The 115343-nt window shown below is 42.0% G+C and carries 104 protein-coding genes and 1 riboswitch (2 of these 105 only partly in view); of the genes, 50 read left to right on the top strand and 54 right to left on the bottom strand.

From position 1 onward, the window contains the following. The 5 genes from BFP97_RS17580 to BFP97_RS17560 form a co-directional block, all read left to right on the top strand. Positions 1–832, top strand: partial view of a CPBP family intramembrane glutamic endopeptidase gene (locus BFP97_RS17580; RefSeq protein WP_069843675.1) — the 3' portion only. 107 nt of this gene lie to the left of the window's left edge; only the last 832 of its 939 coding nucleotides appear in the window; its start codon lies beyond the left edge, outside the window; the stop codon is at positions 830–832. Continuing rightward, positions 825–1037, top strand: a complete 213-nt coding sequence (locus BFP97_RS17575) for a DUF2007 domain-containing protein (RefSeq protein ID WP_069843674.1) — start codon at positions 825–827, stop codon at positions 1035–1037. Before BFP97_RS17580 ends, BFP97_RS17575 begins: the two co-directional genes overlap by 8 nt. Beyond that, entirely contained in the window at positions 1006–1842 is an 837-nt protein-coding gene (locus tag BFP97_RS17570) for a phosphatidate cytidylyltransferase (RefSeq protein ID WP_170827503.1), read from the top strand. The genes BFP97_RS17575 and BFP97_RS17570 overlap by 32 nt, the downstream gene beginning before the upstream one ends. Before the next feature lie 86 nt (positions 1843–1928). After that, positions 1929–3206, top strand: coding sequence for a Glu/Leu/Phe/Val family dehydrogenase (locus BFP97_RS17565; RefSeq protein ID WP_069843672.1), 1278 nt, complete (start codon positions 1929–1931; stop codon positions 3204–3206). Between the two features lie 13 nt (positions 3207–3219). Next, complete coding sequence (locus tag BFP97_RS17560; protein ID WP_069844378.1) at positions 3220–3882, top strand: phosphatidylserine decarboxylase family protein; 663 nt, start codon at positions 3220–3222, stop codon at positions 3880–3882. Here BFP97_RS17560 and BFP97_RS17555 read toward each other — a convergent pair. Together BFP97_RS17555 and ribD are read right to left on the bottom strand one after the other, a co-directional pair. Then, a complete protein-coding gene (locus tag BFP97_RS17555) occupies positions 3874–4356 on the bottom strand; it encodes a GAF domain-containing protein (protein WP_069843671.1) in 483 nt (160 codons plus the stop codon). The two genes, BFP97_RS17560 and BFP97_RS17555, sit on opposite strands and share 9 nt — an antisense overlap. Before the next feature lie 17 nt (positions 4357–4373). Continuing rightward, positions 4374–5417 carry a bifunctional diaminohydroxyphosphoribosylaminopyrimidine deaminase/5-amino-6-(5-phosphoribosylamino)uracil reductase RibD gene (gene ribD / locus BFP97_RS17550; protein ID WP_069843670.1) on the bottom strand — a complete coding sequence of 348 codons (1044 nt, stop codon included), beginning with the start codon at positions 5415–5417 and terminating at the stop codon, positions 4374–4376. A 49-nt stretch (positions 5418–5466) separates the two neighbouring features. Between ribD and prmC the strand changes: the two genes are divergently transcribed. The 4 genes from prmC (at position 5467) to BFP97_RS17530 (ending at position 9153) form a co-directional block, all read left to right on the top strand. Continuing rightward, a complete protein-coding gene (gene prmC, locus BFP97_RS17545) occupies positions 5467–6312 on the top strand; it encodes a peptide chain release factor N(5)-glutamine methyltransferase (protein ID WP_069843669.1) in 846 nt (281 codons plus the stop codon). After that, positions 6309–6995 (top strand): alpha/beta fold hydrolase, encoded by a 687-nt coding sequence (locus tag BFP97_RS17540; protein ID WP_069843668.1) that lies wholly within the window; start codon positions 6309–6311, stop codon positions 6993–6995. The genes prmC and BFP97_RS17540 overlap by 4 nt, the downstream gene beginning before the upstream one ends. Positions 6996–7090: 95 nt before the next feature. Next, a complete protein-coding gene (locus BFP97_RS17535) occupies positions 7091–7456 on the top strand; it encodes a BlaI/MecI/CopY family transcriptional regulator (RefSeq protein ID WP_069843667.1) in 366 nt (121 codons plus the stop codon). Continuing rightward, complete coding sequence (locus BFP97_RS17530; RefSeq protein ID WP_069843666.1) at positions 7453–9153, top strand: M56 family metallopeptidase; 1701 nt, start codon at positions 7453–7455, stop codon at positions 9151–9153. Before BFP97_RS17535 ends, BFP97_RS17530 begins: the two co-directional genes overlap by 4 nt. Before the next feature lie 48 nt (positions 9154–9201). Here the strand turns inward: BFP97_RS17530 and BFP97_RS17525 are convergent, their stop codons facing one another. The 6 genes from BFP97_RS17525 to pnuC all read right to left on the bottom strand — a co-directional run bounded on the left by BFP97_RS17525 (position 9202) and on the right by pnuC (position 15786). Beyond that, complete coding sequence (locus BFP97_RS17525) at positions 9202–9849, bottom strand: hypothetical protein (RefSeq protein ID WP_069843665.1); 648 nt, start codon at positions 9847–9849, stop codon at positions 9202–9204. A gap of 3 nt (positions 9850–9852) precedes the next feature. Beyond that, complete coding sequence (locus tag BFP97_RS17520) at positions 9853–10851, bottom strand: ROK family protein (RefSeq protein ID WP_069843664.1); 999 nt, start codon at positions 10849–10851, stop codon at positions 9853–9855. A gap of 166 nt (positions 10852–11017) precedes the next feature. Continuing rightward, on the bottom strand, positions 11018–11902 hold the full coding sequence (locus BFP97_RS17515) for a hypothetical protein (protein WP_069843663.1): 885 nt from the start codon (positions 11900–11902) through the stop codon (positions 11018–11020). A gap of 83 nt (positions 11903–11985) precedes the next feature. Next, positions 11986–14442 carry a TonB-dependent receptor gene (locus BFP97_RS17510; protein WP_069843662.1) on the bottom strand — a complete coding sequence of 819 codons (2457 nt, stop codon included), beginning with the start codon at positions 14440–14442 and terminating at the stop codon, positions 11986–11988. Between the two features lie 53 nt (positions 14443–14495). Further along, positions 14496–14611: riboswitch (TPP riboswitch) on the bottom strand. Positions 14612–14644: 33 nt separating this feature from the next. Continuing rightward, complete coding sequence (locus BFP97_RS17505; protein WP_069843661.1) at positions 14645–15154, bottom strand: AAA family ATPase; 510 nt, start codon at positions 15152–15154, stop codon at positions 14645–14647. Then, complete coding sequence (gene pnuC, locus BFP97_RS17500) at positions 15151–15786, bottom strand: nicotinamide riboside transporter PnuC (protein ID WP_069843660.1); 636 nt, start codon at positions 15784–15786, stop codon at positions 15151–15153. Before pnuC ends, BFP97_RS17505 begins: the two co-directional genes overlap by 4 nt. Before the next feature lie 52 nt (positions 15787–15838). Between pnuC and BFP97_RS17495 the strand changes: the two genes are divergently transcribed. From BFP97_RS17495 to BFP97_RS17470, 6 genes are all read left to right on the top strand, one after another. Beyond that, positions 15839–16366: a thioredoxin family protein gene (locus BFP97_RS17495; RefSeq protein WP_170827502.1), complete on the top strand. Its 528-nt coding sequence runs from the start codon at positions 15839–15841 to the stop codon at positions 16364–16366. 1 nt (position 16367) lies between these two features. Continuing rightward, positions 16368–17528: an aminotransferase class V-fold PLP-dependent enzyme gene (locus tag BFP97_RS17490; protein ID WP_069843658.1), complete on the top strand. Its 1161-nt coding sequence runs from the start codon at positions 16368–16370 to the stop codon at positions 17526–17528. After that, the gene (locus BFP97_RS17485) at positions 17521–17934 is read left to right on the top strand and encodes a DoxX family protein (protein ID WP_069843657.1); all 414 of its coding nucleotides are present in this window, start codon (positions 17521–17523) and stop codon (positions 17932–17934) included. Before BFP97_RS17490 ends, BFP97_RS17485 begins: the two co-directional genes overlap by 8 nt. A 93-nt stretch (positions 17935–18027) precedes the next feature. Next, complete coding sequence (gene guaB / locus BFP97_RS17480) at positions 18028–19497, top strand: IMP dehydrogenase (RefSeq protein WP_069843656.1); 1470 nt, start codon at positions 18028–18030, stop codon at positions 19495–19497. 126 nt (positions 19498–19623) lie between these two features. Beyond that, entirely contained in the window at positions 19624–21552 is a 1929-nt protein-coding gene (locus BFP97_RS17475) for a CBS domain-containing protein (RefSeq protein ID WP_069843655.1), read from the top strand. Further along, on the top strand, positions 21545–22450 hold the full coding sequence (locus BFP97_RS17470) for a succinylglutamate desuccinylase/aspartoacylase family protein (protein WP_069843654.1): 906 nt from the start codon (positions 21545–21547) through the stop codon (positions 22448–22450). Before BFP97_RS17475 ends, BFP97_RS17470 begins: the two co-directional genes overlap by 8 nt. 84 nt (positions 22451–22534) lie before the next feature. Here the strand turns inward: BFP97_RS17470 and secDF are convergent, their stop codons facing one another. From secDF to BFP97_RS17435, 7 genes are all read right to left on the bottom strand, one after another. After that, positions 22535–25564 (bottom strand): protein translocase subunit SecDF, encoded by a 3030-nt coding sequence (secDF, locus tag BFP97_RS17465; RefSeq protein ID WP_069843653.1) that lies wholly within the window; start codon positions 25562–25564, stop codon positions 22535–22537. Positions 25565–25666: 102 nt separating this feature from the next. Continuing rightward, entirely contained in the window at positions 25667–26032 is a 366-nt protein-coding gene (locus BFP97_RS17460; RefSeq protein WP_069843652.1) for a hypothetical protein, read from the bottom strand. Positions 26033–26070: 38 nt separating this feature from the next. After that, positions 26071–26697, bottom strand: a complete 627-nt coding sequence (gene udk, locus BFP97_RS17455; protein WP_069843651.1) for a uridine kinase — start codon at positions 26695–26697, stop codon at positions 26071–26073. A gap of 24 nt (positions 26698–26721) precedes the next feature. Further along, positions 26722–27300 (bottom strand): RdgB/HAM1 family non-canonical purine NTP pyrophosphatase, encoded by a 579-nt coding sequence (gene rdgB / locus BFP97_RS17450; RefSeq protein WP_069843650.1) that lies wholly within the window; start codon positions 27298–27300, stop codon positions 26722–26724. A 30-nt stretch (positions 27301–27330) separates the two neighbouring features. Further along, positions 27331–27813, bottom strand: coding sequence for an FKBP-type peptidyl-prolyl cis-trans isomerase (locus BFP97_RS17445; RefSeq protein ID WP_083262643.1), 483 nt, complete (start codon positions 27811–27813; stop codon positions 27331–27333). Continuing rightward, positions 27810–28682 carry an FKBP-type peptidyl-prolyl cis-trans isomerase gene (locus tag BFP97_RS17440; RefSeq protein ID WP_069843649.1) on the bottom strand — a complete coding sequence of 291 codons (873 nt, stop codon included), beginning with the start codon at positions 28680–28682 and terminating at the stop codon, positions 27810–27812. Before BFP97_RS17440 ends, BFP97_RS17445 begins: the two co-directional genes overlap by 4 nt. Continuing rightward, positions 28679–29704: a DHH family phosphoesterase gene (locus BFP97_RS17435; RefSeq protein WP_069843648.1), complete on the bottom strand. Its 1026-nt coding sequence runs from the start codon at positions 29702–29704 to the stop codon at positions 28679–28681. The genes BFP97_RS17440 and BFP97_RS17435 overlap by 4 nt, the downstream gene beginning before the upstream one ends. A gap of 189 nt (positions 29705–29893) precedes the next feature. Between BFP97_RS17435 and BFP97_RS17430 the strand changes: the two genes are divergently transcribed. Continuing rightward, entirely contained in the window at positions 29894–30313 is a 420-nt protein-coding gene (locus BFP97_RS17430) for a nucleoside-diphosphate kinase (protein ID WP_069843647.1), read from the top strand. Between the two features lie 72 nt (positions 30314–30385). Here BFP97_RS17430 and BFP97_RS17425 read toward each other — a convergent pair whose 3' ends face one another. Beyond that, complete coding sequence (locus BFP97_RS17425; RefSeq protein ID WP_069843646.1) at positions 30386–31138, bottom strand: segregation and condensation protein A; 753 nt, start codon at positions 31136–31138, stop codon at positions 30386–30388. Between the two features lie 151 nt (positions 31139–31289). Between BFP97_RS17425 and dxs the strand changes: the two genes are divergently transcribed. Further along, positions 31290–33224: a 1-deoxy-D-xylulose-5-phosphate synthase gene (gene dxs, locus BFP97_RS17420; protein ID WP_069843645.1), complete on the top strand. Its 1935-nt coding sequence runs from the start codon at positions 31290–31292 to the stop codon at positions 33222–33224. A gap of 261 nt (positions 33225–33485) precedes the next feature. Here dxs and trxA read toward each other — a convergent pair whose 3' ends face one another. Beyond that, positions 33486–33785: a thioredoxin gene (gene trxA / locus BFP97_RS17410; RefSeq protein WP_069843643.1), complete on the bottom strand. Its 300-nt coding sequence runs from the start codon at positions 33783–33785 to the stop codon at positions 33486–33488. Positions 33786–33875: 90 nt separating this feature from the next. Here trxA and BFP97_RS17405 point away from each other — a divergent pair, with 90 nt between their 5' ends. The 3 genes from BFP97_RS17405 (at position 33876) to BFP97_RS17395 (ending at position 35838) form a co-directional block, all read left to right on the top strand. Continuing rightward, positions 33876–34652, top strand: a complete 777-nt coding sequence (locus BFP97_RS17405; RefSeq protein WP_069843642.1) for a sterol desaturase family protein — start codon at positions 33876–33878, stop codon at positions 34650–34652. A gap of 31 nt (positions 34653–34683) precedes the next feature. Next, positions 34684–35166, top strand: coding sequence for a hypothetical protein (locus tag BFP97_RS17400; protein ID WP_069843641.1), 483 nt, complete (start codon positions 34684–34686; stop codon positions 35164–35166). A 132-nt stretch (positions 35167–35298) separates the two neighbouring features. Then, on the top strand, positions 35299–35838 hold the full coding sequence (locus BFP97_RS17395) for a hypothetical protein (protein ID WP_069843640.1): 540 nt from the start codon (positions 35299–35301) through the stop codon (positions 35836–35838). A gap of 112 nt (positions 35839–35950) precedes the next feature. On the opposite strand, the gene BFP97_RS17390 is transcribed toward BFP97_RS17395, so the two are convergent. From BFP97_RS17390 to BFP97_RS17375, 4 genes are all read right to left on the bottom strand, one after another. Next, entirely contained in the window at positions 35951–38359 is a 2409-nt protein-coding gene (locus BFP97_RS17390; RefSeq protein ID WP_069843639.1) for an ABC transporter permease, read from the bottom strand. Between the two features lie 552 nt (positions 38360–38911). After that, entirely contained in the window at positions 38912–40354 is a 1443-nt protein-coding gene (locus BFP97_RS17385) for an aldehyde dehydrogenase (protein WP_069843638.1), read from the bottom strand. Between the two features lies 1 nt (position 40355). Further along, positions 40356–41384: a dipeptidase gene (locus BFP97_RS17380; protein WP_255399496.1), complete on the bottom strand. Its 1029-nt coding sequence runs from the start codon at positions 41382–41384 to the stop codon at positions 40356–40358. After that, positions 41338–42126: an SDR family oxidoreductase gene (locus tag BFP97_RS17375; RefSeq protein ID WP_069843636.1), complete on the bottom strand. Its 789-nt coding sequence runs from the start codon at positions 42124–42126 to the stop codon at positions 41338–41340. The genes BFP97_RS17380 and BFP97_RS17375 overlap by 47 nt, the downstream gene beginning before the upstream one ends. A 90-nt stretch (positions 42127–42216) precedes the next feature. Between BFP97_RS17375 and BFP97_RS17370 the strand changes: the two genes are divergently transcribed. The 5 genes from BFP97_RS17370 to BFP97_RS17350 are packed head-to-tail and all read left to right on the top strand — an operon-like array spanning position 42217 to position 46896. Beyond that, a complete protein-coding gene (locus BFP97_RS17370) occupies positions 42217–42747 on the top strand; it encodes a 3-hydroxyanthranilate 3,4-dioxygenase (RefSeq protein ID WP_069843635.1) in 531 nt (176 codons plus the stop codon). A gap of 36 nt (positions 42748–42783) precedes the next feature. Next, positions 42784–43794, top strand: coding sequence for an amidohydrolase family protein (locus BFP97_RS17365; protein WP_069843634.1), 1011 nt, complete (start codon positions 42784–42786; stop codon positions 43792–43794). Then, positions 43794–44288 (top strand): methylated-DNA--[protein]-cysteine S-methyltransferase, encoded by a 495-nt coding sequence (locus BFP97_RS17360; protein ID WP_069843633.1) that lies wholly within the window; start codon positions 43794–43796, stop codon positions 44286–44288. Before BFP97_RS17365 ends, BFP97_RS17360 begins: the two co-directional genes overlap by 1 nt. Continuing rightward, positions 44288–45565 (top strand): kynureninase, encoded by a 1278-nt coding sequence (gene kynU / locus BFP97_RS17355; protein ID WP_069843632.1) that lies wholly within the window; start codon positions 44288–44290, stop codon positions 45563–45565. The genes BFP97_RS17360 and kynU overlap by 1 nt, the downstream gene beginning before the upstream one ends. Positions 45566–45567: 2 nt before the next feature. Further along, a complete protein-coding gene (locus BFP97_RS17350; protein WP_069843631.1) occupies positions 45568–46896 on the top strand; it encodes an FAD-dependent oxidoreductase in 1329 nt (442 codons plus the stop codon). On the opposite strand, the gene BFP97_RS17345 is transcribed toward BFP97_RS17350, so the two are convergent. Then, the gene (locus tag BFP97_RS17345) at positions 46885–47751 is read right to left on the bottom strand and encodes a helix-turn-helix domain-containing protein (protein ID WP_069843630.1); all 867 of its coding nucleotides are present in this window, start codon (positions 47749–47751) and stop codon (positions 46885–46887) included. The genes BFP97_RS17350 and BFP97_RS17345 overlap by 12 nt on opposite strands. A gap of 131 nt (positions 47752–47882) precedes the next feature. On the opposite strand from BFP97_RS17345, the gene BFP97_RS17340 reads away from it, so the two are divergent. The 6 genes from BFP97_RS17340 to crtD all read left to right on the top strand — a co-directional run bounded on the left by BFP97_RS17340 (position 47883) and on the right by crtD (position 54709). Beyond that, positions 47883–48797: a dihydrodipicolinate synthase family protein gene (locus tag BFP97_RS17340; protein ID WP_069843629.1), complete on the top strand. Its 915-nt coding sequence runs from the start codon at positions 47883–47885 to the stop codon at positions 48795–48797. Between the two features lie 2 nt (positions 48798–48799). Next, positions 48800–50386, top strand: a complete 1587-nt coding sequence (locus BFP97_RS17335) for an aldehyde dehydrogenase (NADP(+)) (protein ID WP_069843628.1) — start codon at positions 48800–48802, stop codon at positions 50384–50386. A 17-nt stretch (positions 50387–50403) separates the two neighbouring features. Beyond that, positions 50404–50763, top strand: coding sequence for a four helix bundle protein (locus tag BFP97_RS17330; RefSeq protein ID WP_069843627.1), 360 nt, complete (start codon positions 50404–50406; stop codon positions 50761–50763). Positions 50764–50827: 64 nt separating this feature from the next. Continuing rightward, complete coding sequence (locus BFP97_RS17325) at positions 50828–51829, top strand: 4-hydroxyproline epimerase (RefSeq protein ID WP_069843626.1); 1002 nt, start codon at positions 50828–50830, stop codon at positions 51827–51829. 2 nt (positions 51830–51831) lie between these two features. Further along, entirely contained in the window at positions 51832–53082 is a 1251-nt protein-coding gene (locus BFP97_RS17320) for an NAD(P)/FAD-dependent oxidoreductase (protein WP_069843625.1), read from the top strand. 163 nt (positions 53083–53245) lie between these two features. Beyond that, positions 53246–54709, top strand: a complete 1464-nt coding sequence (gene crtD, locus BFP97_RS17315) for a 1-hydroxycarotenoid 3,4-desaturase CrtD (protein WP_069843624.1) — start codon at positions 53246–53248, stop codon at positions 54707–54709. Here crtD and BFP97_RS17310 read toward each other — a convergent pair. From BFP97_RS17310 to BFP97_RS17300, 3 genes are all read right to left on the bottom strand, one after another. Continuing rightward, positions 54702–56225 (bottom strand): transglycosylase SLT domain-containing protein, encoded by a 1524-nt coding sequence (locus BFP97_RS17310; protein ID WP_069843623.1) that lies wholly within the window; start codon positions 56223–56225, stop codon positions 54702–54704. The two genes, crtD and BFP97_RS17310, sit on opposite strands and share 8 nt — an antisense overlap. A gap of 59 nt (positions 56226–56284) precedes the next feature. Beyond that, positions 56285–57067, bottom strand: a complete 783-nt coding sequence (locus tag BFP97_RS17305) for an alpha/beta fold hydrolase (protein ID WP_069843622.1) — start codon at positions 57065–57067, stop codon at positions 56285–56287. 124 nt (positions 57068–57191) lie between these two features. Further along, positions 57192–60413, bottom strand: coding sequence for a TonB-dependent receptor (locus tag BFP97_RS17300; protein ID WP_083262642.1), 3222 nt, complete (start codon positions 60411–60413; stop codon positions 57192–57194). Between the two features lie 429 nt (positions 60414–60842). Between BFP97_RS17300 and BFP97_RS17295 the strand changes: the two genes are divergently transcribed. Both BFP97_RS17295 and BFP97_RS17290 read left to right on the top strand, forming a co-directional pair. Beyond that, positions 60843–63407, top strand: coding sequence for a M14 family metallopeptidase (locus tag BFP97_RS17295; RefSeq protein WP_139135355.1), 2565 nt, complete (start codon positions 60843–60845; stop codon positions 63405–63407). A 68-nt stretch (positions 63408–63475) separates the two neighbouring features. Continuing rightward, entirely contained in the window at positions 63476–63985 is a 510-nt protein-coding gene (locus BFP97_RS17290; RefSeq protein ID WP_069843621.1) for a hypothetical protein, read from the top strand. A 3-nt stretch (positions 63986–63988) separates the two neighbouring features. Here BFP97_RS17290 and deoC read toward each other — a convergent pair whose 3' ends face one another. From deoC to BFP97_RS17245, 9 genes are all read right to left on the bottom strand, one after another. After that, positions 63989–64648 carry a deoxyribose-phosphate aldolase gene (gene deoC, locus BFP97_RS17285; RefSeq protein WP_069843620.1) on the bottom strand — a complete coding sequence of 220 codons (660 nt, stop codon included), beginning with the start codon at positions 64646–64648 and terminating at the stop codon, positions 63989–63991. Continuing rightward, entirely contained in the window at positions 64638–65852 is a 1215-nt protein-coding gene (locus BFP97_RS17280) for an NAD(P)-dependent oxidoreductase (protein ID WP_069843619.1), read from the bottom strand. Before BFP97_RS17280 ends, deoC begins: the two co-directional genes overlap by 11 nt. A 47-nt stretch (positions 65853–65899) precedes the next feature. Continuing rightward, positions 65900–67243, bottom strand: a complete 1344-nt coding sequence (locus tag BFP97_RS17275; RefSeq protein ID WP_069843618.1) for a lanthionine synthetase LanC family protein — start codon at positions 67241–67243, stop codon at positions 65900–65902. A gap of 83 nt (positions 67244–67326) precedes the next feature. Beyond that, on the bottom strand, positions 67327–68142 hold the full coding sequence (locus BFP97_RS17270; RefSeq protein WP_069843617.1) for a LytR/AlgR family response regulator transcription factor: 816 nt from the start codon (positions 68140–68142) through the stop codon (positions 67327–67329). 17 nt (positions 68143–68159) lie between these two features. After that, complete coding sequence (locus BFP97_RS17265) at positions 68160–69278, bottom strand: glycerate kinase (protein ID WP_069843616.1); 1119 nt, start codon at positions 69276–69278, stop codon at positions 68160–68162. Positions 69279–69281: 3 nt separating this feature from the next. Further along, positions 69282–70838, bottom strand: coding sequence for a sodium:solute symporter (locus BFP97_RS17260; RefSeq protein ID WP_069843615.1), 1557 nt, complete (start codon positions 70836–70838; stop codon positions 69282–69284). Next, a complete protein-coding gene (locus BFP97_RS17255) occupies positions 70835–72229 on the bottom strand; it encodes an MGH1-like glycoside hydrolase domain-containing protein (RefSeq protein WP_255399564.1) in 1395 nt (464 codons plus the stop codon). The genes BFP97_RS17260 and BFP97_RS17255 overlap by 4 nt, the downstream gene beginning before the upstream one ends. 46 nt (positions 72230–72275) lie before the next feature. Continuing rightward, positions 72276–72884, bottom strand: a complete 609-nt coding sequence (locus tag BFP97_RS17250) for a GyrI-like domain-containing protein (RefSeq protein ID WP_170827499.1) — start codon at positions 72882–72884, stop codon at positions 72276–72278. Positions 72885–72974: 90 nt separating this feature from the next. After that, positions 72975–73925, bottom strand: a complete 951-nt coding sequence (locus BFP97_RS17245; RefSeq protein ID WP_069843613.1) for a helix-turn-helix transcriptional regulator — start codon at positions 73923–73925, stop codon at positions 72975–72977. A 47-nt stretch (positions 73926–73972) separates the two neighbouring features. On the opposite strand from BFP97_RS17245, the gene BFP97_RS17240 reads away from it, so the two are divergent. The 4 genes from BFP97_RS17240 to BFP97_RS17225 all read left to right on the top strand — a co-directional run bounded on the left by BFP97_RS17240 (position 73973) and on the right by BFP97_RS17225 (position 80335). After that, positions 73973–74563, top strand: a complete 591-nt coding sequence (locus BFP97_RS17240) for a methyltransferase family protein (RefSeq protein WP_069843612.1) — start codon at positions 73973–73975, stop codon at positions 74561–74563. Then, on the top strand, positions 74560–74745 hold the full coding sequence (locus BFP97_RS17235) for a hypothetical protein (RefSeq protein ID WP_069843611.1): 186 nt from the start codon (positions 74560–74562) through the stop codon (positions 74743–74745). Before BFP97_RS17240 ends, BFP97_RS17235 begins: the two co-directional genes overlap by 4 nt. Positions 74746–74862: 117 nt before the next feature. Next, positions 74863–77076 (top strand): CRTAC1 family protein, encoded by a 2214-nt coding sequence (locus BFP97_RS17230; RefSeq protein WP_170827498.1) that lies wholly within the window; start codon positions 74863–74865, stop codon positions 77074–77076. Continuing rightward, positions 77069–80335, top strand: a complete 3267-nt coding sequence (locus tag BFP97_RS17225; protein WP_069843609.1) for a VCBS repeat-containing protein — start codon at positions 77069–77071, stop codon at positions 80333–80335. The genes BFP97_RS17230 and BFP97_RS17225 overlap by 8 nt, the downstream gene beginning before the upstream one ends. A gap of 3 nt (positions 80336–80338) precedes the next feature. Here the strand turns inward: BFP97_RS17225 and BFP97_RS17220 are convergent, their stop codons facing one another. The 3 genes from BFP97_RS17220 to BFP97_RS17210 form a co-directional block, all read right to left on the bottom strand. Further along, a complete protein-coding gene (locus BFP97_RS17220; protein WP_069843608.1) occupies positions 80339–80542 on the bottom strand; it encodes a hypothetical protein in 204 nt (67 codons plus the stop codon). A 2-nt stretch (positions 80543–80544) separates the two neighbouring features. Further along, entirely contained in the window at positions 80545–82059 is a 1515-nt protein-coding gene (gene gltX, locus BFP97_RS17215; RefSeq protein WP_069843607.1) for a glutamate--tRNA ligase, read from the bottom strand. Between the two features lie 61 nt (positions 82060–82120). Further along, on the bottom strand, positions 82121–82504 hold the full coding sequence (locus BFP97_RS17210) for a RidA family protein (RefSeq protein ID WP_069843606.1): 384 nt from the start codon (positions 82502–82504) through the stop codon (positions 82121–82123). Between the two features lie 39 nt (positions 82505–82543). Here BFP97_RS17210 and BFP97_RS17205 point away from each other — a divergent pair, with 39 nt between their 5' ends. Beyond that, positions 82544–83206: a 3-hydroxyacyl-CoA dehydrogenase family protein gene (locus tag BFP97_RS17205; protein WP_069843605.1), complete on the top strand. Its 663-nt coding sequence runs from the start codon at positions 82544–82546 to the stop codon at positions 83204–83206. 28 nt (positions 83207–83234) lie between these two features. On the opposite strand, the gene glmS is transcribed toward BFP97_RS17205, so the two are convergent. Genes glmS through BFP97_RS17190 form a run of 3 tightly spaced genes read right to left on the bottom strand, consistent with a single transcriptional unit; the run spans position 83235 to position 87214 of the window. After that, positions 83235–85070 carry a glutamine--fructose-6-phosphate transaminase (isomerizing) gene (gene glmS, locus BFP97_RS17200; protein ID WP_069843604.1) on the bottom strand — a complete coding sequence of 612 codons (1836 nt, stop codon included), beginning with the start codon at positions 85068–85070 and terminating at the stop codon, positions 83235–83237. 43 nt (positions 85071–85113) lie between these two features. Then, positions 85114–86409 (bottom strand): DUF4270 family protein, encoded by a 1296-nt coding sequence (locus tag BFP97_RS17195; protein WP_170827497.1) that lies wholly within the window; start codon positions 86407–86409, stop codon positions 85114–85116. Further along, the gene (locus BFP97_RS17190; RefSeq protein ID WP_069843602.1) at positions 86402–87214 is read right to left on the bottom strand and encodes a glycogen/starch synthase; all 813 of its coding nucleotides are present in this window, start codon (positions 87212–87214) and stop codon (positions 86402–86404) included. The genes BFP97_RS17195 and BFP97_RS17190 overlap by 8 nt, the downstream gene beginning before the upstream one ends. Positions 87215–87353: 139 nt before the next feature. On the opposite strand from BFP97_RS17190, the gene panC reads away from it, so the two are divergent. From panC to BFP97_RS17155, 7 genes are all read left to right on the top strand, one after another. Beyond that, positions 87354–88202: a pantoate--beta-alanine ligase gene (gene panC, locus BFP97_RS17185; protein ID WP_069843601.1), complete on the top strand. Its 849-nt coding sequence runs from the start codon at positions 87354–87356 to the stop codon at positions 88200–88202. A gap of 26 nt (positions 88203–88228) precedes the next feature. Continuing rightward, complete coding sequence (gene panD / locus BFP97_RS17180) at positions 88229–88576, top strand: aspartate 1-decarboxylase (RefSeq protein ID WP_069843600.1); 348 nt, start codon at positions 88229–88231, stop codon at positions 88574–88576. Between the two features lie 7 nt (positions 88577–88583). Continuing rightward, on the top strand, positions 88584–89594 hold the full coding sequence (locus BFP97_RS17175) for a lysylphosphatidylglycerol synthase transmembrane domain-containing protein (protein ID WP_069843599.1): 1011 nt from the start codon (positions 88584–88586) through the stop codon (positions 89592–89594). Then, a complete protein-coding gene (gene rfaE2, locus BFP97_RS17170; protein WP_069843598.1) occupies positions 89575–90054 on the top strand; it encodes a D-glycero-beta-D-manno-heptose 1-phosphate adenylyltransferase in 480 nt (159 codons plus the stop codon). The genes BFP97_RS17175 and rfaE2 overlap by 20 nt, the downstream gene beginning before the upstream one ends. 3 nt (positions 90055–90057) lie before the next feature. Further along, positions 90058–90750: a zinc metallopeptidase gene (locus BFP97_RS17165; RefSeq protein ID WP_069843597.1), complete on the top strand. Its 693-nt coding sequence runs from the start codon at positions 90058–90060 to the stop codon at positions 90748–90750. A gap of 56 nt (positions 90751–90806) precedes the next feature. After that, positions 90807–91946, top strand: a complete 1140-nt coding sequence (locus BFP97_RS17160) for an acyl-CoA dehydrogenase (RefSeq protein ID WP_069843596.1) — start codon at positions 90807–90809, stop codon at positions 91944–91946. Between the two features lie 136 nt (positions 91947–92082). After that, complete coding sequence (locus BFP97_RS17155) at positions 92083–93006, top strand: helix-turn-helix domain-containing protein (RefSeq protein ID WP_069843595.1); 924 nt, start codon at positions 92083–92085, stop codon at positions 93004–93006. Here the strand turns inward: BFP97_RS17155 and BFP97_RS17150 are convergent. From BFP97_RS17150 to BFP97_RS17135, 4 genes are read right to left on the bottom strand one after another with little or no spacing between them, the layout of a single operon-like run. Then, positions 92992–93759, bottom strand: coding sequence for a geranylgeranylglyceryl/heptaprenylglyceryl phosphate synthase (locus tag BFP97_RS17150; protein WP_069843594.1), 768 nt, complete (start codon positions 93757–93759; stop codon positions 92992–92994). The two genes, BFP97_RS17155 and BFP97_RS17150, sit on opposite strands and share 15 nt — an antisense overlap. Then, positions 93749–94099: a hypothetical protein gene (locus BFP97_RS17145; RefSeq protein ID WP_069843593.1), complete on the bottom strand. Its 351-nt coding sequence runs from the start codon at positions 94097–94099 to the stop codon at positions 93749–93751. The genes BFP97_RS17150 and BFP97_RS17145 overlap by 11 nt, the downstream gene beginning before the upstream one ends. Positions 94100–94106: 7 nt before the next feature. Continuing rightward, positions 94107–94436, bottom strand: a complete 330-nt coding sequence (locus tag BFP97_RS17140) for a phage holin family protein (protein ID WP_069843592.1) — start codon at positions 94434–94436, stop codon at positions 94107–94109. Positions 94437–94475: 39 nt separating this feature from the next. Continuing rightward, positions 94476–96038: a Na/Pi symporter gene (locus BFP97_RS17135; RefSeq protein WP_069843591.1), complete on the bottom strand. Its 1563-nt coding sequence runs from the start codon at positions 96036–96038 to the stop codon at positions 94476–94478. 298 nt (positions 96039–96336) lie between these two features. On the opposite strand from BFP97_RS17135, the gene BFP97_RS17130 reads away from it, so the two are divergent. Further along, the gene (locus BFP97_RS17130) at positions 96337–98058 is read left to right on the top strand and encodes a Na/Pi cotransporter family protein (protein ID WP_069843590.1); all 1722 of its coding nucleotides are present in this window, start codon (positions 96337–96339) and stop codon (positions 98056–98058) included. On the opposite strand, the gene BFP97_RS17125 is transcribed toward BFP97_RS17130, so the two are convergent. The 9 genes from BFP97_RS17125 to BFP97_RS17085 form a co-directional block, all read right to left on the bottom strand. Beyond that, positions 98049–99242, bottom strand: a complete 1194-nt coding sequence (locus BFP97_RS17125; RefSeq protein ID WP_069843589.1) for a M20 family metallopeptidase — start codon at positions 99240–99242, stop codon at positions 98049–98051. The two genes, BFP97_RS17130 and BFP97_RS17125, sit on opposite strands and share 10 nt — an antisense overlap. Continuing rightward, entirely contained in the window at positions 99239–99769 is a 531-nt protein-coding gene (locus tag BFP97_RS17120) for a hypothetical protein (protein WP_069843588.1), read from the bottom strand. The genes BFP97_RS17125 and BFP97_RS17120 overlap by 4 nt, the downstream gene beginning before the upstream one ends. Then, positions 99762–103112, bottom strand: a complete 3351-nt coding sequence (gene secA, locus BFP97_RS17115; RefSeq protein ID WP_069843587.1) for a preprotein translocase subunit SecA — start codon at positions 103110–103112, stop codon at positions 99762–99764. The genes BFP97_RS17120 and secA overlap by 8 nt, the downstream gene beginning before the upstream one ends. 65 nt (positions 103113–103177) lie before the next feature. Next, complete coding sequence (locus BFP97_RS17110) at positions 103178–103951, bottom strand: diaminopimelate epimerase (RefSeq protein WP_255399490.1); 774 nt, start codon at positions 103949–103951, stop codon at positions 103178–103180. 127 nt (positions 103952–104078) lie between these two features. Then, positions 104079–104501 (bottom strand): hypothetical protein, encoded by a 423-nt coding sequence (locus BFP97_RS17105; protein WP_069843586.1) that lies wholly within the window; start codon positions 104499–104501, stop codon positions 104079–104081. Positions 104502–104631: 130 nt separating this feature from the next. Continuing rightward, the gene (rplS, locus tag BFP97_RS17100) at positions 104632–104991 is read right to left on the bottom strand and encodes a 50S ribosomal protein L19 (protein ID WP_069843585.1); all 360 of its coding nucleotides are present in this window, start codon (positions 104989–104991) and stop codon (positions 104632–104634) included. 88 nt (positions 104992–105079) lie between these two features. Then, positions 105080–105757: a tRNA (guanosine(37)-N1)-methyltransferase TrmD gene (gene trmD / locus BFP97_RS17095; RefSeq protein WP_069843584.1), complete on the bottom strand. Its 678-nt coding sequence runs from the start codon at positions 105755–105757 to the stop codon at positions 105080–105082. After that, positions 105747–106292 carry a ribosome maturation factor RimM gene (rimM, locus tag BFP97_RS17090; RefSeq protein ID WP_069843583.1) on the bottom strand — a complete coding sequence of 182 codons (546 nt, stop codon included), beginning with the start codon at positions 106290–106292 and terminating at the stop codon, positions 105747–105749. Before rimM ends, trmD begins: the two co-directional genes overlap by 11 nt. Before the next feature lie 15 nt (positions 106293–106307). Beyond that, complete coding sequence (locus tag BFP97_RS17085) at positions 106308–107111, bottom strand: 30S ribosomal protein S16 (RefSeq protein ID WP_069843582.1); 804 nt, start codon at positions 107109–107111, stop codon at positions 106308–106310. 268 nt (positions 107112–107379) lie between these two features. On the opposite strand from BFP97_RS17085, the gene BFP97_RS17080 reads away from it, so the two are divergent. The 3 genes from BFP97_RS17080 to lpdA are packed head-to-tail and all read left to right on the top strand — an operon-like array spanning position 107380 to position 113106. Continuing rightward, positions 107380–110121: a 2-oxoglutarate dehydrogenase E1 component gene (locus BFP97_RS17080; RefSeq protein ID WP_069843581.1), complete on the top strand. Its 2742-nt coding sequence runs from the start codon at positions 107380–107382 to the stop codon at positions 110119–110121. A 12-nt stretch (positions 110122–110133) separates the two neighbouring features. Continuing rightward, positions 110134–111666, top strand: a complete 1533-nt coding sequence (odhB, locus tag BFP97_RS17075; protein ID WP_069843580.1) for a 2-oxoglutarate dehydrogenase complex dihydrolipoyllysine-residue succinyltransferase — start codon at positions 110134–110136, stop codon at positions 111664–111666. A gap of 39 nt (positions 111667–111705) precedes the next feature. Then, on the top strand, positions 111706–113106 hold the full coding sequence (gene lpdA, locus BFP97_RS17070) for a dihydrolipoyl dehydrogenase (RefSeq protein WP_069843579.1): 1401 nt from the start codon (positions 111706–111708) through the stop codon (positions 113104–113106). A 79-nt stretch (positions 113107–113185) separates the two neighbouring features. Here the strand turns inward: lpdA and BFP97_RS17065 are convergent, their stop codons facing one another. Further along, positions 113186–113602: a hypothetical protein gene (locus BFP97_RS17065; protein WP_069843578.1), complete on the bottom strand. Its 417-nt coding sequence runs from the start codon at positions 113600–113602 to the stop codon at positions 113186–113188. Positions 113603–113797: 195 nt separating this feature from the next. On the opposite strand from BFP97_RS17065, the gene carB reads away from it, so the two are divergent. Beyond that, on the top strand, positions 113798–115343 hold the 5' portion of the coding sequence (gene carB, locus BFP97_RS17060; protein WP_069843577.1) for a carbamoyl-phosphate synthase large subunit. Its footprint extends 1265 nt past the window's final position; only the first 1546 of its 2811 coding nucleotides appear in the window; it begins with the start codon at positions 113798–113800; its stop codon lies off the right edge, out of view.

Below are 115343 nucleotides of genomic sequence, written 5' to 3'. Positions count from 1 at the left end.
TGTGGGTTTTCTTGCCTCAATGACATTTGCTGTCGCAAATGGAATGGGGATTAGTGACCTGACTGATAATCCTAATGCTCTGTATGACTATATGGGACTGGGCGAAGTGCTCACCACACAGATGCTCTATACTTTGGTATTCACGTTCCTAACCCCATGGTTCTACCTAAGACTTATTGCGAAACAATCTCTGTCATCCATTTCCAATGAAACGAAAGTAGATCCAAAACTGGTCTTAGCAACCGTGATCGGCACTTTCAGCTTTCTTTTTGTCAATGCCTATTTCATAGAGTGGAATGCTAACATTGACTTCCCGGATTTCATGTCTGGCTTCGAAGAATGGGCAAGAAACCTTGAAGAGCAGTTAGCAGAGACCACGGAAAAATTCACCACCTTCAACAACTTCACCCAATTCCTTTTTGGCTTTCTGGTCATTGCTATCCTACCTGGCATTGGTGAAGAGTTATTGTTCCGAGGTGTCTTGCAAAACAGCTTACACAAGCTGACTAAAAATGCCCATGTAGCCATATGGGTATCTGCCTTTATCTTTGGAGCGATCCACCTTCAATTTTATGGCTTAGTTCCTAGAATGTTGCTCGGAGCTGTCTTTGGATATTTATATGTATGGTCAGGAAATATTTGGTATCCGATCATTTCGCATATTGCCAATAACGGCATAGCCGTAATCATGACATATGCCATGTCAGATGTGAACTTAGATGAAACCGAGGCCGTTCCTGTAGCTTATCAGATCATTGGTGTAGTAGTGTTTATTGCATTCATGTTCCTTTTCAGAAATTACTATCTTCGACCAAAGCAGTCCATTGAGTAGTTGGCAAACCGTATATAAGAGTACAAGTCCTCATCAAACAGAGATTGTCAAAGATGTCTTGATCAATGCTGGCCTGAATGCCATTGTCTTTAATAGACAGGATCATGCTTACAAGTTCGGCAACATCGAAGTAAAAGTAGATCCAGACTCTGTGATTCGGGCGATTAAAATAATTGAAGAAGAAATCAACTTTGACCATGAATAACCTTGCCGTTCGGGCCATTACGGCAATCATTGGTGTCACCATAATCATTGCAGGGATAGTTTTTAGTTCATGGACCTTCGCTCTGGTTTTTCTGGCCATTGCGCTCCTTACATTAAGAGAGTTTTACAACTTGGCTCGAAAGAGTGGTACCCAACCTTATGAAGTTTGGGGATTGGTTTTTAGTCTTGCGCTATTCGGATTGATTTTCCTTAACTACCAGGGACAGATTGATAAGAGTACATTTTGGATATTGCCGGCCCTCTTTTCTACCGTATTTCTATACCCCTTAATCCGATATGGGCAAGGACATGCAATCAATTGCCTTGCGCTTTCAGTACTCGGTGTGCTTTACATTGCACTGCCTTTCTGTTTCGTTATTCCATTGGCCTTTGTATCAGGAGAGTTTCAATACGAGTTGGTCCTGGGTGTCCTTTTTGCCCAATGGGCGAATGATACAGGAGCCTATTTTGCTGGCAAAGCCTTCGGCAAGACAAAGCTCTTTGAGAAAGTATCTCCCAAAAAAACGTGGGAAGGTTCAGTTGGAGGGTTAATTCTTGCTGTGGGAGTCTCATTAGCTTTCTGTTATTTCTTTGGGACTATGAGTTATTTGGAATGGACCGGACTGGCTATTGTAGTCAGTATCTTCGGAAGCCTAGGTGATTTAGTAGAGTCAGCATTTAAAAGAGCACTGGCTATTAAAGACTCTGGGAGCACAATTCCGGGACACGGAGGCTTCCTTGATAGATTTGACGGTCTCATTCTTGCATTACCATTCGCAACCACCTACATTCACTTCGTCATATAAGGAGAAAATAAGCTGTTTCCTCTTGGATGTATTCGCTTAAAATTTCCTTAATTTTGGCGCAGTCTTAAAACAATATTAAGCTCCCTATGGGTTACATTGAACCGGCTCCGATTAAGGACAAGGCAAATCCTTTCGAGTCAATGATGTCCAGATTCAATATCGCTACTGAAGCTTTGGGTCTTGACGAAGAAGTTTACAACGTTTTAAAATCACCATCCAAACAAGTTTCTGTATCGCTACCCGTCACCATGGACGATGGCTCTATCAAAGTATTTGAAGGCCACCGTGTGATTCACTCTAACATTCTAGGTCCATCAAAAGGTGGAGTTCGATATGCCATGGACGTGAATATCGATGAAGTAAAAGCGCTAGCTGCCTGGATGACCTGGAAGTGTGCCGTAGTGGATATTCCATATGGTGGCGCCAAAGGTGGAATCAAGTGTAACCCGAGAGAAATGTCTGCTGGGGAAATCGAGCGACTCACCAGGGCCTACACACAGTCTATGACAGGTGTTTTTGGACCAGATCGTGATATTCCAGCCCCTGATATGGGCACTGGGCCAAGAGAAATGGCTTGGTTAATGGATGAATACTCTCGTTCCATGGGTACTACTGTCAATGCAGTGGTTACTGGAAAACCCTTGGTACTTGGAGGCTCACTTGGTAGAGTTGAGGCAACCGGTCGTGGTGTAATGGTATCAGCTCTTGCAGCCATGGAGAAACTAAAAATCAACCCTTATCATGCGACAATCGCAGTTCAGGGTTTTGGTAATGTAGGTTCTTATGCGGCATTGCTTATGGCTGAGCGTGGCTGCACTATAGCTTCCATTAGTGATATCTCAGGTGCTTATTACAATGAGAACGGTATCGACATCAAAAAGGCCATCGGTTACCGTAATAACAATAACGGTACGCTCGAGGGGTTTGATGGTGCTGAATTAATGGATGATCCTGCTGACTTATTGACGCTCGATGTCGATGTGTTAGTTCCAGCTGCTATTGAGGATGTAATTCACTCTGGAAATGTGAATGATGTAAAGGCAAAGTTAATAGTAGAAGGTGCCAATGGCCCAACCTCCGCAGAAGCCGATGCAATCATTAACGAAAAGGGAATTATGGTAGCACCAGACATCTTGGCCAATGCTGGAGGTGTTACAGTTTCATACTTCGAATGGGTACAAAACAGACTCGGTTACAAATGGACCCGTGAAAGGGTTAACCGTAGATCAGACAGGATTATGAAAGATGCTTTCGACAAAGTTTATGGAGCATCTCAAAAGTATAATGTACCGATGCGTATTGCGGCTTACATAGTAGCGATAGACAAGGTATCCGAAACCTATAAATACAGGGGCGGATTCTAATCTTACATTGATGATTAAGATTCATAAAGAAGGAAGAGTACTTTTAACAGTACTCTTTCTTGTTCTTACTGTTATCAACTTAGGACTCTTCTATCTCGTAGAAGTTCTAGAAAATATCTTTTTAGGCGTAGCAGGTATCAGTACACTTATTTTCCTTTTCTTTCTTCAGTTTTTCAGAAATCCGAAACGCAAAATTGAAATCAACGACAAGCATGTACTTGCTCCTGCTGATGGCAAAGTTGTAGTTATTGAAACCACTGAAGAACATGAGTATTTTGGAGGAAAAGAGCGTATTCAGGTGTCGATCTTTATGTCTCCATTGAACGTACACGTCAACCGAAACCCGGTAACAGGGCTAATTAAATACTTCAAATATCACCCGGGAAAATACTTGGTAGCCTGGCACCCAAAGTCGAGTACTGAGAATGAGCGCACCACCTTGGTATATGAAATCCATAAAGGCGTTGAGATTTTAGTAAGACAAATTGCGGGAGCTGCTGCGCGAAGAATCAAATGGTATATTGATGAAAACCAAAGTGTGATTCAAGGCAAGGAATTCGGTTTTATCAAATTTGGATCGCGAGTTGATCTTTTCTTCCCTATCGGCACGAAAATTAATGTTGAGAAGGGTCAGAAAACCATAGGCGGAAAAACTGTAATTGCCGAATTAGAGTAGCTTTTCGATTATCCTCATCAGGTCTTCCAGATACGCTCTATCTACCTCATCAAAATCATTCAATTGATCAGAATCAACATCCAGGATTAGTGCCACTTCAGAATTCTTGAAAGCCGGAAGTACAATTTCTGATTTAGAGTCCGAGCTACAGGCAATATGCCCTGGAAATTCGTCCACATTAGGTACAATCAGTGTTTTCCCTTCAGCCCAAGTGGTACCACAAACCCCGCGTCCTTTGGCAATTCTAGTACATGCGATCGGTCCTTGAAAGGGACCTAAAATCAGCTCATCATTTTTCACCAGATAAAAGCCCACCCAGAAATAACCCATTCCAAACTTCAAGGCTGAAGCGATATTGGCCAGATTAGCCACTAAATCTGACTCACCAGTCACCAGTGCCTCAATCTGAGGGATTAATGACTTATACTTTTCGGCTTTTGGAGCACTTTCTGTGATGAATAATTCTTCTGCCATAGGTTCTTCTAACTAGTTTATAAAATGGATGGTTCCAAGTTTCTATAAATGTCTAATGTATCCGCCTCAATACTCATGGACTCTATCTTCTCACCCTTGATGCTAGGTGCGGAAATGCCTTTCCCAAATTCCACCTGAGCACTAAAAACTCTGGCCTCGTCCCAGAGTCCGGCTTCAATGAATGAAAAGAGCAAAGTACTACCACCTTCAATGATGATTGACTGCACCTTTCTATTGTATAAATCTTGAAGGATAAACTTTAGATAGTCATCATTCTCGACATTTATAAATTCTAGATTTTTGGAAGAATCGGTCTTCTTATCGTTATAGACTAGTGTTTTTTGTTGACCATCAAACAACTTTAAATCCCTTGGAAGGAATAAGTTTTTATCGATAACCACCCGAACCGGATCCTCTCCTTCCCAATTTCTGACATTGAGTTGCGGATTATCATACTGCGCGGTACGGGTACCCACCATGATCGCATCTTCTTTAGCCCTCCATTGATGAACCAAGTTTCTAGAGGTTTCGCCACTTATCCATTTCGAATCAAAGTTCTCTCTGGCGACAAAGCCATCTGCCGTCTGTGCCCACTTTAGAATGATGTAAGGTCTCTTATTTTCAATGAAAGAGAAGAACCTTTTATTCAGACTCCTTGATTCCTCTGAAAGCAATCCATGAGTCACTTCTATGCCAGCCTCCTCGATTTTTTTGATTCCCTTTCCACCCACTAGCGGATTAGTATCTACAGCACCAATAACAACACGTTTCACTTGGTTAGCGACCAAGAGGTCGGCACAAGGAGGTGTTCTTCCATGATGTGAACAAGGCTCCAATGTCACATAGACAGTGGCTTGAGTGAGCAAATTTTTGTCAGAAACCGCATTGATCGCATTCACTTCGGCATGTGCCTCGCCATACTTTTTGTGATAACCTTCGCCAATGATCTGCCCCTCGTACACAATTACGCAACCCACCATCGGGTTTGGACTTACATGTCCTCTGCCCAACTCGGCCAGTTCCAGTGCCCGCTGCATGAAGAGAATATCTTGGTTATTCATTGAGCCGCAAGTTAGCCAAAGCCTCTAATTATTTTACTTATTTTGTGCAATGCCCCAAGCCAAACCCAAGGATATATTTAAGCGCATTACAAGCTCATTAACTGAGACATATCCTGAGCGGGAATGTGTGGCGATAGCCAAAAATTACCTTGCAGATCGGTTTCATATCGATAGCATCAAATTGGCGATCAACAGCCCAATGGCTATAGATGAGTCACTGCTAACCCATGACTTAAGACAGTTGGCAAACGGAACTCCGTATCAACATGTTGTTGGCTTTACTATTTTCTATGGGAGAAACTTTATTTGCAATCAGCATGCTTTAATTCCAAGGCCTGAGACGGAGGAATTGGTTGACCTAATCATCAAAGAGAATGATATAGAGGCGCCATCCATCTTGGATATTGGCACTGGTACGGGTTGTATACCTATTTGCCTTAAGGCGGAAATCCAGGATGCCGATTGTGTAGGGATGGATATCTCTGGCCAAGCACTTGAGCTTGCTAAGAATAATGCCTACAAAAATAATATTGACATTAATTTCAGGAAGGGAGATATCCTTAGTGAAGGACTCCCATCGAATCAATATGACATTATAGTCAGCAATCCACCCTACATCCCAAATGCCGATCGTTCAATCATGCACACCAACGTTCTGGATCACGAACCAGATATAGCGCTGTTTGTGGAAGACAATGATCCTTTGGTTTTTTATAGGACCATTGCTGAAAAAGCTTTGACTTCGCTCAGGCCTAAAGGGAAATTATATTTCGAGATTCATGAGAATTATAGTTCTCAAGTACTTGACTTAATGGATAAGCTAGGTTACGCTGATATATGCATAAAAAAAGATTTACAAGGAAAGGATAGAATGATAAGCGCCCAATTAAAATGAAAAGACAGTTGATACTTCTTCATGGAGCACTTGGGTGCAAAAATGACTTTGATGCCATAGTGCCTCTATTATCTCAAAGCTTCGAGGTTTATGCTTTCAATTTTTCAGGTCATGGTTTGGAAGCCTTCTCATCCAAGGGTTTTGGAATCGAAGTTTTCGCAGAAGAGTTAGAGGAGTTTATAAACGAAAAGGATCTAGATCAACCATTGATTTTTGGATATAGCATGGGAGGTTATGTGGCATTATATCTGGCTTCCAGAAATAAAAGTATCCTTGGTAAGATCTTAACCCTGGGCACCAAATTTGAGTGGACACCGGAATGTGCACATCATGAGACTTCAAGAATGAATCCTGAAGTAATGGCCGAAAAAATTCCAGCCTATACGGATGCCCTGCAAGTGGCACACGGTAGTGCATGGAAGAAATTGGTTGAGCAAACAGCCGGTATGATGATAGAACTGGGCGAGTCTCCTCTGCTCAATGAAGATACCCTCGCATCAATTGAGATACCTGTTGAGATTAAAAGAGGAGAAAAAGACCATATGGTCAACGAAGAGGAATCTCGATGGGCGGCCAAGTCCATACCTGAAGGGAATTATGCTACTGAACCCAACACTAAACACCCAATAAATACGATCGAGCCTAGGGCTTTGGCCTTAATTATCGACTCAAACCTGCCTTAAGACCTATAAACAGAGACTACTTCTACTATTTTCTCATAGAATTACTATTTACATAGTTTATCTACTATATTTATAGTAGTATTGATTACGAGTCTATGAAAGAACTTACTAAAGCCGAAGAAAAGATCATGCAAATCTTATGGGGACTTGAAAAAGCCTTTACCAGAGAGATTGTCGATCAGTTTGAAACTGACAAACCAAGCTACACCACCGTTGCAACAGTATTGACGGTTTTGGAACAAAAAGGCTTTGTGGCTCACGAAATGTTGGGCAATAGCAAGCGTTACTATCCTCTAGTCACTAAGGATAAGTATAGTGATTTCGCCATGTCTAGTGTCATGGGTAAATATTTCGAAGGCTCTTTAAGCCGGATGGTCTCCTTCTTCGCTGATCGAAAGAAGATGGACTTAAACGAACTCGATCAGATCATTAAAATTTTAGAAGAGAAAAAGGATAAATGATGGTACAGGATCTACTTATCTGGAGTCTCAAAGTGAGTTTGCTCATTGGCCTTATGTATGGAGCCTATTGGCTCCTATTTAGGAAAAACACACACTTTCAGCTGCGTAGAATGGTCATACTAGCATGCTTACTTTTAGCTGGTTTTATCCCATCTATTGAAATTGAGGTCCCTATTCCATGGTCAAGCCCAATCGATCGTGGATTAGAATCACTGACCTTTGAGCCAATAATTCCAACAGACACAACAGTGGCCATAACTCCTAACAAAGAGGTGGCTACTTCTGAAGTGCCTAATCGGTTCAGTTGGCAAAGCTTCCTAACTAACTTATACTTAGTCGGACTAATAATAGCCGCTCTGCTATTTCTTCTGGAAGTCCTGAAGCTTTCTTATTGGTATTATTTCGGGGCACGTAGAACTGATATTCAAGATAATGTTATCACCCACAAAGGCATTAAATACCCTTTCTCCTTCTGGAAGTGGATCTTCATTCCTCAGGGAACGGACTATGATGAAGATATATGGGAGATTATTGAAAAGCACGAGACCGCTCACTTGAATCAATACCATACAGTCGACATGGTGTTTATGAACATTGTACAATGCTTTTTCTGGTACAACCCATTCATCTATTTAATTCAAAAAGAGATAAAGGACAACCATGAGGCATTGGCCGATCGGTCAGTACTAACAACTACAGATTTTAAGGTTTATGCACAGGCTTTGGTCAAAGTCAGTATCAACTCAAATGCACTAAAGCTGGGGCATTCCTTCGCGCTAATATCCACACTATCAAAAAGAATTACTGCAATGAAACAACAACAAACAACAAAAGGAAAAACACTCGCTTCGGTGCTAAGTCTGATGATAGTTATGAGTTTAGTTGCTGGTGTCAACATACTTAAGGCACAAAATAGTGCTGAAACAAGAGAAGAAGCGCGCAATATCATCATGTCTAGAGAAGGGACATTCTCATTTATCTACTACAACAGGTTAACTGACCGGCATCAAAAAATGCTTCAGAGGCTACAAAAAGTATATCCCGATAAAGAAGTAAGGTTTAACTACAGTAAGAACTCGGAAGCTTTCGAATATCTAGAAAACTATCGCGTTGATAGGTCGCCTCTATTCTTCGATCAACTGACTTCAAAAGACAAAGAGGAACTTTTGGCAATTACTCTTGCCGATACTGTAGTCTTCCATGGAATTAAACTAATGAGCAGCCCAGAGTCAAAATTCCGGTTTCCTCTGTCTGAATTTAAAGATAAGATAGAAGGTAAAGTTGCTGAAGATGCCAATTATATAGTTTTCTATGAGCGGGTCGAAAAAGACTCCCCTGAAGTCTTCGATATATCCGAAGTAGACACCAAACCACAGCCGGTCGGAGGTATTGATTCCTTTGTCAAGGCAATTGCACTCGCCATGGATAGGCCAAAAAAAATAAGAAAGAGTGACCTACCACCGACAATTGACTTCCAGGTAGTGATTGATGGTGGTCGAAACTTCAGTGAAGTAAACCTAATCACAGAGCTGAAAGGTAGTGACGAAGAAAATAAAGACCTTTACCTGTTCTTTGGTGATGTTTATAGAACCATGATTCAAAAAGTAAACGAATTTTACGTTTGGAAACGAGGTATTAAAGATGGTAAAGAAGTTAGGGTTAGAACGACTATTGCCATCCCAACTAAGTACATGTGATTTCATCACAAGACTTCGTGTGAGTCGATCCGTAAGGGATCGACTTTTTTATTTGTAGATATCGGTTTGCATGGCCTCAACTACCCAAAGTGGCTTTTCATTGGTCAAAAGACTTACGGGGCCGCTTAACTCAGCTGTCAGTTCAATGGGCTCTAAGAGCATTTCATTTTGCCAATCGGTATAGAAGCCTGTCGATGACAGGTAGGTATTCCTGGCCACTGGATGAATACCGAAGACTTGCCCAGTAGACACCCACTTTTCAAACCGCCCTTCTTTGACAAACACCCACTTCTGGTCGTTGTAAAAGAGTACTGAGTCCATTTCACGAGCAAACTCCTTGATTAGGTCTAACACTTTAGAATTAAAAATATCCGCTAGCACATTCACAGCCTGATGATTATGATCCTTTAGAAAAATGTAAGCTGCATTGAGCAGGTCGGTAGATTCAAAACCTAATAACTGAACAGGGGACTGTACTTTGAGCTTTGGCTTGAGGTCTTCTAGTTCATTGATTCTTGCGACAACCACATCAATCTTAATTCCCCATTTTAACACTTCGTCTAAAGCATCAGAAGTGACGATTACTGTGGGACTCCATTCCAAGAGTAAATCGACAAATTCAATCCCTAATGCCATAGGGTCGTCTATGAGCAGGGCTGGCTCCTGTTGGTCTCTGACAATATGGTGTGATGACATGGTCTAAACTGCACGGGCCTGTTGCGGCACGCGGATAACTTCGCTGTTCGCAATTTCGCTCCAAACAAGTGCACTTGCACCTAAAACAGCAGCATTTTTATCCATTAATTCCGACAGTCTGATACTGATCTTACCCTTGTAACCCGGATAGAGATATTCATTGAAGGATTTCTTGGTCGCTTCGATTAATATATCGCCTGCTTTGGCAAGACCGCCAAAAAGAAAGATTGCCTCTGGGCTGGTTACTGCGGCAGCGTCTGCCAGTTTAAGCCCTAACAGATCAGAGGTATATTCATAAGCCTCCAAGGCTATTGGGTCTCCGGCCAAAGCCATTTCGGTAATCTTCTTAGCGGTTAGCGACTCGTATGTATAGGAACGCAGTGGTGTGTCGACATTATTGGTAGCCAATAACTTGAACACCGTTCTTTTAATACCGGAAGCGGAGGCATAAGTCTCTAAGCATCCCCTTTTTCCGCAGTTACATTCTCGACCATCAGGATAAACATTCGTATGACCTAGTTCTCCTGCCAGTCCATCGTGCCCATAGATAAGCTTACCTCTCGTCACCAGGCCAGAACCAAGGCCAGTACCCAAAGTCACAACGATGAAGTCATTCATGTCTCGAGCACCACCAAATACCTTTTCGCCTATTGCAGCGGCATTGGCATCATTGGTTAAAACCATAGGTAAATCGAAATACTCTCTGAACATGTCTATGAAAGGCACTATACCTTTCCAGTTCAAATTAGGTGCATGCTCGATGGTTCCCTCGTAGTAATTTCCGTTGGGGGCACCTATTCCAATCCCAATAATCTCAAAGGGATCTTGAATGCTATCTAGGCCCTTGTTGATCGCCTGACTCAATGCTTCAAGAAAAGGCTCAATAGTTTCATGAGTATAGGTAGGGATTGAACCCTCCATCAGCACATTCCCTTCCACATCGCTTAAACCAAACTTGGTAAAAGTCCCTCCAATATCTATCCCGATAGCGGTTTCTCTCATATTGCTCTTTTCCTTAACAACAGAATTAGTTGCCCTTATTTGCCTGTAAATCGTCCATTAACCTTGAAAAAATGCGATTAAGGCTTTTCAATATGCATAATACATAGGCCTTTTCTAGACTTGACCTATTCTTTTCACTGTAAACGATTGCATAAAACTCAGGCTTCTAATTCTGGCTTAGCCATCTCATCACATTCCTTAGCAGCATAGCATTTTGTTCAGCACCTCTTGTATTCATGCCAACCTTCATTTTTTGAGCACCTGCTAACTGCGTTGTGAACATGGCCGCTTCTCCAAATACTGCCACCTTACCTCTGCCATATTCCAACAAAGCGCCCTGATACCAGCCTTCAATTTCTCTGGTATAGGTATCTTCATTGAAGCGCCAGGCGGTATCTGGTTCTAGGGAAAACGCTCCTTTAGGAAACTGTAAAAGTCCGTCAGCACGTTCTGGAATCTCAAAAGCTTGTCCTGTAAAAGTCATCACTTGGTCTATACCTTCAGTTACGGAGTGACTGACTATTGTACTTTTCTCCTTACTAAAAGTGTCAAACCCATTCTGCTCTGGAAACCTCACAAACCCATTGGTAAAATTGAAACCAAAGGATTCAGCCAATTCCGCTGCTGCACCGCCAAAAGGCATATGATCCGCTATTAGAAACAACTTCCCACCCTTTTCTACCCATTCGTTGATGACCTTGACTTCTGCTTTTGAGTAAGCAGAGGGATTCGGTAATACCCAATTGCCTAGATTACTCTGATGAATAGGGTTCGAGATCACCAAAACCTGAATACTGGCCAGTTTGGTATTGGTTATTTCTCCTTCCAGAGAAGTCATTTGAAAACCATCATCCGAGAGCAATTGACCAAATGAGGCATATCGACCTGATAGCGTATGAAAATTATTATGTCCTTCATCGATCGCTACTTTTAAGCCTGTTCCTTTATCAAAAAGAGGTGATTCGATAGCATAACGAAAATCAGGATCACCAACCTGCTGGGCTAGTACTTGAGTCGAGATAAGACAAAATAGAAACAGCTTGAACTTCATTCAACTAATTTATTAGTTTTTAGAAAACAAAAAAAGAGGAGCTCGATTTCATGAACTCCTCTTTCTTTATATCTCTGATCAGTTTAGAACGATAGGCCCAATGATAAAAGGAAGTTTGTACCTGCCTGTGGGTAGAAATAATTCTCCCTTACTTCAAAATTAAGTCCACCAAAGTAACCGAAGGTATAACCATTCGATTCGTACTCTGTATTCAGTAAGTTATTCACCAATAGGTTGATCGAAACCTCCTTGATCAAGTCCGTCTGAAAGGCATAGTTGATCCTTAAGTCATTGACAAAGAAGGCATCAATCTTCCGGTTTTCATTTGAAGTATTATCTAAGAATTGGTCACCCACGTACTTTGAAAGTAGCGCAATCTCCAATCCAGATGTTGGAATAAAGGCCAATTGGCTACCTGCCACAATGCTAGGTGAAAAGCTAATATCAGTATCCTCAAAAGTAGTTCTCACCTCATTGAACTCATCAAAAGCAGGTCCAAAGTCGAATATCACTTCATCAAAAGACTGGATTCGGTTTTGGCTAAAAGCTACATTGGCCGACCAGAACAACCCTTTTGTAAGTCTCATCATACCAGATAACTCAATCCCTGTACGATAACTGTCTGGCACATTCGTTCTGATACCAGCCCCAACATCGTTTACCTCTCCAGTTAAAACCAGCTGATTTTTATAATCCATCAGGTAGTAATTCACCTCAAAAGATGAGTTTTTCGACTGGCGCTTATAACCTATCTCCAGGTTATTAAGTGTTTCATGCTCTGGGTCAACCCCAGGTGCTGCATCAATAATATCCGACCTATTAGGTTCCTTGTTGCCCACTGCAAAGGAGGCATATAGATTAGCATTGTTTGTTAATTGAAAGGTAGCTCCTACTTTTGGGTTGAAGAAGTTGAAATTTTTATCGAAGTCAATCGGTCTTAAATCATTGTCTACTCCAACACCACTATAATCAACGGTACGATATTGTAAATCTCCAAAGAGGTTCAACTTCTCATTGATCTGATAGTTCACTTTCAGATAAGAGTTGAAGTCTACTTTTTCAGACTGACTTTCATAATATCTGTCTCTAATGTCACTAGCACCGGAAAACCTTGCCCAAATTACTTCACCAAAATGATCGCCAATGTACTCATTGATCGCCCCTCCGAAAGTGGCGTCAACATTACCATTAGAATAGTTTAAGTCGTAAACCACTCCATAAAAATCATTATCTAACCAGCGCCTTCTGATCAAATCGGAACTTGAAACTGTCGTCCCACCTAAGACAACATCGGCAATTCCATAGTCAGCAAGGTCATCATCATTTCTAAATTCTTCGAAGAAGCCGCCACCTTTGGTATAATGACCTGCCAGACTCATATTCCATGTTGAACTGAAATCATGACTCATATGTAATTGATAGTGGTCCTGACCATAATCATCCACCTGGTTGTCATACTCATAGAAGTTATAGCTTCGGCCAGAATTTCTCAGGTTATCCGCTTGAGCTGCAGTAAAACCATTGTTGGCAATGACTGCCTCAATACCTGCAGCATCGTTTCGCAAACGTGCTTCAGGCGTTCCATACCAACTTTGGTAAGTCACCTCATCTCCACCGAACGTGATGAATTTAACGCTCGTCTTCTTACCAAAGTACCCACCCGATAGGTAATAAGAAGTCAAGTCTGACGAAGCACGATCTACAAAACCATCTGAGGTAATCAGTGATAACCTGCCTTCAAATGCCCACCTGTCTTTCAACAGGCCAGTAGAGAAAATTGCATTATACTTCTGCGTGTTGAACGAGCCCGCACTTGTGTTCACTTCGGCTTTTGCTTCTTGACTTAAGCCATTGGTTAGAATATTAATCGAGCCTCCAAAAGCTCCAGCTCCATTAGTAGAAGTTCCCACACCTCGCTGCACCTGAATATCAGCCGCTGACGAAGCAAAATCAGGAGTATTCACCCAGAAGACGCCCTGTGACTCCGAGTCGTTGACCGGAATACCATTGATTGTTACATTGATTCGAGTTGGGTCACTTCCTCTGATTCTGATACCGGTGTAACCAATTCCTGCTCCTGCGTCTGAAGTGGTCACCACAGAAGGTGTCCAATTCAATAGAAATGGTAAATCCTGACCGAGATTCTGCTTTCTAATGTCCTCACTACTCACATTGGTGTAGGTGGTTGGCGTTTTCTCAGTGGCTCTGGTTCCTGTGACGATCACATCGGCTAAACTCGTGGTGCTTCGTTCGAGACGAATGTTCAAATTTAGGTTGCCTGTGACTTCGATTACTCTCTCATAGGTTGTAAAACCTAACATTCTGACAACAAGCGTATAATTTCCACTTGTCACGTTCTGAAAAGAGAACTCACCCTTTTCATTGGTTGCCATGCCCTTTGTACTGTTCAATAAAACCACACTGGCCCCTTGCAGTACCTCTTGGCTCTCTGCATCGGTCACTGTTCCACTAAGCGTATGCTGTGCAAACACACTTAGTCCTACCAGCAGCATCGCTGACATCAAAATAATTTTTCTCATTAATAAATTTTTAATGGTTCAACTTGGAAAAGCTAAGGGGTAGCTCTCCCGTTAATTTGTTTTACCATACCTCCCTGCGACAGCATTATCTGTATCAGGTTCAATGGGTATAATCTCAGCCTTATTTTAATCCCGGATTTTCCGGAAATAGGCACCCCTTTATTGATCGCAAGTTAGTAAGAAAATAGAATAGAAGAATCCTTTACAGGATAAGTTTGATATGAGCAATCGCCTGGTCCAGTCTGTCAGAATGATCTCCCTTTATGATCTGGAAGTTTGATCCGCTTTCTTCCAAACGCTTCTTGTAGATTTCGAATAATTCACCTCTCTTATTTGGGCTCTCTCTTAATGGATCGTATTCATAAGGAATATCAAAATCGGTGAGCAAATATAGATCGGCTCTATTCATTTCCAGTTGTTGCTCAATCCATGGATCACAATTTCCATACTTGAATTCACTCCAAATTTTGATCACCAACAAATCGGTATCCAAAAAAATTAGATTTCCGGCATTTTTACTTCTAGCTTTTGTCAATTCCAGCTGACCTGCAGCAATCTGCAGTAAGTCGCTTTGCTCATAAGATCCATTTAAAGCAGTCAAATACTCCCGGGCGTATTCTTCCACCCAAATGGTCTTAAAGTGTTTGGCCAGTGACTTGGCCAAAGTAGTTTTGCCTGTACTCTCTGGGCCAACAATTGCTATAGAGATCATTTGGAAGATGTCATCGATTTTTTCCAAGCCAGATAACCAGCCACCGCCATGCCAATATATACGAGATAGAGTGCTGAGTAGAAATACAATTCTTTATAAAAATATATACCCGTAGCGAGTACATCAACCACAAACCAGTAATACCAGTTGTCAATTTTCTTACGAGCTGTCAACCACATACCCGCGACACTTAGTATCGAAGTGGTGCTATCCCAATAGGGCAGTGCGGGTGGATCTACACCTTCGAACATAGTCGGAATAGCGATAAGTATCTTTCCAAACAAGAATACCCCTATGATGGATGCGCCCAATGTCCATAACATGGACTTCAATGATGAATGAGTTATGACTATGTCACCGTCAGTTTTCGAATTACCCCGAGTCCAATAATACCAGCCATACCCATTAAGTACAAGATAAAATATGTGCAGGAGTAAATCTCCATATAACCTTGATTGGTAGAACACAACGACTGAGATGACCGTATAGATGATACCAAAAGGCCATGTCCAAATACTCTCTTTGATCAGGTAGATTACGGCAAGTATGCCAGATATGAATGCAACTATGCCCCAAAAATCGAATTGACTGATATTAGAGACTATATCTTGCCATATCTCGTTGAACTGCATGCCGCCAAATATAGGATTAATCGGTATATTTCAATCACCCAAAACCAGTCATATGGAAATGTATAAAGCCCTTGTTGTATTGATCATATTACTGATCGTTTTTCCACTCGCTACCTCAGCGCAAGAAAAGCAATACAATGTGGAAACAGAGAGTGTTTCGGAGTATGTAGATAAAATCCTGAATGGCCCCATTTCAAAAGAGGGTTTGCAAAAACTCCCTTATAAAGTATGGTTCAACACCAATTACAAAACTTACATAGTAGATACTGAAACACTCAAAAACATTAAGCGAAGGCAACTAAAAGGATTGCGCATTTTGGTCTTCATGGGGACTTGGTGCCATGATAGTAATCGCGAAATTCCTCGTTTGATGCGGGTCTGCGAAGAGCTCGGCATCTATGATCAGCTTGAGCTCTATGGAGTCGATGTCAATAAAAAGAGTCGATTAGGAAAAGAAAAGGACTATAATGTAAGAAAAACACCGACCATCATTTTTATGAGAGATGGGGTTGAAATAGCTCGCATCTTAGAAGAACCAGAAATATCGTTTGAGCAAGACCTCGAGAAAATATTGAAATAGTATGTTGAGCAACCAAAGACACCTTTTCAACCTGCCCGATGACATTGCCTACTTAAACTGTAGCTATATGTCGCCCATGCTAAAGTCCGTTGCAGAAATAGGCGTTAGGGCCATTTATGACAAAGACGATCCAAGTTCTAACAAACCAGAAACCTTCTTCGACAATACAAGTGCTCTAAGGACCGAATTTGCCAAGCTGATTGATGCACCTTCAGAAAGGTCATGTGCAATTACGCCATCGGTGTCCTATGCATTAGCCAATGTAGCCAAAAACCTAAAAGCAGGTAAAGGCGATAACATCGTAATTGCCGATGAGCAATTTCCAAGTAATTACTACGCCTGGGATGCGCTTTCAAAAGAAAAAGACATTACCCTTAAAGTTGTCTCTGCCCCGAATATGACAGAGGGGCGTGGCAAAAAATGGAATGAGCTGATCTTAGAAGCAATTGATGCCAATACAAAAATGATTGCCACAGGGCATGTGCACTGGGCTGATGGCACCAAGTTCGATTTAGCTGCTATTCGCAAAAGAGCTGATGAAGTGGGTGCGATCATGGTGATTGATGGGACACAGTCTATCGGAGCCCTACCGTTCAGTGTGGCAGAGTTCAGGCCTGATGCCGTTGTTGCAGCAGGCTATAAATGGATGATGGGACCCTATGCCTCTGGTGTGTCCTATTTTGGAGAATACTTCAAGGATGGAAGTCCTATTGAAAACAACTGGATGAATCGCCTCAACAGCGAAGACTTTGGAAATCTTATCAACTATCAAGAGCACTATCAGCCAGGGTCAATCCGCTATGAAGTAGGTGAAAGTGCCAATTTCATATTGACACCGATGTTGACAAGGGCCATTGCCCAAGTGAATGAGTGGGGGCCCGAGAATATTCAGACTTACTGTGAAAACCTAACGGCACCTTATATCTCAGAACTCAGAGCTCTGGGGGTGCAAATAGAAGCTGAAGCATACAGAGGTCGTCATCTTTTTGGATTGCGTCTGCCCGATCATATGGATATGGATGAAATCAAGAAGACTTTCGCTGAAAGAAGGATATTCGTATCGGTACGTGGAAATTCGATTCGTATTTCTCCTAACCTCTACAATTTGGAAAGTGATCTTGATAAACTGGTAGATAGTTTCAAGGTAATGGATCATGCTTAACAAGACAGTAGTTGCTTTCTTTTCCCGAGTGCTTCTTGGCATAATATTTTTAATGCAGGGTATTGGTAAAGTCTTTACCTGGGGTCTCGATGGCGTTTACAATAGCTTCAAACCTTATGAAGAAACATTTCTCCCCAAGTTCATTGTAGTTTTTAGTGCATACTACACCTCCTATGTCGAACTCATCGGTGGTGCGCTTCTGGTTATTGGTTTGTTCAAAAACTACGCCTTATATGCCTTGGCTTCAGTACTCTTAATCGTTTCTTTTGGTCATGGACTGACCTCTCCTATCTGGAACTTAAATGATGTAATGTGGCGATCCGTGTTACTGATTTTCCTCCTAGTGATCCCGAATGAATGGGACAAATGGCAAATCGATCACATTGTTAGGCCTAAGCGCTCTTAAGGGCATATAAAAAATTATTTGCGCTTAGCCGTTTTTTGAATCGCCCAATCTGCTTACTTTTGTCCGGCAAATAAAACCAAGTATTTATTTGCCATGCCTACAGATTCCAGCAAATTCCTTTTCGAAGCACTGACATATGATGATGTGCTTCTTCTCCCAGCATATTCAGAAGTTTTACCTAGAGACACGAATACGAAGACGTGGCTGACAAAGAATATTCAGTTGAATATTCCATTGGTTTCTGCCGCGATGGATACTGTCACGGAACATCAATTGGCCATTGCCATGGCCCTTGAGGGAGGTTTAGGGTTTATTCACAAAAACATGACTGTCGAACAACAGGCCCTTCAGGTAAGAAAGGTAAAGCGTTCGCAGAGTGGAATGATTCTCGATCCGGTTACGCTTCATGTGGATAGTACAGCCAGAGATGCGGAACTCATCATGCGAGAAAATAAAATTGGTGGTATCCCTGTAGTCGATGGCGACAAAAACCTAATAGGCATTGTCACAAATCGCGATATGCGATTTATCAAAAACATGGCTACTCCTGTAAAGGACATTATGACTAAGGACAATGTCATTACTGGAAAGATGGGAATTAGCTTGGACGATGCGGAGGGCGTGCTTCAAGAGTACAAAATTGAAAAGCTTCCGATTGTTGATGATAAGGGTCAGCTCACTGGCTTAATCACTTATAAAGACATTCTAAAAAACAGGGACAGACCCAACGCCTGTAAAGATGAATTCGGAAGATTGAGAGTCGGAGCAGCAGTTGGTGTGACACCGGACATCGATGAGAGAATTGACGCGTTGATGAATGCCGGTGTAGATGTCGTCAGTATCGACACAGCTCATGGCCATTCAAAAGGTGTTATTGACACCGCGAAACGCATCAAAAAGGCCTATCCAAACCTTGACGTAATCGTAGGTAATATAGCAACTGCAGAAGCTGCGAAGGCCTTAGTAGAAGCCGGTGCCGATGCCATAAAAGTGGGTGTAGGACCTGGTAGTATTTGTACTACAAGAGTAATTGCCGGGGTGGGAATGCCTCAACTCTCTGCTGTTTATGAAGCCGCCAAAGCTATTAAGGGTTCTGGAGTGCCGATCATTGCCGATGGTGGTGTTCGCTATTCAGGTGATATCGTGAAGGCCATTGCCGCTGGTGCTAGCACAGTAATGATTGGTTCATTGTTAGCCGGTACAGAGGAAGCGCCTGGTGAAGTAATCCTTTATGAAGGAAGAAAATTCAAATCTTACCGAGGTATGGGCTCTATCGAAGCCATGGAAGATGGTTCTAAAGACCGCTACTTCCAAGATGCTGAAGATGACATCAAAAAGCTCGTCCCTGAAGGAATCGTAGGACGCGTGCCATTCAAAGGTTCTGTTCAGGAAGTACTCTATCAGATTACTGGTGGACTACAAGCCGGAATGGGTTACTGTGGCGCGGGAACCATAGAACAAATGCAAGAGGCCAAGTTTGTGAAAATCACTGGTGCAGGCGTTAAGGAAAGTCATCCGCATGATATTTTTATAACACGAGAAGCGCCTAACTACAGCAGGTAAGGTCTAAATACCTTTCTAAGGCTGATACCATTTCATGACTTAAATCAGGATTAGAACCTGATAATGTCACTCTTATTTCGTCATTAGCTCGCTAACCTTGTTCTTGAGAACATATCATGGGTTAGTATGGGTGACTTAAATGTAAAAGTGATCAAGACGCAAAAGCAGCTCAATGACTTTACGAGGTGCTTGTTGAGGGACGTTCATTTAATGGAGCAAATGATCGAAAAGGACTGGTTCGAAACGGGCCAAATGCACATTGGAGCGGAGCAAGAATTCTGTCTAATTGGTAAGCACTACAAACCGATCACGAAAGCCTCCGAGGTACTTCAAAAGCTTGATCATCCCTCTTTTACCACTGAACTCGGACAATTTAACATTGAGGCCAATCTGGCACCTCAGCCATTCAAAGGCGACTGTTTCGCCAAACTGGAAGGCGAGTTAAATTCGTTATTGAACAGACTAGATCCTGTATGCCAAGAACTTGATATTGATTACTTGCTTACAGGCATACTGCCCACCTTGCGGAAGTTTGACCTGGCCATTGAAAACATCACACCACTCGATCGCTATTATGCACTAGCCGAGGCCATCAAAAAAATGCGAGGCAAAGACTTTGAACTACATCTGAAAGGCTATGATGAGCTCAACTTGAAATTTGACTCTGTCATGTTAGAGGCTTGCAATACAAGCTTCCAAGTACACCTTCAGGTCAGGCCAGACGAATTTGTAGACCAATACAACATTGCTCAACTTCTGGCCGGCCCAACGGTGGCAGTGGGTAGCAACAGTCCAATGCTCTTTGGGAAACGTCTTTGGCATGAAACACGGATAGCACTCTTTCAAAAATCGGTCGATACACGCATCACCAATGAGCACATTCGGGATAGAAGTCCTCGTGTCATGTTTGGCAACAGCTGGCTCAAAAACTCTGTACTGGATCTCTTTAAAGAAGATATTTCCAGGTTTAGAGTAATGTTGATGACTGGTCAGGAAGACGCATCGCAAACTGATTTTGAGCAGGGTATCACGCCAAAACTGAAAGCGCTTTCTATCCACAACTCCACAGTTTATCGATGGAACAGACCTTGTTATGGTATAAGCCCAAATGGAAAGCCTCACTTAAGAATTGAGAATCGAGTACTTCCTTCGGGTCCAACGGTGTTGGATGAAATGGCCAATACGGCCTTTTGGCTTGGAGCAATGAATGGCTTCAAAGATCATTTTCAAAATATCCCAGACCTGATAGAATTCGATCAGGTAAAATCCAATTTCTATGGAGCTGCAACCCAGGGAATGAACGCCAAAGTTCGCTGGCTAAATGGCCAACGCCTGAGTATGAATGAGCTTATTTTAAAGGAATTACTGCCGATCGCCAAAGAGGGACTCATCAAAAACAAAGTCAATACGGCTGACATTGATAAGTACTTGGATGTGATTAAGGAAAGGGTTGAAGCCAATCAAAACGGAACAAATTGGATACTCAAATCCTACAGTCACTTGGCAAAGGATGCAACCAAGGAAGAAATTCTGCTCTCCATTACTTCCTCAATGCATAAAAATCAACAGGCCAATCAGCCAGTCCACAAATGGCCTCTGGCGGATTTAAGTCATCTGGTTGGCTTAGACCCTGCTACCATCTTGGTGGAAGAATTTATGACCACCGACCTATTCACAGTTCAACAAGAAGATATTCTTGAACTAGTTGCAGATATGATGGATTGGCAAAACGTTCGGTTTACGCCAGTTGAGAATGATAAAGGAAGACTTATAGGCTTGATCAGTGCCCGAATGATGCTTAGACATTTTCGCAAAAAGGATGATCCCGTTTCAGGGCAGAAAATGGTGAAAGACATTATGATTAAGGACCCCATAACCATTGATCCGGGTAAAACAGTCCATGATGCGATGGCTTTAATGAAGGCTAATAGTGTCGGATGTTTGCCAGTTGTGAAAAATCAAAAGCTAATTGGTATTGTTACTGAAGGCGACTTCTTAAATTTGACCTCCACAATACTCAAAATCGTAAAAGGAGCTGGAGATCTGAATGAATAGAATAATAAGTGAGAAGTCAGGATCTGACAATAATGTATTGATGATCGTCATAGGCGGTCTTCACGGCAACGAGCTATCCGGAGTTAAAGCGATCCAAAATGTTTTTGACAGACTGGAAGAGACCAATATCAATGTTCATGGAAAAATCGTTGGTATTGCCGGCAACCTGCAGGCCATTTCAGAAAAGAGACGTTTCCTAAATTACGATCTCAATCGTTGTTGGACACAAGCGTTTATCGATAAGACGCTAGCCAAACCAGCATCAGAATGTGAAAAGGAAGACATTGAACTGAGAGAACTCTACCATTTAATTAATGATCTCCTCGCGGAAGACTATCGACAAGTCTACATTGTGGATTTACATGCTACCTCTGCCGATAATGGGAACTTCATTGTGCATGCTGGCATGCCTGCTTATGACTCAGTGATTAAATCGCTACAACTTCCAATTGTCATGAATTTGGATGACTATATCGAGGGAACCTTACTTCGGTATTTCAAAAGCCCGAGAGTAACGGCATTTGCCTTCGAAGGAGGGCAAATAGGTGCTGAAAAAACCAAAGAGGTCCATACTTATGGCATTTGGCAATTAATGACGGAATCGGGCCTCATAGACGAGCAGCATGACATGTCAATGCTACTGCATTACCAGGAGCTTGTAGGCTCTATGAAGAAGGATCAACCAAATATTCTGAGAGTACTTCATCGTCATGAAGTCAAGCCGCATGATTTCTTCCATATGAAACCTGGATTTGACAGCTTTCAGTTTGTCGAGAAAGGTGAACTTTTAGCCGAAGACAAAAGTGGTAAAATCACAGCACCGATTGGAGGCAGAATCTTTATGCCACTATATCAAAACGCTGGTGATGACGGCTTTTTTATTGTGGAAGAGGTGTAAGCTTTCCCTGTTTAAAACAGTATCATAAAAAATGCCATCCCGATTAACCGAGATGGCATTTTAGTTTTATATCTAATGCTAGATTTAAGCCTGTTGTGCAGTAGCCTCTGCCTTAGCAGCTGCTCTAGCTCTTGCAGATTCTTTTTCCTTATCAGCAGCGGCACCAAGGGTTTTCTTAGTTAAGTCAACAACTGTTGGAGTTGCCACGAAAACTGAAGAGTAAGTACCCACTAGAATACCGATTAACAAGGCGAAAGAGAATCCTCTCAATACTTCACCACCGAAAATGAATAGTACCAATACCACGATCAAGGTAGTCATTGACGTAATCAAAGTACGGCTAATGGTCGAGTTGATAGACTCATTAAATGTTCCAATCAAGTCTCTCGATCCTTTTAATTGTAGGTTCTCACGAATACGGTCAAACACTACCACGGTATCATTTATCGAGTAACCTATAATGGTCAAAAGGGCCGCAATAAATACTTGATCGATTTCAAAACTAATACCTAACCATCCGGCAATTGCGAAAGCAGAAAGCACAATAAATGCATCATGTACCAAGGCCACAATTGCACCCAATGAGAACTGCCATCTTCTAAACCTGATTAAGATGTAAACAAAGATTGCCAAGATTGAGAAACCGAAAGACTTGTAAGATGAATTCTTAATATCATCGGCAATGGTTGCTCCTACTTTGGAAGATCCGATGATGGTAAATTCTCCAGCATCAGGATTAAGCTTTCCATCAACAAAGGTTTTTCCTGTAGCAGATGCAAGACCTGTTACTAAAGTGCTTCTTACTTCATCATCTACAACAGTTGATTCTTCATCAACCTTATAAGAAGTAGTCACCTTAAGAATATTACTCGCATTGTATTCTTTCACCTCTACCCCATCTTCAGTAAATACGCCACTTGACAAAGAAGCCTTCACATCAGATGCAACCATTGGCTGGTCGAATTTCACAACATAAGATCGGCCTCCTTTGAAGTCAACACCAAGTCGCAAACCATTTGTTGAAAGCGCTATCGCACCAACAGAAATAACAATCGCAGAGATCAAGTATGCTAACCTTCTTTTACCCAAGAAATCAATATTGATATTGGTTAACCAACCTCTCGACAATGGTGTCTCGAAAGAGATATTACTTTCATTACCCTTCTTGGTCATCCAAGTCACAATTACTCTTGTGATGAATACTGCTGAGAAGAATGAACAGATAATACCGATCATCAAAGTGATCGCAAATCCTTTTACTGGACCTTGGCCTAAGAAGTAAAGGATCAAACCGGTCAAGAATGTGGTTACGTTCGCATCAATGATGGAACTGTATGCTTTCTTATAACCAGAGCTAATGGCTTGAAGCAAAGGAATTCCATTACGAAGCTCTTCTCTAATTCTTTCAAAGATCAGTACGTTCGCATCAATAGACATACCAATGGTCAATACGATACCTGCAATACCTGGTAGGGTCAAGGCGGCACTTAGGTTAGCCAAAATTCCCATAATAAAGAAGATGTTGAACAATAGGGCCACGTTAGCCACAATTCCACCTTTAGCGTAATAAGCGATCATGAAGATCACTACAATTAAGAGACCCGCTAGAATAGATGTTACTCCTTGTCTTTGTGCCTCAATACCCAAAGTAGGACCAACAACTGCTTCTTCTACGATTCTTGTTGGTGCAGGTAGCGATCCAGCTTTCAAGATATTTGCTAAATCCTGAGCTTCTTCAACGGTGAAGTTACCCATGATTTGAGAGCTACCATTTGGAATCTCACCATTTACATTTGGTGCTGTATATACATAGTTGTCAAGAACAATAGCTATATGTCTGTTGATATTGGCGCCCGTTAAGTTCTTCCACTTCTTTGCTCCAATGGAGTTCATTTGCATGCTCACAGCAGGCCTTGCCATCTGGTCCAGACTCTGACGTGCATCAGTCACAACTTCTCCTGTAAGTGGTGCTTCTCCCCTTGTCGTCTTAATGGGGTAGAGCTGAAGGAATTCAGTATCTTCCACAACTTTTACTCCCCATTTAAATGAAAGGTTAGCGGGTATTAATCGGGTAATGGCCTGGTTACTTAAAACCCTGTTGATTTTAGCAGTGTCTGCCAGATCATATAAGAATCCCACTTCAATAGGTCCTTGCTTTTGTAAAGCAAAGAAGCTAGAAACGCCAGGAGTAGATGTCTCTGTAGAATCAGCCACGGCAGTATCAGCGGCCTGAGCCAATTGAGATTCCAACGAATTCTCAGTCTGTGTATCAGCTGGTTGCAATTCTGAACCTAGATCTGTCGCCACAGCTGACCTTTCAGCAGTTTCAATTTTATCTAGCTCAGTATTAATCGCATTCAGCGTAGAAGCAATTTCATTTGTCTCATATACTTCCCAAAACTCCAACTTAGCCACTCCTTGAAGCAGTTTTCTAACCCTCGCAGGATTATCAACACCAGGCAATTCGATTTGAATTCTTCCGGTTCCCTGAAGTCTCTGAATGTTAGGTTGTGACGTACCAAAACGGTCAACTCTAGTTCTTAGAATTTGGAATGCACGATCAATAGCCAAATCAACTTCTTCGTTGATTACGTCCATTACGTCAGCGTTGGTAGACTCAAAGCTTATTCTACCACTGTTAGCAGCATTAGCAAAGATTCTACTCAGCTTTCCTCCAGGTGCTGTCTCAGTATAAGCTTCCTGAAAAAGCTGAGTGTAGGCTGACTGGCTGTTCTTTTGGCGGTCAGCGGCAAGGTCAATAGCTGTAAGGAAATCAGGATCTTGGCTATTGCCAGAAAGCCCCTTTATGATTTCAACAGGAGATACTTCCAAAGTGACATGCATTCCACCCTGAAGGTCAAGTCCCAGGTTTAATTCAATCTCCTTAATCTCTTTGTAAGTGAACTCTGCTCCTAGGATGTTAAGTACTGGTTGCGTCCAAATGGAATCTAGATAGGCTTGCTTTTTAGTCTGATCGACTACGCCTGATTCATTCTGAGCATATTCTACGGCATCTGCTTGTATCCCTCGAGAAAAGAAAGTGATCGATAGGTAATACAAACAAAGCGCTGTAATGACGACTGTCAGAAAAACGATTGTATTCTTATTTTTCATTGGTAATAAAGGTTATTCTAAAATGTTAAATGAGTTATGAGAGCGAAATAGCTCCGAATTATGCCATTCGAAAGGAAGGGCAGCGATTTGATCAAATATTAACTAGGGTGCGTTTGGCGATTGGAACTGCCGAAACAATGTCTTGAAATGTGGAGAATCATATAGGGCGACTTCAGGTAAGAATGGTACTTTCTCTTCGGTCTCACGAATAACTTCTCCGATGAATATTGCCTGAAAAGGTTCTAACTCAATCCCACTGACTGGTAGAATTACCTGCGAAGTTAGGGAATAGACAATGTCTTGTTTTGGCGCCTCTTCCGACTCTTCATCTGCTTCAATGATTTCCTCACATATCTGATTACTTTGGTAGCTAACCACCTCCTGGCAAATCACAAAGACTGCCACAAAAATTCCCAATAGGAAGAATAGTGATCGCTTAAAGCCCGATATGTTCGTATGAATTTTCATTCAGCGGCACGAATTTAGTAAATCGATTGAAGAAAAGATCAGCTGCTGGGCATTATTTTGCTCTGAATAGCCGCTTTTAACACATGAAGTGCCTTATCAAAGTCTTTATTGTTTGGCACAACTAAATCTGCCTCTTCTTTGTAGGGCTCAATGTACTTCTGATAAGAGGGCATGATATGGTTCTCATACTTGTAAAGCACATCATCCGCATCATAGCCTCGTTCTTCTCTATCCCTTTTAAGTCTTCGTTGAAGTTTTACATAGTCGCGGGCATCTATGAAAATTTTGAGGTCTATCAACTCGGCAATTTTCTTGTAGTGAAAAATAAAAATACCTTCGACCAAAATTACTGGTGCCGACTTTCTAACCAAAGTTTTCGCCTCCGCATTGGGATTATTGAAGGTATACTCTTCCTTTTTAATACTCCTTCCTTCGCTTAACTCTTTCAAATCGGTAGCAAAGTGCTCATAATCAATTGACTCAGGCCTATCAAAATTCAACTCACCATTCTTATCTACCAACTGGTATTCACGAGGTCTATAATAGTCATCTTGAGATATACAAGTGACATACCTGCCATCAAATCCCTCAATCAATTGTTTCAGAAACCTGGTCTTTCCAGAACCACTTCCACCCGTTATACCAATGATATATGGCTTTTCCATAATGCAAAAATAGAAAGCTTAGCGTTAATTAAGTTGATTTAGAAATGCAGCCAGTTTTTCAACGGACCTTTTTCGGTGACTCATTGTATTCTTCACATCGGCCGATAGCTCGGCAAAAGTCTGATCATACCCTTCAGGAATAAAAATTGGGTCGTAGCCAAAACCATCCTCACCCGTTTTTTCTGGAGCAATACTTCCCTTTATAATCCCTTCAAACTGTCTTTCGACAGATGAATCGATGTAGGTCACTACCGCCCTGAATTGTGCATCTCGACTATCGGAGGGGCTCAGTTCGGATAATACTTTGTCCATGTTCTTATCGGCATTCCTGTCTCCGGCATAATGTGCAGTATGTACACCCGGCCTACCATTAAGTGCACTCACTTCCAGTCCAGAATCGTCTGAAAAGATGGGCATTTGAAACTTATTGAATAGGTATTGTGCCTTTTCTTGGGAGTTCTCTTCTAAAGTCTCATGCGTTTCTGGCAGTTCACCATCGAAGCCTATATCACTCAAGGATTGAACTTCAAAGCGATCGCCCAAGATAGTCCTGACTTCTTCTAGTTTGTGAGGATTATTTGTAGCAAAGCAAATTCTTTTCATAGCTAAAGAAAAGCACACTGAGGTACTTCGCTATCTCACATCTAAAACCTGAATATCAAAGATCAGCACAGAATTAGGCGTGATAAACTGGCCTTGCCTATTGTTTCCATAACCAAGACCTGACGGAATCAATATAGTAGCACTAGTACCTGCATTCATCTCTCGCAATGCAATCTCCCAACCTTGAATAACATCGCCACGGCCGACCACTACGTCAATGGCCCCTACGCCAATAGAGGTATCAAACTCTGTTCCGTCAAGTAAGTATCCTCGATAATCAACAACGACCGAGCTACCGAAGCTAGGCAGCGGTCCTGTGCCGGCTTGCGTAGTAATAATTCTAATCTCGCTAGGCCGAAGCGTATCGGCTACAAGGTTATTCTGCGCCAAGTATGTTTCAATTAAATCAATATCTATGCGCAGCTGTTCTTCCTGATCGAAAATATTATCCTGATCACAGGATGCGATTAGAAAAAACAAAACAGGTAAAAGGTATACTAATTTCTTCATCATTTAATGTCTACCAGTTCTACATCAAAAACTATCACTGTATTCGGTCCAATCTGCGATCCGAAACCCGATGTACCATAAGCCAAGTCTGAAGGAATCAATAAGGTTCCTTTAGCACCTTTACTAAATTTGGGCATACCGATGTTCCAGCCTCTGAGAATCTCCCTGTCACCTAGAACAAATGACCTAGGGCCATATATTCTATTCGGGTTAAATAAGTCGTTTTCTCTCGCAATCACCTCACTGCTAGTGTCGATTAGTGTTCCATCCAACAAAGACATCGAGTATTTTAAAAATACTTCATCTCCATCTTTTGGAAAAACACCATTTCCACTTTCCAAAGTTACATAATAGAGCCCTTCCTCAGTAGAAGAGGCCTCTAAATTATTGTTAACGATAAAAGCTTCAATTAATTCTTTATCCGTCTTGGCTTGTGCCAGCCTGTTTCTTTCTATAACCGTAGATTCGTTCTCAATTTCTGTAACTCTTATGTTCCAAGTTACGCTTTGAGTTGTATCCATTCTTGGAGAAATTGGGAGCCCGGTAAAGCGAGCATAATCTCCCAAGGACATTTCTATTTGAAGACTGTCGCCCTCTCCGGTCAAGTTAAGTACCTCACGTATTTCCGGGGGAGCTCCAATATTTGGATTTATAAAAAAGCCACCTTCCTCTGTCTGAAAGATGAGTGAATCTCCCAGATAATGGGCCATGTCCATGAACATCACATCCCCCATTCTAGGTTTGTCAGCCCCTTTGTCATCAAGTAATCTGTACTTAAGGCCTGAGTCTAGCATCACATAAGGTGGTGTTTGGTCACAACCCACAATGAGCACAAACAGCGCCACTAGGAAAACACAGATATTTCTTTTCATAGCAGTTTATATTCTTCCTCTAATTGATCCTTATACTCTTCTAAAACGCTCTTAAAACGATCCACCGTGTCTTCTAGAGAAAGCTCGACTTTACCTCCAGCTGCATTCCTATGCCCACCACCATTGAAATACTTGGCAGCAATTTCATTAGCCGGAAACTTGCCGATAGACCTGAGTGATATTTTGACGCCACCTGCTGATTCTTTAAATAGTCCTGCAAGGGTTATTCCTTCTATTGAAAGGGCATAATTGACCAAACCTTCAGTATCTCCTGTTTTCGAATTATACTGTCGTAATTCATCTTCGGATAAGGCAAAGAAAGCAACACGGCTATCAGGAATCACTTGTAAATTTTGACTTAGTGCATAGCCCAAAAAGCGGAGTCTATCGATAGAGTTTTTGTCATAAACTTCCTTGGAAACACGACTATTATCGGCACCATGAGCAATAAGTTTGGCGACAACTTCATGCACATTTTGTGTAGTATTAGGATGCCTAAACCCACCTGTGTCGGTCATGATACCAGCATATAGACACTCTGCAATGTCCTTATCGATAAAATCTGCGTCACCTAATGCCACGATCAAATCATAGCAAAGCTCACAGGTAGCAGCTGCTCCTGTATCCCAAAGTCTGAAATCAGCAAAATCTTCAGGATCTAAATGATGGTCTACATTCACCTTGAACCCATTCGCTTCTTTAACCATATCGCCTAATTCATCGATACGGCCCAGAACGGAGAAATCTAGTGTCATTATGATGTCTGCTTGATCCATTAACACTTTAGCAGTGTCGTGAGTATCTTCGCTATAAACCAACACATCATCATTGCCTTTCATCCAATGCAAAAAACCTGGATACTCGGAAGGTGTGATGACCTGCACATCATGCCCCTTTTTGATCAAGTAATTGGCCATGCCCAAGGAGGAGCCCAAGGCGTCTGCATCGGGTTTCACATGAGTGGTAATTACGATTTTGCTGGGATTACTAAGCTTGGATTTTAATAAGTCTAAGTTCTGCATGCACTGCTTCCGACAAAGTCGGTCCGTCAAGAATCGGCAAAGTTGTCAAGAAATCGGCTACGAAACAATCAAAGAGACCTTGATTATCTGAATATTAAGTCCTTAAAAGATTCATTCTAAGGCCGTATCATATTAAAAATTATCTTCTATTTTTGCGCACGAATTTTAAAAAGGAACTATAAAACGATTATGGCAACTAACAGAACATTCACAATGATTAAGCCTGACGCTGTGGCAGATGGTAACATTGGTGGGATCATGAAAATGATCGAGGAAGCGGGATTTAAAATCATTGCTATGAAATATACCAGGTTGACCACTGAGTTAGCCGGTAAATTCTACGAAGTACATAAGGAAAGACCTTTTTACGGTGAGCTAGTGGACTACATGTCTTCTGGACCTATCGTAGCAGCCATTCTTGAGAAAGATAACGCTGTTGAAGACTTTAGAACTTTAATCGGTGCTACTAATCCAGCAGAAGCTGCTGAAGGTACTATCAGAAAAATTTACGCTAAGTCTATTGGAGAAAATGCTGTTCACGGTTCAGATTCTGACGAGAATGCAGCGATAGAAGGAAACTTCTACTTCTCTATGGGAGAGAGATTCTAAGATCAAAGGAATTGAATTCAGAAGCGGCCATGAGCCGCTTTTTTTATGTCTGGACATTGAATTAAGCCCGTTTCAATCCTCCACAAGCTCATCCTCGATCTTCTCGACCCAAAAATTATTAAACCCTTCACCCAAATGCATCGTGATCTTACGCATTTGCAGCAGGTCAAGAATGGAGAGAAAATTAAAGATCACAGCAATCTTATTCGGTTCAAAAGCGATCAGCTCGGTAAAAGAAAGCCTTGGGGAAGCCGCTAATTTATCAAGTACAAACTGTCGCTGAGTACTGATAGAATATGGGTATTGAACCACTTGGTGAGTAGGCTTTTGCTGCTCATATTCAAAGCGCGAAAGAACCCGTTGATACACCTTAAGCAATTTATAAAGGTCAATATCCTGAAGTTCGGCCTCGACATTGCTGCCTTCGGCAAGTTTTCTAAGTTCTTTTACAATGTTACCCCGCTTTTCTTTCCGAAGGCGGTCTCCTTCCATCTGACCTAACTCTTCAATTACTGATTTATACTTCTTGTATTCCAGTAAATGACGAACAAGCTCTTCTCGAGGATCAATTTCGTTTCCTTCCTCATCCAGAACAGGCCTTGGAAGGAGCATTTTAGCCTTAATACGCATTAAGGTGGCTGCCACTAAAATAAACTCACTGGCCACTTCAACATTCATCTGCTCCAGATGATGTAGGTAATCCAAAAAATCAGATGTGATTTTATTAATCGGGATATCGTGAATATCTAACTCGTCTCTTTGGATAAAGAATAAAAGGAGGTCGAAGGGACCTTCAAAGAGAGGAAGTTTTATCTCGAAACTCAACGATTATAAAGGGTTTTCAATCAAATATATAGAGAATGGTTAAATGTCTCATTTGGTGCCAAAATAATTTTTAATTTTGGGGGTTGTTAAGAAATCTATGCCAAACATTTAACTCGTAGTATAGTTGATAAGGCATTAGTTTTAAAAATCCATGTTGATAGAGCCCGGATCGCTTCTTTCCAAAATTGACTCCCCTGCCGATTTAAAGCAATTAGATCAGACCCAACTCGTAAAGGTCTGTGATGAACTGCGCCAGTTTATTGTTGACAATGTTTCCGTCTACGGAGGTCATTTTGGTGCATCGCTGGGAGTGGTAGAACTGACTGTGGCGCTGCATTACATCTTTGACACGCCAAAAGATCAATTGGTTTGGGATGTCGGACACCAGGCTTATGGTCATAAGATTTTGACAGGAAGAAGGGACGTTTTCCATACCAACAGGATTTACAACGGACTTTCTGGCTTCCCTAAACGAAAAGAAAGCGATTACGATACTTTTGGAGTTGGACACTCATCTACCTCCATTTCTGCAGCATTAGGCATGGCCATTGCCAACCAATACAAAAAAGATGATCGCCAACACATAGCCGTCATTGGAGATGGTGCTATGACAGGTGGTTTGGCCTTCGAGGGTATGAACCATGCCGGTGACACGAATGCCAACATACTGATCATACTCAACGACAACTGCATGTCGATTGATCCGAATGTAGGTGCTTTAAAAGACTATCTGACAGACGTTACCACATCACATACCTATAACAAGGCAAAAGATGATGTCTGGAAATTGCTCAGCAAGTTTTCTAAGTTTGGCAAAAGTGCACAGGAGGTTATCTCAAAAGTAGAGCACTCGATGAAGTCGCTGCTTTTGAAACAGAGCAACCTTTTCGAAGCACTAAACTTAAGGTATTTTGGTCCTGTGGACGGGCATGATGTACATCATTTGACCAATGTCCTCAATGACCTTAAAGACATTCCTGGCCCGAAAATTCTTCACTGTGTTACAGTGAAAGGAAAGGGTTATAAACCTGCTGAAGAGGGCAATGCTACCAAATGGCATGCACCAGGCAAATTTGATAAGGTAACGGGTGAGGTATTCAAAAAAGTGCCTGATTCACCTCAGCCTCCTAAATATCAGGATGTTTTCGGCCATACATTAGTTGAATTGGCGGAAAAGAATGACAAGGTAATGGGAATAACCCCTGCAATGCCTTCTGGTTCTTCGATGAACATTATGATGAAGGCTATGCCTGAGCGAGCTTTTGATGTTGGAATTGCCGAACAACATGCCGTAACATTCTCTGCGGGTTTAGCTACACAAGGACTAATACCTTTCTGTAACATCTACAGTACATTCATGCAGCGTGCCTTTGATCAGGTCATTCATGATGTCTGTATTCAGAATTTACCTGTTACCTTCTGCCTCGATAGAGCAGGGTTCGCAGGAGCGGATGGCCCTACTCACCATGGTGCATATGACATCGCCTACATGCGATGCATTCCGAATATGATTGTGGCGGCTCCAATGAATGAGGCGGAATTAAGAAACATGATGTACACTTCTCAATTGCCACGAGAAGGACACGCCTTTACCATTCGCTACCCAAGAGGTACGGGTGTAATGCCTGAGTGGAGAACTGAGATGAAGAAAATGGCCATTGGTACAGGAAGAAAGATTGCCGATGGTGAAGAAGTAGCCATTTTAACACTTGGCCATATTGGTAATTATGCGGTTACGGCAAGAGAGCAACTCGTTGAAGAAGGCTTGAACCCTGCACATTATGACATGCGCTTTGTTAAACCTCTGGACGAAGAGTTGCTTCACGATATTTTCAGAAACTTCAAGAAAGTGATAACAGTGGAAGATGGCTGTGTCATGGGTGGTTTTGGTAGTGCAGTACTTGAATTCATGGCAGACAACGGTTATGCAGCCAAAGTGGTAAGACTGGGAATTCCCGATGCCATTGTAGAGCACGGCACCCAAGAACAACTGCACGCTGAATGCAACTTCGATGTTGCTGGCATTGCTAATACGGTTCGTGAATTGGCTGGAGTAAAAAGCCCGAGTAAAGCCTCTTCTAACTAGGCTATCTATCTAAATTAAACTTCCTGTTTCTTCTTGACTTAGATGCTACTTTCAAGTAGATCAGAGAACCGATTATTGGGACAAATAATAGGAGTAGGAAACTAAAGATCCTCTGTGTTCCAGAACTGGTATCGTTATATAGCTTGTAGAAGGCAAAAAACATTAGTGCTATATGCAAGAATGTTAAAGTCTGAAAAGCCATTAAGTTATTATCGTAGAGGTATATGTCCATAGTTCTGGTAATATACGCAGTTTACTTTATTAAGAAGCTCTCTCTATCATGCTGGCCAAATCTCGCTTCGTCATCACACCGGCTCTATTCTCCACAACCTTCCCATTTTTGAATAGAATCAAAGTGGGTATACTTCTCACACCGAACCGCTGAGCGATCGGCTGATTCTTGTCTACATCAATTTTAATCACCTTCACTTTATCGCCCATTTCTTGGGCAACTTCCTTCAACACAGGCGCCATCATTTGGCATGGCCCACACCAATCGGCATAAAAGTCTACGAGTACTGGTGTATCCTGATCTATTAACGTCTCAAACTTTCCTTTCATCACTATCAAATTATGCTATTCTAAAACCTAAGAAGTGATTCATTTGTTCCCTATTTTCACAAAGCTTAAACCGAGCACACCTAGTTCGATATGCATCAGTACGACTTTACAGATCCATTGACCTTTCTTGCACTAACCGGCCTGATGTTCTTGATGGTGGTGTTTAGGTATAGCTTGGTGGCCGGAATCTTTTATGTAGTTTTCTATATCATCGATCCGAAAGACTTTCGGAGTCGAAAGGTCCATGTTCCAACAAGAGATAAAAAGCAGTACAGACGCGAGATCATGTGGTCTACATTGACTTCCCTATTCTTTGCACTGGCTGGGGCCGGTATGGTGGTACTTTGGCAGAAAGGGTATACAGCCATCTATGAAGACATGAATCAGTTTGGGTGGTGGTGGCTGCCCATCAGCTTCCTGATCGCTGCACTAATTCATGAAACCTACTATTATTGGCTGCATCGCTGGATGCATAGGCCCAAGGTTTATCGACTGATTCATAAAGTCCATCACGATAGCCATATCACTTCTCCCTGGACATCTTTCTCCTTTCATCCAGGGGAAGGCATACTACAATCTGTGATTATTCCTGTAGTCATACTCTTTCTTCCCATGCATTATTGGACCATTGTGACGCTGCTAACTTTTATGACCTTAACCAGCGCTATCAATCATTCCAATGTTGAAATCTACCCCAAAGGATTTCATAAACACTGGCTCGGCAAATGGATGATAGGTGCAACACACCATAGTCTCCACCATACTCAATACCGCTTTAACTTTGGGCTGTATTTTACCTTCTGGGACAAATGGATGAAGACCGAGAGTGAGAAGTACTCCGAGGATTTTGAGAAGCATACGAATTAAAATAACTTCATACCTATCATTTCTATGACTCATGAATACTGATCCAAAAGAATTCCTCTTTCAAACTAAGGAATTTGCAATTTCAGAACACTCATTTCATTTTCTAAGAAACAGATTCAACTATAAAACAATTAATGCAACTGAGGTGAGAGATTTGATTTTGGAAAAAGGACATCAGGTAGCCAATTGGTTGATTATTCTCGTAATTGGGACATGCCTTTTAGCACTCAGTGGTTATTATTTTTTACGACTATTCGATTATTTAGGAAGTGATAGCTCCTCTGGACCAATCTTCATTGAGTCGTTCGTTATTCCTGTTATCCCGATGTTATTGGGAGCCTATTGTCTCTACATTTCCTTAAAAACGGGGGCAAGACTCAGGGTAACCTATGGCGACAACAAGTCAAAACACTTTCCTCTGGTCAACGTCCAAAAAGAAGGACAAATTGATTCCCTCGTGCAAGTTTTAGAAGAATCATCTTCTTTTAGCACCATCTTTAAGAATGGTTTATAGACCAAAATCAGCCATAGTGGAGTAAATTTTATTTGTTTCTAAAAAGAGAATATATTTAATTTGTTGAAATCCAGCACATACGCTTAGCTCGTATTTGGATTAAACAGGTTTTTAAACTCAAAAGAAACAATTATGAATATCATCAAATTATTGTCCATTGCGGCACTAAGTCTTGGGTTGACTGGTCACAACCCTTACCACGAAGTAATCATTCGAACTGACGATGGTGGAGCGGTTAGCTTAATGACCACCAAGTATTACCACAAACGAGCCACAGACATCTTACTTACCAAAACAAATGCAGAGGGTAACGAAGAGTGGTTTAAAACTTATGGTGGAACGAGCTATGATAAATCCAGTGATCTGATAGCCACCAATGACGGAGGCTATGCCATCTTAGGCTCCACCAGCTCTTATGGCAATGGCAACTATGATATCTACTTGATCAAAGTTGATAAAAAAGGCAAGAAACAATGGAGCAAGACCTATGGAGGGTTTTATAACGAATACGGTTACTCAATCAAGGAGCGTAAAAATGGGGACTTCGTCATCCAAGCTACTGGACAAGGCTGCTTTAACTGGAGTGGCGCTCCAAACTGCGATGGAGAGAAATGGCAGTTCAGAGTAGACAATAAAGGCAAAGAACTTGGCCAATTGGAAGTGGCTAAGTAAGTAACAGGGCTGTCTCAAAGGCTGATGGAGCGTCATCCTGAACCCGCCTGTCTAGCGCAGGCGGGTTCAGAATGACGACAATTTGGGCCTTTGAGACAGCTACTCTTAATATTTACTCATACCGCAGACTATCCACGGGGTTGGCTTTTGCAGCCCTAGCGGTTTGGAAACTCACGGTTGCAATGGCGATAAACAATACCAACAGTGCCGGTAAGGCAAAAATGTACCAGTACAAATCTATTCTGAAAGCAAAACCATTGAGCCATTGTTCCATTCCATAGAAAGCAATTGGTATGGCCAAGACAATTGAAACCATAATCAGTTTCAAGAAGTCAGTAGAGAGTAACTTGAGGATACTCGGTATGGAAGCTCCTAAAACCTTTCTAACGCCTATTTCCTTTATACGCTTCGAGGTCATAAAGGCAGCTAAGCCAAATAAACCCAGGCAAGCCACAAAAATGGTGAGCCCTGAAAAGATGGTGAATACTGACCCAAATTGCTTATCTGCTTCATACTGCTCTTCAAATCGATCCTCCAAGAAAAAGTACTCAAATGGATTTCCAGGAAAGAATTGTCCCCATTTTTCTTGAGCCATTTGCACCACCTGCTGCGTATTGGCGGCATTGTATTTGATCGAATAAAAGTTATTGGCATTTGGAATCAGCCTAAAGATCAGCTTGTCAAAATTCTCTTTTAAGGAAGTATGGTGGTAATCTTCCAGCACTCCTATAATGGTGTACACTTGACCCCAGAAGAAAATACGTTCACCTAAGGCCTCTTCAGGGTTTGCAAAACCAAAATCCTTAGTTGCAGCTCGTGAGAATAAAATTTTTGCCTCTTCATCTCCATACTCCTTGTTAAAGCTTCGCCCAGCAATCACTTCCATATCGAAGGTCTCCACAAATTCATAGCCTAATCCCAAGACCCGGTATTGTTTGCCCTCGCTGTCTGGTGCTCCCTCTTTTCTAATGCCACCGGCATTCCAACCAACACCTCTGCCAGGCACACCAGTACTGACCACCACATTCTCGACATTAGCATCTGTCTTCATTACCTCAGTAAAGGCAGTGAGCTTCTCGCTGTAGGTAGAATCCGTGACACTTGGCCCGTTGATGACCATTGTTCTATCAATATCCACTCCTAGTTCCTGATTTCTCATAAATGAAATCTGCTCGTAAACGGTATACGTACCAATAATCAACCCTACGGATGCCATGAATTGAAAAATCACTAGGCCTTTTCTCAACAGTCCACCTCCTCCAGAAGTGAGTTTAGCTCCTTTGAGTGTATCGATAGGTTTAAAGGAGGAAAGAACAAATGCAGGATAGAGCCCTGAAAGAAAAGTACCCACAAAGAAAAGTACCCCCAGACCAAACCAGAAACCTTGCTGAGCAAAAAGTGCCATGCTCATCGGTTGATCGGTCAAATTAGCAAAACCAGGTAGCACCAAAGCCACAATCAGGAATGCTAGTATTACTGCAAATAGATTGACAAGGAACGACTCCGTTAAAAACTGTCGGATCAGCTGTCCTTTTTGAGAACCCAATACCTTTCTAAGCCCTACCTCCCTAGCTCGTTCCATTGACTTAGCAGTAGCCAGGTTGATGTAGTTTACCCAAGCGATCAGCACGATGAAGAATGAAATCACAAGTAAAGCGTAAACGGAATCACCATCACCATTGACCTCAGCCTCTCCAATGAAGTTGGAGTACAAATGAATATCCGCCATGGGCTGCAATTCAAAGTCCATCCACGTATCCACATTCCGCATCTCTTCGCCCCATTGGCTCTCTACAAACTCATCAATTTTTACCTGAAAGGCCTCCGGAGTGGTCCCTTCTGCCAATTCGATATAGTTAAAATAGCCGTCCCAATACCATACCCGGTTGGCATCAGCGGCAAAATCCCCCTGAGCAACTGTGGACCAAGAAGCCAGTATATCAAACTTGAAGTGAGAATTGTCAGGTACATCCTTGAACACCGCTGTGACCTGAACAGGTCGATCTCTATTGTACATTAGGGTTTCTCCAATAGGATTGGTGTCTCCAAAGTATTTCTTAGCAACACTTTCTGAAATCGCAATTGTATTCGGTTCCGTCAGTGCATTTTCTGTATCACCATCTGTAATCTGAGTTCCAAAAATCTTGAAGGCATCTTGATTAGCGAAGTAGATGCTCCGTTCCATGAACTCAATATCTCCTTTAGAAATGACCCCACTGGTGGAGGTTAACCTCGCGTAACGCTGTACTTCGGGATAGGCTTCATTGAGCAAATGGCCAATCGAAACGACACCTGAAGCCCATTCTGTACTTAGCTCTCCTTGATTATATCGATTCGTTTTAATGCGATAGACATTCGAAGCGTTCTCATTAAAGTCCTCATAGCTTAGCTCATAGTTGACGTATTGCATAATGAGCAAACTGGCAGAAATACCCAGTGCGAGTCCGGTAATATTGATAAATGAAAAGACTCGATTTTTCAGTAATGACCGAAAAGCAATTTTGATATAGTTCTTGAACATGGTGGTTTGAGTTTATGGTATGACCTTGGTTTATTAAAGTGGTTACACTTTAAGACGACTTTCAAGCAAGTTTATTACGCTTTGCGTAAAGACCCTATTTCATTGTTTAAGTTGCACAGGAAACTAAGTACTGTCAAAGCAACTGCCGACCGAGTAGGATATAAGGTAACTGGATCGGGACTATCTCGATCAACTTTTTATTAAACTTAATAATAGAAATAAAGCTAATTAGAAAGATTAAAGTCTGGTAGGGACAAAATAAAAGAGTCACTCCCGTTGGAGCGACTCCCTTTCACCTAAACACCTGGGTAACTAACTACTCATAGTGAATCTTTCGATTCCTACACCCAGACTTATCTTTAATTTACCGGGCGGTAAATGTTATTTCAAATTCCAATTCAGGTCTACTATCCCCTGTATTGTAAAATCAAAGTTAGTAGGATTTTTTATTAAATAAAATTTAACAAATCAATAATTCGGAAAAAATCGAACAATTTCCCTCTACAGCTGTTCATGTCGTTTAAATACACTTTTTTGTCGTATGTACTAACACTATAGTTTTATACACACATTCTTTTTCTCTGTAAAAAAGTTCAGAACGTCCCAGCCGCCCTCTCTACCAACACCACTTTTCTTCACTCCACCAAAGGGAGTTCTGAGGTCTCTAAGCAACCAACAATTCACCCAAACAATACCTGCCTGAAGTGTCGAACTTACCCTATTGGCTTTGTTCAAGTTGCTTGTCCAAACGGTAGCAGAAAGTCCGTATTCCGTACTATTCGCCATTGTCAAGACCTCTTCTTCACTATCAAAAGGTGTAATAGTAACGACAGGGCCGAAGATTTCTTGCTGATTTGTCTGACAATCGTAAGTCAAGCCTTCAATTACCGTTGGTGCTATGTAGTAGCCCTGCGCTAACTCACCTTCAAGGTGTACTTGGTTTCCACCTGTGAGGACTGTTCCTCCCTCTTGCTTAGCCAGTTCTACATAGCTCAGTACTTTCTCCATATGAGGTTTAGACACCACAGCTCCAAGATTCGAATTTTGATCTGATGGGTCTCCAACCTTCAAGCGATTCACCTTTTCGACAAAAGCGGTCTTAAAACGATCGTAAATACTTCTTTCCACGAAGATTCGCGATCCACAAAGACAGATTTGGCCTTGATTCGCAAAACTGGAATGCACCGAAGTCTTCAATGCCTCTTCGAAATCGCAATCCGCAAAAATGATATTTGGATTCTTTCCTCCCAGTTCTAGCGATAACTTCTTAAACATAGGGGCGGCAGTCGCAGCTATCCTTTTTCCTGTCTCAGTACCTCCTGTAAACGAAATTGCCTTGATATCGGGATGTTCCGAAATAGCCTGACCCGCATTTGGGCCTGTCCCATGCACGATATTTAAAACACCCGCTGGCAAACCTGCTTCTATACACAACTCTGACAATAGAAATGCCGTCATAGGTGTGATTTCAGAAGGCTTGGCCACAACGGTATTGCCTGCCGCTATAGCAGGCGCTATTTTCCAGGTAAATAGATAGAGCGGCAAATTCCAAGGCGATATACAGCCCACTACTCCAATGGGAGACCTTAAAGTCATATTAATAGCATCCTGATCTGTTTGATGCGCTTCAGTAGATTCATGAAGTATGGCCGAAGCAAAAAACCGAAAATTGGCTGAAGCCCTGGGGATATCCACTCGGCTGGCAAGTTTAATCGGCTTTCCATTGTCCTTGGATTCAGCAGCAGCTAACCTTTCATGGTTTGCATCTATTAGGTCAGCAATCTTCAATAATAGATTAGAACGCTCCTGACGGCTTGTGGTAGACCAGTTTGGAAAAGCTGCACTGGCAGCATCCGTGGCCTTCTGAATGTCATCACTTGTCGAATCGGGTATTTGACTGTAAACCTGTCCATTGGCAGGATTATAGTTGTCAAAGGATTGACCGTTTTCAGCATCTACTAATTCTCCGTTGATGTAGTTCTTAATGATCTCCATATCATTTCCAGTTAGAAGCTATAAATCGTTCTACGTTTGCATGTGCTATTCCTGCAAGCTCTTCGTCAGTAACGCTTGAACTCAATTCTTTAAGAATACCCTGATATTTCGTGGCGTCCTCATGCTTAGGGAAGTAAAAAGGAATTCGAGATTTATCCGGGTGATCTCCCGTGTAAAAGAAATCTGCGCCAAAAGCAATAGCCTTATCTCCGCCTTTCAATCCCACACCATATTTTACATGTTCGATCAGTGCATTCGGATCGTTATCATTCAAAAATGCACGAAGGAAATTGATACCAATAAGCCCTCCTCGATCGATAATTTCTTGTGCGTTTGCTTTGGTCAAATTCCTTGGGTGATCCCATACTTGTCGGAAATTGGAGTGACTGGCAATTACAGGTACCTTAAGTCCTTTTTTGTAGGTATAATCTAGGATATCATGTGCCAGTGCGTCAGAGGTGTGAGACAAATCAACAGCAATTTCTCTTCCATCCATATAATCCAATAAGGCCTCTCCATCAGGCTTCAATCCAGCTTTAGCATAATTTCCTCCTCCAAACCTATTCTCCGCATGATGAGTAAAGCTGATATAGAAAAGCCTTCCAACATTGGAAATTATGGTCTCAAGGTTTTCGAAAGCATTCTCCAATGGTTCTTCCTCATTGCAGATACCCGAAGCGCTCTCGAGGGATGCTACAATCCCAATACCTTCGTTTGAGGAATTAAAGCTGGGGTCTGCTTGATAAACATCTGCCGAATAGTCTTCCAGCAAACCCTTATAAATCTCCGACTGAGCAACTCCATTCCTGGAGCTCTCCTCCTCAACAGCCGTGTAAATGGCCATCACTTGCATTGCCACATTACCGCTTTTAAGGAAAGGGAAACCGGCACCAAAAGCTTTAGTATCAGCCGTTGCCTCGCGGTTCATCAGCAGATAGACCAGTAAGTCACAGTGCAAATCGATTATTGGGTAGTTCTGCATGCTAAAGACTCCCTGTTCTACCTCCGTCAACCGGAAGGTTAACACCATTGATATAGCTTGCGGAAGGGGTAGCCAAGAACACCGCTGCTGCGGCAACTTCCTTTGCGTCCGCGAACCTCTTGGCAGGTACGCTTGCCTTCATAGCAGCATCAACCTCCTCAATGCTTTTGCCTGTTTTCTTAGCCTTGTTTTCAATGATAGAACTCAGGCGTTGAGTTGCGGTAGCTCCCGGTAATACATTGTTCACCGTTATCCCGAACTGCCCAAGCTCATTGGCCAATGTCTTAGACCAGTTGGCCACAGCACCTCTAATGGTGTTTGAAACACCCAGTCCTTGCAAAGGCACTTTCACCGAGGTGCTGATAATATTTATAATACGGCCATAAGCCGCTTCCTTCATGCCTGGCACCAGCGCTTGCGCCAATATTTGATTACATATCAAATGTTGGTTGAAGGCTATTCTAAACTCATCAATTCCGGCATCAATGGCTTGACCACCCGGAGGACCTCCAGTATTATTGATGAGAATATGATACTGGTTGCCTTGCCCAATATGCTCGTCCAGAGCGGCCGTTAGTAAATCAGGTTTCGAAAAGTCAGCTACTAAAGTCTGATGCTTCTGTCCCGAAGTATGGAACAATTCTGATTTTACCTGATCGAGGGCTCCATCGTTTCTGGCACAAAGCGTTACACTTGCACCAAGGTTTGCCAGTTCTTCGGCTATTGCCTTGCCAATACCCTGCGTACTACCACAGACAAAGGCATTTTTTCCATTTAAATTAAGATCCATAGGTTTTGGGCTATCAACCAAAGTTATGAAAATCGGGTTTAGTCCTACGGTGATTTTCCGTATTTTAGAGGCAAGCTAAATAGAAAGGAAATGGGCATTAAAAGACCTTTCAATCTTAACCAATGGATTGAAGATAATCGTGATTTGTTAAAGCCACCCGTGGGCAATAAAAACCTTTATCCTGAAGGAACAGACTACATCGTGATGATTGTGGCTGGACCAAATGCCAGAAAAGATTACCACTACAACGAAACAGAAGAGCTTTTCTATCAACTCGAAGGAAACATCACAGTTAGAATTCAGGAAGACGGAAAAGCAGTAGACATTCCGCTAGGCCCTGGCGATATGTATCTTCACCCACCTAAAGTTCCGCATTCACCTATGCGTGCCGAAGGATCGCTTGGTTTAGTCATCGAAAGAGTGAGAAAACCAGAACATACCGATGGCCTCATGTGGTTTTGTGACAACTGCAACAACAAACTGCATGACACCTACTTCCCTCTAACCAATATTGAAAAAGACTTTCTGCCAAGATTCAAAGAATTCTACGGCTCGGAAGAACTAAGAACCTGCAAGAACTGCGGACATACCATGGAATCCGATTCACGATTCGTGGAATAGTCTCAATACTTTGTACTCAATACTTAATACTAGCAAATGCTAAAAATCGATATGCATACCCACATCATTCCAAAGCATCTGCCCAAATGGACAGATAAGTTTGGGTATGGTGACTTTATACATCTACATCACCATAAAGAAGGGGCTGCAATGATGATGAAGGGATCGAAGTTCTTTCGTGAAATCCAATCCAATTGTTGGGATGGTGCCGAAAGAATTGAGGAGTATGCGACACATGGCACTCAAGTTCAGGTAGTGAGCACTATCCCGGTAATGTTTTCCTATGATGCCAAACCAGAAGATGCGCTAGAAGTATCGCGCTTTTTGAATGATGACATCGCAGAGCTCTGTAACAAGTATCCAAAGAATTACATAGGCTTGGCCACAGTCCCCATGCAAGACGAAGAGCTGGCCATACAAGAATTAGAACGTTGCAAAAATGAGCTGAACCTACCTGGAATCCAGATCGGTTCGAACATCAACGATAAGAATTTAAGTAGTCCTCGGTTCTTCCCAATTTTTGAGGCTTGCGAGCGACTGGGTATGGCTGTCATGATTCACCCTTGGAATATGATGGGTTTCCATAGTATGGAGCGCTACTGGCTACCTTGGTTGGTAGGTATGCCTGCCGAAACATCTCGCGCTGCCTGTTCCCTGATATTTGGTGGTGTACTGGAAAGATTACCTGAGCTAAGAGTGAACTTCTCGCATGCAGGAGGATCGTTTTTGCCTACTTTGGGTAGGGTTGAACATGGATTCAACTGCCGACCAGATTTGGTGGCTATTGACAATCCAGTCAACCCGAGAGAGTATCTGGGTAAATTCTGGATCGATAGCATAACACACGATCCATTGTTGCTGAAGTATGTGTTGGAAGTACAAGGCTCCAAAAGGATCACTTTAGGTTCAGACTATCCTTTCCCGCTAGGCGACCTTGAAATTGGGGCCTACATCGAAGAGATGGGGCTATCTGATGAAATCGTAGAAGATATTTTTTGCAATGCCACACTGGAATGGCTAGACCTTCCAAAAAGTCAGTTTGAATAATGAGAGACACTGCCATATCATATATGGATAGCCCCTTGGGCAAAATCAAAATCGTTGGAGAGAACGACCACATCAAGCGAGTGAGCTTTGTGGATGGAGAAGAAAGGGCAACTGACGGCCCTGTTCCCCTGGTCGTGAGAAATTGCAAAAAGCAGTTGAAGGAGTACTTTGCAGGAAAGCGCAAAGAGTTTAATGTACCTCTCGATCCCGATGGCACAGACTTTCAAAAGGAAGTTTGGAAAGCTCTCTTGGACATACCCTTTGGGAAAACTTCGACCTACGCCAAGCAATCCATTACCCTTGGAGACATTAAAAAGATTCGAGCTGTGGGAACAGCCAATGGCAAAAATCCGATAGCGGTCATTATTCCATGTCATCGTGTAATTGGCACTGACGGTAGCCTGACGGGTTATGCTGGTGGATTAGATAAAAAAGAATGGCTACTAAGGCTTGAAGAAAGTATGCCTGGCCAAAACCAAACGAGTTTGTTTTGATGAATTTCGAAAACACCCTTTCCTTCGCAAAAGAACAGGATGCTGCTGACCCACTAAAGTCCTATAGGGATCGCTTTCATATTCCTCAAGTCAACGGAAAGGACAGCTACTACTTTACAGGTAACTCATTGGGTTTGCAGCCCAAATCTGTTCGTGGATTCATCGAAGAAGAACTAAAAGGCTGGGAAACCTTGGGTGTCGAAGGTCACTTTGACGGGCATAGCAAGCCTTGGGCGCACTATCATAAGTTTAGTAAGGAAGCCCTGGCCAAAATAGTTGGTGCAAAGCCATTGGAAGTAGTTTCAATGAATAACCTCACGGTGAACCTTCACCTATTAATGGTTTCATTCTTTAGGCCTACCCCCACCCGATATAAGATCATTTGTGAAGCAGGCGCATTTCCATCGGATCAATACATGTTTGAAACACAATTGAAGTTTCATGGATTGAATCCTGATGAAGCCCTCATCGAACTGACTCCTCGAGCGGGCGAGCATACACTTAGGACAGAAGATATACTAGCTGAAATCAAAGCTACTGGCGATGAACTGGCACTGGTGCTCATAGGTGGAGTTCAATACTACACAGGTCAATTCTTTGACTTAAAAACGATCACTTCAGCCGGACATGAAGTAGGTGCCTTAGTAGGTTTTGACTTGGCCCATGCCTTTGGTAACCTGCCGCTATCTCTTCATGACTGGGATGTGGATTTTGCCACCTGGTGTTCTTACAAATACTTGAACTCAGGCCCAGGAAATGTTTCTGGCATTTATGTGCATGAGCGCTTTGCTGAAGACAGTTCACTCAACCGCTTTGCTGGTTGGTGGGGACACAATGAGTCAGAGCGCTTTCTAATGAAGAAGGGATTCAAACCCATGTCTGGTGCGGATGGCTGGCAATTGAGCAATGTGAATGTGCTCTGTACAGCAGCTCATCTCGCCTCGTTAGAAATCTTTGATGAAGTGGGTATGGATGCACTACGGGAAAAGAGTTTAAGGCTGACGGGGTATATGGAATTCCTGATCAATCAATTGAGTGGAGAGGATCAAATCTTTGAAATTATTACTCCCTCAAACGCGGAGGAACGTGGCTGTCAGCTTTCCATTTTCTGTCATAAGAATGGCAAACAGCTTTTTGACGCACTCACTAAGGAAGGTGTCATTGCAGATTGGCGCGAACCGAATGTAATAAGGGTAGCGCCTGTCCCATTATATAACACATTTGAAGACGTTTATCACTTCACCAGAATACTAGGTGAGGGTCTGGAAAAGATGTAAGCATGGCAAGTAAAAAGCAACATATCAGCATACTCGGTGCCGGTTTAGTCGGATCGCTACTTTCTATATTTCTCGCCAAAAGAGGTTATCAAGTAACGATTTTCGAAAGAAGACCTGACATGAGAAAAGCAGGTGCCATTGGTGGCAGATCAATCAACCTTGCCCTAAGTCATAGGGGATTAAAAGCCCTCGATCGAGTAGGGCTCAAAGAAAAAATCCAGGAAAGCTGCATTCCGATGCCTGGCCGAATGATTCACGACCTGGAAGGTAATCTGGACTTTCAGCCTTACGGCAAAGAAGGGGAATACATCAATTCGGTTTCCAGAGGCGGCCTTAACTGGCTCTTGATGGATCAGGCTGAAGCGCACAGTGTGGAAATACGTTTTGATCATCGATGCCTGGATGTTGACTTTGATACAGCCACCGCAACCTTTGACAATGGACAATCGGTAAGCTCTGATTTTCTCTTTGGCGGAGATGGTGCTTTTTCTGCCTTACGAGGCGCGATGCAAAAAACCGATCGCTTTAACTTCTCTCAAGAATATATCTCAGCCGGATACAAAGAGCTGACTATGCCTCCGACAGCCGATGGCGACTTTGCCATTGACCCTGATGCCTTGCACATTTGGCCAAGAGGTGAGTATATGCTAATTGCCTTACCAAATCTGGACAAGAGCTTCACCTGTACGCTCTTCTTTCCTTTTGAGGGTGAAATCAGCTTTGATTCTATCAAAACTGAAGCAGATGTTGAAGCCTTTTTCAATGACAAATTCAAGGATGCTGTTCCGCTGCTTCCAAACCTAAAACAGGAGTTCTTTGAGAACCCAACCTCTAGTCTAATTACCGTTAGGTGCTCTCCTTGGGTAAAAGGGAATACGGCTTTGATTGGAGATGCGGCCCATGCGATAGTGCCGTTTTACGGACAGGGTATGAACTCAGGTTTTGAGGATTGCTATGTCTTCGATCAGCTTCTAGAGAAGCATGGAGAAATCAACGAAGCCCTGCTTAAAGAATACCAAGACCTAAGAATCCCTGATGGTAATGCCATTGCCGACCTCGCGCTTTACAACTTTATCGAAATGCGGGATAAGGTGGCGGACGACAAATTCGTACTGCAGAAAAAAATCGAGAAGAAGCTTAACACCCTCTACCCCGACCAATGGGTACCACTATATTCCATGGTGACTTTCAGTGATTATCGCTATTCAGAAGCCATTGCCCGAGGCAATAAACAACAAGCCATTATGGATGAAGTACTCTCAAGACCAGGCATTGAGGAGAATTGGGAAAACTTAGATTTCAAAGCAATTGTCAATCAACTAATAGCTTAGACTTTTTACAAAAGCACTGGGGCTTGTGCTCTTAACTTCCTTAAACCTCCGATTAAAATTACTGAGGTTGTTAAACCCACATTCGAAAGCGATCTGAGCGATGGGCTTATCTCGCTCCCTTAGCATTTTGCAGGCCTGGCCAACTCTATATTCATTTAAAAAATCCAGATAGGTTTTGCGTGTATGCTGTTTGAAGTATCTACAGAAGGCAGTCTTCGTCATATTCGCTACTTCAGCGACTTCGACCAATTGAATCGGCCTTGAGTATTCCTTCATGGTAAAGTTGAAAATATCGTTGAGTCGTTTACCCTCTATCTCGTTTACCTTTTTCGTAAACAACTGCCCTGATAAATAGTCAAAATCAGAGCTGATTGATAAGTCCTTCAGTATCTCTATCAAGGCGATAATTCGATCAAGACCCTCAAGCCTGAATAGGCTTCGAATCTTCTCTCGTAGTTGCTCAATATGCCCTCCAGAGAACTTCATTCCCCTGCCCGCCTCTTCAATTAAGGTGACCAGACCCTTCGCCTCAGGTAGATCCAAAAACGAGGCTCCAAGTGTACTTCTATCAAAGAAAAAGGTGAGCGCTTTTGCCTTCTTACTACTATGAGCTTCATAATAGCTGGCGTCATTCCTAAAAACATGCGGGGCATTCGGTCCTATCACAAAAACATCTCCGGGTTCAAAGCTGCCCAGGTAGTCACCATAAATTAGAGTCCCATGGCTTTCCTCAATTAAAGTCACCTGAATCTCAGGATGCTGATGAAGGGTATCGTAGAAGTGTTTTTCCTCATCAACCTGTGTGTGAAAAGATACCTGCTCGGTTTTTGGAATCTTGAATGGAAGTGCCTTCATTAATACGATTTAATCCTAATTAATCATATTGAATTATTTAATATGATAATATCATATCAGTTTTTGCAAATATACGAATGCAAACCAGACTGTTTTCCAAGTACATTTGATGGGTATTTAAAAAACACATTATGAAAGTAGCATGGGAAGGGGTTTACCCGGCAGTAACCACAAAATTCACAGCAGACGATCAGTTAGATCTTCAAATGTTCGAGACCAACATCAAGGCACAGCTCTCCGCTGGTGTTGACGGTATTATTCTAGGTGGCACGCTTGGTGAAGCCAGTTCTTTGATGGAGGATGAAAAAGACGTTCTGGTAAAGACCGCTTCCGCATTATGCAATGGTCAGGTTCCTGTTATTATGAATATTGCCGAGCAAACCACAAAAGGCGCCATAAAAGCAGCCGAAAAAGCGAAAATCAATGGTGCTAGTGGCCTTATGATGCTTCCTCCAATGCGATATAAAGCAGATGATCGGGAAACCGTCACCTATTATAAGGTGGTGGCCAACTCGACCGACCTTCCCATCATGGTTTATAACAATCCGGTTGACTATAAGATTGAAGTGACCCTCGACATGTTCGAAGAGCTTATTGAATGCGAGAATATCCAAGCGGTGAAAGAGTCTACTCGAGATATCTCTAACATCACCAGAATGATCAATCGATTTGGAGATCGAATCAAAATCCTTTCAGGTGTAGATACGCTAGCCCTGGAAAGCTTGTTTATGGGTGCCGGTGGCTGGGTTGCTGGCTTGGTTTGTGCCTTCCCACGCGAGACAGTTGCTATCTACCGACTTAAGAAGGCTGGAAGAATCGAAGAAGCGCTCAAGATATACAGATGGTTTCTGCCGCTTCTCGAACTCGACATTAATGCCAAATTGGTTCAGAATATCAAATTGGCCGAAGTAGCGACAGGAATTGGAACTGAAAATGTACGTGCCCCAAGATTACCTCTGGCCGGTGCCGAAAGAGAACATGTATTGCGTATTATTGAAGAAGGTTTAGCCAATAGACCAGAACTACCTGACTACTTAAATCTTTGAAAATGATCACAGGAAAAAATTACATAGGAAAAGACGCTTCGGCCAAGGGCAACAAAATCCTAAAAGCCTACGACCCTACCGATAACTCTGTTTTTCCTGAAGAGTTTGTGGCGGCTACTTCAGAAGAAGTCGATCAGGCCGTGGCCAAGGCCCACGGAGCTTTTAATGCCTACAAAGCGATCTCATATGAGAAAAGGGCTCAGTTCTTGGAGACCATCGCGGATGAGATTATGAATTTGGGAGACGCCCTGCTTGAAAGAGCAAGTGGAGAGTCAGGGTTGCCCGTTGGCAGGTTTCAAGGTGAAAGAGGTCGTACTTGCAACCAACTCAAAATGTTTGCTGGTGTCCTAAGGGATGGCTCTTGGCTAGACGTAAATATAGACACGGCTATTCCTGATCGCCAACCGATTCCAAAGGTTGACTTAAGAAAAATGCAAATCCCAATCGGCCCGGTTGCCGTTTTTGGAGCAAGTAACTTCCCATTGGCATTCTCAACTGCTGGAGGTGATACCGCATCTGCTCTTGCTGCCGGGAATCCCGTGATTGTAAAAGGCCACGAAGCGCATTTAGGCACTAATGATATGGTGACGCAAGCGGTCCTTCGCGCTATCGAAAAATGTGATATGCCCGATGGTGTTTTCTCCATGGTCAATGGCGGAATCGAAACTGGACAGCAATTGGTAAGGCATCCCAAGATAAAAGCCGTTGGCTTCACCGGTTCACTTCGAGGTGGAAGAGCCATTTTTGACCTGGCCAACCAAAGACCAGAGCCAATCCCTGTTTATGCCGAAATGGGAAGTACCAATCCGAGTTTCTTAATGCCAGAAAAGCTTGCTGCGGACCCTGAAGGCTTGGCTACAACCTTTGCCAACTCAGTAGCACTTGGCGTGGGTCAGTTTTGTACCAGCCCTGGTCTATTAATTGGTATTCAGTCTTCAGCTTTAGATCAATTTGTTGAAACGCTCAGTGGTGCTTTGGCAGAGAAAGATTCGGTGACCATGCTGAATTCAAAAATTGCGAAAAGCTATTATGATCACCGAGGAATTGCTGTTGAGCAAACCGGAGTTCAGGTTTTAGGTGATGCTAAAGACCCGGGAGAAAACAAGGGTAAGCCATTAACAGCTAAAGTAGATGGCGAGTCTTTTCTAAATAACCCGCAGCTTCACGAAGAAATTTTCGGTCCATTTACGATGGTCGTAGCCTGTAAAGATATGTCAGAGATGTTGGCGATTGCCAATGCCCTACAAGGCCAATTGACAGGCACATTAGTCGCAACAGAATCAGATATTAAGGCCTATCCCGAAATCGCTAATGCACTGACTAACAAAGTAGGCAGACTCCTATTCAATGGTGTTCCAACTGGTGTGGAAGTTTGTCATTCTATGCAGCATGGAGGACCATATCCGGCTTCTACAGATCAGAGAACAACTTCGGTTGGAACGGCTGCAATTTCAAGATTCGTCAGACCAATTTCCTATCAAAGCTGGCCAGATAGCTTGCTTCCCGATGCTTTGAAAAACAGCAACCCTCTTGGACTATGGAGAGTTGTAAATGGAGAACTCACGAAGAAGGAATTAATGGACCAATGAATGAATAAAATTGATTAATGGATAAGGTCGAATTCATAGAGAAATTTAAAGCAAGAACTAAACAGCTTTCTATAGATGTAATCAAATTCTATGATCAATTGAATAAAACCGATTCTATTAGAATTATTGGAAAACAGTTAGTTAGGTCAGTGACCTCCACAGCTGCAAACTATAGAGCCGCATGTATTGCCAGGTCTCAAGCTGAGTTCTTTGCAAAAATGTCAATCGTAACGGAAGAAGCTGATGAAACCATTTATTGGCTGGAAGTCCTTAGAGATACAGAACTTGCCAATGAAGAATCGATTACTCCTTTATTGCAAGAATCAATTGAAATTTCCAAAGTGGTATCCAAGGCTCGAAAAAACGTAAAAAGATGAAAAATTCATTAACTAATTGTTCCAATAAACCCTTAATCCATTCTCGCATTAAATCCTTAGTACATTGAACAAAAAGCGTTTTTTCTGCATTGACGGTCACACCTGTGGTAACCCGGTACGACTAGTAGCTGGTGGTGGTCCATTATTGGATGGAGCCAATATGAGCGAGAAAAGGCAGCACTTTATTAAAGAGTTCGATTGGATTCGAAAAGGGCTCATGTTCGAACCACGAGGACATGATATGATGTCTGGATCGATCCTTTACCCTCCTACTGATCCTAATAATGACATTGGAGTTTTATATATCGAGACCAGCGGTTGCCTACCAATGTGTGGACATGGAACAATTGGAACAGTTACGTTTATGATTGAAGAAGGCCTGGTTGTACCTCAGGAAAAAGGGAAACTCCGGCTTGAAACCCCTGCTGGCTTAGTCAAAATTGATTATGAACAAGAGGGTGAAAAAGTGACTTCCGTTAAACTCACTAACATACCTTCATATCTGGCCGCAACGGATGTGCTTGTTGAATGTCCGGATTTCGGAACTCTGAAGGTGGATGTTGCTTATGGTGGGAATTTCTATGCAATCATCGATCCGCAAGATGGCTATGGAGATATGGCTGACTATAGTGCTTTGGAATTGATTGGATGGAGTCGAGCTATACGAGACTACATGAACGACAACTTCAGCTTTGTTCACCCAAATGACCCTACCATTAAAGGCATGAGTCATCTTATGTGGACGGGAAAACCAACCAAGTCTGAATCAACAGCAAGAAATGCCGTTTTCTATGGTGAAAAGGCAATTGATCGATCGCCATGTGGTACTGGAACTTCGGCCAGAATGGCGCAATGGGCAGCCAAAGGAAAGCTCAAGAAAGGCGATGAATTTGTCCATGAAAGCATTATTGGCAGTCAATTCATAGGCAAAGTGGAAGACACTGCCACTGTCGGAGATTTTGCAGCCATTGTTCCCAGTATCAAAGGCTGGGCTAGAATTACGGGACACAATAACATTATCATTGACGATGAGGATCCATATGCACATGGCTTCTCGGTGATCTAAGCATGAGCAAAAAAGTAGTCATAGTCGGAGCCGGAATAGTCGGATTAAGCACTGCCTATTACCTTAATAAAGCAGGTATAGACGTCACGGTCATTGACAGCACAGATGGTAATGACAACTGCTCTTATGGCAACGCTGGCTATGTATCCCCAAGTCATATCATTCCTTTGGCATCACCTGGCATTATCAACCAAGGTCTGAAATGGATGCTCAGCAGTTCTAGCCCCTTCTTCATCAAGCCAAAGCTGAGTCGTGATTTATTGAAGTGGGGCTGGCTCTTTAAAAAGGCGGCAACCGACAAAAGAGTCAAAGCCGCTATTCCAGTGCTCTATGATTTAACCACTCAAAGCCAAAGGCTTTATGAAGCGTTAATGTCCGAGGAGAGCATAGAAGCCGGTTATAACAAACCTGGTTTATTGATGGTCTGCCAAACCGAAGCAGCGCTGAAACACGAAATCGAGCTGGTAGATATTGCCAATCAATATGGTCTAGAAGCAAGTGTTCTTTCAAAAGCTGAAACGGAAACTCACGACCCCAATGTGAATTACGATATGGCTGGGGCTGTTTACTTCGGTTGCGATGGATGGATGACTCCGAATGTTTTTATGGAACAGTTCAAGGGGCTTCTCTTGAAAAAAGGAGTCAAAATTGACTTCAAAACCGAATTACAGGAAATAGGGCTAAAGGCTAATAAAATCACAGAATTCATAACGGATCGTGGTAGCTATCAGGCCGATGAATATATCATGGCAGCGGGATCTTGGTCGTCTATTTTGGCCAAGAAACTGAAGATTGATTTGCCGTTGCAACCTGGAAAAGGATACAGCTTCACGTTAAGTGATCCTCCAGTTTCGCCCAAGCTTCCATCGATATTAGTCGAGGCACGCGTAGCTACAACTCCCATGCTGGAAGGCATGAGAATTGCCGGCACCATGGAGATTACCGGCACTAATCATAAAATCAACAACAAAAGAGTCCAGGGCATTATTGATTCTGTTCAAGAAGCCATACCTGACTTTCAGGATTATGACTTCAGTAACATAAAACCATGGGCTGGATTGCGCCCCTGTACACCAGATGGCCTTCCATACATCGGAAGACCTCAAGGTTTCGAAAACCTACAAATAGGTACGGGCCATGCCATGCTGGGGTGGACGCTTGGCCCAATTACCGGCAAATTACTTTGCCAGAATATCATTGGTGAAGCCACAAGTATTAGTTCTCCTCTTTTATCAGTCGATCGGTATAACTGATACCCTCATAGTAGCTCTCAAGGCCATTCGCATAATATTTTACGGGATAAACAACATTTTTTTGTATTTAAATACACTATGGCTTGGTAAAATGGATTTCCAAGGCCATTTTCGTGATACATAGATACACTACGACCGACTGAACTAAGATTGACGACTACTAATGGGCAAATCAGCAATTGTGATTGGCTCGGGTATAGCTGGAATAGCTGCTGCTATTAGGCTTGCCAAGAAAGGATATATTGTATCCGTTTTCGAGGCTAATAATTACCCTGGAGGCAAGCTCACTGAAATAAAGCTTGGTAACTACCGCTTTGATGCAGGACCCTCTCTCTTTACACTTCCTGAAGAGGTGTCAGGTTTATTTGAGTTATGCAATCTGAAAACCTCTGATCACTTTACTTACAAAAGATTAGAAACCACGTGCCAGTATTTCTATCCAGACGGCACTGAATTTACGGGTTGGTCAGACAGGGAAAAGCTCATCTCGGAATTCGAAGATAAACTGCAAGAATCAAGAAAAAGTATAACATCCGCCTTGGATAAAAGTGAGTTCTTATACGAAAATCTTGCTCCACTTTTCATGCATAAGTCACTACACAAAATCTCTACCTGGCTAGGGGGAAAGGCCATTAGGACTTATTTAAAACTCCCTCGGTTCGATTTTGGAAGAACCATGAACCAGGTAAACGAGAAACGATTTAATAACCCTAAAACGGTTCAGCTTTTCAATCGTTATGCCACTTACAACGGGTCTGATCCTTATCAAGCTCCAGGTACACTCAATATTATTCCACACCTAGAGTTTGGACGAGGAGCATACTTCCCTCAAAAAGGTATGCATGACATTACGAACAGTCTCTATGAACTCGCGAAACGTGTGGGTGTAAAATTCTATTTCGATACCCCGGTAAAAAGTATAGTAGTGCATGAAGGATCAGCCAAAGGTGTAAATACGGCAATGGGTTTTCACAAGTCGGATCGTGTCGTGAGCAATATGGACATGGTGGCCACCTATAAAAAGCTTTTGAAGGATCAATATCAGCCCAAGAAGTTACTTTCCCAGCCAAAATCTAGTTCGGCATTAATCTTCTATTGGGGTATCAAAAAGAAGTTCGATCAACTCGATTTGCACAACATCTTCTTTTCTGATAACTACAGAAAAGAGTTTGAGCATATTTTCAAGACACAAGACATCTATGATGACCCAACGGTCTATTTGAACGTTACCAGTACACAGAAACCAGACGATGCTCCTGAAGGATGTCAAAACTGGTTTACGATGATCAATGTGCCTAATAATCAAGGGCAAGATTGGGATTTATTGATTTCCACGGCACGCAAGAACATTCTGAGTAAACTATCAAAAATGCTTAACGAGGATATCGAATCGTTGATCGAAGTGGAGGATATCCTAGACCCAAGAACAATCGAATCAAGGACAAGTTCGGTGGGGGGCGCTTTATATGGTAACAGCTCGAATAACAAGTATGCCGCTTTCCTTAGACACTCAAATTTCTCTAGCAAAATCAAGCACCTATATTTCTGTGGTGGCAGTGTACACCCAGGAGGTGGGATTCCTTTGAGTCTACTTTCGGCCAAAATAATGACGGAACAATTTAGTTAGAAGGTATTCTTTCTGTCACTATCAATGTATCACTTACCAATTCTGGGTTTTCATAGAACTGTAAATACTGATCGTAACGAGTCAATATTTCTCTGACATAATTCACAGGCTCAGACCCTCGACAATAACCGTAAGTAACCTCAGGATCTTTATAGTACTCTGGAGTCGCCTTCAATTCGAGATACTTGGCAACGTTATCTTCCCAGACTAGTGGATCGGCATTATACTTCTCTGCTAATTTCATCGCATCGCGGACATGACCTTGTCCAACATTATAGGAACCCAAAACAAACTTCATTAACTCATCTCTATCAGAAATGTCCTCAGACCAATAGTCCATCAACCATTTCAAATGTTCGACTCCTGCCATGATATTCTCTTTAGGGTCAAAGACATTGTCGACCTCATATTCCTCGATCACATTATTCGTTAACTGCATTAAACCCTGTGCCCCTACCCATGATTCAGATTCTGGATCAAATTTTGACTCTTGAAAAACGATAGACGTCAACAACAACCAGTCAATTTCAAGTTTTTGAGCAGCCTCCTTTATCAAATCATCATAAGGGGAAATTCTATCCTTGGAAATTGAAGAGTAAGCACTCCTCACCCTATAGTTCTGTGTTTTTCTATTCTTGAAGTACTTATTATAGATCACAAAAAAATCCGGTGACTTCTTCATATCCACCAGCCAATCATCTACAATGGTTTTCAAGTCGGTTGCATTCTTCCTTACAGCCCAAGCAATTTTTTGAGGAAAGCTGATTTCCATTTTCACGTCTAAATCGGGATAGTAGGTAGCATTGATCATAGCCACGTCTTGATCAGCCACGGTATATTCAATCTCATTGTCGAGTACTTTTTTGATGAGCATTTCAGTATCAACTGCTCCTTCGACTTCCTCAATGTAAATGTCTTCGCCAATCTCATCAGATAAATTGACCAGTCTATCGGAAAAAGACGAGCCCTTCCTTGTATAGACCTTCTTACCCCCCAGTTCTATCGCATTCCTGATCAGGCCAGCTTCTATTTCATGCAGTTTCATTTGCCGCCAGTTCTCAGGTTTCCTTTGCACCAAAACCTGTGGAACATAGTTATGTGGTTCGGTAAAGGCCACACGTTGATTTCTTTCTTTGGTAACCGCCAGATGATAGGCCATAATATCAGCTTCACCCGTATCTAGCATCCTGAAAGCACCCTGAATATCGGCCGTTATTCTGACCTCTAATTCAACATCAAGATAGTCCGCCAAGCGGCTAAGCAATTCATATTCGTAGCCCATGGGTCTACCACGGTAGATGAGGTAACCTGTGGTACTGTTGTCCACCACCGCAATGAGGCTTCCTCGTGCCTTGATCTTTTCAAGATCAAAGTCTACAGGAGAAGAAGGCCCAACAGTTGTTGGACTATCAGAGCCTACGGATTCACTCTTTTTCGAACACCCAATGAGGAGGAAAAATGGTAAAAGAAGGAAGAAACTTACTTGTTGAATTGATACAATTCTTGGGAAAGTCATGATAAAAGATAGCGATCATGACCGACTTAGTCAAAGATGCAGACTAAAGTAGCCGTCAACTACGAATTAGTAGCTATAAAATTGATAGCCGTGCTATTGAAAAACTCGGGCTGCTCCACATTACAGACGTGGCCACAATTTGGAACCACTTGAAGTGAAGATGTGGAATGATTTTTAACCAGTTGCATTACCTGGGGCAAGAACATATAGTCTTCGTCACCCATCACATATAAAGTGGGCAGCTTGGTATCGTTCTCATTGAAGTACCTCAACAAAGGATTCAACTTGTAGGTCAGACCGAACCAGCGCACAAACTCCTTTTGACAAAGTTTTTTAGCTTGGTTTGCAAAGAGTATTCGGGACTCTTGATTTCTTTTTCTTGGCATAATGATCCAGGCAAAGAAACGATAAAGCCACATATAGGGAACAAACTTCTTGGTGGCATTCCCCAAACCCACTAATAGCTTGGAACGAACATTCAATCGCGTCACTGCACCGCCCATTACCAATGATTTCACCCTATCAGGGGCTAGTTCGCAGATGGTTCTCATAAGAATTGTCCCGAGGGAAATGCCCACAAAATGTGATTGCTGAATTTTCAGGTGATCCATCACCTCCAGAACATCGGCCGATATGTTTTCGAAGTTGTATTCATTAGAAAAGTATCGTTCGAAAACTTCCTGAGATTTTCCATGACCTCTCAAATCGATCAACAAGACATTAAAATGCTCCTTGAACTCTTTTACCTGCTTATACCAAATGGAAGAGCTGCCCCCAGCACCATGGATAAAGGTGACCCACTCTGTGGAATCTGCATGGTCATATGTTTTATAATAGAGCATCGGCTAAAATGCTAATCTAACATTATTCTGAGGAATAGGTTCAAAAATTCTTGATTCGGCTCCTATTCATAAAAAAAGCTCCTCTACTAAGTAGAGGAGCCTTACTATATGTTTATGCTAAATCTTAGTTACCAAAAGTATATCTAAGACCTAATTGCATCTGCCATCTTGAGCTAGTCAAACCAGAATCATCAATTCTGTTAGCAGAAGGATCATTATCAAGAACACCATCAAAAGTGTAAGTTGGTGTAGTTCCGTCAGGCAAGAAGCCTTCGAAGTTCAACAACTCGAAGTCAGAAGGTACAAAGTATCTTCTACCCCAGTCGCTATTCAACAAGTTACCGAAGTTGTAGATATCAGCAGTGAACTGTAAAGTATGCTTCTTACCACCAGCGTTGATAGAGAAGTCCTGGATCAATCTTAAGTCAAAGATATGAGTGAATGGAGATCTGCTCTTATTCACCTCAGCATACTGACCTCTTCTTGAACTCAAGTACTCGTCAGAATTGATGAATGTACTAAGCGCTGTCCACTGCTCAGCAGCAGTACCAGCATTAGCATCGTCAACAAGGATGATATCACTTGCGTTTTCAGGAACATAGATCAAAGATCTCTCTCTAGAAGCCTCGTTAGTTAATCTGTCACCGTCATTGTAGATGTAAGAGAAAGGACGTCCAGAACGACCTTCGTAAACAAGACCAATTTGAGTAGCTAAGTTTGCATTCCACTCTTTTCTATAAGAAGCCTGAGCAATAATTCTGTGACCTGGAGAGAAGAAAGACTTAACCAAAGGCTGGTCAAAGTTTCTACCACCAACAGAGTGTAAACCTCTCCACTGAGATGAGTTCTGAGAAGAAGTACCATCAAACACGTTGAAAGACTCACCATAAGAGTAAGAAATGCTACTCTGAAGACCATTAGTTAAAGGCATGGTTAAAGTCGTACTCAAGTTATAAGCATAACCTCTACCAGTATTAGAAGCCAAGATAACTCTACTGTAAGTATCATCAACTTCATCTCTTCTGTTGTAGATAGGTCTGTTATCACCTGTACCTGTCAAGTTTGAAGTCGAAGGCCTGATATTAATGTTCTCATATCTTACAGCATGGATGGTCTTAGTGTAAAGTGCATCTACTGACCAAATCCAACCATTCTCTAAACGCTTGTCAACGGCAACGTTGAACTTAGCAACTTGAGGGATTTTGAAGTCCTCAGCAAACAAATCGATGTTACCTGATTGTCTTGTAGGATCAAATGTACCTGGTTGGTTGTTGATATCCGGTCTGAATACACCATCAAAACCATCAGTACCTATGAATGCAGCTCCTGTATTGAAACCGTTGTTATTGTAAGCACCACCTGGCCATACCAATGGAATTCTAGAAGTAAACACACCAGCACCACCTCTTACCTGAAGTGTTCTGTCACCATTCACATCCCAGTTGAAACCGAATCTTGGCGACAACAATGGCTGAGTTTTGATGAACTGCCCGATTCTAGCACCTTTCAAATCATAGCCAGCAGCCTCATATAAAGGAATACTGTTATTATTAAAATCAGCATTTTCTGGAGTATCATCAAATGCCTGCATATCAACTCTAAGACCAAATGTCATTTTCAAGTCGTTGTTGATCTGGATTTCATCCTGAGCATAAAGACCAAACAAGCTTGAGTTAAAAATTGCAGCAGCAATAGAACCATCACCAGTTAAGTTATCTCTGTTAGAGTAAAGTCTGAAGTAATCACTAGCAGGTTGGTCAGTTAAGAACTGGTTCAAGTCGTCATACTCATACTCACCGTAGTTAAAGGCGATAAACAAGTTTTCAACTGAGTAGAATTCAGCATTAAGACCAAAAGTGAATGTATGCTTTCCTCTATATAACTCGAAGTTATCGTTGATTGTGAAAACGGTCTGATCTAAAAGGTTGGCAGTTGAGAAAGGCTCCGCTCCAAAGTTGATTCGGCCTACACCATCATTGATAATTACCGTTGGGAAATCAGTTCCAGTTGGGTCTCTATCATCATTAACACTCACATAACCAATAGTTAGTTTGTTAGAAGCGTTTGAACCTAAAGTAGCAGACCATTCAGCAGACAATGAATTAGTCTTAGAAAGGAAAGCTTCTGATCTGTTGTAGAAGTTTAGCGTTCTGTTAGACGATCTTACCGCTTCAATGTTATCAGCTTTAACGTAAGAGTATCTTGCAGAAATTTTGTTGTTCTGATTTAAGTTGAAATCAAGCTTAGCTGTGATTTTGTCAGAATCAAGAATTACCGGGTTTGGAGTCAAAGTACCTGGATCGTAGCCAAAACCTGAAAGCTTAGTTCTAAGCGCATCAATATCAGCAGCAGTTGCATCTCCTTCATAGTCATTGAAATCGAATGGCTGAGGCGTTTCATCACTTTGGTTCTCAACATTCACAAACAAGAAAAGCTTGTCTTTGATAATTGGTCCGCCAACTCTGAAACCAATAGTTTCAGCTGAGAAGTTAGCTAGTCGCTCTCTTGCTCCATCTGTATCCCTTGGCGTTTTACCCGCAAGGTTTTCATTTCTCCAGAATCTATAAACAGAACCTTCAATTTCGTTAGAACCAGATCTGGTCACTGCGTTAATCGCACCACCAGCAAAACCTGAAACCCTTACATCAAAAGGAGCTACTTGAATTTGGAACTGCTCAATTGCATCAATGGAGATAGGCGATACACCAGTTTGTCCACCGTTGGTACCTGAACCTGCAAGACCAAAAACGTCATTATTTACAGCACCATCAATATAGATAGAGTTGTATCGGTTGTTTTGACCACCAATTGAGATAGAGAAACCGTCATTTCCTTCATCGATAGTTGCTTGAGGAGTAAATCTAGCGAAGTCACCAATGGCTCTAGCCACTGTCGGTGTAGAATTGATCTGCTCAAGTCCAACCACAGTTTCAGCACCAGTTCTGTTACCATCAAAAACATCGCTTTTGTCAGCAACAACTTCAACAGCCTCTAGAGACACTGAAGTCTCGCTCAGCTGAGCATTGATTCTGAATGCCTGACCTAGTGTTAGGTATACATTCTCTTTTTTGAATTCCTGATATCCTACAAAAGTGACAGTCACAGTATAAGGACCACCGACTCTCATGTTCGGAATTCTGTAGTAGCCATCACTATTGGTGATGTTTCCATAACGAGAACCACTAGGCGTATGCACAGCAACGATAGTGGCACCTGGGAGAGTCTCTCCGCTTGCGTCTGTTACCCTTCCGTTAATGGAAGAAGTTGTTGTACCCTGACCGAATGCTGCGTTTACTGTAACAAGCATCAATCCAGCCAAGAGTAACTGAAGTAATTGTCTTTTCATACAAGAAAATTTAAAGTAGATTAGATTGTTTCGATTCAATTTTTGAGTGCGCTAAGCGCTTTTCAAAAGGTAAAATTAGTAGTTAAAGGGGTCGAGGTGATTTGACAAATGTTATGATTTCGCTACGATTACGTAAGCACTTTAACTTATTCTTAACATTGATAAGCCTACCGTTAAAAAAATTCTTAGAGAATAGATCCGTGACAAGCTTTCGGTACAGTATCAAAAAGTTAACAGTGTGTTGTTCAGTAATTTGTCTAGAAATCAGCTCTTCTAGTTCAGGGCATAGTTTTGCTGATGTTCGTTACAAAAGTAAATTCTCCTTGACTAAGAAAAAAGCGTTTACCAAGTAATTTATGCTATCGTTTTTTCTCCTTTTAATAAGTAAGCGGAATCCGTATATTGCTTTCTTTGCAAAAGCCGAATTAGATGATGAACAAACGTTTTTTTAGCCTGCTTTTAGGAATTCTCCTGACAACCGGATTCATGACTTTTGCCCAAGTGGATTTGGCTTATTACTTACCGGATAACGTTCAATATAATCCAGCTATACCTACGCCAGAATCTGTTATTGGACACCAAGTAGGCGAATGGCACATCACACACGATAAACTAGTTTCCTATATGAAGGCAGTAGCTGCTGCTTCTGATAGAATAACTATTGAACAAACTGGCCGAACCCATGAGGGACGGCCTCAATTGCTTTTGACCATCACACATCCAACGAATCACGTTGGCATCGATAAAATAAGAAGTGACCATGTTTGGCTCACTTATCCAAATGAGGCTGACAAGTTCGATGTCAAAAAAATGCCCAGTGTTGTTTATATGGGTTTTAGCATACATGGCAACGAACCTAGTGGATCAAACGCCTCAATGCTTGTGGCCTATTATATGGCAGCTGCCCAGGGGCCTGAAATTGACAATGCCCTTAGAAATACGGTGGTACTCCTAGACCCATCATATAACCCAGATGGGTTAACGAGATTTTCAACATGGGCCAACATGCACAAAGGGAAAAATGTGAATCCTGATCCTAATGACAGAGAATATCGTGAGGCTTGGCCGGGAGGACGCACCAACCACTATTGGTTTGACCTCAACCGAGATTGGCTACCCCTCCAGCAACCGGAATCTCAAAACAGAATTGCGAAGTATCATGAATGGAAACCAAACGTCTTGACCGACCATCATGAAATGGGCACAAACTCTACCTTCTTCTTTCAGCCCGGGGTACCTTCAAGAACTCACCCATTGACCCCAAAACTCAACCAAGAGTTGACGGGAAAAATTGGTGAATATCATGCTCAGGCTTTAGATAGCATTGGTTCTTTATATTATACCAAAGAGGGTTATGACGACTTCTATTATGGTAAGGGCTCCACATTTCCAGATATTAATGGCGGTATTGGCATTCTGTTTGAACAAGCGAGTTCAAGAGGCCATGCGCAGGAAAGTGCCAATGGCGTTCTTAAATTTCCATTTACCGTGAGGAATCAATTCACTACTGCCTTATCTACATGGCAGGCATCTGTCTCCATGCGTGTTGAATTACTGGAGTACCAAAAGAGCTTCTATAAAAGGGCTTTACGAGAGGCCGATTCTGACAGTCATAAGGCCTATATTTTTAAGGCAGAAAAAGACCCAGTGCGCGCCTATCACTTGGCAGAAATCCTGGATCAGCAGGAAATAGATTTCTACCGACCTTCCAGAAGAATACGTTTAGAGGAAGAAGAGTACTCACCAGAAAATAGTTATATAGTTCCTTTAAAACAGAGAAACTATAAAATCATTAAGGCTATGTTCGAACTACGCACAACGTTTGAAGACAGCCTTTTCTACGACATTTCAGGTTGGACCTATCCAATGGCCTTCAACCTTGAATATCATGAAATGTCGAGTAGAGACTATGGTAGAAATCAGCTTGGTGATAAGATAGAAAATCTGACTTTCCCAGAAGGGCAGATCATTGGAGGACAAAGCAACTATGCCTACGCCTTTGAATGGCATGGATACTACGCACCCAGAGCTGCTAATCGCCTTCTGTCCAAAGGTGTCAGAATCAAAGTGGCCACAAGCAAGTTTGAGGGAGCTGATGAAAAGGAATTTGATCGTGGAACAATTCTTATCCCAGTAGCCAATCAGAAAATGTCAGCCTATGACCTGTTCGAAGAACTTCAGGCCATTGCTAAAGAAGATGGTCTTGATATTCATGCCCTGAATACAGGGTTAACTGGGGGCGTTTCTCTGGGGAGTAATTCTTTTGTCACCTTGCAAAAACCTGAAGTCGCACTTGTAGTTGAAGCTGGTAGTTCATATGACATTGGTGAGGTATGGCATCTATTAGACACAAGAATGAATATGCTGGCCACCAAGCTACCTCAGAGTAGATTGGGATCCGCAGCAATCGATCGGTATAATACTATTGTCATCTCCGGAGGGCTTAACCTGAACGAATCGGCCATGGAAAACCTGAAAAGATGGATTAGAAACGGTGGCACTTTAGTGGGTACAGGTTCAGCAGTCAGTTGGATGGCAAGAAACAAACTAACTGGGCTGAAATCTGTAAGGGCAAAACGCCCAAGTGCAGAGGAAATCTCCTATGATCAGATATCCAATTATGCCAGAGGACAAAATATTCCTGGAGGTGTATATATGTCTACTTTAGATCTATCTCACCCAATGACCTTCGGTTATTATCGTGAGCTATTACCGACTTTTAGAAGAGGTAATACCATAATAGAGCCCTCGGAAAGCAAGTTTGCAAATCCTGGCAGATACACAGAAGAACCACTTCGAAGTGGTTGGATAAGTGATGCCAACCTTGAGGCACTGAAGGGAACTTCTACCATAAGAGTGAATGCCCTTGGGAATGGCCGAATAGTGTCACTAGTAGATAATCCTAACTTCAGAGCTTTCTGGTATGGTACAAATAAATTGATGATGAACGCCATTTTCTTTGGTAGAATTGTTAACCGTGCAGCAGCGCAGTGAGTTGGTCATAAGCTCCCAATTTTCGCTTTATTGAGCAATTATCTTTAGCTTTGTAAAAATTTTTCGAAGTGTCCGATCGCTTATTTCTACTTGATAAAAACTACCTGCTTAAAGAGGCTCAGGCAAATCTAAGGCTAGAACTTCAGGCAAGATTGGTAGAACTAGTCAAAGAAGGATACTTTCAACTTTTCAACCCGTTAAGGCTGCCAGATGAAAGGACTGACCTCATAGAAAACTTCAAGCCCATCCATCTTTCATTTTTTGATGAACTCTATGATGTGTTAGCAGGAATCTACCGCTATAACATTGGTGATAATCAACTGGAATTACTTTTTGATGGTCGAAGTCATTACGAAATGTATATGACGGACTGGCCAGAGGCATTTGAGCAATACGTGAATGAGCTTTGTGGTAAGAAGAATTTTGTTTTGGCGGGGCTTGAACTCTCGGTTTTCCACGACCCTTCTAAACGCATTGAGCTAGCGCAAAACAGAATGAAGGTGAGCATCTTCGATCACTTTGGCTTGAGAATCTATAAGTACAAGGGAATTCAGAAGTTGAATTCTAAATCAGCTTGATCACTAATCTCTATCGGCTAGTTCGGCCATTATTTCGACACCAGACGAAGTACCAACGCGGTCGGCACCGGCAGTGACCATAGCATTTAAAGTGTCGAGATCTCTGATACCACCTGAAGCCTTAATCCCAACATTGGATGGGGCATTTTCTCTCATTAAGGTGATGTGATTTGTTTGTGCTCCTGAAGCCGCAAAACCTGTAGATGTTTTAACAAAATCAGTCCCCGCCTCACAAGCCAGTTTTGTTGCTGTGATGATCTCTTCCTCCGCGAGATAGGCAGTTTCTAAGATTACCTTCATTATACAGCTCGATTGATGTATCAAATTGGCACATTTAGCCAGCTCGATTTTCACCCAGGGCATACCTGATTTGAAAGCAGAAATATTCATCACAATATCCAATTCCTGGGCTCCATCCTCTATGGCCGTTTCTATCTCGATTAATTTGCTCTGCGTCATTTGATAGCCCAGAGGAAACCCAACAACAGTTACGAGTTGGACATCATGATCCGCAATTTCTCTAGCTGCTCTTTTTACCCAGAAAGGCGGAACACATACGCCTACAAATCGATGATCGATTGCCTCTTGGACTAACAAGTCTATATCCTTGTCGACCAAATTAGGCTTAAGGTCAGTATGCTCTATATACCGATTAATGTCCATCTACATAGTCTTGTAAATAGGAGTACCGCTCAGTAAGCTGACCATTCTCGGTGATAGAAGCCCTGGCGATAATCTCATCAGTATCTTCACCAATGAGGTTGGGAAGAATATGTTTCAAGAATTCTTTGCCGAAATCTTCTGAGGCATTACGTGGTAATTCACATGGAAGATTATCTACTGCCATTACCGTGATATTCCCCTCATCAGCAAAAGGTGACTCCACACGATCGTTACTCGGGTTGAAGTCGTAGATCGGATCATCGATGGTACTCGGCTGCTTAGTAGAAGGAATTGAACCCTCAATATCGCATGTAATATCCGCAACAACGCGCAACTTAAAATCTGGTTGAAGCGCATCGTGTCTGGTGAATAGCACTGGTGCCTTAGGATCCCAAAATGCTCCTGCGATCAATATGTCAGCCTTTTGAGCATAGCTTAGGAAAGATGATTTATACTGACTTGGGTCTGAATAGAATTCATCCCTGTCAAAATCAGCACCATCTATTCTCTGATTATAATCTCTAGTATTCAATTGGGCATAGACGGCTTCATCAAAGTATTCGTTCACAAATTCTGCAGGACTCACTTTCCTGATTCCCATTCCATTGAGTACTTCCATAGCACCCTTTGAAACGCGACCTCCGCCCGTCAATGCTATTTTAATCGCAGGCAATTGAACCTTCGAATATTCCGTCTTCATATCCTCCAAGTCAAAGCATTCATGTGCAGGACGTAGCTGAAAGAGATTATAGCGTTTGCCGAAGGTTAGAATACCATTATAGGCTCCTACAATTCCAGCATATCTACCGAAAGCGATAAGCCTCTGATTATTCTTATTAGTTAGGCATTCCCAGTCGATCAGTTTGATTTTCTTCTTAATGATTTCCTGCAAAAGGCCTCTGTTATATTCCTGCATTTTAATGGTATGCGAGAAAAAGAAATGGGTCTTTCCCTCAGAGAGCATTGGAATTGGAACCTCCTTGACGCCTAAAATTATCGCACAGTCTGACACGTCATCCACCATTAATGCGCCAGCCGCCTCATATTCATGATCAGGAAAACAACGAATATCACTGCGTTGACATTTAATCTGAATGTTTTCGTAGGTAGCCAATATCTCCTTGACCTGAGCCGGTGTCAGAGGTACTCTCCGATCAATCGGTACTTTGCCCTCTTTGATGATGCCTATGCTGATAGATTCCATGGAGCAAAAATATAAATTATGCGCCAAGCTTCTACATCTAATAGCAACTAGAACGGATCATCTACGAACCTAACCGAAGGGATTTTATCATTTGACAAGTAATACTGGTTCAAATACAAAAGTCCATACCCTACGTTGCCATAGAAAAACCCATTGAAAGTAGTGACACTTCCTGCATTTGACATGAACCCAAAGCGCGGGATTGGCCAAGAGCGACCGTTTTCCAGGACCGATTTAGAAGTGATATAATCAATGACTTGTTCAGAAAAAACGAGATAGCTTTCATCCCGAGTTATTCTATATATCTCTTGAGCAAATGCCCCTACTCCCGCAAGTCCAAATCGCTGATCTGTAGAGAATGGCTCCTTCCCGAAGCCCTCTTTAGGAGTAGACAGTGGATTGCATGACATAATTCCTCGATAACAGGCTTCGGCTTTTCTCAACCACTTGCTATCTTCCGTAACATGATACAACTGAATGAAGAGACGGCCTACTCCTGCAGGACCATGTGCCCAACCTATGTCATACGGGCGGTTCCAGCCCACATCAGGAAAACCGTATGGAATAAGATAAACCTCGTTATCAGTATGCGCAATACTATCCAGGTAATCTATAGCGCTCAGGGTTGCAGTTAGAAACTTTTCTTCTCGAGTTTTCTCATAGAGCTTAGTCAGAAAATAGGCGATGCCTGCATTGCCATGTGAGAAATTGGGAAGTGTAAATCCCCCATTTTGACCACGTTTCCAGAATAGTCCTGCCTCATCATTCTGAGCTCGGCTTATCAATGTTTCGCCTGCACGAACTGCCATGTCGATGGCTTTGGAGTCGGCCAATTCTTCTCCACCATATAAAAGGAAAAGTCCCGTTCCTGCTAAACCGCCTAAGACGTCATTCCCGAGGTCCCAAGAAATTGTATCGTTCGGGTTGTCAGCAAAATGTTCTAAAACCGAGATAACAGAAACCGCAGCATCCTTGAATTTGGACTTCTTCGTTGCCTTATAGAGCTCGGTCAAAGCAAAGCCAGGGGCACATACATTGCCATATGGGCTAAAGGCCCAGAACTTGCCTTTCAGTGAATCCGTCTTTTGCGGCAGGTTGTCTAGGAGATACTGACCGATCTCTTCTGCCCTATCCAGATATACCTGATCTCCAGTTGCATGATATAGTTCCAGATAAAAAATCAGTCCCCCCGACATCCCATCTGAAAAGGACAAGGAGACGTTCTCAGGTTCATCACTGGCATCGGGCCAAACATTCAAGCCATCAGCTTCACGCTGCAACCAAGCCTCGGTTTCCAAAGCCAGTTTTAGGTATTTGGATTCTTCTTGCACACAGGAAATCAAAACTACCGAGATCAGAAAAATCAATCCTAAACAAGTTTTCTTGAGCATATCGTTTTTTTGACAAAAACAGGCGTAGTACTATGTCTTCAAAGGAAATATTCGTGAATAGGGTCAAAAAGTACGCGAAAGATTCAATTCGGCTTGAACCTTGATTTGTAGGATTCACCGAGTTTTAATTCTCTGCCGTCAGAAAGAACCACAAATGTACCTTTGGGTCCTTCTGATTTTCTACAAATACTCTTTACATGACTTTTATTGATAAAATATGAGCGATGGGCTCTACCAAAAACATCCGGGGGCAATTTGGTCTCAAGTCTCTTCATCGTATCACTAATCAAATGGTAACCAGTTTGGGTGTGGACCTTCTGGTAGTGATCAAGTGCCTCAATCCATAAGACATTATCAAATTCGACATAGAATAGCCGTCCATTCTCGCGAATTTCAAACCTCTTCATAAGGTCTTCCTCCTTTCTGGAAGCGTTCACTCGCCCCTTGAAGTAATAGGTAGCTATCAAGATTATCGCCCAATAAGTCAAAAGATGGATATGGACAACATTCGTGAGGTACTTAGTGAGAAAACGATTGAGGATTGGTACGGAAGAAAGGTCAATACTGAAAAGAAGCAGGTTGCAAAATAGCATGTGCGCCCCCACCATCAGTAGGGAAAAGCCTAAATGGAAAAGGTAGTATTGGTTAGTTCCAGATAATGGAAATCTACGGGCTAGCCGTAATAAAAGGGGTGTCGTAAAGGCAAAACTTCCATAAACAATGAGATTATAAATCAGGCTGAGCTTCAGAGAAAACTCTTCGTTCGTAATGTTCTTAAAATAATTCTGGCCCCAAACGATCAGCGATACGACAATCAAGATCAACAAAACGAGACCTGTCAATTCGATCTCTTTGGTATTTCTGTTCACCAAAGGCGATAAGCTCGTTGACTTTGACATAGCTTTTTATACTCGATTCAAGGTTTACGGGTTTTGAAATTCTGAATCAGGTCAAGTACCCTGCTCTCAGTCAATTCACCTGCGTTTTCCAGTGCGTAAGCTAAGGTGATGTCACTCGTCAGTAGACTTTGAATGTCAAATACTTGTCCTCGCAGTAATTCTCGAGTTTCTTCTTCCACAAAACCACAAATTATACCAATTGGTATATATTCTTTTTGACAAACCTTGATAACGCCAGAGATAACCTTCCCTTCCAATGATTGGCCGTCAAGTTTACCTTCTCCGGTGATGACCAAATCCACATCTTTTGAATTCTCATCGAAGTTTACAATCTCCAGAATGGTGTCAATTCCTGATTGCACTTTCGCATCAAGAAAGGACATAGCGCCATAACCCAAACCGCCTGCCGCTCCTGAGCCTTCTTGATTTTCATTTTCGTTGTTCAAAAGATTGGCAAGGTTAGTCAACCCGTAATCCAACTGTTCTATTGCCTCGCCATCCGCCCCTTTCTGGGCGCCATAAATGTAAGCCGCTCCTTCCGCACCAAGCAGTACATTTTTAACATCTGATAAAACTGTGAATTGCACCTTGTCGATTCGATGGTGTCTATTGCTTTGGTTTATAGCTACTATATCTGCTAAGCTTCCACCAACTGATCGAAATTCAACATCAGTCCCCGTCTCAAATTCATAACCCAAAGCCTCGGCCATACCAATGCCTCCATCATTGGTGGCACTTCCGCCAATCAACAGAAATATCTCTTCAGCACCATGATCTAGCGCATGCCTGATCATTTCTCCAGTTCCATAGGTGGTGGTATTCAATGGATTTTTCTCTGACTCATTCAGTATTTGTAAACCCGAAGCCAAAGCCATTTCAATAAATGCTCTTGATCCATCTCTAAGATAATAAGCATCAATGGGCCTGAACAATGGATCGCTTACTGTCAACGCTACGCGATCTATCGATAAGGCTGATTCCAAAACATCAAGTGTCCCTTCTCCACCATCGGCTAAAGGAAGTAGAATAGTTTCTATCGATGGGTCAAAACTTTTCAGCCCCTTGTCTATAGCCTTACATACTTCTTTCGCAGTCAAGGAGCCTTTAAACTTGTCGGGGCAAACCAGTATTTGCATAGACTAGAAAAAGTAAGGAAACAGGACGGATATAACCACTATGAGCACAAAGAAGCCCAAAAGTGCATAAACACTCTTCTGCCGGAAGTTTATAGGTTCAATAGAAATCCCTTCACCTGATGATCCTGGTTTCAGTACACTTACCAGATAAGCCACTACAAAGGCTACAACTGCACCTATAGCATTCCACCAAAACCAAAAGATATCCGGCACAGCAAGCCACAAATAAACATTGAGCCCAACTCCTGTCAACAAACCAGCATTAGCACCAAGACCATTTATCTTTTTGACTAGAATCGCTGCAACAAAAATGGCGAGTATTGGTCCGAAGGACACCGACCCCACTTTGTTAATCGCCTCGATAACCGTATCCGCAATATCCCCTACAAAGAAGGCAATCACTACACAAACCGCTCCCCAAAACAATGCTGTAAACTTGGAGAGCTTCATATACTTGCCCTCATCCAAATTCTTTCCACGCGCAAATAAATCCTCTACAGAGGCAGCGCTTAATGAATTTATAGCTGAGCTTAAAGAAGACATAGCGGCAGAAAAAATAGCAACGATGAGAATACCTATCACACCATTTGGTAAGTAATCCCTGATGAAAATTGGAATCATCCGGTCGGGTTTGTCACCGGGAATCAAAGAAATAAAGTCAGTTTGGGATAAAGCCAATGTACCAATAACAAGCCCCATGATACAGTAAGCCAGCGTGATCGGAAAGCGCATCACGCCATTAGCAAGCAAGGTCTGTCTCATCGTCTTTTCACTACTGGCAGAAAGGAGGCGCTGCACTTGGCTTTGATCCGTTCCATAATAAGAGGCATATAGAAAGAACCCGCCCACTAACATCGGCCAAAAGCCAAACTCATCGCCACTAAATCCGAAGGAAGAAAAATCAACCGCAGTAAGTCTTTCAGTGTCGACTTTATCCAGGAAGTTACCCCAACCCCCGAGGTAATGAAGTCCAAAGCCAAGACATACTATGATTCCCACAAAGAGGATGATCATTTGTAACATGTCGCCATACACCACGGCTTTCATTCCACCCTGCAGGGAATAAATCATAGTGACAATACCAATAAGCACGATGCTTTGCCACATAGGTATACCCATGACGCTCTCCAAAATGATGGCCACTGTGTATATCATCACACCAGTGCCGAACGCACGACTCACCTGAAAAACCACACTTAACAGCACCCGTGTACTGCTATCGAATCTTCTCTCCAGAAACTCATAAACAGACACAATACCCGACTTATAAAAGGTAGGCACGAGCACTACCATCAAGAAAATCATAGCAAGAGGTACTGCAAACTCGTAAGTAAGCCATATCATACCTCCACCCTGTTTCAAGCCAACGAAGGCAGGAGCTGAAATGAAACTAACCGCTGACAATTGGGTTGCGGCAGTACTCATTGCCAAGGGAAACCAGCCAAAACTTCTGCCTCCCAGGTAATAGTCATTTTTGTCTGATTGATTCTTAAAGCGATAGCCGAGGTATAGAAAGCCACCAATGTAAATGATGACAACTGCGTAGTCGAGGAAATTCATGAATTAGCGATAAAGTCTAAAACGACCGCTGCGGTCCAAGAAAAATGGTCTCCTCCATAACCATGTTCCAATTGATCCGCGACAGATTTTCTGGGGTCGAAGTATTCGTGAAAACCTAATTTATCAACTAAATCTAAAAAATCCGATTTTACATGATTTGCAGTCCCTTTGAATCCATAACGATCTAAGCCTTGGTACACGAGCCAGTTCATTTGAGGCCAGATGGGACCTTTCCAGTACTTTCTCGGGTTGAAGATCCAATGGTCCGGATCAAAACTGGGCATCACTCTAAAGCCTTCAGGTCGATCGGCCAACGTTTCTATATATTCTTTGAGCACTTCGGCTCTTTCATTCGAAGGCACCCCTGCATAGAGTGCCGTATAGGCTCCAATCTCTCTTAGGGCTATATGCTTTTCATTTTGAAGATCATATGGAGCATATGTACCCAATGCTTCTACCCATAACTTGTCCTCAAAAGATTTCCTACTCTGTGTGTTCCAATCCTGTATCTCTCGCGTATTGATTCCAAGCTCAGCACCCAGATTCATTAGGGCCTCGTTTGAACGAATGAGCATTGCATTGAACAAAGTATCCTGCACCAAAAAAGGGGACTCTTTAGCAATGGCTTTTCCATTATACTGATGCCTCTTGCCTAGTTCCATTAGATAAACATAGATGTCATAATCTCTATCTGAAGGTCTTTCTGAAGGATCAGCTTTTAGATTGTCATATCGTTTGTAAGGAGGGATATCTCCCGGCTTGATAGGGATTGTCTTTACTAAATCATCCCAAAGTGGAGAATTATCACGACCAGATGCCCAAGGATGGAAAATGAAGGCAAGGCCTTCACTCTGTGGATCACGGTATTCATAAAGGTATCTGTGTAATTGAAGAACCTTAGGGAAAAATGCTTTGACAAAACCTCTGACCTCCTCAGAGTTACGATGTAGGTTGAAAATTTTCTCAAGGATAAAGCCATGAACGGGGGGCTGTGTAATTCCTGAAGTATCTACTGCTTTAGGTGCACCAGGCACCTTGTTTGACTCCCAATACGAAGGACCAGGAAAGTAACCCTCTCGCTTTTTGCTATGAAAAATAATGTGAGGCAACATGCCATTTTCCCACTGACCTTCAAAGAGGCTTTCCAACTCCAGCATTGCTCTTTGCGCATCAAAGTGGGCAAAACCCATAGCGACAAACCCAGAATCCCAGTTCCATTGATAAGGATACAAATTGGGACTAGGCACTGTATATCTGCCTTCCCAGGTATTCTCAGTCAGGATTTCCTGGGCCGTTTTAAATAATTGCTTTGGGTTGATTTGAGGCATTTGACTGCGATGTAGATTCGGTTGGTCGGTGAAAATAGTCATCGCAGGAATAAATAAAAACACCAAAGCCGTATGCTTTGGTGCTCATCATGAAGTTAGGATTTATTTATTATCGAATCGCGTAGCGCAAGATTGTCCGAAGCTTCTCTTCAGCTACTTTTCTAGGATCACTCAAGTAGATCTCGTGATGATACCCTGCAATCTCAAAACCCTCCTGCTTGATAAAAGCATAGAGCTTTTCTAAAGAGGCCGTCTCATTGTCATAAGATCCGATGTGAAGTATTTGAGCCGAAAGGCCTTCGTGGATTTCTTCAAAGACGATTCCATGGCCTTCTGAAATCTTCTGCTTCTCTAAAAGACTTTCTAATCCCGCTCGGTACTCTGTCTCACCAACAAAGTCGGGCATTCTGAACATAATTTTCCAGTGCCAATCATTTCTGGGGGTTTCCTCGAAAGGCAATTTTCCATCTACCCACCAGAAGCCTTCCATTTTGGGAACTACAAAGTCTAACTCATTTGCTTTGCAGATGAACTTAATGCCATAGGCTAAGGCATATAGCTTCTCAAGCGATTCCGTGAAAAGGGGGGCTTCGGGGGCCGAAATTCCTGATATTGTGATGTAATTGTACGGTTCAAGATTGACTAATTGAGGTTTTGCTTTTGCCTTATAGTATTCCGGATAGTGTTTTGTTAAATCGAGTTTTTCTAATGCTACCATATTCATAATTTTGATTTTGGAAGCAATTAAGAGCACCCTAGTGACAGCCCTATGTCAGTAGGAAAAATGAATTCGAAAAATTTCTTCTAATTATGACTTGTAGTGCTTAGCCAATTCCTCAGCCCGTTCGATCATGATGGACTTGAGACTTTCTGGTTCCAATATTTCAACCGAGTCTCCCAATGAAACTAGCCATCTTGAGAAGTAATCGAGCCCTGGTACCAAGAACTTCATTTCTATTCTTCCTTCCTTTTCAACTTCACTGACAAAGCCTTGATAGAACTTTTGATTTGAAATAAGGACAGCCACTGATCTTTCAATGTTAATCACCACTTCTGACAACTCCGTGCCTCGCATCAAGTCTTGCATGAAACGATCGATCTGGTCTGACTTAAGCTCATAATTTTCATCGAGCATTGTCAGTTTCACCAAGCGATCAACCCTGAAGTCTCTGGCTGCCTTTCGCAGCCTGCAATAAGCCAACAAGTGCCAATTGCCTCCATAGTACGTCAAACCAATAGGTTCCACTTGCCGATCATTAAAGTCTCCGGTATAGTTTGAAAAGTATTTGAAACTCAGCACCCGTTGCTCTATCAAAGCATTCTGAATAGTTGCCAGAAAATTATTCGGAAAATCTTCACTCTGTTGTTTCGGTATGCTTTCCACTCTAATCTGAGACTCTAGTTTTTCTAAACCTTCCTTTTCATCGTTTTTCAAAACGCTTTTGATTTTGTACATGGCCTCGTTGAAATGCTTTTTGATCGAACTATCTGTTTGTTCTTCGATAAGTTTTGCTCCCAATACCAGGGCGTTGGCCTCTTCTTGCGAAAACATCACAGGAGGAAGGTGGTAGCCATCTAATAAAAAGTAACCAGTGCCTGCTTCTGCACCCAGAGGAACGCCTGCTTCTTCAAGCGCACGAACATCACGATAAACTGTTCTTAGGCTTATTTCAAATCGATCAGCGATCTCTTTGGCAGTGACAACCTTCTTGGATTGAAGCTGTATAAGAATGGCGGTAAGGCGGTCGATTCTATTCATAATGCTACTGACCATTAAACATAAAAAATATCCTTATCATTGCGACCATGTGGCTTGATCATAGCATATTATTCTTGGGCTGGGCAGTGTTTTACACCCTCCACAGTGCTTTGCTATTGCCAAAAGTCAAGGCAAGAATTGGACTAAAACCCAAGACTTATCGCCTGCTTTACAATTTAGTTTCGCTATTGATTATTGGGTTGGTTTTACTCGTTGGTGCTATTATTCCAAGCCCACTACTAATGGTTCCGACACCCACTCATTTCTATATTGGCCTGATGATGGCAACCCTGGGTATTTTCATTATCAAAAGAGCCTTTCGAGCATATAGCACGGGTGTTTTTCTTGGTTTTAAAACCGAGCCAGAAGATCAAAAATTGGTTATAGACGGCCTACAGCGAAAGGTGAGACATCCACTCTATTCTGGTACTGTTCTCATCTTTCTGGGGTATTTCATATACAACCCATTGCTTTCGAGCTTTGTCACACTTTTAGCATTGGCCATTTACTTGCCTATTGGCATTCATCTGGAAGAGAAGAAATTGATCCAAAAATTTGGGCAGGCCTATATCGATTACAAGAAAAGTGTACCTGCAATTTTCCCTATGCTCATCAAAAGAAAGGCTTCTGGACTATGAAGATCAAAATCGTTACACGGATCGCTTTTTTAGGCCTATCTCTAGTGCTTTTAGCTTTCCTTTTAAAACTTTTCTACCCCATAGATTTTAACATTCGGTCGGGTATGCTCGTGATCGGCTTTACGCTGATGCTGCTAGGCACTATCTGGAGAGTGGTGCTGGAAATGAATGATTCAGACTAACACGTCCCAAAAAGGTTCACTTAAGGCCTCTGAGAGACATTCACGGTGGATTTTTTAGCTATATTTGACCCCATGGGGGGAAAGCAACTAGTCGTACTATTGTCGATAGTATTCCTAATGCAAGCATGTGATTCTGAGGAGACTAAAACCGCTGTTGAGCAAAATGAATACATGGTTTCTTTGCTAGCTGCCCGGCATAGCCAAGTCAAGCCTGCAGAAATCACCTACTATTTCAACGAGAAGCGCGCTGCAGTTTTAGACTCCATGCGCCAATTCAAGAAAGATAACTTTCAGGAGTACGTTTCATTTAGCTATTGGTACATCCGTGAAGTCCTTAACAGTGGTTTTACGGAAAAAGCCATTGAAGAAGTAGATCGATTCAATGCTGAAATCTCGGGCGCGGGTCAAAAACTTGACCAACAATGGAATTACTTTTTCAAAAGGCTTGAAGCCTTGTCCTACATCCGCCTGGGAGAACAGCAGAACTGCCTTATCAATCACACATCGGCCTCCTGTATTTTACCCATCACTGATAATGGTGTTCACCAATTGAAGCTGGGTTCCCAATCTGCCATTGATATTATCGAACCCCTACTAGTCGATTATCCTGATGATCTTGAGTTGGTATGGCTATTAAATATTTGCTATCAAACTATTGGAGAATACCCACAAAATGTACCTTCAGAGTATCTGATCGCCCCTGATGCATTTGAGGATAACAATAGTACCCTGAAGGCATTTGTTGACCTTGCTCCTAATCTTGGAATAGCTTCCAAAGGGATTTCAGGAGGATCCATCGTAGAAGACCTTAACAATGATGGTTTCCTTGATATAGTCGCTTCGTCAAGCGGTGTAACCGAGAAGGATCAATTGAAGATATTCTTTAACAATGGTGATGGCACCTTTTCTGATCAAACTGTTTCTTCAGGTGTATCTGGCCTGTTTGGAGGCTTAAACTGTATGCAAACCGACTACAATAATGATGGGTTTGTAGATCTATTCATCCTCAGGGGAGGGTGGTTTGGCCAGTGGGGTCAACACCCCAATTCTTTACTCAAGAATAATGGTGATGGTACCTTTACGGATGTTACAGAAAAAGCTGGCTTGCTCTCATTTCACCCTACACAAACCGCGGTTTGGAGAGACTTTAATCAAGATGGCTGGGTAGATGTATTTATAGGAAATGAGACCACCGCAAAAGGGGTTATCGGCCGAGCTGCTCGAGGAAAAGTTCATGCCTCAGAGTTTTACGTGAACCAGAAGGACGGGACTTTCAAAAACCTGGCAGCAGAGGCTGGGCTGGAATTTGAAGAGCTGATAAAAGGCGTTACGGCTTTAGATGCTAACAATGATGGTCTGGACGATATTTACATTTCAATCATGGGGGGAGATAATATGCTCATGATCAACCAAGGTAACCTGAAGTTTGCCGATCAAGCGAAGACCTTAAATCTGACAGAGCCCTTTGTCAGTTTCTCCACTGGCTCAATGGATTATAACAATGATGGTTTTGATGACTTGTTTGTATCGGCATACACTACAAGCAATAACCCACTAGCACACGAAGTCACTTTTGAGCTACAAGGTAATTCGCCAACAGCCGCCCTACCAAAACTTTACAGAAACAATGGTGATGGATCATTCACTGATGTTACAGAAACTACTGGGTTCCTAAAATCCATTTATGGTATGGGATTCAATTATGGTGATTTGGACAATGATGGCTACCTCGATCTTTATTTTGGCACCGGAGATCCGAATTTCGAGAGCATTATCCCAAACAGGATGTTCCGCAATGTGGAAGGCAACTTTTTCGAAGAGGTAAGCTTTGCCGGAGGTTTTTCAAACATCCAAAAAGGCCATGGCATCAGTTGGGGGGACATGGATAACGATGGCGATCACGATATCTATATTACCATGGGCGGGGCCCACGAAGGAGACATTTATCAAAACCAGTTGTTGGTCAATCCGAATGAAAATAAGTCCTGGATCAACCTTCATCTAACAGGTACAATATCGAATAAGAAAGCCATAGGCGCCAGAGTACATTTGGTTACCTCTAAGGGTCAGCACCTTTATAGAACAGTATCAAATGGAGCAAGCTTTGGAGGTAACAGTTACGCTTTAGAAATTGGTCTTGGAGATGCCCAATCAATTGATTTATTGGAGATCACCTGGCCTGTAGCAAATTCAAAACAAGCCTTTCGAAATATCCCTGTCAATCAAAGTATAGAGATAGTCGAAGCAAATGACGAAATTGTAAGCCGATCACGCACAAGCCTAGATTTTTTTAAGGGAAACGATCAGATGAATCATAGTGAACATGAATAAGTCATTATTAAGATTAGCCACTTTTTTTTCATTGGCCATCATCTTCATTTCTTGCAGCGAGCCAGAGCAAAATGATGGGCTTTTCAAATTGTTAAGCCCAAGAGAGTCTGGCATTCGCTTTAACAATGAAATGCGCGAAAACAGAGAGATTAACCTCCTTAGTTTTGCACCCATCTATAATGGTGCTGGAGTGGCGATAGGCGACTTGAACAATGACGGTCTCGAGGATGTCTTTTTCACTGGAAATTTTGTGTCAAGCAAGCTTTACTTGAATAAAGGGGGTTTGAAATTCGATGATATCACAGAAGAGGCTGGTGTTGAAACAGAGGCATGGTGTAATGGTGTCTCAATCGTTGACATCAATGCTGATGGCTTTAATGACATTTATATTGCCGTATCGAACCCTGACAGTACCAAAAGGGAAAACTTACTTTTTATTAATAATGGTGACCTGACTTTCTCTGAACAAGCCAAGGCTTACGGACTGAATGACAATGGCCACTCAACACATTCTGCATTCTTTGACTATGATCTGGATGGAGATCTGGACATGTACCTTTTAACCTATGGTAATAATGAGGGTACCGATTTAAAAATGGTCAACAAAAAGATCGTTGATGGTACGGGGCTTTCCAACGACAGGCTTTACCGAAATAATGGAGACAACACTTTTACTGATGTCACCTTGGAAGCAGGAATTCTCATCGAGGGTTATGGACTAGGAGTTGCTGTGAATGATTTAAATAATGACCTCTATCCCGATCTTTACATAAGTAATGATTTCCTATTCGATGATATCGTCTACATCAATAATCAGGATGGAACATTTAGTGACATGTCAAAAGCATATCTAAAGCATACCAGCCATTTTGGGATGGGTGTAGATGTTCAGGACTTCAACAATGACTTGTTACCTGATGTGGTTCAAGTGGATATGATGCCCGAGGACAACTATCGACAGAAGAAGATTCTCGGTCCAATGCATTACGACTTCTATAACCTTTCTATCAAAGAAGGTTATACCCCGCAGTATATGCGAAATACGTTACAAATGAATCAGGGGGAAAAGGGATTTTCAGAGATAGGTCAGTTTGCTGGCATCAATGAGACCGACTGGAGTTGGGCTCCCGTCTTCGCGGATTATGATGCGAACGGAAACAAAGACCTGATCATTACCAACGGCTTTAGAAGAAACGTCACTGATTGGGATTTTCGAAACTACATTAGTGAGCAGCTGGAAATTGCCAAAGGAAAAGGAGAAGACCCTGATGAGGTGGCATTAGCCATTGTCAAAAAAACCAACGATCTAAAGCTTCCAAACTATGCTTACGCCTACAATGGAGACTTAACTTTTACAGATGTCACCACCGATTGGGGACTTTCAGCACCTACCTGGTCCAATGGAATGGCCTATGCCGATCTAGACCAAGATGGCGATCTAGACATAGTGATTTCCAATATCGATGACCATGCCTATGTCTATGAAAATCGTTTGGAACAGCAGGAAATCAAACCCAACTACTTAAAGGTAAGACTGAAGGGTACCAAAGAGAATCCCGATGGTATTGGTGCCAAAATCATCGTGGAACAGGGAGGTGTAAAGCGAACTCACTACCAATCCAAAACCCGTGGCTACCTCTCCAATGTCACATCAGAAATTTATTTTGGTTTTGGAGAGAACTTATCACCAGCAGAGGTCACAGTTATATGGCCGAATGGGCAATCTGAAACAAAGGCAGCAACTTTAAATGCCACACTGACTTTTGAAGTAGGAGATTCCGGAGATAATGTAATCGCTATCGATGAAACCAATTTAAGCTCTGGAAACCTAGCTAGTAATTACGGACTAAGTCACATCACTCCCGAAAACGACTTTGTGGATTTCTATTTCGAGCCTCTCCTTCCACATAGACTATCACAATCAGGGCCTGCATTAGCAAAAGGTGATGTAAATGGTGATAGACTGGAAGATTTATTTGTTGGTGGTTCCGCTGGGAACGCAGGATACATTTTCACCCAAACCAGTAATGGAAAATTTAGAAAAAGTCCATTAGGCGGATCAATAGACTCAGAAGACATCGATGCTACCTTCTTGGATTTCGATCAAGATGGAGACCTTGATCTCTATGTTGCTTCTGGCAGTAACGAATTTGATGCCGACAGTCCAGAGTATCAAGACAGAATTTACATTAACAATGGAAGAGGTAAGTTCAGCCTGGGTGATGGTATACTTCCAGAAATGTTGACGAGTTCGGGCTCTGTCTCAGCTTCCGACTTTGATGGCGATGGCGATACGGATCTTTTTGTGGGAGGACGTTTAGACCCAAAGAAATACCCAATGCCTGGGACTTCGTATATTTTAAGAAATGATGGAGGTAAATTTTCAGACATTACTGAAGAAGTTTCTTCTGGGCTTCAAAAAGTAGGTATGGTTACCACCTCAGAATGGGCGGACATTGATGACGACAATGACCTTGACTTGATTCTGGCCGGAGAATTTATGCCCGTCACGGTTTTTGTACAGCAGGAAGGAAAATTTACGAATGCCACTAACGCGTTGGGCTTAAGTACCTACACTGGATGGTGGAAAACAATCTATCTGGAAGATCTCAATGAGGACGGAAAGCTTGACATAATTGCCGGTAATTTAGGAGAAAATACGAAGTATGATGTTAGTATTGATCAGCCTATAAGTGTTTTTGCCAAAGACTACGATGACAATGGTATGATTGATGCCATTATGAGTTGCTTCATAGGTGGAGAAGAGCACGTACTTCACTCAAAAAGTACTTTAGAGCAGCAAGTCATCCGCTTCAAGAAAAGATATGTTAAACACGAAGAGTTTGCAAAAGCCACCTTTGCTGAGGTTATTCCTCCCGAAATTCGTGATGGAGCTTACGTGCTAAAGGCAAACACCTTTAATCACATGGTATTCTTAAGCTCTTCAGACGGGTATAAGGCTGTTATGCTTCCGAAAGAGACGCAAATAGCACCTTTACAATCGATAGTCGCCTCAGATGGCAATTTACTTTTGAGTGGAAATGACTATGGCACTGAAGTAACCGTAGGTCAGTATGATGCAAGCCATGGCTTTGTTATATCATTTGACAAGTCAAGCCAAGAGTTTGTGGTGAACAGAGATTCAAACTACCGAGCAAGTGGTAATATAAAATCTGCACTTAAACTCCAGGTTGGTAATGAATCCATCATTGTCCATGGAGCTAGTGGTGAGGGTCTCTACGTTAGTCGGGTAAACTAGAGGTTATTCCTCTTCTTCGCCTTGAATCTCATCAAGATCGTCACGATCTCTGAGTTTCTTATCGTCAACGTTCTTGTTCAAGAAGTCATTGATCTTATCAATGGAAAGGGAGTTTTGTATTTCTCCGAATGAATCTATATTCACTTCAAGCCCATCCAATTCTGGAGCTACTTTCGGCTTTTCTTGTTGTTCCTTCTTCTTTGCCATGGTTAATCGTTTAATGTGATTGTGCCTATCGCTCTTTCGATTCTACTGACAACCTCAGCAGGACCCAATATCTCTATGATGGCCATTAAATCTGGCCCTCCAGCCTGACCTGTAAGTGCAAGTCGCAATGCTGGCATTACTCTACCCAAAGGAGTTTCATCCTCTGCAAGATAACGCATTAAAACATCACGTGCTTCCTCCCTATCAATCTGTTCCAAACCTTTTAGATGAGAAGCAAATCCAGTCAACTTATCTACAGCCAGTTGATTCCACTTCTTTCTAACGGTTTTTTCATCATATGATTCAGGAGTTGCAAAGAAAAAACCACCCGCCACAATCATATCTTTCACAAAAGTCACGCGTTCTTTCAAGGCACCTGCAATTGAAATGGCCTTACTTTCATCAATCCCCTCTCCTAAGAGTGTCATAAATTCACTTGCAAGCTCCTCATCAGACCTTGACTTCAGGTATTGCTCATTGAACCACTTTGCTTTTTCGATGTCGAATTTTGCACCAGCCTTATTGATCTTTTCTAAACTGAAAAGCTCGATAAGCTCATCCATTGAGAAAATTTCTTTTTCACCACCAGGGTTCCAACCAAGTAGCGCCAGAAAATTGATAAAGGCATCTGATAGATATCCTTCCTCTTTGAACCCCTTTGAAAGCTCGTTTGTAGCAGGATCTACCCAATTCAATGGAAAAATCGGGAACCCTAATTTGTCGGCAGCTCTTTTACTCAACTTACCATTTCCATCAGGTTTTAATAGGAGTGGTAAATGGGCAAATTCTGGCTTTTCCCAACCCAGATATTCGTAAAGCATAACATGCAATGGAGCGGACGGAAGCCATTCCTCACCTCTGATCACATGGGATATTTCCATTTGGTGGTCATCAACAATATTGGCAAGATGATATGTTGGCATACCATCTGATTTTAACAATACTTTGTCATCCATGGTAGCCGTATTCACAACAACCCAGCCACGAACAAGGTCCTTAAACCTTACATCTTCATTCCTTGGCAGCTTGATACGAACGACATAAGGATGCCCTTCGGCGATTAAATTGTCCACCTCTTCCGCAGACAAAGTCAATGAATTTCTCATTTGCATCCGAGTGATGGCATTGTATTGAGGGTTAGCTACGCGCGCTTCTTTCAATCGTTCCCTCATAGCGTCCAACTCCTCTGGAGTATCAAATGCTATATAAGCCTTGTCTTCAGCGATCAGTTGATCGGCAAACGCTTTATATCTTACTTTCCTTTCAGACTGTTTATAAGGACCATAACCTCCACCTGCTTTTACTCCTTCGTCTGGCGAAATGCCAGCCCATTCAAGAGCGTTTTCAATGTAAGACTCTGCACCGTCAACAAAACGGTTTTGGTCCGTATCTTCTATTCTGAGTACAAAAGTTCCGTTATGTTTTTTGGCGAATAGATAATTGTACAGGGCCGTCCTTACACCGCCAATATGCAAAGCTCCTGTAGGGCTTGGAGCAAATCTGACACGAACACTCATATGCTATAATTTAGGCCGCAAATATAGGAAGACTTATCAAAGTGGCTTCTCTTTCATGTGCTTATAGCTCAACAGCAATACAAGATATCTCAACATTTACATCCTTGGGCAATCGAGCTACTTCAACAGTCTCTCTAGCTGGCGGGTTATCTTTAAAGTACATTCCGTATGCTTCATTAATTGTTGCAAATTGGTTCATGTCCTTTATAAAGATTGAGCACTTGACCACCTGGCTAAAATTCATTCCAGCTTCACTAAGTACTGCCTCAATATTCTTCATCACTTGGTGAGTTTCCTCGGTAATGTTCTCATTTATCATTTCACCAGTAAGTTGGTCGAAAGGAATTTGACCCGATACGTAAAGGGTATTACCGGCTTTTACCGCTTGACTGTATGGTCCGATGGGTGCCGGGGCATTCGCACTTGTAACAATGATCTTTGACATGGTCTAATAATTAATACTTTTGTGTCAAATTACTCAATTATGAAGATTCTGGTTATTGGTACTGAGGGAGATTTCGCTGAATTCGAAAAAAAGTTTGGCGCTACGAATGATTTGACTTTAGATACTAACTATCAGTTCCACTCCTCTTTTCCTGCTTTTGATGCGATCTTCGATTTTTTCGTTGGTGACGAACCAGAGTTATTCTCCAATTACCAAGAAAGTGAGGGTTTAACCCTCTTCATTAATTCTCCTAAAATCTCCTTGGCTGAACTGTCCTATTTTCAAGAAAAGGAGTCGAGTAACACCGTCTTTGGATTTAATGGACTTCCTACTTTTATCGACAGAGAGATATTAGAAGTTAGTCTCCTAAACCAAGACAATCTTCAAGAACTACGAGACATTTGTAAAGGAATAGGGACAGACCTTGAAATAGTTGATGACAGAGTAGGTATGGTAACCCCGCGAATAGTTTCTATGATTATCAATGAAGCCTTTTATACAGTGCAGGAAGGTACCGCCACAAAAGAAGATATAGACCAAGGAATGAAACTTGGGACCAATTACCCCTATGGCCCATTTGAATGGTGTAACGTAATCGGTGTTCGAAATATCTATGAGTTGCTCGAGGCCCTCTATGAAGACACCAAAGAGGAGAGATACAAAATCTGCCCTCTGTTGAAAAAAGCCTATCTATCGGCATAAAAAAGGAAGTTGAACTCCCTTTTTAATGCTATTCTACGGTAACCGACTTGGCCAAGTTTCTAGGCTGATCAACATTACAGCCTCTCATAACCGCAATATGATAAGACAAAAGTTGAAGCGGTATTACTGATACAAGTGGCATCAATGCTTCATGTGTATGCGGCACTTCAATAATGTGATCTGCGATTTCAGCAATCTCAGTATCTCCTTCCGTCACCACTGCAATAACTTCTCCCTTTCTAGCTTTTACTTCCTGAATATTCGAAACGATCTTCTCATAAGAGGAGTCTTTAGTTCCAATAAATACCACAGGCATGTTCTCATCAATCAAAGCAATTGGCCCGTGTTTCATTTCTGCAGCTGGGTATCCTTCAGCATGGATATAAGAGATTTCTTTCAGCTTAAGTGCCCCTTCAAGTGCTACTGGGAAGTTATAGCCACGACCTAAGTATAGGAAGTTAGTCGCATCTTTAAATTTCTCAGAAATCATTTCAATCTGAGGGTTTAAATCCAGGCACTTTGCAATCTTATCAGGAATAGACTCTAACTCAACTAGTAATCCTCTAAAATCACGCTCAGACAATGTACCTTTCTTCTGGGCGATCATTAGTGCCATCATTGTAAGCACAGAAATTTGTGCAGTAAAGGCCTTAGTACTGGCAACACCTATTTCAGGTCCGGCATGGGTATATGAACCGGCATGGGTAGCTCTAGGAATAGAAGAGCCCACAACATTACAAACGCCAATAATAGTGGCTCCCTTCGACTTTGCCAATTCAATGGCAGCCAGTGTGTCGGCAGTCTCACCAGACTGAGAGATAGCAATAACGATATCTTTCTCACCCACAATAGGGTTTCGATAGCGAAACTCAGATGCGTATTCGACTTCTACAGGAATACGGCAGAATTCTTCGAAGATATATTCGGCTACCAATCCAGCATGCCAAGATGTGCCACAGGCCAAAATCAAGATACGGTCTGCATTTAATATCTTGTTAGTATAGTCGTGAATTCCTCCCAAGTGAAGGTGACCTTCTTTTGCATTAAGCCTTCCTCTCAGGCAATCACCGACAGATTTTGGTTGTTCAAAGATCTCCTTGATCATAAAATGATCATACCCACCTTTTTCAATTGCCTCTAACTCTATGTCTACCGTTTGGACATAGGGCTTCATTTCTACGTCTTCGATATTCTTGATTGTAAGATTATTGTCTTTGATAATGGCGATCTCCTGATCGTCTAGGTAAACGACCTCGTTCGTGTATTCTATAATTGGGGTGGCATCTGAGGCCAAGAAAAATTCATCTTTCCCCAAACCAACCACTAAAGGACTGCCTTTTCTGGCCGCAATTAATAAATTAGGATCTTCTAACGAGACAATCGCGATAGCATAGGCACCTACAACTTTATTCAAGGCAAGTCTTACTGCCTCGGCCAAGTCCACTTTAGTATTTAGGTAGATATCCTCGACAAAATTTATGAAAACTTCGGAATCTGTTTCGCTTTGAAAGGTATACCCCTTAGATAGTAAATCTGTCTTTAGAGCAGCATAGTTTTCAATAATACCATTATGGATCATTGCTAATTTTCCACCCATAGAGACATGCGGGTGTGCGTTAGTATCATTGGGCTCACCATGGGTAGCCCACCTCGTATGACCTATGCCAATTGAAGAACTTAGGTCTTTGTCTCTGGCAAAATCATGAAGGTCAGCAACCTTACCTTTTTTCTTGTATACATTCAAGTTACCATTCAATAGTGCCACCCCAGCACTGTCGTATCCACGGTATTCAAGTCTTTGTAAACCCTTTATAATAATTGGGTAAGCTTCTCTTTTTCCTATATATCCAACAATTCCACACATAGTTTTATCCGCCTTTTTCGAAAAGTAATAATAATAAGAATGGCTACCTCAGTTGAGAGAAGAAAATCTTAATTTCAAGGTTGTCAAGTTCCAGAGTAAAGCCATTTGTAGACAAATTCATATTTGCCGGATAAATGAAGACATCATTCCGTCTAAATACATCATTCAAATAAGCCCTTACATAGGATGTAATTGAGGCTGTGTAGGTTCTATCGGTCTCATTATACCTTAACTGAAGAGGAAAATTCTGTGAGATAATGTTCACACCATCCTCCTGAATTGCTCTGAGTGCCCCACCATCACTAATTACCGTATTCCTATCATCTGTGATTAAAAGAAGCAAAGTGGTTGGTGGAGAAACACCTGCAGGTAATTCTCCAATGGGGCCTATAGTCATCTCTGCTAAGTTTACTATTGCCCCATCATTCACATTGGCAAACCGTTCTAAGTCCGATAAATCAAGCTTAGTGACTAATCCAATTCCCGATTGAACTACCAGCTGTGAAACCTGATTGTACTCCACACTAGTTTCTTGAACGAAAGCAAAGTTTGTCGCTGAGCGATCGGAAGTGAAATGATGAAAACTTGGCTGTGCCACACCAGTCATTGTGATGGTTCGGTTAGCAATATTTCCACTTCCATCGGTAAGCGGGACAGAATAATAGAAGACCACCTCAAAGTTAGCTCCGGTATTTATCCCAAAGATATTTTCGGAGCTACCCTCATGTCGAAGGACAAAGCCCGGAAAAAATGCGTCAAAAGCTGTCTGGGTATCGAATGTGGCGTTGTCATCTCTAATACCATCAAAGATTTCCTGAGCCCAGCTTAACTCAGCATCAATACTATAAACAGAGTCGAAATTATCAATCTGTACATCTCCGGAAGCAATTAGTTCATTTGATTGAATTAACTCACTTCTGGTTATATACCTATCAGATGGAAATGCTTCGCCAATTTTATAGGCTCTTAAGTTAAGAGCTCTATTGACAGCAGATGTATCATAAAGAAAATTGATCCCAAAGTTAATCTTAACGGAATCCAGAATATCATCAGCTGTAAGTACAGGATGACTATTCTCGTTGAGGTCTAGCCCGATATAACCCTTGGCAGTCATATCGCCAAAATCAGAGCCAGAATGCTCTCCGACAAAAATGCGCGATAGGTTGGCTGAATTGATGGAATCAAGCCATACAATACCAGTACTTAATGAAATATTCTCTGAATTGAATTCGATTGGTTCTACATCATCAGAACTCAATCCGAAATCACCCTTCTCCTCACAAGAATTAAATATAATGAGGCTCAGTAACAGAGCCCCATATATTCTAATCTTAGCCAACAAGTTCATTATATAGGTTAAAATAGGAGTCTAAAAAGTTATCGTCCTTTTCAATTGTACTTACAGTTCTACCTTGTTCAATTTCGGTAAACAAGTTATTCAAGCTTTCACTGGCTTCTTCCTCTGCCCTAATCACGGCATCGGCATATTCAGCTCCTGTCTTGATGAAACCAGCAAAATCAGCTGATTTCAAATTTTGCAACATACTATCGTCAATATCCATCATCTTAACTTTGTCCAATAGATCATCTTTGAACTGGTGCGCAAAGTCATTATTATAAATAGTGAAGACAGAACGTGTATTTTGAAAGATTGGATCGTTCTTATAGGTAGTCTTTAGATACATTGGAATAAGACTAGTCATCCAATCATTACAGTGAACGATGTCAGGTGCCCAGCCCAATTTCTTGACGGTTTCTAAAACTCCCTTACAGAAGAAAATGGCTCTTTCGTCATTGTCTTCATAGAAGTTATCCTCTTTGTCGTAGAAAACGGTCTTTCTATGGAAATAGTCTTCGTTGTCTATAAAATAGACCTGAAGCTTTGCATTAGGAATCGAAGCAACCTTGATAACAAGTGGCTTTTCTTCCTCTCCAACAGCGATATTAATCCCTGAAAGTCTAACTACTTCGTGTAAACGATTCTTTCTCTCGTTAATGAGCCCAAAACGTGGCACTAAAATTCTGATCTCCATACCCCTCTCCTGCATGGCTTGAGGTAATTTTCTAACAAAGTCTGACACCTCAGACGTTTGTAGAAATGGCTGAATTTCACTTGCAACGTACAGAATTCTTAATTTTGACATACTTAATGGAAATTAAATGAAATCTCTTCTTTGAAAAAGAGCCACAAAATTACGGAATTTGGGTCAAAAATCATTCAATTTTACAGAAAAAGGCTATATGTTGTCTCTCGGACAGCGTTAATTACCGTTAAAAGTCATTATGAATATCTGCAAGACCATAATTGAGGTTAGAGACGTACTTCAAGGTATTAGGTCTGAAGGCAAGTCCATTGGGTTTGTGCCAACCATGGGGGCTTTGCATCAGGGACATCTTTCATTGATTCAAGCGTCAAAGGAAAATTGTGACTTTACGATCGCAAGTATTTTCGTAAATCCTACCCAATTCAACAATCCTGAAGACCTCAAGAATTACCCCAAAACTCTTGATGAAGACGTAGAGAAATTAATAGGTGCCGAATGTGATGTTCTCTTTCTTCCCGATGGTCAGGAAATCTATCCGAGTAAACCCCAATTGAAAATTTCATTTGACGGCATAGCCGATCAACTAGAAGGAGAATTTAGACCTGGACATTTTGATGGTGTAGCGTTGGTTGTCTCCAAGCTTTTCAACATCATTCAACCTAATCACGCATTTTTTGGACAAAAAGACCTTCAGCAGTTCTTCATAGTCAAATCGCTGGTCGATCAATTGAATTACCCAATCCAATTAAACATGGTCTCCACAGCCCGGGAATCAAATGGCTTGGCCATGTCATCAAGGAACATGCGCCTTTCAGCAGCCGAAAGATCTGACGCTGCCTTATTACATCAGTCCTTGAGAATGGCTCAAGAGAGGCTATTACAAGGAGGAAATATCAAATTAGTCAAAGAAGAAGTTCAAGAACTATTCGATGTTTCTGAGCGTTTAGCACTTGAGTATTTTGAAATCATCAATACCGATGATTTCAAAACCACGGACGCTACTAAAGAGAAAAAAAAAGTCGCTTTGTGCATAGCCGCGAATATTGGTCAGGTTAGATTGATAGATAACTTGATGTTAATTTCTTAGTTTTGCGCTCGTTTTGAGGAGGAGAAATGCAAATAGAGGTATTTAAATCGAAAATTCATCGAGCCAAGGTAACTCAGGCCGAACTGCACTATGTTGGAAGCATTACATTAGATGAAACGCTAATGAATGCGGCAAATATCATAGAAAACGAAAAGGTGCAAATCGTGAACGTGAACAACGGAGAACGCTTTGAGACTTATGTCATAAAGGGAGATAAAGATAGCGGAACTGTTTGCCTAAATGGGCCTGCGGCCAGAAAAGTCCAAGTTGGAGATGTGATCATTATTGTATCTTACGGTATTATGGACTTTGAATCGGCCAAATCGCATACACCTAAAATAGTTTTCCCAGATAACGACAATAAACTGTCATAAAGTCGACTTGAGAATTGCGCTAAAAGATATCCTCAAGTTCATTGTCTCAATTGGCCTTACTGGCTATGTGCTATATAAAACTTCAGGCAGTGTCGATTGGGAAAAGGCTTCTGATGCCATTCTAAAGTTCAATTATGGCTGGATTTTCCTGAGTGTTTTTCTTTCGATTCTGAGTCATCTACTTAGAGCCTATAGATGGAACCTATTATTGAATACTGGTGGCTTTAGGCCTAGTCTTTTTACATCATATCTAGCCTTAATGATTGGCTATCTATCCAGCATGGCAATCCCTAGATTGGGAGAAGTGACGAGATGTACAACACTCAAAAGAACCAATAAGATTCCCGTCCCATTCTCATTAGGAACAGTACTTACCGACCGACTCTTGGATCTTTTTATGCTTGGCCTTCTTACAATCTTCTTACTTCTAATGAGATTCGAACTGTTAAAATCTTTTTTTATTGACTTCATAGAGGCTAAAGTTCCTTTTGTAAGTCAATACTGGCCAATTTTAGTACTTCTGGCACTTGGTGGAATAGTCTTTCTCTTTTGGCTTATTCGCGAATCTAAAAGACCTCAAAGGAAAAGTGGTTTTTTGTCTAAGCTCATCGACTTCATAATCAACTTGATGAACGGAATGAAGACAATAGCCAAAATCAAGAGTCCAATTCAGTTCTGGCTATCAACGGTGGGTATTTGGGTTCTCTATTTTCTAATGCTCTATGTGATCTCTTTTGGCTACGGACCGACTGACGAAATGTCACTTATGGCAGGAGTGGCAGTTCTAGTCATGGGAAGTCTTGGCATGGTTACTCCTGTGAACAACGGAATTGGAGCCTACCAGGCCTTTGTTGCCAGTATTCTTGTCGTATTTGGCATAGTCTACGAAGATGGTTATGTTTTTGCTATTATTTCACAAGGATCGCAAGTAGTAGCCATTATACTAATTGGTTTTATAAGCTTGCTAATCCTTAACTTTAGGAAGAAGGAGCAGGAAATTGAAACAGACATCTCATAAGGTAGTTAGCCAAGAAGAACTTAAAAAGAGGATTCAAAGTTGGCAATCCAACGGTCAGAAAGTCGTTTTCTCGAACGGATGCTTTGACATATTACATCTCGGGCACATTGACTATTTAGAGAAGGCACGTGCCTTTGGTGATCAATTGGTCATAGGCCTTAACTCTGATGACTCTGTGAGGATTTTGAAAGGTGAAAACAGACCCGTGAATCATCAAGAAGCCAGGGCTAGAATGCTAGCCGCTCTTTCCTTTGTTGATGGGGTGACAGTTTTTGAGGAAGAAACCCCTCAGGAATTAATAGATTACCTTTTACCTGATGTTTTGGTAAAAGGGAGTGACTACGAAGTGGAAAACATTGTAGGTGCAAAAAGCGTAATTGCGAATGGTGGATCAGTTGAGACAATTGACCTTGTCAATGGTTACTCCACCACCAATATCATAGAGAAAATAAAGAAGTAAAATATGTTTGGAGGATTTATAATATTAGTTGTAGGGATAATGATTGTCAGCTGGGCTGTTCAAAACAGCCTCAAGCGTAAATTCAAAAAATATTCACAAGTAGGTCTTTCCATTGGACTTAGCGGAAAAGAAGTCGCTGAGCTTATGCTGAGAGATAATGGCATAGATGATGTACAAGTGGTTTCTGTACAAGGCAGGTTGACTGACCATTACAATCCTTTGGATAAAACGGTAAACTTAAGCCCTGATGTTTATGCGGGTAGATCGGTAATGGCAGCCGCGGTTGCTGCTCACGAATGTGGTCATGCAATTCAACATGCCACAGCCTATGCGCCTCTAAAAATGAGATCAGCCCTAGTTCCGTTACAAGCCTTGAGTGGAAGAATACTCAATATTCTATTCTTCATTATGATTTTTGGTGTAGGTGCTTCGTTTTTGCCTTACGAAATGGCTGGAATACTCATAGTAGGTGTTTATGCTGTCTTTACTCTTTTTGCGTTTGTAACGCTTCCAGTAGAGTTTGACGCGACCAAGAGAGCTCTGGCTTGGGTGGACCAAAGGAATATTACGCAAGGTAAAGAACATGATATGGCAACAGATGCATTAGACGCTGCTGCCAGAACATATTTAGTGGCGGCACTAGGTTCACTGGCCATGCTGATCTACTATGCTATGGTATTCTTAGGTGATCGCTAGCAAGTTTTAACGAATTGATTAACTTTGCCTAACAAACGTTCGTTAAATAGTTTCTAATGAATTTCGAGTTAACAGAAGAGCATATAGCGGTAAGAGACGCGGCCAGAGAATTCGCCAATACAGAGCTTTTACCAGGTGTTATTGAGAGAGATGAGCACCAAAAATTTCCAACTGAGCAAGTCAAAAAAATGGGCGAGCTTGGTTTTATGGGAATGATGGTAGACCCTAAATATGGAGGGGGTGGTATGGACACTGTTTCCTATGTACTGGCTATGGAAGAGATTTCTAAAATTGATGCTTCTGCCAGTGTTTGTATGTCAGTTAACAACAGTTTGGTATGCTGGGGAATTGAGAAATTCGGTAGCGAAGAGCAAAAGCAAAAATACCTTACTCCACTAGCTACTGGTGAAAAAATTGGTGCTTTTTGTCTTTCAGAACCAGAAGCTGGCTCAGATGCCACTTCACAGCAAACTACTGCTGAAGATAAAGGTGATCACTATTTACTCAATGGAACAAAAAACTGGATTACCAATGGTAATACAGCTTCCATCTATTTAGTCATTGCCCAAACCGATCGAGAAAAAGGCCATCGTGGTATTAACTGTCTGATCGTTGAAAAGGGAATGGACGGCTTTGTGGTCGGTAAAAAGGAAGATAAGTTAGGAATCAGAGGATCAGATACGCACTCCTTGATGTTTACCGATGTAAAAGTTCCTAAGGAAAACAGAATTGGAGAAGATGGCTTTGGTTTCAAATTTGCCATGTCGACTTTGAATGGAGGTAGAATCGGAATCGCTTCGCAAGCCTTGGGAATTGCCTCAGGTGCTTATGAATTGGCCTTAGCGTATTCTAAAGAAAGAAAAGCTTTTGGCAAACCGATCAGTCAGCATCAAGCAATCCAGTTCAAGTTGGCCGATATGGCCACCGAAATCGAGGCTGCACGACTACTGTGTCTGCAAGCTGCACATCTTAAGGATCAGAAGAAAGACTTTGCCAAGGCAAGTGCAATGGCCAAGCTCTATGCTTCAAAAGTAGCGATGGATACAACTGTTGAAGCGGTGCAGGTACATGGTGGATACGGCTTCGTGAAAGAATACCATGTTGAAAGACTGATGAGAGATGCAAAAATCACTCAGATCTACGAAGGTACGTCCGAGATTCAGAAGATTGTTATCTCGAGAGAGTTATTGAAATAAGGAGAATCATTACATAAAAATGACCATTGACATATAAATTGTTGTCAATGGTCATTTTTTTTTGGGATTATTATAGACAAGCGTAAATTAGTACACTTTACAAAAACAATTTTTTCGAAACGTTTCATACACCACTATGGAGGATTATAACAAAATAATAGAATCACTAGGAGTTCGCTACATCAAGAGTAGGAACATGAAGATAGCTAAGGCTGTCACGATAGATAACTTTTACGATGTCGAGAATACCATTATTGTAGTCAATAATGGAGACGTGTATTTCGGTCCAGATCAAGAAAAAGTTTCTGAAGGAGATATGCTTTTTATCCCTGGAGGGAAATCCCTTTCAATTTCATTTGGCTCTGTTACAGCACAGGCGATCTCGAACGAAGAGTTTATTTCTAATAAGAAGAAATACTTGCAAAACGCAAATGACTCTGAGATCAATGACTTTGACGTGGATGGATTTAGTCAGGTAATGTTTGAGGCGAAAGTCTTTGACTCTGTCAACTTCTTCTCATCATTGAACATAACACCTTTCGCCATTCGCAATTGCAGTGTATTGGCAGAATTAATCAGACTTATTATAAATGAAGATAATTCTGTAAAGCCGGGTAAGAACAGAGTAATCAAGGTAAATACAGAGTACTTGGTTGTAGAGGTTATCAGATATATTTTAGATAATAGGCTCTTTGTAGAACAGTTGGTGACCAATAGCACCTACTTCAAGGATCCTAGACTTATTGATATTTTCAGTTATATCAAGAAGAATATCGGTGGGGATCTGTCTAACAAAGTGCTGGCTAGAGTGGCTAATGTTTCAGAGGACTATGTTGGTCAGTATTTCAAAATGCTGACGGGTATTAACCCTCAGGATTACATTGAGTATCAACGTATGGAAGCCGCTGTTGACCTATTGAGAACCACCAAGAAGAGCATCAGAGATATCGGTCGAGAAGTCGGATATAAAGATACAGCCTACTTCTGTAGAAGATTTAAAATGATGTTCGGTATTCCTGCTGGAAAAATGAGAAGACGTGAAAGCCTAATTAACATTTAAGGCTTCATTATAAAAATGTACCACCTCAGAAACCTCAGTCAAAAGATTGAGGTTTTTTTGTGCCCCATTGCCAATCACAATGATATCGGCACCTGCATCCAATGCCTGCCTAGCCTTTGATGCAGAATTCAATCCACCTCCAATAATCAAGGGAATATCTATAGCTCCTTTTACAGCGCGAATTATTCTTGCAGCAATGGGTTCTTCAGCGCCACTACCTGCATCCATATAGACTGTTTTCAAGCCTAGCATTTGACCTGCAAGGGCCGTAGACGCGGCTAAACTTGGTTTATCATTAGGCAAGGGCTGGGAATTGCTGATGTAAGAAGCACTTGTGGGCTTACCCGAATTAACCAACATATAACCTGTAGGTATTACTTCGAGATTGCTTCTTTTTACAACTGGAGCAGCTACTACATGTTGACCAATCAATAGTTCAGGGTTCCTTCCCGATATAAGAGAAAGAAAAAGGATAGCGTCTGCAGCCGCATCAATTTGGATTGCGTTGCCTGGGAATAGTATACAGGGTATATCCGTATATGATTTAACCATACTTACAACCTCATGCAAATTACTGCTTGTCACCAGGCTTCCACCCACAAAAATATAATCTACCTTTTGTTCCAAACATAGATTAAGGCTTTCGATCAAGCCTCGCTCATCAGTGTCATCAGGATCAAAAAGGACTGCTAATGCCTTTCGTCCAGAAGTCGTCAATCTGCCAAAGTCGTTGTATAAATTGCTATTTCTCATCTTCGGCAACATCTACTTCTTTTAAAAAGGAAGCCAATCGTTCAGCTGCGATGCCCAGCAAGAAAACAATGGCTTGCTCCTTGAGTGTCGAGGCTAAAAGGTTCTCTCCTTTGGCAGGCATCTCAACTTTCTTTGGTTTTTCCTTTTTACCCTTTTTCAACTTCTTATTGCCTCCCCCAGTTATCACAGTAGAGAGCAAATAGGCTCCTAAGAGTCCTCCTCCAACAATCAAGGCACTTTTCCCCACTTTGTCAAAATTGTTCTTTAATTCACCCAATTGAGACTCAAGTGCATTCTTGAATTTATCGTTGGCATTTTCGAGCTCTTCCCGTTTTGACATAGAGTTTTTAATCTTTCTTAATCTCTGATTTTGCCTTAATCTGATTTAACAAACTTTTTCTTCTGAAGTAAACTATTCCGGCAAAACAGAGGTACAATGCTCCGACTATAATATATCCCAAGAAGTTACTTTCCAAATATGAATTAAGAACATTAGATAAGCCTATAGATATCAGTAATAAAGCCATCAAACATAAAACAGCGATCATTAAAGAGACTACCGCTTTAGCAATCAGCTTGGTTGATTCTTCCTGAGCATCAAGCTTTAGAAGTTCAATTTTGGTCTCAAGAAACCCTGTTAAAGTGTCTACTAGTTTATCTAAGTCAAAAAGCTTCAAAACCTTGGGATTTCAGGCAAGATAGAAAGAAGTGATCAACTATTGAATTGAAATTAGTTTACTCGTCTTTAAAAGGTCACCTTGACCATCAAAGTAGCTTGATTTTATCATCACTTTCTTTTCGTTGTCAATTAAGAATTGCCCCATGGTATTGTCATTAAAAGCCACTTCTATAAAACGAAGCCCTTCCATTTTTTCACCATTCAGCGTGTAGCTAGCCGTATCATTAACAGCTAGAATTCTACCGTCATTGTCAAATGCATTGTCTGATAAGTCGTAGTCTATGAGACCTCTGGTTGTAGCCAACTTAGATTGGTTCTCGTTGATTGAAAATGAAGTGTCAGGAGACTCAGAATCATCAACGCCAGATTCGTATACCAAGAATTGAATTTGACTTTGCTGCTCATTTGGATTGACGAAAATTGTCGAAGTCTTAGTCCCGCTATCAATCTCATATTCATAAATCAACTGCCTACCCGAGGAACCACCACTGATGTAAATAAGGGTAAACGGTAGAAGAAAGAAAGAGAGAATGATATAGGAGAAACCAAATGCCCTTGAATCCAAAGTGAGCTTACCAAATTTAAAAGCAATCGCTACGGGAATCTTTCTGATCGATGGGAAAGGCAAGAATATAAGAACCCCGATGAGATTGAACAGCAAGTGAACGAAAGCCAGGCTAATGGCTGCGTCAGAACGGCTATAAGCTGCAAGGATAGCCGTGATAGTCGTACCAATATTGGCACCCATTATAAATGGAAAGGCATTACTCAATTTTACTCTTCCAGAAGCCACTAATGGAACGATCAACGAAGTTGTAATAGAGCTCGATTGAACACCTGCAGTAATTAAAGTACCCCAGCCGAAAGACTTGTACGGGTTATTAAAAACATAGCGTTTCAACTTGCCTTTTGAAGCACCTATTAGTCTCGAATAAATAATATTTGACAAAAACTTAATCGAGAGAAATAAAAGAACCAAGGAGATAATGATGGAGACAAAGTTTTGCGGGAAAAATGTCATTAACCACTCCGTGACCCTGCTGTATCCAATGTCTAATGTATTGTTAAATGCAGTATTGTCACCAGAACCTCCTGCGATTAGAGAAGTCAATTGTTGGGCACAATAGCTCAGCAATCCATAGTAATACTCCAATGGGAATACTATAAGTACGGTTATTATATTAAAGAAGTCGTGAATCGTACCGGCCGAAATCGCCTTCCTGAATTCGTTCCTATTTGTTATAAAGCCCAGAGAAACCAAGGTACTGGTTAACGTGGTGCCCACATTAGCGCCCATCACAATCGGGATCGCGTTACCAAGCGATAGATATCCCGAGGCAACTACAGCTACTGTCATTGCAGTAACAGTCGAGCTACTTTGAATTAAAGCTGTAGCCAATAATCCAATGAACAGACCTATAAATGGATTGGATGTTACTAGTAGAACAGAACGCGCGGTTTCTCTACCTATCATAGACACCGAAGCACCTACTAACTCAATGGCAAGCAAGAAGAGACCTACCGCCATAATGAACATGACTGCAGAGAGAAACCAACTTCTTGGTTTCTTATTCGGAATATTTAATTCTTCTTCTCCCAAAGAGGTAAATGATTACACCTAAAGATTATTTCGCAAAAATAGAATTTTAAGACCTTGTAAGTCAGGCATTCATGTAAAGCCTTTGTTAACAAATCACCTTATGATCAAAAAAAGATCAATTCTTTTATCTCCCTAGTTTTCAGACTGTTATAATTTTCATGTGTCTTCGATGCTTTACATGAGTTAACACCCAGTTAACGCAGTGATTCTGATAATTCAAAAAGAGTTATACTTTTGTAGTGTTCCTAAAAGACCAGCGTATTAAACGATCAATCAATCGCTACACTGAATCCCTGAAATGTCTCCCGATCAAGAACCTCTCTATCTCATCTTAATTAAGATTTTTGGTGCACTTGGCCTTTTCATTTATGGAATGAAGGTGATGAGTGAGGGCATTCAGCGCGTTGCTGGAGATAAACTTAGGAATGGTCTGGCCAGTATGACAAGTACTAGGCTAGGAGGAGTTTTAACTGGCTTTTTTACGACATCTGTCATTCAGAGTTCATCAGCAACAACGGTGATGATCGTGAGTTTTGTGAATGCGGGCCTTTTAAATTTAAAACAGTCAATTGGAGTAATTATGGGCGCCAACATTGGAACCACTATTACTGCTTTAATCATCGTAATCTTTGGATTCAAAATAAGCATTACGGCCTTTGCATTACCCATTCTTGCACTTGCTGTCCCCCTTTTCTTATTTGCAAAGGCTGATCGGTGGAAATACCTCGGAGAGTTCTTAATCGGTTTCTCCATACTCTTTATAGGATTAGGAGCACTAAAAGATCTAGTACCAAGTAACTTATCAGCGGAGACTCAAGAGTTTATAGGTCAACTTGGAGAATACGGATTCTTCTCGACTATTTTGATGGTTGTAGTAGGTACTATTGTCACAATCATTGTTCAATCATCTAGCGCGGCAATAGCCATCACACTTACGCTATGCGCCAAGGGAATTATTCCATTCGAAATGGCAGCTGCCATTGTACTTGGTGAAAACATTGGCACTACAATCACCGCAAATATTGCGGCAGTAATCGGCAATACGCATGCTAAAAGAGCAGCACGCGCTCATCTAATCTTTAATCTCATTGGCGTGCTGTGGATGTTGATTCTTTTCAATCCTTTCCTCAGGCTTATTGACAGCATTGTGGTCTCGCTGGATCTTGGATCTCCATTCACGAATGTTGATTCGATTAAAGATGGGTTGACTGCTTTCCATATGCTGTTCAACATTCTGAATACATTGATCCTTGTATGGTTTGTCGATTTGATTGCTCGAGTGGTTATCAAAATGGTTCCATCAAAAGAAGGTGATGATGAGATATTCAAGCTAAAATACATTAGTACAGGAATCGTTAAGACTCCTTCTCTTTCACTTCAAGAAGTGCAAATGGAAATCCGACAGTTTGGCGATATCCTTGCTAGTCTTTGCAAAAACTCTAAAAAACTGTTGCTCGCTGAGGACAAAGCGAAGACAGCCCGATTTAAGTCTAGAATTTACGATTTAGAAAATACTACAGACAAATTTGAAGAGGAAGTTTCCAACTATGTGATTAGAATCACCAGCGAAGAACTAAGCATCAATCACTCTAATCAAATACGAGATGTCTTGAGTATTGCGTCAGAATTTGAGCGTACAGGTGATGAATATTTAAGACTGGTTAAGCACTTCGAAAGATTGGACGCTAAGAATGTAGCACTAACGTCAAAGCAAGTCAGTAAACTCGAGGTGTTGTATGATCTCATCTCAGATGCAGTGGGGATAGTAAAGAGCAACCTAAATGTCGAAGATTTATCTCAGGTCAACGAAGAAGAAGCCCTCTCCAAAGAGAAGGAGATCAATGACTATGTAGTCAAGCTGCATAAGCAAAACCTTAAATCCATTGAGGCAAAAGAGTACTCTGTAAAAACGGGAGTTGTTTACAAAGACATCATAGCCAGTTTAGAAACAATTGGTGATCACTTATTAAACATGAGTCAAAGCGCTGTCGGCAAATACAGCGAGGAAGATCAAATCTGATACAGTTGGTTCAGAGCAATCCAGGCCATTAAACCAATTCCCAACTCAATGGCATCTTCATCGATATTGAAATTGGGTGTGTGCACACCATTGGTGGTTCCCTTAACTTCATTGCCAGTACCTAGCCTGTAGAAACTGGATGGCACCTCGTGAGTATAGAAAGCGAAATCCTCTGCTCCCATCCAAAGGTCTAAATCGACTATATTTTCTTCTCCCAGGTATTCTGTAGCTGCCTGCCTTGCCACTTGAGTAGTTTTGATATCATTACTCAGATAAGGATAGCCAACGTCAATATTAACATCGCATTCGCCTCCCATACCCTCAGCTACCCCCTTGGCAATTGCAGTAATTCTTTTATGTGCTTCAAATCGCCAATCTTCGTTCAAAGCCCTGAATGTTCCTGATATTTTCACTTCATCCGGAATTATATTCTGGGCCTGTCCACCGTGAATGGTTCCGAATGATAATACGGTTGGTGTCTTCGGGTCTGCATTCCTACTCACCACCTGCTGAAGTGCCACCAAAATATGAGAAGCAATTATAATTGGATCGATTACCTTATCCGGTAATGCCGCATGTCCACCCTTACCTTTAACGGTCAGATAAATCTCATCGGCACTGGCCATGTACATACCTTCCCTGAAGCCAACTTTGCCAGTAGGAATAAATGGCATAACATGCTGGCCCAGCATTCGATCTGGTCTTGGATTCTCCAAGGCACCATCCTTAATCATTAAGGACGCTCCTCCCGGGTTTTTTTCTTCCCCTGGTTGAAAAACCAATTTCACCGTTCCTTCAAACTGATCTTTTAACTCATTTAGAATTCTTGCAGCTCCCAATACACAAGCTGTATGGACATCATGGCCACAGGCATGCATCACACCCTCATTGGTTGACTTATAGTCCACATCATTGGCTTCTAGAATTGGTAGGGCATCCATATCACCACGCAATGCAACGGTCTTCTTTTCAGGATTCCTTCCTTTGATAAGAGCGGTCAAACCGGTACCGGCAATTCCCTCTTTGGGTTCAATACCAATAGCTCTTAATTCTTTGGAGACATATTTAGCCGTTTCAAACTCTTGAAAAGACAATTCTGGGTTCGCATGAATATGACGCCTGATCTGCACCACGTCATTGGCAAACTGATTTGCTAGAATCTTTATTTGATCTGCCGATATCATTTCTCTTCAATCGGAAATTTGTCCGGCACAATCGAAGCTGTAGGGTAGTATTCTCTAATTTTTCGGTATAGTGGTTGGGCTTCAACCTGCTGAAAAAATTGTCCCACTTTTACAAAGTATGTTGGCAATTTATAGGTATATCGAGCTGTCATATCCGGAACAATATCAAATAACCTGTTTCTTACTCGGCCTGCTTCAGTTCCGTTATTCCCAGAGTAGACTAGGATGGTATAGCCATCCATCATGCGAATAGAATCATTGCCCACGCGCATAGAATCGATCAGCGTATCCAATTGATCTGAAATGTCAAATGGACTTTCTAATGGGTCATTCTGGATGATCTCGTCAGATCCTTGTCCTATCTTGGTATCAGCCAGTTCAACCTTTGGGTTATACTGTGATAAATCCTCGGAGAAGGTCAAATCAGCTACCTCCTTCTTCTGAGGGACGGTTGATTTAGCACAACCAGCCGATCCAAGGCCAATCACCAAGAGTACCAGAACGATATTTAGAACAAGTCTATTCATCTATGACCACACACTTATTAGACATGATATCTGCTTCTACAGTCTTAAACTTAACGTCTTTTTTAACACTTCCGTCTGGATACTGTACTGACACCCTGTCATTTCTTCCAAAAACCTTCTCAGATTTGATTGGAGCGACTTTTTCGACCGGAGGTCTATTTCTTGTATCCTGTCTTCCCGCCAAAGCACTTTGAGATTCTGCTTTGGACTCATTGAAGTTCTGACGCTTAGATGATCTGGCTTCCTGAACACGGTTTGGATCTTCAGTAGGAATAAAGGCCTTCGACAAGAAGGACATAGTTTCTTCATTCACCTTTGAAAGGAAACCTTTGAACAATTCAAAAGCCTCGAATTTATAGATCAAAAGAGGATCTTTCTGCTCGTAGACTGCATTTTGAACTGACTGTTTCAAGTCATCCATATCACGTAGGTGTTCTTTCCATGTCAAGTCAATCACACCTAAGGTGATCGCCTTCTCCATGGCTTTTATCATCTCCGCGTTTTCAGTATCGATGGTCTTCTGCAAGTTTACAGGAACACCGATTTGACGCTTGCCATCAGTAAATGGCAGTAGGATATTCTCAACCGTAGCACCGCGCTCTTTTTGAATGTGCTTTAAGAGCGGTAGCGTTGATTCGGCAATGGTCTTATTCTTTTGCTGATAGGCTGCGAATGCCTCATCATACAAATCGTTGATCAAATTGTTGAAATCGGTTCTTGTAAAAGCATCCTGATCAATCTTAGAATCGATACCTAATGTACTAATGCAACTCAACTTGAAAGCATCGTAGTCTTCAGAGCCTTTGCTGTTGTTGACGATATCTTCACAGGTATCGTACAACATGTTCATGATATCCAACTGGAGACGCTCTCCTTTCAAGGCATTTCTACGTCTGTCATAAATCACAGTACGCTGCTGATTCATGATATCATCATACTCGAGAAGGCGCTTACGTGTACCGAAGTTGTTCTCTTCTACTTTTTTCTGAGCACGTTCGATAGACTTAGTAATCATAGAGTGCTGAATCATTTCGCCCTCTTTCAAGCCCATTCTATCCATCAGCTTGGCAACACGATCTGAGCCAAACAAACGCATCAGGTTATCTTCCAAAGAGACAAAGAACTGTGAAGCTCCTGGGTCTCCCTGACGTCCCGCACGACCTCTCAACTGCCTGTCGACTCGTCTCGATTCGTGTCTTTCAGTACCGATAATGGCAAGACCACCCGCAGCTTTAGAATCCGGGTGTAGCTTAATATCGGTACCACGACCTGCCATATTGGTAGCTATGGTCACTGTCCCTGGCTTACCAGCCTCTGCAACAACATCAGCCTCGCTGGCATGTTGTTTTGCATTTAATACCTGGTGCTTAATCTTTTTCAAGTTGAGCATTCTACTGAGTACCTCAGAAATCTCAACTGATGTAGTACCCACCAAGACCGGACGGCCTTGTCCTGTCAGCTCGACAATTTCCTCAACTACTGCATTGAATTTTTCGCGAACCGTCTTATAAACTTTGTCTTGCCTATCATCTCTTTGAATTGGTCTATTGGTGGGAATCACAACGGTGTCCAACTCATAGATTTCCCAAAACTCTCCTGCCTCTGTCTCTGCTGTACCTGTCATACCAGCCAATTTGTGGTACATCCTGAAGTAGTTTTGCAGCGTGATGGTCGCATAGGTTTGCGTAGCGTCTTCTACCTTAACATTTTCCTTCGCTTCAATCGCTTGGTGTAGACCATCCGAGTACCTTCGGCCATCCATCACACGACCTGTCTGCTCATCGACAATTTTCACCTTATTCTCGGCAACGATATATTCAGTATCGCGCTCAAACATGGTAAATGCCTTGAGCAATTGATTTACGGTATGAATTCGCTGGGCCTTGACACTATAGTCTTTTATCGCCTCATCCTTCTGTTTCAGCTTGTCTTCATCGCTCAGGCTGTCGTCCTTTTCAAACTTGGCAACTATCTCACCAATATCTGTTAGAATAAAAAAGTTAGGATCTTCACCTTCACCGGTAATAAGTTCGGTACCTTTTTCAGTGAGGTTAACCACATTTGATTTCTCATCAATAGTAAAGTACAACGGCTCATCTGCCTGAGGCATGTTTTTCTGATTGTCTTGCAGATAGAAATTCTCTGTCTTCTGCATAGTCAATCTGACCCCGGTTTCACTCAAAAACTTAATCAAAGGTTTGTATTTCGGAAGTCCTCTAAACGCTCTGAATAGAGCTAGTCCCCCTTCTTGTTCATTACCTTCTTTGAGTAGCCTCTTAGCATCATTTAAGTATTGACCACAAATCTTTCGTTGGGCATCCACTAATTTTTGAATCCGTGGTTTTAGTTCGTAGAACTCGTGCTCATCACCTCGCGGCACTGGCCCAGAAATGATTAGAGGAGTTCTGGCTTCATCAATCAGTACAGAATCTACCTCATCGACCATAGCGTAATGGTGCTTGCGCTGTACCAATTCTTTCTCTTCACGCGCCATGTTGTCTCTTAGGTAGTCAAAGCCGAATTCGTTATTGGTACCGTAGGTAATGTCGGCTCTGTAGGCAGATCTTCTTTCCTCAGAGTTTGGCTGGTGCTTATCAACACAGTCGATAGAAAGACCATGGAATTGGAATAGTGGTGCCATCCACTCTGAATCTCGCTTGGCCAGGTAGTCATTTACTGTGACCACATGAACACCTCTGCCAGCCAATGCATTTAGATAGGCTGGTAAGGTGGCCACAAGGGTCTTACCCTCACCTGTAGCCATCTCCGCAATCTTACCATTATGAAGTACAATACCACCAATCAATTGCACATCATAGTGAAGCATTTCCCACTTCAAAAGGTTACCTGCCGCAACCCACTCATTATGCCAAGTGGCTGTATCTCCATCAATCTGAATATGATCACCTGTTGTGGCTAACTGGCGATCCATCATATTAGCACTGACAACCAACTTACCGTTTTCTTTGAAACGTCTGGCGGTTTCTTTCACGGTAGCAAAGGCATCAGGAAGTATGTCTTTAAGAACCACTTCAAGTTCTTCGTTACGCTTTTCTTCGAGCTTGTCGATAGATTGGAAGATGTTGTCTTTCTCTTGGATATCGAGATCCGGTTCATCTTCTACGCGTTGTTGAAGGGCCGCTATTTCACTATCAATTTCTTTTAGGTCGGTTGCTATACGATCCTTGAACGCTTGAGTCCTACCTCTTAGCTCTTCATCACTGATACCAGAAAGCGTTTCGTAAACCGCATTGATCTCGCCAACAATTGGAGTTACCTCCTTAACATCTCGATCTGATTTACTTCCGAAAAGCTTTGATATCCCCTTCGTTAAAATGCTCATATTAAATCTTTATACGCTAAAGTTAATTTCTTGTGTATTAATAAAGAAAGCATGACTCTATAAACTTATAGGCTTATTTGTCCACCGAAAACTCTTTCAGCCGGGCCAATAAGATAGATGTCTTTAAAACGCTCTCCGTCCTTTTTAAAGGACACTTTTAGTTCTCCTCCTATGGCATTGAGTTTAACGTGATCAACGCCAGTTTTCAGTCCCAATGAAAGGGCCGCTGCCGTACAGCCTGTACCGCATGAAAATGTCTCTCCTTCCACGCCTCTCTCATAAGTGCGAATCTTCAATTCGTCATCACTCACTTTCTCAAGAAAATTGACATTGACACCCTCCTTAGAAAAGCGATCTGAATAACGAATCTCTCTTCCTGCATCCACTGGATCGATAGACTCAGTGCTATCCACATAAGTCAAATAGTGTGGTGAGCCTGTATCGATCAAGTAGTCGTCTCCAATGTTCTCATATACGGATACATCATGCATCAATAGATGCACTAGTCCGTCCACTATATGTGCTTTGTGAAGTCCGTCAATGGCCAGGAAGCTTGTGTCATTTTGAATCATTCCCAGGTCTCTGGCAAACATCACAGCGCAGCGACTACCGTTACCACAGAGGGATTGCGATCCATCAGGATTGTAGTATATCATTTCAAAGTCTGCACTTTCAGCCTCCTCTATGAGGATAACACCGTCAGCACCCACACCAAATCTGCGATCACAAAGCGAGGACACCATTTCCAAATCAGATTTGTCAAAGTGTCCATCACGATTATCAATCATGACGAAGTCATTTCCGGTTCCCTGATATTTGTGAAAATTAATTGTGACCACTAATGCAAATTTTGACTCTCGATTGCAATTAACGAGCCTTTTTTGAATTAGTGACAAAATGACGCTACATAAGTCAATCGTTCCTCAAAAAATTATTGAGTCGTAACTTTGACGCTCGACAGATCAACTATTTTTTTCTCTTTAGAAAGTATCGGATGCCTATGCTTCCAGATGCCAGAAAGCTTCCTTCATCTGAACTAAAAAGTGGCGTATACTCTCCAAAAAGGGTGAAATTATCCTTTTTCTCAATTGGCTTGACTTGGAAACCAAGTGCCAGAGCGAAGTTACCATCTTGATAAGTAGTACCTAGCCCAAGCCCTGAGTAGAGCTTAAAATCCTCTCGCTCTACCACGTTATAGAGGGCCATGGCCGTGATGTCAAATTCAGTCGAATTGGCACCAATCCTGGCCTCCCCCCAAATTTTCTTATCTGGATTAGTAGAGATACCAAAAGAGCTAACAAGCGTAGATTGATGATAAGAGAAACCGACTTGCGCCTTTACCAGGTTCGCAGAAATAAGGAGTAGTGCGATAAAGAATAGCTTTTTCATGTTGAGATTTTTTGAATTTAAAACTGCTTTTTGACAAGCAATAAACGTGCGATTCTAAATTCAGAACATAAAAAAAGCCCCGACCCCCGAAGTTTCGGGGTGGGGCTTCAATATCTTTTTAGCACAAGAACTATCTAGAAATCTTCTCTTTGATTCTGGCAGCCTTACCTTGACGCCCTCTTAGGTAGTAAAGTCTAGCTCTTCTTACTTTACCTCTTCTCAATACCTCGATTTTGTCAAGACTTGGAGAAAGCAATGGGAAGATTCTTTCAACACCTACACCTCCAGAGATTTTTCTTACAGTGAAAGTCTCACCGTTTGATCCTGGGTTTTTTCTTTGGATAACAGTTCCTTGAAACTGCTGGATTCTTTCCTTCGTGCCTTCTTTAATCTTCACGTGAACGTTAACCGTATCACCAGCACCGAATTCAGGAAAAGAAGCTCTTCTCTCGTTACTTTCTTCCTCTATAAATTTGATAAGATCGCTCATAATCTTCGTTCTTAATCTGGTCTTCCCAAAATTGGACTGCAAATATAGAAATTACTTTTTTATAAACTGATACTGAATCAGAAAATTTTTAGTCATCCAGCAGGTCTGGACGTCTCTTTTTGGTTCTTTCCAACGATTGTTGAAATCGCCACTCTTCAATCTTCTTTTCATGGCCCGAAAGCAGCACTTCAGGAACAGCCATTCCTTTGTATTCTGCAGGACGCGTATAAACAGGTGGTGCTAACAAATTGTCTTGAAAAGAATCTGTCAAGGCTGATGTTTCATCAGACAGCACACCCGGAATCAATCTGATGATTGCATCTGATAATACTGCTGCTCCGAGCTCGCCTCCCGACAACACGTAATCTCCTATACTGATCTCTCTGGTAATAAAACGCTCTCTAACCCTTTCGTCTACTCCCTTATAATGACCGCAAAGAATTATAATGTTTCCCTTAAGGGATAGCTCATTTGCTATTTGTTGGTTTAGCGTTTCACCATCAGGGGTCATGTAGATCACCTCATCATACTCTCGCTCTTCCTTTAGTGATGAGATACATTTATCGATAGGCTCAATTAACATAACCATCCCAGCCCCTCCGCCATAGGCGTAATCATCAAGTTGTTTCTTCTTATTGACAGCGTAAGCTCTCAAATCATGAACAACGACCTCAACAATTCCTTTGTCTTGAGCACGCTGAAGTATGGAGTGACTAAATGGACTCTCCAACAGTTTTGGTAAGCACGTAATGATATCAATCCTCATCACCATCTAAATAGATATCGATCAAACCATCCGGGACATTTAAGGAAATGGTTTTCTCTTCCCGATCCAGCGAAACCAATAGCCCCTCAGTGTAGGGTATCAAAACTTCAACTTTCTTATCAGCCAATACTGAGAACAATAGTTGTGGCCCAGATTCGATGACATTCTCAATCTTACCAACTATACTGTCGGTTGATGCATCATTTAAGTCAAACCCAATGATCTCATGCAGATAGAACTCTTTGTCGGAAAGCTTCGGTAGTGCCTCTAACGGCAGATACAATTCACTCCCCTTCAAGGCCTGAGCACTTTCTAAGGTTTCGATATCTTCAAAACCCACAATGGCTTTGGCACCATTTAAGTTACTCATGGATTCAATGAAAAAAGGAACCAGCTGTTGTCCTTGAAGAACAAAAACTGATTCCAAATTTTGATATTCCTTGGGAGAGTCTACATCCAGATAAATCTGAACCTCACCCTTTAAACCATGTGTCTTGACTATGTAACCTAATTGATAACAGTCGTCAATCGTCATGGCGAATTTGCTTTCTTAAGCTTTTTCCTCTTCGGAAGCTTCTTCAGATGCATCAGCAGCTGGTGCCTCTTCGGCTTCAGCTTTCGGTGCTTCTTCAGTAGCCTCAGCGGCAGGCGCTTCAGCCTCTTCTTCAGCAGGAGTCTCAGTTACTTCAGGAGCAGCTTCTGCAGCTACTTCCTCAACTGGGGCCTCTTCAACCGCTGGAGTTTCTTCAGCATCAGCTTCTTCTGCTGGCGCCTCTTCAACTGCAGGAGCTTCTTCAGCCACGGCCTCTTCTACTGGTGCTTCTTCAACCCCAGGAGCTTCCGCTTCAACAGTTTCAGTAGCTTCAGCAGTTTCTTCCTCAACCACCTCTTCTACTACCACATTCTTAGCAGCAATTGCTTCTGCTCTTGCAGCACTTACTTTAGCCTCAGCTTCAAGTTTAGCTTTTCTTGCATCAGCTTTAGCCTTAGCCAACTGATCAGTCTTGCCTGTGATCTTAGACTCTTTCTCTTCAATCCATGCAGCCAATTTCTTGTCAGCATCTTCTTGCGAGATTGCGCCTTTATCCACACCTACTTGCAAATGTTTTCTGAACATAACGCCTCTATAAGAAAGCATTGCTCTAACAGTGTCAGTAGGTTGTGCACCTTTCATTACCCAATCAAACGCCTTATCATTATCGATATTAATCGATGCAGGATCAGTGTTTGGATTGTAGGTTCCGATTTTCTCAATAAAGCGACCATCACGTGGTGCTCTAGCGTCTGCGATGACAACATCGTACATCGCTCTTTTTTTGCGGCCTCTTCGGGCCAATCTGATTTTAACAGCCATATAACTTTTAAGTTCTACGAGGATCTCGTCCTCAAATTTTCAGGAACACGTCCCGAAAAGGACTGCAAAGGTAAGCGTTTTTTTTAATCTGGTAAAGCATTGTGATAATATATAAAGAGTCCATATGATCAAGCACTGTTAATCTGGATTAATATGTCCAAAAAGAAACCATGATCAATATATAATATTTGTAAAACCGCATAAACGGTTTTTAAAGCCTAAACCATTCCAGTACTTTTGTTGTTAACTGTCAGGAACAAAACTTGCCATGGACAATTACACCTATTTAAGCAATGCCGATCCAAAAGCCATAGATGCTTTATATCAGCAATTTAAGTCTGACCCTTCGAGTGTTGATGAAGGCTGGAAAAAATTCTTTGAAGGCTTCGAGTTTGCTCAAGAGCAATTCCCAATGTTACCCAATGGACAGAGTTCTTCTGGAACTGTCACCCAAAGCGGTATCGGAAATGCAAAAGAAGTTCAGGTACGCAACTTAATCCACGCTTACCGTACAAGGGCTCACTTAAGGTCCAAAACCAACCCTGTCAGAGAAAGAAAAGACAGAAAGCCAATTCTCGATCTTCAATATTTCAATCTATCTGATGCTGATCTTGATACTGAATTTCTATCTGGAGAAGAGATCGGCATAGGCAAAGCTACCTTGCGTAAGATCATTGAGACGCTTAAGTACATCTATGAGGGTACTGTGGGCTTCGAATATATGTCTGTTCGAGACCCTGAGAAGCTTAGTTGGTTAAGAGAAAAAATTGAGAAGGAAGCGCTAAGTTTTAATCCATCGACAGAACAGAGAAAACGTATTCTTTCCAAGCTAAATGAAGCCGTTGTTTTCGAAAACTTCCTTCATACCAAGTACCTCGGTCAAAAGCGTTTCTCACTGGAAGGCGGTGAAACGACCATACCTGCTCTAGATGCAATCATTAACAAAGGAGCAGAATTGGGTCTTAAAGAAGTAATGATTGGGATGGCCCATAGGGGTAGGCTGAATGTACTTGCAAATATCATGGGCAAAACCTATGAGCAAATCTTCAACGAATTTGAAGGCGGGGCTACTCCAGATCTGACTATGGGAGATGGTGATGTCAAGTATCACTTGGGCTTTTCGAGTCAGGTGACCGCTACTAATGGCGAAACGGTTGAACTGAAATTGGCACCTAACCCATCTCACTTAGAAGCGGTTAATCCAGTAGTAGAGGGTTTTGTTCGTGCTAAAGGAGATGTTGAGTACGACAGGGATCGATCGAAAGTTCTCCCAGTCTTGATACATGGAGATGCTGCGGTGGCAGGGCAAGGTATTGTTTATGAGGTTGTTCAAATGAGCAAGCTTGAAGGCTACAATACCGGAGGAACAATCCACTTTGTTATCAATAATCAAGTCGGATTTACCACGGATTTTGACGATGCTAGATCAAGTATTTATTCCACGGACGTGGCCAAAATGATCGATGCACCTGTGCTACATGTGAATGGTGACGATCCGGAGGCGGTGATTTTCTGCGTTCAATTTGCCGTTGAGTATCGACAGAAATTCCAAAGAGACATTTTTGTGGATATGGTCTGCTATAGACGCCATGGACACAATGAAAGTGATGAACCTAAATTCACTCAACCTTCTCTTTATAATAAGATATCCAAGCATCCGAACCCACGTGAGGTTTATAATAAGCAACTCATTGAAAAAGGTGAGGTGGAGGCCGCATTGGCCAAAAACATGGACAAAGAGTTCAGGTCAACGCTTCAAGATCGGTTGAATATGGTCAAGCAAAAGCCTTTACCGTACACTTATCAACCTTTAGAAGAAGAGTGGAGAAATTTGAGAAGGTCAAAACCTGAAGACTTTGAACAATCTCCAGCAACAGGAATCTCAGCTGAAAACATTGAGAAAGTCGCTAAGGCACTTACCTCTGTTCCTGATGGCTTTAAGCCATTAAAGCAGATTGAGAAACAGCTGAAGCAAAGAAATGACATGTTCTTCAAGGACAAAATGTTGAACTGGGCTGGTGGTGAACTTTTGGCTTACGGATCCCTTCTTTTAGATGGTAAAAAAGTCCGCCTCACAGGTCAGGATGTTCAGCGTGGCACCTTCTCTCACAGACATGCGGTACTGCGTGATATGAATACTAATCAAGCGCATAACAGCCTTGATCATGTAGAGGGAATTGAACATAAGTTTGAAATCTATAACTCTCTATTATCTGAATTCGGTGTTATGGGATTCGAATTTGGTTATGCCATGGCCAATCCAAACGCCTTGACCATCTGGGAAGCACAATTTGGTGACTTTGCCAATGGTGCTCAGGTGATGATCGATCAATTCGTTTCGTGTTCAGAAACAAAGTGGCAGCGTATGAATGGCATGGTGCTGTTACTGCCTCATGGCTACGAAGGTCAAGGACCTGAGCATTCTAATGCACGGCCTGAACGATATCTTCAGCTTAGCGCTGAGTATAATATGGTAGTTGCCAATATTACCACCCCCTCTAACTTCTTCCACGCATTGAGAAGACAACTGACTTGGGAGTTCAGAAAACCACTTGTGGTTATGTCACCTAAATCTCTATTGAGGCACCCTAAAGCCGTTTCGCCTTTAGATGAATTTACTTCTGGTGGTTTTAAAGAAGTTATTAGCGATGATAATGTAACTGCAAAATCAGTCAAGAAAGTGATCCTTACTTCGGGTAAAGTCTACTACGACCTATTAGAACGTAAGGAAAAGGATAAAAGAAAGGACATTGCGCTCATCAGAATTGAGCAAATACAGCCTTTCCCTGTCAATCAGGTGAATAAAATACTGAACAAGTATAAAAACGCTGAATATATCTGGCTTCAAGAAGAACCTGAAAATATGGGTTATTGGAGTTTTGTACAGCGTGCATATAAAGAGCAAGACCTTACACTTATTTCCCGAAAAGCAAGTGCTTCACCTGCTACAGGATATGCCAAGGTTCACGCCCAAGAACAAGAAGAAATTATTAACAAAGCTTTCGCTTAAATCAATAGAATCATGAGTTTGGAAATCAAAGTTCCTGCAGTTGGTGAATCGATCACAGAAGTGACCATTGCACAGTGGTTCAAGCAAGAAGGAGATCATGTCGAAATGGACGAGGTCATTTGTGAGCTTGAATCTGATAAAGCTACTTTCGAATTGAATGCGGAAGCAGCAGGCACCCTACATATAGTTGCTAAAGAAGGTGACACACTAGAAATCGGTGAAGTCATCTGTAACATAGACGAGTCAGCGGCTGGTGCAGCACCTCAGGAAGCTGCAGCGACCACAGAAACAAGTGAACCGGCACCAGCTTCTTCTGGGCCAAAAGCCACAGGCGAAGTCAAAGAAATGATTGTGCCTACAGTAGGTGAATCAATCACGGAAGTGACCATTTCAAGTTGGATAAAAGCCGATGGCGACTATGTAGAGCTTGACGAAGTTATTGCTGAAGTGGACTCAGATAAAGCCACATTCGAATTACCTGCTGAGGCAAATGGTATTTTGAGAATTGTTGCTGAGGAAGATTCTACCATAGAAATTGGTGCTTTGATCTGTAAGATCGAAGTGATGGAAGGAGGAGCTCCAGCAGCGGCCCCTGCCGCAGAAAGTAGTCCAGTTGCAGCAGTTGAGACTTCAGACAATGCCACATATGCTACAGGTCATGCTTCTCCTGCGGCAGCCAAGATATTGGCAGAAAAAGGAATAGATGCTTCAAATGTGAAAGGCACAGGCAAAGATGGTCGCATCACTAAAGAAGATGCCGAGAAAGCTCAGGCTACTCCAGCCAAGCCAGCTCCGGCTGCTACACCTGCCAAAGAAGAAGCACCTGCTCCAAGTGTACCTGGAAGTAGGAACGAAAGCAGAGAGCGCATGTCAGCACTTAGAAAGACTGTCGCTAAAAGACTTGTTTCAGTTAAGAATGAAACGGCCATGCTTACCACTTTCAACGAGGTGAACATGAAACCGATCATGGACCTAAGGAAGAAGTATAAAGAGAGGTTTAAGGAGAAGTATGAAGTAGGGTTAGGCTTTATGTCCTTCTTTACGAAAGCCGTGACCATGGCGGCTCAGGAATGGCCTGCTGTAAATGCACGCATCGAAGAGAATGAAATTGTTTATAGCGACTTTGTCGATGTATCAATTGCTGTTTCTGCTCCTAAGGGTTTAATGGTTCCGGTTATCAGGAATGCTGAATCGATGAGCTTCGATCAAATCGAAAAAGAAGTGGTAAGGCTAGCAACAAAAGCCAGAGACGGAAAACTTACGATTGACGAGATGACTGGTGGAACATTCACAGTAACCAATGGTGGTATTTTCGGTTCTATGCTATCTACCCCTATCATCAATGCTCCACAGTCTGCCATACTCGGTATGCACAACATTGTAGAGCGTCCAATGGCGGTTAATGGTGAGGTTCAAATCTTACCAATTATGTATGTAGCATTGTCATATGACCACAGAATTGTGGATGGCCGTGAGTCTGTAAGCTTCTTGGTAAGAGTGAAAGAACTGTTGGAAGATCCAACTCGATTATTACTTGGAATTTAATTTTCTCAATACTCAGTACTTAATACTAAATACTCGACAATGAAATACGATGTAACAGTAATAGGATCAGGACCGGGTGGCTACATTGCAGCCATTAGGTGTGCTCAACTTGGTATGAAGGCTGCCATTATTGAGAAGTACAATACCCTAGGGGGAACTTGCCTCAACGTTGGCTGTATCCCTTCAAAGGCGCTCTTAGACTCGTCTGAGCATTATCATAATGCGGCACATACTTTTGGTGATCATGGCATTGAGTTGAAAGACTTAAAAGTCAACCTAAAGCAAATGATTGACCGCAAAGCTTCAGTCGTTTCTCAGGTTACTGGTGGGGTTGACTTTCTAATGAAGAAGAACAAAATTGATGTTTACCATGGCATGGGTTCTTTCATTGATAAAAACACCATCAAGGTTACGGATAGCGAAGGCAAAGAAACACAGGTTGAAACTGACAAAGTAATTATTGCCACTGGATCAAAACCTGCCTCACTTCCCTTTATCGAAATCGATAAGAAACGTGTAATTACTTCTACCGAGGCCCTTGAATTAAAAGAGGTGCCAAAACACATGATCGTTATTGGTGGCGGTGTGATCGGCATGGAACTAGGCTCTGTTTATGGCCGTTTAGGTGCTGAAGTTTCCGTAGTAGAGTTTATGGATGATATCATTCCTTCTATGGACAAAACCATGGGGCGTGAATTGAAAAAGTCATTGAAGAAATTGGGCTTCAACTTTTACTTAGGCCATAAAGTAACTGAGGTTAAAAGTACCACCAAGACTGTCACAGTAAAGGCCGAAAACAAAAAAGGTGAGCTTGTTGAGCTCAAAGGAGATTACTGTTTAGTATCGATCGGGAGAAGGCCTTATACCGATGGTCTAGGTCTAGAAAATGTAGGCATCAAAACTGATGATCGAGGAAGAATCGAGGTTGATGGCCATTTGAAAACCTCAGTCGATAACATCTACGCCATTGGTGATGTGATTAAAGGTGCCATGTTGGCCCACAAAGCAGAAGAAGAAGGCGTGTTCGTTGCAGAAGTCATTGACGGACAAAAACCACACATCAATTACAATCTTATTCCAGGCGTGGTTTATACCTGGCCAGAAGTTTCGGCTGTAGGCTATACAGAAGAGCAGCTCAAAGAAAGCGGACGAGCTTATAAGTCCGGTTCTTTCCCTTATAGAGCATTAGGTAGAGCACAAGCGTCTATGGACGTGTCTGGCTTGGTGAAAGTACTGGCCGACAAGGAAACCGATGAGATTCTTGGAGTACATATGATAGGTGCGAGAACAGCGGATATGATTTCTGAGGCAGTTGTCGCTATGGAATTCAGGGCATCTGCAGAGGACATTGCGCGCATGTCGCATGCGCATCCAACTTATACAGAAGCTTTTAAAGAGGCTTGCTTGGCAGCGACTGATAATAGGGCACTAAACGTTTAGGCTGACAAGCCTCCAAATGAAAAGGGAAGTCGAATATCGACTTCCCTTTTTTTATGATTAAAATCTTGATCTGCGAATGCTATTTGCTAACGCGCCTACCTTCCAATGGAAGTGTATTTTCACCAAAGTATATTACGCCTGAGAAGGTATCACCATCAAAATCACACTCCAACTCAGCCGTATTACCCATAACATCAATACTGCCCGTCATAGCTGTATCTTGAAAATCAACGTCAGTCACCTCTATGGTCCCAAACTGATCGGTTTCTAGCTGGGCGGTATAAGTACCAGGGTTTCCTCCTATCACGAGTTTTCCTCCCGTAGCTCCATCAGGAGCCTCCACGGTATATTCCCATGTTCCTGTCGGATCATAGACTTCTTTGGCTTTTTTTGATTTTCCTGCGGTATTGGCTGTGTTTGAGGCAGCGCAACCTACTATAAAGAGCATAATCACGATCAAGGCAAGTCCACTCTTAATAAGGTTAGTGTTTTTCATTTTGGTTGAATTTCAAGGTAAATGTATGTCTGACCAAATTAGTAATTTTTTCAATTAGGGGTTTCAAACATCTCTTTAAACGGTCAAAAAAACATGTTGCATTCATTAATGGCAAACTCGTTTTGATTATTCGGTTTATGGCATAACTTTGTGCCAATTTGTACCTAAGTCAACCAGTCGTTCTTTACTTAAAACATGCCAAAAGACAATAGCATTAAATCCATCCTGATCATAGGAAGTGGGCCGATCATTATTGGCCAAGCCTGTGAGTTTGATTATTCTGGTTCTCAAGCAGCCAGATCACTCCGTGAAGAGGGCATTGAAGTCACTCTTATTAATTCTAACCCCGCCACGATCATGACAGATCCGGTGATGGCAGACAATATTTACCTGAAGCCACTCACTAAGAAGTCAATCGTTGAGATTTTAGAAAAGCATCAGATTGATGCAGTGCTTCCTACCATGGGAGGTCAAACAGCCTTGAACCTGGCCATCGATTGTGATACAGCAGGTATTTGGGAAAGGTTTAATGTAAGAATCATTGGTGTAGATATTAATGCCATTGAAACCACTGAAGACAGGGAGAAATTCCGTCTCAAGATGAAAGAAATTGGCGTGGGCGTCTGTAAGGGAGAAACAGCCACCTCATTTCTGAAAGGAAAAGAAATTGCGCAGGAGATTGGATTTCCGCTCGTTATCAGACCTTCATTTACATTAGGAGGTTATGGCGGTGGTTTTGTCAATACGCAAGAAGAATTCGATGAAGCCCTAACACGTGGACTCAATGCCTCTCCTATTCACGAAGTATTGGTGGAGCAAAGTATTCTGGGTTGGAAAGAATATGAATTAGAGCTGCTCAGAGACAATATCGGCAACGTTATTATCATCTGTTCTATAGAAAACTTTGATCCGATGGGAGTCCATACAGGAGACTCAATTACGGTTGCTCCTGCAATGACCCTATCAGATACTACTTACCAGAGAATGCGTGACATGGCCATCATGATGATGAACGCTATTGGTGAGTTTGCAGGCGGGTGTAATGTTCAGTTTTCAGTGGGCCCGAATGAAGAGCTCATCGGTATTGAAATCAACCCTCGTGTATCACGATCTTCTGCCTTGGCGTCAAAAGCCACAGGTTACCCAATCGCTAAGATTGCGGCCAAGTTGGCCATCGGCTATAACCTTGATGAACTTAAAAATCAGATTACAAAAACTACTTCTGCCTTCTTTGAGCCAGCATTAGACTATGTAATCGTAAAAATACCTCGTTGGAACTTCGACAAGTTCAAAGGTTCTGAGCGTAAACTCGGCCTTCAGATGAAGTCTGTGGGCGAAGCCATGGGCATAGGAAGAAACTTCCAGGAGGCCCTCCAAAAGGCTTGTCAGTCACTAGAAATCAAACGAAATGGACTGGGTGCTGATGGCAAAGAAGTTACTGATCAAGCCAGGCTACTTGATAGCCTTGAAAACCCAAGTTGGAACAGACTATTCCATATTTATGATGCCTTCAAACTGGGTATCCCATTCAAGACGATCCAGAAGAAAACTAAGATCGATAAATGGTTCTTACAGCAAATAGAAGAACTCATTGTGGTTGAAAAAGAGATTGAAAAGCATACACTTGAGACTTTGCCAGAAGACCTTTTAAGGTTGGCAAAAGAGAAGGGTTATGCCGATAGACAAATTGCTCACTTATTGGACTGCCTGGAGAGCAAGGTATTCAATAGAAGACATGAAT

Source organism: Roseivirga sp. 4D4 (genome assembly GCF_001747095.1).
In the GTDB taxonomy this organism is placed as follows: domain Bacteria; phylum Bacteroidota; class Bacteroidia; order Cytophagales; family Cyclobacteriaceae; genus Roseivirga.
This window is presented reverse-complemented; position numbering and strand designations above follow the sequence as displayed.

Coding starts and splice junctions, on each gene's coding strand:
- BFP97_RS17565 (WP_069843672.1), top strand. CDS start 1,929: ATGGGTTACATTGAACCGGCTCCGATTAAGGACAAGGCAAATCCTTTC.
- BFP97_RS17555 (WP_069843671.1), bottom strand. CDS start 4,356: ATGGCAGAAGAATTATTCATCACAGAAAGTGCTCCAAAAGCCGAAAAG.
- ribD (WP_069843670.1), bottom strand. CDS start 5,417: ATGAATAACCAAGATATTCTCTTCATGCAGCGGGCACTGGAACTGGCC.
- prmC (WP_069843669.1), top strand. CDS start 5,467: ATGCCCCAAGCCAAACCCAAGGATATATTTAAGCGCATTACAAGCTCA.
- BFP97_RS17540 (WP_069843668.1), top strand. CDS start 6,309: ATGAAAAGACAGTTGATACTTCTTCATGGAGCACTTGGGTGCAAAAAT.
- BFP97_RS17535 (WP_069843667.1), top strand. CDS start 7,091: ATGAAAGAACTTACTAAAGCCGAAGAAAAGATCATGCAAATCTTATGG.
- BFP97_RS17530 (WP_069843666.1), top strand. CDS start 7,453: ATGATGGTACAGGATCTACTTATCTGGAGTCTCAAAGTGAGTTTGCTC.
- BFP97_RS17525 (WP_069843665.1), bottom strand. CDS start 9,849: ATGTCATCACACCATATTGTCAGAGACCAACAGGAGCCAGCCCTGCTC.
- BFP97_RS17520 (WP_069843664.1), bottom strand. CDS start 10,851: ATGAGAGAAACCGCTATCGGGATAGATATTGGAGGGACTTTTACCAAG.
- BFP97_RS17515 (WP_069843663.1), bottom strand. CDS start 11,902: ATGAAGTTCAAGCTGTTTCTATTTTGTCTTATCTCGACTCAAGTACTA.
- BFP97_RS17510 (WP_069843662.1), bottom strand. CDS start 14,442: ATGAGAAAAATTATTTTGATGTCAGCGATGCTGCTGGTAGGACTAAGT.
- BFP97_RS17505 (WP_069843661.1), bottom strand. CDS start 15,154: ATGATCTCTATAGCAATTGTTGGCCCAGAGAGTACAGGCAAAACTACT.
- pnuC (WP_069843660.1), bottom strand. CDS start 15,786: ATGCAGTTCAACGAGATATGGCAAGATATAGTCTCTAATATCAGTCAA.
- BFP97_RS17495 (WP_170827502.1), top strand. CDS start 15,839: ATGGAAATGTATAAAGCCCTTGTTGTATTGATCATATTACTGATCGTT.
- BFP97_RS17490 (WP_069843658.1), top strand. CDS start 16,368: ATGTTGAGCAACCAAAGACACCTTTTCAACCTGCCCGATGACATTGCC.
- BFP97_RS17485 (WP_069843657.1), top strand. CDS start 17,521: ATGCTTAACAAGACAGTAGTTGCTTTCTTTTCCCGAGTGCTTCTTGGC.
- guaB (WP_069843656.1), top strand. CDS start 18,028: ATGCCTACAGATTCCAGCAAATTCCTTTTCGAAGCACTGACATATGAT.
- BFP97_RS17475 (WP_069843655.1), top strand. CDS start 19,624: ATGGGTGACTTAAATGTAAAAGTGATCAAGACGCAAAAGCAGCTCAAT.
- BFP97_RS17470 (WP_069843654.1), top strand. CDS start 21,545: ATGAATAGAATAATAAGTGAGAAGTCAGGATCTGACAATAATGTATTG.
- secDF (WP_069843653.1), bottom strand. CDS start 25,564: ATGAAAAATAAGAATACAATCGTTTTTCTGACAGTCGTCATTACAGCG.
- BFP97_RS17460 (WP_069843652.1), bottom strand. CDS start 26,032: ATGAAAATTCATACGAACATATCGGGCTTTAAGCGATCACTATTCTTC.
- udk (WP_069843651.1), bottom strand. CDS start 26,697: ATGGAAAAGCCATATATCATTGGTATAACGGGTGGAAGTGGTTCTGGA.
- rdgB (WP_069843650.1), bottom strand. CDS start 27,300: ATGAAAAGAATTTGCTTTGCTACAAATAATCCTCACAAACTAGAAGAA.
- BFP97_RS17445 (WP_083262643.1), bottom strand. CDS start 27,813: ATGATGAAGAAATTAGTATACCTTTTACCTGTTTTGTTTTTTCTAATC.
- BFP97_RS17440 (WP_069843649.1), bottom strand. CDS start 28,682: ATGAAAAGAAATATCTGTGTTTTCCTAGTGGCGCTGTTTGTGCTCATT.
- BFP97_RS17435 (WP_069843648.1), bottom strand. CDS start 29,704: ATGCAGAACTTAGACTTATTAAAATCCAAGCTTAGTAATCCCAGCAAA.
- BFP97_RS17430 (WP_069843647.1), top strand. CDS start 29,894: ATGGCAACTAACAGAACATTCACAATGATTAAGCCTGACGCTGTGGCA.
- dxs (WP_069843645.1), top strand. CDS start 31,290: ATGTTGATAGAGCCCGGATCGCTTCTTTCCAAAATTGACTCCCCTGCC.
- trxA (WP_069843643.1), bottom strand. CDS start 33,785: ATGAAAGGAAAGTTTGAGACGTTAATAGATCAGGATACACCAGTACTC.
- BFP97_RS17405 (WP_069843642.1), top strand. CDS start 33,876: ATGCATCAGTACGACTTTACAGATCCATTGACCTTTCTTGCACTAACC.
- BFP97_RS17400 (WP_069843641.1), top strand. CDS start 34,684: ATGAATACTGATCCAAAAGAATTCCTCTTTCAAACTAAGGAATTTGCA.
- BFP97_RS17395 (WP_069843640.1), top strand. CDS start 35,299: ATGAATATCATCAAATTATTGTCCATTGCGGCACTAAGTCTTGGGTTG.
- BFP97_RS17390 (WP_069843639.1), bottom strand. CDS start 38,359: ATGTTCAAGAACTATATCAAAATTGCTTTTCGGTCATTACTGAAAAAT.
- BFP97_RS17385 (WP_069843638.1), bottom strand. CDS start 40,354: ATGGAGATCATTAAGAACTACATCAACGGAGAATTAGTAGATGCTGAA.
- BFP97_RS17380 (WP_255399496.1), bottom strand. CDS start 41,384: ATGGTGTTAACCTTCCGGTTGACGGAGGTAGAACAGGGAGTCTTTAGC.
- BFP97_RS17375 (WP_069843636.1), bottom strand. CDS start 42,126: ATGGATCTTAATTTAAATGGAAAAAATGCCTTTGTCTGTGGTAGTACG.
- BFP97_RS17370 (WP_069843635.1), top strand. CDS start 42,217: ATGGGCATTAAAAGACCTTTCAATCTTAACCAATGGATTGAAGATAAT.
- BFP97_RS17365 (WP_069843634.1), top strand. CDS start 42,784: ATGCTAAAAATCGATATGCATACCCACATCATTCCAAAGCATCTGCCC.
- BFP97_RS17360 (WP_069843633.1), top strand. CDS start 43,794: ATGAGAGACACTGCCATATCATATATGGATAGCCCCTTGGGCAAAATC.
- kynU (WP_069843632.1), top strand. CDS start 44,288: ATGAATTTCGAAAACACCCTTTCCTTCGCAAAAGAACAGGATGCTGCT.
- BFP97_RS17350 (WP_069843631.1), top strand. CDS start 45,568: ATGGCAAGTAAAAAGCAACATATCAGCATACTCGGTGCCGGTTTAGTC.
- BFP97_RS17345 (WP_069843630.1), bottom strand. CDS start 47,751: ATGAAGGCACTTCCATTCAAGATTCCAAAAACCGAGCAGGTATCTTTT.
- BFP97_RS17340 (WP_069843629.1), top strand. CDS start 47,883: ATGAAAGTAGCATGGGAAGGGGTTTACCCGGCAGTAACCACAAAATTC.
- BFP97_RS17335 (WP_069843628.1), top strand. CDS start 48,800: ATGATCACAGGAAAAAATTACATAGGAAAAGACGCTTCGGCCAAGGGC.
- BFP97_RS17330 (WP_069843627.1), top strand. CDS start 50,404: ATGGATAAGGTCGAATTCATAGAGAAATTTAAAGCAAGAACTAAACAG.
- BFP97_RS17320 (WP_069843625.1), top strand. CDS start 51,832: ATGAGCAAAAAAGTAGTCATAGTCGGAGCCGGAATAGTCGGATTAAGC.
- crtD (WP_069843624.1), top strand. CDS start 53,246: ATGGGCAAATCAGCAATTGTGATTGGCTCGGGTATAGCTGGAATAGCT.
- BFP97_RS17310 (WP_069843623.1), bottom strand. CDS start 56,225: ATGACTTTCCCAAGAATTGTATCAATTCAACAAGTAAGTTTCTTCCTT.
- BFP97_RS17305 (WP_069843622.1), bottom strand. CDS start 57,067: ATGCTCTATTATAAAACATATGACCATGCAGATTCCACAGAGTGGGTC.
- BFP97_RS17300 (WP_083262642.1), bottom strand. CDS start 60,413: ATGAAAAGACAATTACTTCAGTTACTCTTGGCTGGATTGATGCTTGTT.
- BFP97_RS17295 (WP_139135355.1), top strand. CDS start 60,843: ATGATGAACAAACGTTTTTTTAGCCTGCTTTTAGGAATTCTCCTGACA.
- deoC (WP_069843620.1), bottom strand. CDS start 64,648: ATGGACATTAATCGGTATATAGAGCATACTGACCTTAAGCCTAATTTG.
- BFP97_RS17280 (WP_069843619.1), bottom strand. CDS start 65,852: ATGGAATCTATCAGCATAGGCATCATCAAAGAGGGCAAAGTACCGATT.
- BFP97_RS17275 (WP_069843618.1), bottom strand. CDS start 67,243: ATGCTCAAGAAAACTTGTTTAGGATTGATTTTTCTGATCTCGGTAGTT.
- BFP97_RS17270 (WP_069843617.1), bottom strand. CDS start 68,142: ATGTCAAAGTCAACGAGCTTATCGCCTTTGGTGAACAGAAATACCAAA.
- BFP97_RS17265 (WP_069843616.1), bottom strand. CDS start 69,278: ATGCAAATACTGGTTTGCCCCGACAAGTTTAAAGGCTCCTTGACTGCG.
- BFP97_RS17260 (WP_069843615.1), bottom strand. CDS start 70,838: ATGAATTTCCTCGACTACGCAGTTGTCATCATTTACATTGGTGGCTTT.
- BFP97_RS17250 (WP_170827499.1), bottom strand. CDS start 72,884: ATGGTAGCATTAGAAAAACTCGATTTAACAAAACACTATCCGGAATAC.
- BFP97_RS17245 (WP_069843613.1), bottom strand. CDS start 73,925: ATGAATAGAATCGACCGCCTTACCGCCATTCTTATACAGCTTCAATCC.
- BFP97_RS17240 (WP_069843612.1), top strand. CDS start 73,973: ATGTGGCTTGATCATAGCATATTATTCTTGGGCTGGGCAGTGTTTTAC.
- BFP97_RS17235 (WP_069843611.1), top strand. CDS start 74,560: ATGAAGATCAAAATCGTTACACGGATCGCTTTTTTAGGCCTATCTCTA.
- BFP97_RS17230 (WP_170827498.1), top strand. CDS start 74,863: ATGCAAGCATGTGATTCTGAGGAGACTAAAACCGCTGTTGAGCAAAAT.
- BFP97_RS17225 (WP_069843609.1), top strand. CDS start 77,069: ATGAATAAGTCATTATTAAGATTAGCCACTTTTTTTTCATTGGCCATC.
- BFP97_RS17220 (WP_069843608.1), bottom strand. CDS start 80,542: ATGGCAAAGAAGAAGGAACAACAAGAAAAGCCGAAAGTAGCTCCAGAA.
- gltX (WP_069843607.1), bottom strand. CDS start 82,059: ATGAGTGTTCGTGTCAGATTTGCTCCAAGCCCTACAGGAGCTTTGCAT.
- BFP97_RS17210 (WP_069843606.1), bottom strand. CDS start 82,504: ATGTCAAAGATCATTGTTACAAGTGCGAATGCCCCGGCACCCATCGGA.
- BFP97_RS17205 (WP_069843605.1), top strand. CDS start 82,544: ATGAAGATTCTGGTTATTGGTACTGAGGGAGATTTCGCTGAATTCGAA.
- glmS (WP_069843604.1), bottom strand. CDS start 85,070: ATGTGTGGAATTGTTGGATATATAGGAAAAAGAGAAGCTTACCCAATT.
- BFP97_RS17190 (WP_069843602.1), bottom strand. CDS start 87,214: ATGTCAAAATTAAGAATTCTGTACGTTGCAAGTGAAATTCAGCCATTT.
- panC (WP_069843601.1), top strand. CDS start 87,354: ATGAATATCTGCAAGACCATAATTGAGGTTAGAGACGTACTTCAAGGT.
- panD (WP_069843600.1), top strand. CDS start 88,229: ATGCAAATAGAGGTATTTAAATCGAAAATTCATCGAGCCAAGGTAACT.
- BFP97_RS17165 (WP_069843597.1), top strand. CDS start 90,058: ATGTTTGGAGGATTTATAATATTAGTTGTAGGGATAATGATTGTCAGC.
- BFP97_RS17160 (WP_069843596.1), top strand. CDS start 90,807: ATGAATTTCGAGTTAACAGAAGAGCATATAGCGGTAAGAGACGCGGCC.
- BFP97_RS17155 (WP_069843595.1), top strand. CDS start 92,083: ATGGAGGATTATAACAAAATAATAGAATCACTAGGAGTTCGCTACATC.
- BFP97_RS17150 (WP_069843594.1), bottom strand. CDS start 93,759: ATGAGAAATAGCAATTTATACAACGACTTTGGCAGATTGACGACTTCT.
- BFP97_RS17145 (WP_069843593.1), bottom strand. CDS start 94,099: ATGTCAAAACGGGAAGAGCTCGAAAATGCCAACGATAAATTCAAGAAT.
- BFP97_RS17130 (WP_069843590.1), top strand. CDS start 96,337: ATGTCTCCCGATCAAGAACCTCTCTATCTCATCTTAATTAAGATTTTT.
- BFP97_RS17125 (WP_069843589.1), bottom strand. CDS start 99,242: ATGATATCGGCAGATCAAATAAAGATTCTAGCAAATCAGTTTGCCAAT.
- BFP97_RS17120 (WP_069843588.1), bottom strand. CDS start 99,769: ATGAATAGACTTGTTCTAAATATCGTTCTGGTACTCTTGGTGATTGGC.
- secA (WP_069843587.1), bottom strand. CDS start 103,112: ATGAGCATTTTAACGAAGGGGATATCAAAGCTTTTCGGAAGTAAATCA.
- BFP97_RS17105 (WP_069843586.1), bottom strand. CDS start 104,501: ATGAAAAAGCTATTCTTTATCGCACTACTCCTTATTTCTGCGAACCTG.
- rplS (WP_069843585.1), bottom strand. CDS start 104,991: ATGAGCGATCTTATCAAATTTATAGAGGAAGAAAGTAACGAGAGAAGA.
- trmD (WP_069843584.1), bottom strand. CDS start 105,757: ATGAGGATTGATATCATTACGTGCTTACCAAAACTGTTGGAGAGTCCA.
- rimM (WP_069843583.1), bottom strand. CDS start 106,292: ATGACGATTGACGACTGTTATCAATTAGGTTACATAGTCAAGACACAT.
- BFP97_RS17085 (WP_069843582.1), bottom strand. CDS start 107,111: ATGGCTGTTAAAATCAGATTGGCCCGAAGAGGCCGCAAAAAAAGAGCG.
- BFP97_RS17080 (WP_069843581.1), top strand. CDS start 107,380: ATGGACAATTACACCTATTTAAGCAATGCCGATCCAAAAGCCATAGAT.
- odhB (WP_069843580.1), top strand. CDS start 110,134: ATGAGTTTGGAAATCAAAGTTCCTGCAGTTGGTGAATCGATCACAGAA.
- lpdA (WP_069843579.1), top strand. CDS start 111,706: ATGAAATACGATGTAACAGTAATAGGATCAGGACCGGGTGGCTACATT.
- BFP97_RS17065 (WP_069843578.1), bottom strand. CDS start 113,602: ATGAAAAACACTAACCTTATTAAGAGTGGACTTGCCTTGATCGTGATT.